The organism is Streptomyces radicis (assembly GCF_003626575.1).
In the GTDB taxonomy this organism is placed as follows: Bacteria; Actinomycetota; Actinomycetes; order Streptomycetales; family Streptomycetaceae; genus Streptomyces; species Streptomyces radicis.
In genome coordinates this window covers 57,672-158,585 of record NZ_RBDY01000015.1, presented here as the reverse complement: position 1 = coordinate 158,585, position 100,914 = coordinate 57,672, and the positions used below count along the sequence as shown (strand labels likewise).

Genomic DNA, 100,914 nt, shown 5'->3' with positions numbered 1-100,914 from the left:
TCGGGATGCTCCGCCTGCGCGGAACGGATCAACCCCCACACAGCGGCGGCCGCAGGACTGGTCACCTCGGCAGACGAAACAGTGGCCACGGCACCACGCGTGAGAACCACCAGACGCGCACCAACCGAACGGTCCTCATCCGCCAGATACTCCTGAACAGCCCGCAGCACACGACCCGTCAGCCCACGCACGTCGCCGGTGGTACCGGTGAGATCCAGCAGATCAACATCCTCGGGAATCTCAGCGGCGACCTCCCCCACGGTGAACGGAACCCATTCCACCCGGAACAACGACTCCCCCACCGAGGAGCCCTCGGTGCCCTTCGTCAGCTGATCCGCCGCGATCGACCGCAGCGCGAGGGAGCCAACCGTGGCCACGGGGCGGCCGGATGGATCGGCCAGCTCGATCGACACGCCGTCGCTCCCCGTGGCAACCGTTCGCACCCGGAGGGCCGTGGCCCCCGAGGCATGCAGGGTCACCCCACTCCACGCGAACGGCAGCGCCACCTGACCGTCCTCGGTCGCGCCGTGTCCCTCGGCGAAGTTGTTCGCGTGCAGCGCGGCGTCCAGCAGGGCGGGGTGAAGGCCGAAGTGGGCTGCGGTGTGCGCCTGGTCCTCGGGGAGGGCGATCTCGGCGAACACCTCGCCATCGCGGGTCCATGCCCGGCGCAGGCCTTGGAAGGTGGGGCCGTACTCGTACCCCGCCTCGAACTGGCGGGAGTAGAAGCTGTCCAGATCAACGGGAGTCGCACCGGCGGGCGGCCACTGCGCGAAGGCGAACCCCTCGACCGAGGCAGCCGGTTCAACGACGAGATACCCGCTGGCATGCAGAGTCCAGGAGGTCTGGGATTCGGCGTCGGCGGCCCTGGAGTGGATGACCAGCGGACGACGCCCCGTCTCCTCAGGCGCCTTGACCGTGACCTGAAGGTGAACGGCCGTACGTTCGGGCAGGATCAACGGCGCGTGAATGACCAGCTCGTCCAGCGTCCCGGCCCCCACCTCATCCCCCGCACGCACGGCAAGCTCCACCAGAGCCGTACCGGGCAGAAGAACCACACCACGCACCGCGTGATCCGCCAGCCACGGATGGCTCCGCAACGAGACCCTGCTGGTCAACACCGTCACGTCATCACCCGCCACCGCCACCACCGCCCCGACCAGCGGATGATCCGCGACCCCGAGCCCAGCGGACGACACATCACCCACGGCCGAAGACGTCGGCTCCAACCAGTAACGCTCATGCTCGAAGGGGTAGGTGGGCAGGTCGGCTCGGGTCGGGGTCTGGGGAACGCGCCAGTCGAGAGACGCGCCATGGACCTGGAGCCCGGCCAGGGAGGCGAAGAAGCGCTGCTGCCCGCCCTCGTCGCGGCGGAGCGTCCCGGTGACCGTGGCCTCCGGGTCGGCGTCCTGGATGCCGTGGATCAGAACCGGGTGCGTGCTGACCTCGACAAACGTCGAATGCCCCTCGTCGAGAAGGGTGCGGGTCGCGGACGCGAAATGCACCGGATGCCGCAGATTCCGATACCAGTACCCCCCATCAAGAAGCATGTCCGAGCTCAGCCACTCCCGTTCCAGCGTGGAATAGAACGGGACACGAGGCGGCTCAGGAGCCAAGTCCCCCAGAAGCTCGGCGAGATGCCCCTCGATCGCCTCCACATGACTCGTGTGCGAGGCATAGTCCACGGGGATCCGACGCGCGCGAATGTCCTGGCTCTCGCAATGGGCGAGAAGCCCGTCGAGAGACCCGGGGTCACCGGCGACCACCGTGGACTGCGGCCCGTTGAACGCCGCGACCTCAAGCCCCGGATAGCCACCGAGAAGCTCCCCGACCTCCTCAGGAGGAAGCGGAACAGAAGCCATACCACCGTGTCCCGCGAGGTGGGCGGCGATGGCCCTGCTCCGCAACGCCACAACAGTGGCCGCATCGTTGAGCGTCAGAGCCCCCGCGACATACGCCGCCGCGATCTCCCCCTGCGAGTGACCGACAACAGCGTCCGGAACCACCCCATGCGCCTCCCACAACCTCGCCAACGACACCATCAAGGCGAAGGAGGCGGGCTGAATCACATCGACACGATCGAACGAGGGGGCGTTGTCACCCTGCCGGATCAACTCCAGCAGCGACCAGCCCGTCAGCGGATCAAGAACAGCCGCCACCTCATCGATGGCCTCCGCGAAAACCGGCGAGGCAGCGTACAGTTCGGCGCCCATACCGGCCCACTGCGTCCCCTGGCCTGGGAAGACAAAGACGGTCTTGGCCAGTTCGCGCGCCGTGCCGGTGATGAGATGCGGCGCGGGCTGACCATCGGCCAACGCCTGGAGACCGGTCAAGGCGTCCTCGCGGTCGGTGGCCACGACGACGGCCCGTTCCCCCAACGCCGCCCGCCCATGGATCAACGTCGAGGCGACATCCGCCAGCGACTCGTCCGGGTGCGCGGCCACATGCTCGGCGAGCCGCCGCGCCTGCCCCCGCAACGCCTCGGACGTCCCTGCGGAGACGGGCAGCGGCACCGGTCCCGCGACGGCCGCCGCCACCTCGGGCTCCTCGGGGGCCTGTTCGAGGATGAGGTGCGCGTTGGTGCCGCTGACGCCGAACGAGGACACCCCCGCCCGACGCGGCCGATCCACCACCGGCCACTCCCGGGCCTCGGTCAGCAACTCCACCGCCCCCGCCGACCACTCCACCTCAGGAGTCGGCTCATCCACATGCAACGTCCTCGGCAGCACACCATGCCGCAACGCCTGCACCATCTTGATCACCCCGGCCACACCAGCCGCCGCCTGCGTATGACCGATGTTCGACTTCAACGACCCCAGATAGAGCGGACGTTCGGCAGGCCGGTCCCTGCCATAGGTCGCGAGCAAGGCCTGCGCCTCGATCGGATCACCCAACGTCGTCCCCGTGCCATGCGCCTCCACCGCGTCGACATCACCCGACGCCAGACCCGCGTTCGCCAACGCGGCCCGGATCACCCGCTGCTGGGAGGGGCCGTTCGGCGCGGTCAGACCGTTCGACGCGCCATCCTGGTTGACCGCCGACCCCCGCACCACCGCCAACACCCGATGACCGTTCCGCCGAGCGTCCGACAGCCGCTCCAACAGCACCACGCCCACACCCTCGGCCCACCCCGTGCCATCCGCCGCCGCCGCGAACGCCTTGCACCGCCCATCGACCGCCAACCCACGCTGCCTCGAGAACTCCACGAACGCCGAGGGCAGCACCATCACCGATGCCGCCCCGGCGAGCGCCATGGTGCACTCGCCCTGCCGCAACGCCTGCGCGGCCAGGTGCATCGCCACCAGCGCCGACGAGCAGGCCGTGTCCACCGTCACCGCCGGGCCCTCGAGGCCCAGGGTGTAGGCGATGCGCCCTGACGCGACGCTGCCGGAGCTGCCGGTGAGCCGGTAGCCCTCGAACTCGCCCGGCGCCTGGTGGAGTCGGACGGTGTGATCGTGGTTGATCACGCTCGAGTACACGCCGACGTTGCTGCCGTGCAGCGAGGTCGGGTCGATGCCCGCGCGCTCCAACGCCTCCCACGACGTCTCCAGCAACAACCGCTGCTGCGGATCCATCGCCAACGCCTCACGCGGCGAAATACCGAAGAACCCCGCGTCGAAATCCGCCACCCCGGCCAAGAACCCACCATGCCGCACATAAGAAGTCCCGGGCCGATCCGGATCCGCGTCATAAAGACCCTCCAGATCCCAACCCCGGTCGGACGGGAAGTCGGTGATGGCGTCGACGCCGTCCGCAAGCAGTTGCCAGAACTCCTCCGGGTCGGTCACCCCGCCGGGGAATCGGCAGCTCATGCCGATGATCGCGATCGGCTCGTCCGCGGCCGAAGGGGCCACCGCGCCGGTGGCCGCCACGGCGGCGGCCGGTTCCGGCTGGTCGCCCAGCAGTTCGGCGCGGAGGTGCCGGGCGAACGCCACCGGCGTCGGGTGGTCGAAGACGACGGTCGCCGACAGGCGCAGCCCGGTCGCGGCGGTGAGCCGGTTCCGTAGCTCGACCGCGGTCAGTGAGTCGAACCCGGCCTCCTTGAACGCCCGGTTCGGTCCCACCACGTCCATGGTGGAGTGGCCGAGGACGGTGGCGGCGTGGGTGCGGATCAGGTCGAGCAGCGCGCGGTCCTGGTCGGCCTCGGTCAGCCCCGCGAGGCGGTGGGCCAGCCCCTCCTCGGCCGGGCCGCTCGTTCGCGCGGTCCGCCGGACCTGCCGTACCAGCCCGCGCAACAGCGGCGGCACCGGCTCGGCGGCGGCCCGCGACCGCAGCCGGGTCACGTCCAGCTTCGCGGGCACGAGCGCCGCGTCCGGGCCGCGCAGCGCGGCGTCGAAGAGCGCCATGCCCTCATCGGGGGAGAGCCCGAGCATGCCGTCGCGCTCGTTCCGCCGCAGGTCGGTGGCCCCCAGGTGCGCGGTCATGTCGCTGGCCCGGGTCCAGTAGCCCCAGGCGAGGCTCGTGGTGGGGTGGCCCTGGGCGCGGTGCTGGTGGGCGAGGGCGTCGAGATAGGTGTTCGCCGCGGCGTAGTTCGCCTGCCCAGGATTGCCAAGAGTGCCCGCAGCGGAGGAGAAGAGCACAAAGGCGGCCAGGTCACCGTCCCGGGTCAGCTCATACAGATGCTCGGCGGCATCGGCCTTCGGCGCCAGAACCGTGTCCAGATGCCCGGGGGTCAACGCCGTGAAGACCGCGTCATCCAACGCACCGGCCGTATGAACCACCGCCGTCAACGGGCGTGTTGAAGGAACGGTCGCCAGCAGGGCCGCGGTGGCGTCACGGTCGCTCGTGTCACACGCGACCAGGACCACATCCGCCCCCAGCGCCGACAACTCCTCCCGAAGCTCGGCAGCCCCAGGAGCATCCGGCCCACGCCGACTGGCCAACAGCAAGTGCCGGATGCCGTGCTCGGTGACCAGATGCCGCGCCACCAGACCACCGATCATGCCCGTACCGCTGATCAACACCGTGCCGCCCGGATCCAGCGGCCGAGGCACGGTCAGCACCACCTTGCCCACGTGTCGCGCCTGGCTCATGTGGCGGAACGCGTCCTGGGCCCGCCGCACGTCCCACGCGGTCACGGGAAGCGGGTTGAGCAGCCCTCGTTCAAACAGCTTCACCAGCTCCACCAGGATCTGCTGGATCCGGTCAGGGCCCGCCTCTCGCAGGTCATACGCCTGGTAAGCGACGCCCGGGTACGCGGCCGCCACCTCGGCGGCATCGCGAATATCCGTCTTGCCCATCTCCAGGAACCTGCCGCCGCGTGGCAGCAGTGCGAGCGAGGCATCGGTGAACTCGCCCGCAAGCGAGTTCAGCACCACATCCACGCCGCGTTCCCGCGTGTGCGTCAGGAACCGCTCCAGGAACGCGGTGGTCCGCGACGAGCCGAGGTGTTCGTCGTCCAGGCCGAGCGGTCGCAGGGCCGCCCACTTGCCGGGGCTGGCCGTTCCGTAGACCTCGGCGCCGAAGTGCCTGGCGAGCTGTGCGGCCGCCATGCCCACGCCACCCGCGGCGGCGTTGATCAGTACCGATTCCCCCGCCCGCAGTCCCGCCAGGTCCCGCAGGCCGTAGTAGGCGGTGAGGAACGTGATCGGCACGGACGCCGCCTGGTGGAACGACCACCCCCGGGGGATGGGCGCAAGCAGGCGGCGGTCGGTGACCGCCGCGGTCCCGATGGCTCCGAAGTCGATGTCGAACGTCCCCATCACCCGGTCACCGGGCGCCAGGTCCTTCACCTCCGCGCCGACGTCGAGCACGACCCCGGCCGCCTCGCCGCCGATGCCCCGCTGCCCTGGCACCATGCCGAGCGACACGAGCACATCGCGGAAGTTCAGCCCGGCGGCCCGCACCGCGACCCGCACCTGTCCTGGCCCCAGCGGCGCCAACGCCTCGGGGCTCGGCACCAAGGCCAGCTCGTCGAACGTCGACCCGCCCGCGGTGTCGAGCCGCCACGCCTCCGCTCCCTCCGGCACCGCAAGCCCAGGGTCCGCGGAGCTGCGAGCGAGCCGAGGGCTGGTCAAGCCGCCCTGGCGAAGGGCGAGTTGGGGTTCGTCGACGGCGATGGCGGCGGTGAGGGCGGTGGCCAGGGCATCGCGGCTTGCGGGGTGGTCGTCGAGGTCGAGCAGGACCAGCCGGTCGGGGTGCTCCGCCTGCGCGGAACGGATCAGCCCCCACACGGCGGCGGCCGCAGGGCTGGTGACCTCGGCGGATGAAACGGTGGCCACGACGCCACGGGTGAGCACGGCCAGGCGCGCGCCATCCGGGCGGTCGTCGTCGGCCAGATATTCCTGAACGGCCCGCAGCACATGGCCCGTCAGATCACGCACATCGCCACTCGCACCGGTGAGATCGAGCAGATCAACGTGCTCGGGGATCTCGGCGGCGGGCTCCCCGGGGGTGAGCGGGACCCATTCCACCCGGAACAGCGACTCCCCCGCCGAGGAGCGCCCGGCGCCCCTGGCCAGCTGATCCGTCGCGATCGGCCGCAGCGTCAGTGCGTCGATGGCCGCCACGGGCTGGCCGTCGTGGTCGGCCAGGTGAAGCGAGACCCCGTCGTCGCCCACGGGCACCGCCCGCACCCGCAGCGCCGTGGCGCCGCTGGCGTGCAGGCCGACGCCGTTCCAGGCGAACGGCAGCGGCGTGCGCCCGTCCTCGGTCGGCCCCTGCCCCTCACAGAACGTGCTGGCGTGCAGCGCGGCGTCCAGCAGGGCGGGGTGGATGCCGAAGTGCCGGGCGGTGTCGGCCACTTCCTCCGGAAGAGCGACCTCGGCGAACACCTCACGGCCCCGCGACCACACCCGGCGCAGGCCCTGGAAGGTGGGGCCGTACTCGTACCCCGCCTCGAACTGGCGGGAGTAGAAGCTGTCCAGATCAACGGGAGTCGCACCGGCGGGCGGCCACTGCGCGAAGGCGAACCCCTCGACCGAGGCAGCCGGTTCAACGACGAGATACCCGCTGGCATGCAGAGTCCATGGGCCGTGGGACTCGGCGTCGGCGGCCCTGGAGTGGATGACCACCGGACGACGCCCCGTCTCCTCAGGCGCCTTGACCGTCACCTGAAGCTGAACGGCCGTACGCTCGGGCAGGATCAACGGCGCGTGAATGACCAACTCGTCCAGCGCCCCGGCCCCCACCTCATCCCCCGCACGCACGGCCAGCTCCACCAGAGCCGTACCGGGCAGAAGAACCACACCACGCACCGCGTGATCCGCCAGCCACGGATGACTCCGCAACGAAACCCTGCTGGTCAACACCGTCACGTCATCACCCGCCACCGCCACCACCGCCCCGACCAGCGGATGATCCGCGACCCCGAGCCCAGCGGACGACACATCACCCACGGCCGAAGACGTCGGCTCCAACCAGTAACGCTCATGCTCGAAGGGATACGTCGGCAGATCAACGCGCGCCAGGACAGGCCCGAGGCCCCAATCCAGGGAGGCACCGTGGACATAAAGGGTGGCCAGGGAGGCGAGGAAGCGCTGGCGACCGCCCTCGTCGCGACGCAGCGTCCCGGTGACCGTGGCCTCCGGGTCGGCGTCCTGGATGCCGTGGATCAGAACCGGGTGCGTGCTGACCTCGACAAACGTCGAATGCCCCTCGTCAACAAGGGTGCGGGTCGCGGACGCGAAATGCACCGGATGCCGCAGATTCCGATACCAGTACCCGCCGTCAAGAAGCATGTCCGCGCTCAGCCACTCCCGTTCCAGCGTGGAATAGAACGGGACACGAGGCGGCTCGGGAGCCAAGTCCCCCAGAAGCTCGGCGAGATGCCCCTCGATCGCCTCCACATGACTCGTGTGCGAGGCATAGTCCACGGGGATCCGACGCGCACGGATCTCTTGGCTCTCGCAATGGGCGAGAAGCCCGTCGAGAGACCCCGGGTCACCGGCGACCACCGTGGAGTGCGGCCCGTTGAACGCCGCGACCTCAAGCCCCGGATAGCCACCGAGAAGCTCCCCGACCTCCTCAGGAGGAAGCGGAACAGAAGCCATGCCACCACGCCCGGCGAGGTGGGCGGCGATCGCCTTGCTCCGCAACGCCACCACGGTCGCCGCATCGTCGAGGGTCAGCGCTCCGGCCACATACGCCGCCGCGATCTCCCCCTGGGAGTGACCGACGACAGCGTCCGGAACCACCCCATGCGCCTCCCACAACCTCGCCAACGACACCATCAGGGCAAAGGAGGCGGGCTGGATCACATCGACACGATCGAACGAGGGGGCGTTGTCACCCTGCCGGATCAACTCCAGCAGCGACCAACCCGTCAGCGGATCAAGAACAGCCGCCACCTCATCGATGGCCTCCGCGAAAACCGGCGAGGCAGCGTACAGTTCGGCGCCCATACCGGCCCACTGCGTCCCCTGACCGGGAAAGACAAAGACAGTCCTCCCCTGCGCATGAGCGGTCCCGGCGATGACCTGGGGCGCGGGCTGACCATCGGCCAGGGCCCGCAGACCACCGAGAGCCTCCTCCCGATCCCCCGCCACGACGACGGCCCGCTCCTCCAACGCCGCCCGCCCTCGCACCAATGCCGCGGCAACACCGGCCAAGGGCTCGTCAGGGTGCGCGGCCACATGCTCGGCGAGCCGCCGCGCCTGACCCCGCAACGCCTCGGACGTCTTCGCGGAGACGGGCAGGGGCACCGGCCCCGCGACGGCCGCGTCCACCTCGGGCTCCTCGGGGGCCTGTTCGAGGATGAGGTGCGCGTTGGTGCCGCTGACGCCGAACGAGGACACCCCCGCCCGACGCGGCCGATCCGCCACCGGCCACTCCCGGGCCTCGGTCAGCAACTCCACCGCCCCCGCCGACCACTCCACCTCAGGAGTCGGCTCATCCACATGCAACGTCCTCGGCAGCACACCATGCCGCAACGCCTGCACCATCTTGATCACCCCGGCCACACCAGCCGCCGCCTGGGCATGGCCGATGTTCGACTTCAACGACCCCAGATAGAGCGGCCGTTCGGCAGGCCGCTCCCTGCCATAGGTCGCGAGCAAGGCCTGCGCCTCGATCGGATCACCCAACGTCGTCCCCGTGCCATGCGCCTCCACCGCGTCGACATCACCCGACGCCAGACCCGCGTTCGCCAACGCGGCCCGGATCACCCGCTGCTGAGAAGGACCGTTCGGCGCCGTCAGACCGTTCGACGCGCCATCCTGATTGACCGCCGACCCCCGCACCACCGCCAGCACCCGATGACCGTTCCGCCGCGCGTCCGAAAGCCGCTCCAACAGCACCACGCCCACACCCTCGGCCCACCCCGTACCATCCGCCGCCGCCGCGAACGCCTTGCACCGCCCATCGACCGCCAACCCACGCTGCCGCGAGAACTCCACGAACGACGTCGGCTGGGCCATCACCGCGACGCCGCCCGCCAGCGCCATCGCGCACTCGCCCTGCCGCAACGCCTGCGCCGCGAGGTGGAGGGCGACCAGCGACGAGGAGCAGGCGGTGTCCACCGTCACCGCCGGGCCCTCGAGGCCGAACGTGTAGGAGACGCGGCCCGAGACGACGCTGCCCGCGGTGCCGATGCCCCGATAGCCCTCGGTGCCTTCGGGCGCCTGGCCGACGTTGCTGCCGTAGTCGTGGTACATCACGCCGCTGAACACGCCCGTGCTGGTGCCGCGCAGCGAGGTCGGGTCGATGCCCGCGCGCTCCAACGCCTCCCACGACGTCTCCAGCAACAGCCGCTGCTGCGGATCCATCGCCAACGCCTCACGCGGCGAAATACCGAAGAACCCCGCGTCGAAATCCGCCACCCCGGCCAAGAACCCACCATGCCGCACATAAGAAGTCCCGGGCCGATCCGGATCCGCGTCATAAAGACCCTCCAGATCCCAACCCCGGTCGTCGGGGAACGCGGAGACGCCGTCGACGCCCTGGTCCACCAGGCGCCACAGGTCCTCGGGCGAGGCGACCCCGCCGGGCAGGCGGCAGGCCATGCCGATGATGGCGATCGGCTCGTCCGCGGCCACGACGACCGGTGGCCCTTCCGCCTCGGCGGGCCGGTACCCGAACAGTTCGTCGCGCAGGTGCAGGGCGAGGGCGGCCGGGGTGGGGTGGTCGAACGCGGCGGCGGCGGAGATCCGCAGCCCGGTGGCCGCGACGAGGCGGTTGCGCAGCTCGACGGCGGTCTGTGAGGTGAAGCCCAGCTCCTTGAAGGCGCGTTCGGCGTCGAGCGCTTCGGGGCTCGGCAGGTCGCGGAGCGCGGCCGCCTCGGCGCGGACGATGTCGAGCAGCGCGCGTTCCCGCGCCGCGGGGTTCAGCTCCGCCAGCTCGCGGCGCAGCGCGGCGGCGCGCCCTGACGCGTCGTCGGCGGCGCCCTCGGCCCGGCGGGGCGCGGTCGCGGGGGCGGCGCCGCGGGGCGCGGCGGTCGCGGCCAGCGCGGCCTGGTCGGTGGTGTGGGCGGCGTCGAACGCGGCGAGTCGTTCCCTCGCGGGCAGTGCGGGGTCCCAGGACAGCGAGAGGGCGGGCAGGCCGAGGGCGCGCCGGTGGTGGGCCAGGGTGTCGAGGACGGCCGTCGCGGCGGCGTGGTCGGCGCGGCCCGGCGCGGCGGGTGGCGCGGCAAAGGGTGAGAGAAGGGTGAACGAGGCCAGTTCAACGTTCCGGGTCAGGGCGTGCAGTTGTGTGGCGCCGTCGGTCAGGGCGGCGAGTTCGCGTTCGGACAGCTCGCCTGGCTCGCCCTGGGTGTGGACGACCGCGGTGAGCGGGCGGGGGGCGAGGGTGAGGGCGGCGGCCAACGCCGCGCGGTCGGTCGCGTCGGCGGCGGCCGGTGTGGGGTCGGCCCCGGCGCGGGCCAGCTCGGCGGCGAGCCGGGCGGTCGCCGGGTCCTCGTCGCCGCGCGGGCTGATGAGCAGCAGGTGGCGGGCGTGGTGGGCGGCGACCAGGTGGTGGGCCACGGCGGCGCCCGCGGCGCCGTCGGCGCCGGTGATGACCACGGTGCCGCGGGGGTCGAGGACCGCGGCGGCGTTGTCACGTTCCGGCGCGGGGGCGGCGTGCGCGGGGCGGGGGTGGAACGCGAGCCCGGCCCTGAGGGCGACGCTGGGCTCGCCCGAGGTGGCGGTGGCCGGAAGCGCGGCGGCCGACCTGGGGTCGTGGTCCAGGTCGGCGAGGAGCAGCCGCCCGGGGTGGGCGGCCTGAACGGCGGTGACCGCGCCCCAGGCTGCCGCCTGCGCGGCGACGGCCGGTGCGTCGGCCGTTGAATCGGCGTAAGTGTCGGTGGCGTCGGCCGGTGGCTCGGTCCCGGTCGTGACGGCCCGTCGGGTGGTGACCAGCAGCCGGGTGGTGGCCAGCCGCTCGTCGGTCGCCCACCAGGTGAGCACGCGGGTCAGCTCATCCCCCGCGGGGGGTTGGCCGAGCACCGTCACCTCGGGGGCGGTGGCGCCCCCGGCGACGGCGTCCCGCACGGCGCCGGGCTCGGCGAACGTCTCGACCCGCAGGCCCGCCGCCGTCAGCGCCGCGCCCACGCCGAACGGGTCGGGTCCCGCGACGGCCCAGTGGCCACCGGTCTCCGGCGGCACGGCGGCGTCGTCGGCGTCGGCCGCGGCGGTCGCGGCGGCGGCAAGTGCATCGGCGTTCCTGACGGACGGCAGCGGCACCCAGTCGGTCCTGAACAGCGTCTCGTAGTGGCCGCTGCTGGTCGCGAGCAGCCGGGCGGGGCGGCCGACCAGGGCGTGGCGGGTGACCTTGCCCGACGAGGTGCGCGGCACGCGGTCGATCTCGTACAGCTCCTCGGGCACCTTGAAGTACGAGAGCCGCTCCTGGCACGCGGCGAACAGCGCCTCGGGGGACAGCCCTTCGGGCCCGGGGACCAGGAAGGCCACCGGGACCTCGCCCAGGACGTCGTGCGGCTTGCCCGCCACCGCGACGTCGGCCACGCCGGGGACCGCGCGCAGGACCTCCTCCACCTCGATGGGGTGGATGTTCTCGCCGCCGCGGATGATCACTTCCTTGATGCGGCCTGTGACGGTGAAGTACCCGGCCTCGTCCCGGCGGGCCAGGTCCCCGGTGCGGTACCAGCCGTCGCGGAGCGCCGCGGCGGTGGCCTCGGGCTGGTTGTGGTAGCCCCCGGCCATCACGCTCGGGCCGCTGACCCAGACCTCGCCCTCCTGTCCCGCGGGCACGTCCCTGCCGGTCTCCGGGTCCACGAGCCGCACCCCGAGCCCGGGCACCGGCAGCCCGCAGGACCCCTCGACGCGGGCGCCCGTGGGCCAGTTGATGGTGATCGAGCCGCAGGTCTCGGTGCTGCCGTAGGCGTCGAGCAGCGGGGCGTCGAAGGTCTCCTCGAACGCCTGCCGCAGCGCCGCGGTGGTGATCGCGCCGCCGACGAGGCACATCCGCAGGTCAGGGGCGTGGAAGCCGCGTTCGCGAGCCGCCTGGACCAGGTGGTGGTACATGGTCGGCACCCCGGCGAGGAACGTCGCTGACTCCTCGTCGATGGCCTCGAGGATGTCGTCCGCGGCGAAGCCGTCCACGATCCTGGCGGTGGCGCCCACCGCGGTGACGCCCAGCACGCAGACGATGTGGGCCAGGCTGTGGAAGAGCGGCAGCGGCCAGATCACGCGATCGTCGGCGGACAGTCCCGGCACCGGGACGTAGCAGGCGGCGACCGACCACAGGCAGTTCCGCTGGGTGGAGAGCACGCCCTTGGGCTTGCCGGTGGTGCCGGAGGTGTAGAGCATCCACGCGAGGTCGTCCAGGCCCAGGTCGTCCCGGGCGGGCGCGCCGGGCTCGGTCTCGGCCAGCGTGGCGAACGACAGCGCCCCTACGGGCGCGTCGGCCGGTACGCCGTGCTCGCCCGTGACGATGACCTTCGGCCTGCGGGCGCCGGTCAGCACCCGCCGCACCTGGGCGGCGTGCGCCGGGTCGGTGATCAGCACCCGGGCGCCGCTGTCGTCCAGCAGATAGGCCAGCTCGGCGTCCGTGGAGCGCGGGTTGAGCGGCACGCCGATCGCGCTGGCCCGGGTGATCGCCAGATAGCTCTCCACCGTCTCCACGCGGTTGCCGAGGTAGATCGCCGCGCGGTCGCCCGGCTGGAGCCTGAGGCCGGTCAGGTGCCCGGCGAGCCGCCGGGTGCGCGCCGCGAGCTGGCTGTACGTCACGCTCCTGCGGTCGTCGCGGAACGCGGTCTTGTCCCCGAAGCGAAGGGCGTTCGCCTCGAGGAGTTCGGGCAGCGGCCGGATCAGCTCGGTACGCAGCATGGCACGACACATCCCTCTGTCCAGCGGAAAGGAATCTACGAGAGCGCGGTAGGAGAACGCGGCACGCCATCACAGCGTCGCACCGGGGCGGACCGGGCGATCCCCTATCCACCCCCCTAGGGCATCCCTGTATTGGATCTCCGGCCGTTTTCGGGTCGTGGCCGATGGAGAGGGAACGGGCGAGGACACTACCCTCGCCGGGGAAGATTTTCCGGGTCCTTTCCTGGTCCCCAGAATCGGGTCCACAGAAATCGCGGGAGATTGCGTGTTCCGTCAGTGGTGGCTTTACCGGACGCCCGGCCGGGGATTGTTCCCCCTGCTCGATTCCCTACGCTTCGTCAACGCCGCTGACAGCGGCGCTGAATGGTTGTTCCTTCGGGACGGCGACGGCGCCGGGCCCGAGGGGGAGCCCGAGTTCCAGGTGTGGGTCCTGTCGACCCCGCGCGTGCTCGTCGACGTCGGGAGGCGGCTGCGGTCACCCGGCGAGGCGGCGGCCCCGGCGCTGCGCGGCGGCCGGACCGCGGTCGAACTCGCCACGGCGCACAGCGACTTCGCGCTCGACGCGCTGCGCGAGGGCGGGCTGCCACCGGGCGGGCGGCTGCCCGCGGCGGTGGCGCATCTGCGGTTCCTCACCGGGCTGCTGCCGACGGCGGAGCGCGCCGCGTTCCTGTTCGCCTGCTGGCTGCGGGACACCGGGCAGCTGACCCCGGCCCGCCGCGTGGACCTGGGGGTGCGGGCCGACCGGCAGGCCGGGCTGCTGCCGGGGCCCGAGGCGGGCTTCCCCGGCGACGGGCGGCTGAGGGACTCCTGGGAGCACTACACGAAGACCGTCCGCGGCATCGTCGCGGACCGCCGCCCGGGGCCCGAAGGCCATGGAGACGGCGGGGGCGTTCCGCTCAACTACCTGCTGTTCGAGCACGCCAGGCTGGCCGGGAACCGCCTCGGCATCCCCCGCGCCACCGAGGCGCTCGCGGCGCGCGCCCTGCGCGCGGCCTGGCGCGCCGAGGAGCGGGCCGCGTGACGGCAGCCGCCCGGCGCGGCCCGCGCCGGGCGGGGACGGCGACAACCTGCGTTGACCTGCGACAACCGGCGTTCGGGAAAGGACGTGGACGACGTGACACGGACGGAAGCGGCACACCGCAGGATCGAGGTGGCGCTCGGCGGCCTCTCCTACCCCGTCGTCATCGGGGCGGGGGCGCGGCACGAGCTGCCGGGGATCGTCGCGGGGCTCGGCGCCCGCCGGGTGGCGGTCGTCTCGGCCCGCCCGCCCGATGAGGTGCCCGACCCCGGCGTTCCCTCGCTGGTGCTGCGCGCCAGGGACGGGGAGGAGGACAAGACGCTGGCGAGCGTGCAGGAGATGTGCCGCGCGTTCGCCCGGTTCGGGCTGACCCGCACCGACGCGGTGGTCTCCATCGGCGGCGGCACCACGACCGACTCGGTCGGTCTCGCCGCCGCGCTCTACCACCGCGGGGTGCCGGTGGTGCATCTGCCGACCTCGCTGCTGGCCCAGGTGGACGCCAGCGTCGGCGGCAAGACGGCGGTCAACCTGCCGGAGGGCAAGAACCTGGTCGGCGCCTACTGGCAGCCCAAGGCGGTCCTGTGCGACACGGACTACCTGCGCACCCTGCCGCCGAGGGAGTTGACCAACGGCTACGGCGAGATCGCCCGCTGCCACTTCATCGGCGCCGGTGACCTGCGCGGGCTGCCGCTCGACGAGCAGATCGCGGCCAGCGTGGCGCTCAAGGCGTCCGTGGTCAGCGCGGACGAGCGGGACACGGGTCTGCGGCACATACTCAACTACGGTCACACGCTGGGCCACGCGCTGGAGCGCGCCACCGACTTCGCGCTGCGGCACGGGGAGGCGGTGGCGGTGGGCACGGTCTTCGCCGGGCGGCTGGCGGGCGCGCTGGGGCGCGTCGGGGAGGCGCGGGTCGCCGAGCACCTCGAGGTGGTCCGCGCCTACCGGCTGCCCACCGCGCTCCCCGCGGACGCCGACCCCGCGGCCCTGGTCGCCCTGATGCGTCTTGACAAGAAGGCGACGCGTGGCCTGACGTTCGTGCTCGACGGGCCGAACGGCGTGGAGCTGGTCTCCGACGTCCCCGAGGCGGTCGTGCTCGACGCCCTGGCGGCGATGCCGCGCGCGACGCCCTGATCAGGGCCGGTGCGAGGCGCGGTCGGCCCGGTCGGCGCGGCTCGCGGGCGTGCGTGCGGGGCGCACGCCCACGGGCCGGTCAGCTCTCCGGCGTGGCCACCGCGGGGCAGAGCGCGAGCAGCTCGGCCGGGGCGTGCAGGACCGCGTCGGGACCGGCCGCGAGCAGCGCCGCCTCGTCGGTCTCGCCCCACAGCGCGGCCACCGCGGCGACCCCGGCGCCGTGCGCGCTCGCCAGGTCGGTGACCGCGTCGCCGACCATCAGCGCCTCGGCCGCCGACACCCCGAGCAGGCCGAGCGCGTGCTCCACGATGTCGGGCGCGGGCTTGGGCCTTGCCACCTCGTCCGAGCCGATGACGTGCTCGAACAGCGGGAGCACGCCGAGCTGTTCGAGCAGCGAGCGGGCCCTGGGGCCGCTCTTGCCCGTGGCGACGGCCAGCCGCAGGCCGCGGTCCCGCAGGGTCCGCAGCAGCTCGGGCACCCCGCCGAACAGGGGCACCCGGTGGGCCAGCCGGTAGCTCTCCCGGACGAAGGGACCCTCCATCTCGAGCGGCAGGTCCATGATCCGCATGATGTCGGGGAAGTACCGGCCCAGGTGCCGGTTGTACTCGTCGAACGGCGCCTCCCCTTCGCCGACGACCTCGCGGTAGGCGATGGTGAACGCCTCCCGCATCACGTCGAAGCTGTCCACCAGGACCCCGTCGAGGTCGAACACCACCGCCCGCGGCCTGGGGGGTACGGCGGTGCCCTGATGTGGCGCGTTCCTGATCAGGTGGGTGTCCATCGCGTTCCTCCGCGCTGAGAGTCGGTTTGCGGGCGTTTGTCGCCCGTGCGTGCGGTGCGCCCGGCGGGCGGGCGCACCGGCCGCCCTTTCACACCTCGGCGGGCACCGCGGGTCCAGGGGCCCGGCGCGCGCGGGAGGTCCTGGCCGAGGTGTAGAGCCCCTCGATGACCCCGATGGCGCGGCGGGCGTCCGCCACCGCGCGGCCCCTGAAGGACGGGTCGGCCAGCAGCGCGGGCAGCGCGTCGAGCTGCCCGAGGTACTCCGCGCCGACCGGCTCGTCCGGCACCGCCACGGGTCGCGTCTCGCCGTCCCTGGTCCGGGTCAGCTCCGAGCGCTCCTGGCGGTTGGGGCTGAACCCGAAGGTGCAGCGCAGCGTCGCCGTGCCCGCGCTGCCCTCGACGCGGATCAGGGTCACGTCGCGCGCCTCGTGCGACGCCCAGCTGGCCCGCAGCGACACCGACACGCCGTCCCCGGTGACCAGGAAGCCGCGCGCGGTGTCCTCCACATCGCCCGCCACGTTCGCCGCCGCGGGCCCGCCGGGTGCGCCGTCCCTCCGCCAGGCGGCCTGCCGTGAGCCGCTGCTGACGAAGTCGTCGGAGACCGTCCCCGCCACCTGCTCGAAGACGGCCTCGCCGAGCAGGGGCCCGATGCTGTCGAGCAGGTGCCAGCCCAGGTCGAGCAGCGCGCCGCCACCGGCCCGCCGCAGGTCGGTGAACCAGCCGCCCGCGTCCGGCACCCCGCTGGCCCGCACCCACGCCGCCTCGATGTGCCGCACGGTGCCGAGGTCCCCGGCGAGCGCGTGCAGCGCCCGCACGTCGGCCCGGTAGCGGGCCGCGCTCCCGGCGAGCAGCACCGCCCCGCCCGCGCGCTCGGCCGCCGCGAGCAGGTCGGCCTCAGCCGAGGTGAGGCAGACGGGCTTCTCCACGAACACCGGGATGCCGCGGCCCAGCAGCTCGGCGGCCACCGGCGCGTGCAGGTGGTTGGGCACCGCCACCACGGCCAGGTCGGCCACCTCGGGCGTCAGCTCGGCCACCCCCGCCAGGGCGCGCGCGCCCGCGTGCGCGGCGACGGCCGCCGCGCGGGCGGCCGGGTCGGGATCGGCCACGGCCGTGACCGTGTACGCCGGGTGCTCGCGGAGCCGGGGCAGCCAGATCGACCGCCCCGCCCAGCCGAGGCCGACGAGCGCCACCCGCACGGGCCCGCCGCCCGCGGCGCGCGCGGGGGCGCCCGCGGGGGCGTTCACGCCTCGGCCAGGGTGTCGGCCACGATGGTCGCGATGTCGTGCATCTGCCGCTCGGTGCCCAGCAGGGTCCTGTGGTGCAGCCAGACGCAGTCGGCGTTGATCGCCTCGGAGTTGGGGCAGCGTCGGGCGATGTCGTCCACCGACTCGCTCGGTGCCGCGGTCTCCCAGAATCCGTCGCACCGGTAGATCGCGCGGAACGCGGCGAACGCGGGTAGCCCCCGCTCGATCAGCGCGTCCACCAGCGCGTTGCGGCGCTCCTCGGTGATGCCGGGGATGCGGAACATCGCCATGTAGTGCGGGTTCCTGTCGGCCCGCCGGTCGCGGCCCTGCGGGATCACGCCGGGGATCTCGGCGAGCAGGTCGGCAAGCAGCGGCCAGCGCAGCTCCCTGGTCTCGATCTGCCCGTCGAGCCTGGCCAGCTGTGCCCGCAGCACCGAGGCGGAGAACTCGTTGAGCCGGAAGTTGGAGCCCGAGGTGCGGTGCCGGTACGTCCGGTCGTCGCGCGGCCGTCCGCAGCTGTGCCGCAGGAACGCCTCCTCGTACAGCTCGCTCTCGGGGAAGGTGACGGCGCCCCCCTCGCCGGCCGTCATCAGCTTGCCGTTCTGGAAGCTGAACGCCGCGACCGAGCCCAGCTCGCCGACGCGCTTGCCCTGCCACTGCGCCCCGTGCGCGTGCGCGGCGTCCTGGATCAGCCGCACGCCCGAGTCGGCGGAGAGCTTCTCGAGCGCGTCCATGTCGGAGAAGTGGCCCGCCATGTGCACCGGCATGATCGCCCGGGTCCGCGGGGTGATCGCCGCCTCGGCCGCTGCCACGTCGATGCAGTACGTCTCGGGGTCGACGTCCACGGGGACGGCGACGGCGCCGAGGCGCTGGGCGGCCTGGGATGACGAGATGAACGTGAACGCCGGGACGATGACCTCGGTGCCGGGGCCGACGCCGAGGACCTCGAGGGCCAGCTCGAGGGCGTGCGTCCCGTTGGTGACGGCCAAGGCGTAGGGGGAGCCGTGGTACGCCGCGAACTCCCGCTCGAAGGTGTCGACCTCGCTGCCGCCGTTGCGCCACCACTGTCCTTGCTCGAGCGCGCGGATCAGCCCCGCCCGCTCCGCCTCGTCGAACTGGGGCCAGGCCGGGAATTCCGGTGCCTGACGTGCGGGATCACTCATGATTCTCCTCGCGAGAATGGATACGGCACAACGACGGGTGAATGTGGATGCCGGCCATCGCACGTGCGGCATGCTACCCCGCTCGCGATAAACGAGAACACCCCCTAAGGATCCCCCTACATGTCCCCTTGATTTCCATGGGATCGCGGATCATCGCTGTGCCGAAGAAGCTCGCTGCTATACCTTCGACGCATCAACGACGCGACAATCCGCCATTCCAAATAAAGGCCCTTTCAATTGCCCGGCGAGGTGACCATTGAGCGACATACTGCTGCTGAACGGCCCGAATCTAGGAATTCTAGGAAAGCGTGAGCCCGAGGTGTACGGGACCGCCACGCTCGCCGATGTGGAGCAGGCGGTCGGCGATGAGGTCGCCGAGCGCGGCTGGAAGGTCGTCGCCGTCCAGCACGAATCCGAGGGCGAGCTGATCCACGCGATCCAGGACAGCTACGACACGGTGGGCGCCATCGTCAACCCGGGGGCGTTGATGATCGCGGGCTGGAGCCTGCGCGACGCGCTGGCCAACTACCCCAGGCCATGGATCGAGGTCCACCTGTCGAACGTCTGGGCGCGCGAGCGGTTCCGGCACGAGTCCGTCATCGCGCCCCTGGCCAGCGGCGTCATCGTCGGCCTCGGCGCGCTCGGCTACCGGCTGGCCGCCCGCGCCCTGCTGGGCGTGGTGGACGGCTGACCCGTCGATGAACGCGCCCACCGGCCGCCTCGGCATCGACATCGGCGGCACCAAGGTCGCCCTGCGCGCCGTCGCCGACGGCGCGCGGGGCCGGGGGAACGACCGGGCCGACGCCTGGGAAGACGCCTGGGAAGACGTCTTCCGCTGGCCGGAAACCGGCGACGCGGACCGCGATCTGGCGGCGCTCGCCGAGCGGGTACGGGCGTTGCGCGACCGCTGGGACGCGCCCGTCGCCTCCGTCGGCGTCGCCATGCCTGGCACCGTCGACCCCGCCGGACGGGTCGTCACCTGGCCGGGCCGACCGTCATGGACCGGCCTGGACTTCGGCGCCTCGCTGCGCGCCCTGTTCCCCGCCGCCCGGGTCGCCTGGGCGGACGACGGCGACCTCGCGGCCCTCGCGGAGGCGCACGCCACCGGCTGCGCGAACCTGGTCTACCTCGGCGTCGGCACCGGCATCGGCGGCGGGATCGTGCTGGGCGGCCGCCCCTGCCCCGGGCTCGGCCGGGGGTCGAGCGAGATCGGGCATCTGATCGTGGACAGGGCGGGGCCGCGCTGCGGCTGCGGGCGGCGCGGCTGCCTCCAGGCGGTGGCCGCGGGACCCGCCACCCTGCGGCGGGCCGCCAGGCTGCGCGGCACCGGCGGCGAGGTGCCGTTCGCCGCGCTGCGTGAGGCGTTCGCCGCCCGTGCGCCATGGGCGGTGGCCGCCGTGGACGAGAGCTGCGCCGCGCTCGGGGCCGCCATCGTCTCGCTCGGCGAACTGCTCGCCCCCGACCGGGCGTTGGTCGGCGGCGGGTTCGCCGACGGGCTGCCGGGCTTCGTGGCCGCGGTCGCCGACCACGCCCGCGGCCTCGCCAGGCCGGGCCACCCGCCGCCCCCGGTGGGTCCCGCGGTGCTCGGCGGCCTGTCCTCCCTGCACGGCGCGGTCCTGCTGGCCGAGGACCCGGGCCCGGCGGGCCCTGGCCCGGCCTGAGCCGCGCCGCGCCCGGCGCCCCGGCGTGCCCGGGGCGCCGTCGGCCTATCCGGCCGGGGCGGCGAGCGGCGCGGCCCTGGGGCGGGGGGCGCGCGGCGCGACCCGCTCGGCCTCCCGCATCTCCAGCCACCGCGCGGCCCGGCTGTGCTTCGCCGACCTGACCTCACGCGGCAGCTGCGCGTACGCCACCTCCCGCACCACCACCTGCTGGAAGTCGTACTCGGGGTCGCCGGTCACCGACACCCGCCCGTTGCGCCGCAGGAACTCCCCGCGCTCCAGGCCCTCCAGGTGCCGACGCACCTCGATCCAGCTCCGGCCGCCGACCGCGGCCAACGCCACCGCGTCCACCGAGGCGCCGAAGATCGCCGCGTCCTGGAGCACCGCCTTGGCCCCACGGGGCAGGGTGTCGAGCCGGGCCGCGATGATGCTGCGCACCGCGGGCGGGGTCGGTATCTCCCGGTCGGGCGGGCCGTCCCGCAGCGCTCGCGCGTACTCCACGGCGAACAGGGGGTTGCCGCCGATGCTCGCCACCAGCGGATGGCGGGCGTCGAGCGGCTGGTCGCCCGGGCGGTGCGAAGGCAGCAGCGAGGAGAGCAGGAACGCGGCGCCCGTGTCCGACAGCGGGTCGAGCAGCAGGGTGGTCGAGTCCCGGAGGCCGCCGTGCTGGCAGGGCCTCGGCTGGCCGTGCACCGGGCGGGCCGTCGCCACGATGAGCACCGGCACGGGACGGGTGTTCACGATCAGCTCCTGGACGAACTCGATCATCGGCGTCTCGGCCCGGTCCAGGTCCTCGAAGACCATCACCAACGGCTGTTCGGTCGCCGCCTCCTCGATGAAGCGGCGCCATGCCGCGAACGCCTCGGGGGTGCCGCCGCGCGGCCGCGGGCCCGGGGTCAGCCCGGCCAGCGGACGCAGGTGCGGCAGCAGCCTGGCCGCGGTCTCGCCGGGGCCGACCAGGCGCCGCACCGTGTGCAGCAGCCGCCCCTCGACGACCGTCGGCGAGTCGGTGTGCAGCACGCCGAGGAGCGACCTGACCACCTCGGCGAGCGGGCCGAAGGGCGTGTTCGTGGGGAAGGACGAGGTGCGGCCGAGCACGAAGCGGAAGCCGTCCGCCACGTCGCCCACCGTCCGGCCGAGCTCGGCGACCAGGCGGCTCTTGCCGACACCGGCCTCGCCCACCACCGCGGCCAGCTGCGGCCTGCGGCGGCGCAGGACGTCCCCCAGCAGGCCCTGGAGGATCTCCAACTCCCGCTCGCGCTCCACGAACGGCGGCGTCGGCTGGTCGGGAACGCGGCACTCCCTGATCCCCGTCACCCCCCAGCCGCCCATCGGCTGCGGGGACGCCTCGTGGACGAAGGCGGCCTCGCTCATCTGCCGGGTCGCGTCGCACACCCGTACCTCACGCGGGGAGGCCAGCATCAGCAGCCGCATCCCGACATCGAGCACCCCACCGGCCACCTCGGGCGTCCCGGCGTCGCACTCCGGCTCCCGGCCCCGCGTCACCAGCACCTCCCCGGTGGCCACCGCGGCCCTGGGCCCGGGCTCGAGCCCGGCGTCGGCCGACTGCCGCGCCGCGACACGGTCGCGGATCGCAAGACCGGCCCGCACCGCGCGTTGGGCGTCGTCCTCGCGGTTCCGCTCCACGCCGAACAGCGCAAGCCACACCGACCCCATCCGGCCGTGCAGCACCCCGCCGTACCGGTCGACCTCCTCACGCACCGCGGCGGTGACCCGCCGCGTCCCCTCCGCGGCGTCCTCCGGGTCCTGCGCCTCGCCACCGTCGCCCTCCTGGGCCCGCACCAGCAGCACGCTCACCCACTTGCGCTCCACCGCGGCGCCGCCCGCCCCACGCTCGGGCCCCGCGGCCCGCGCGTCACCCCCGGGCACGGGCTCGTGCGTGGCCCGGGCCGCCGCGCCGGGCCGCGCGTCCGCCCCGTCCGCCGCGACATCGGCGGGCCCCGTCCTGTCGGCGGGCGCGCTGCGCAGCGAAACGGCCGTTCCGCCGGCCGCCAACAGGGCGAGGGACGGATCGTGGTTGAGGATGGAACGCTCCAACTCCCGCAGCTCGTGCCCCGGGTCGAGGCCCAGCTCGTCCACGAGCACCGTCCGCGTCCGCCGATAGGCCTCGAGCGCGTCGGCCTGCCGACCGCTCCGGTAGAGGGCCATCATCAGGAGCCCGCACAGCCGCTCCCTGCGCGGCGCCGCCTCGGCGGCGGCGGCCAGCTCGTCGATCACCTCGTGGTGGCGGCCGATCGCCAGCTCCGCCTCCGCGCAGTCCTCGAGCACCGCGAGCCGCATGCCCTCCGCGGTGGCCAACTCGGGCCAGTCGACGCCGACCTCGGCCAGGTCGGCCAGCAGCGGGCCGCGCCACAGGTCCAGCGCCTCCCGCAGCAGCGTGGCGGCCGCCCCCCACGCGCCCACCGCCAGCTCCGCCCGGCCCTGCTCGGCCCCGCCGCGGAAACGGAACCAGTCCACCCGCTCCGGGTCGACGCGCAGCAGATACCCCGGCGCGTGCGTCAGCAGGGAAACCTGCCGCGCGTCCCTGACATCCAGTCGGCGGCGCAGCCCCGCGACCGCGTTCTGAAGCATCTTGCGTGCGGTGATCGGTGGTTTATCCCCCCACAGCGCCCGCAATAAATGACTGGTTGCCACGGTTTCATTGGCATGAAGCAGCAGATAGCCGAGCACCGCTCTCTGAGTCATTCCTCTGAGCTGAATCGAACGGCTGCGGTCGGTGATCTCCATGGTGCCCAGGATCCTGAATTGCATGCGACTGAACCTCCGTCTCGGTTCGATTTCTCACGCGCAATTGACAGATCGCTACCAGCGATCGATGTGCGGTGGGGGGGCACATGGCGACAAGCCTCAAATCAAGCATCAATTCTGTTGTCAAGAGGAGTCGGTGTCAAGGGTGTTACCGCCCGCCACCGGGGCCGGAAGCCCGACGGGGGCGCGGTGGTCTCGTACTGTGAAGTTTCGATTAACGATTCCAGCCTTCACGGAGAAACGGCATCAAACCGGTAAGACGGCACCAAAACGCCCAACGCCACGTGTGGGGTATCTCTCACTCCCCCGCTCCTACCATGGGTGACGCTAATGCAATTGCCAGGCGATTCCCGAAGAATGGGCGGCAGATGCAACTTCGCCCCCAGCGGCATTGTTAGAGTGAGCGCCGAGCCGCTGTTCACGAAGGAGTGCGCAGGTCAACGAGGTTATGCCACATCTCGACAAGGGGGTGACCGGTGCGTCTGCTCGAACGGGGCGACCACCTGGTGCGGCTGGGACTACTACTCGACGACTCAATACGCGGGGAGGGGCGAACCGTTCTTTTGAACGGCCCCGCGGGCAGCGGGAAGACAGAACTGCTGCGGAATTTCGCCGAAGCCGCCACAAAATCCGATGTCCTCTTCCTCGACGCCATCTGCTCACCAGCGGAACGGAAGATTCCGTTCAGCGTTCTCAGTCAGCTCTTCCGCAGCGCGCCACTGCCGCCTGGACTCGTCGCCAGGGCCGGGCAGTTGATCGACCGGGCATTGACCACGACGGCGCCCGCCACGTCACCGTACGAAGAGCTGACTTTCGAAGCGGTCCAGGTGATCCACGGGCTGAGTCAGGTGATCCTCGATCTCGCCGCCGAGACGCCCCTACTGATAGGGATCGACGACATCAGGAACGCCGACGGGCCGTCCTGGTGCTGCCTGCACTACCTGGCCCGCCGGATCAGCTCGGCCCGTATCCTGCTCGTACTCGCGGGAGAGGATCACCCCGAGCCCGAGAATTCACCGTTGCGCGCCGAATTGCTCCGCCTGCCGAACGTCGCCGAACTCCACGTGGGACTCCTCGGCCAGGACGCCGTCACCGGGCTGCTCACCGACGAGCTGGGCGCCCGCGCCGCCCACCGGCTGGCCCCCGCGCTGCACGCCGCGAGCGGAGGCAATCCCCTGCTGCTCCACGCGCTCGTCGAGGACCACAGGGAGGCGGCCGGGGTACGCGCCGAGGGCTACGGCCGCGCCGTGCTGCGCTGCGCCCACCGCGCGGGGCCCGAGCCGGTGCGGATCGCGCGCGCCCTGGCGGTCCTCGGCGAACCGGCTCAACCCGCCGCGCTCGGCGACCTCGCCGACACCACGCCCGCGACCGTGGAGCGGGCGCTGCGCACCCTGACCGCCGCCGGGCTGCTCGACGGCGGTGACTTCCGCCACCCGGCCGCCCGCGCCGCCGTCCTCGACGACCTGCCCACCACCGAAAGGGCCGCCTACTCCCGCCGCGCCGCCGAGCTGCTGCACCGCCAGGGCGCCGACCCGGTGGCGGTCGCCCGCCATCTCGTCGACGCGGGCGACGCCGCCCCGCTCTGGGCCCGCGACCTGCTGCTCGAAGCCGCCGAACACGCCCTGCTCGACGGCCGGGTGCCCTGGGCCGTCGAGTGCCTCGAGCTGGCGCACCGCGGCTGCCAGGACGGCCCCGAGCGAGCCGTTATCCGCGCCAGGCTCGCCGACGCGGAGTGGCAGCTCAACCCGCTGGCCGCCGCCCATCACCTCGGGCCGCTCGTCGCGGACCTGCGCGCCGGGCGACTCGCGCCCCGCCACGGCGTTCCGCTGATCCGCCAGCTCCTGTGGCTCGGCCGCGTCACGGAGGCCACCGAGGCCCTGGAGCACCTGCGCGCCCTGCCCGCCCCCGAGGCCGCGGGACTGCGCGACCTGGAGGCGTGGCTCGCCGTCGTCCACCCGCCCCTCGCCCCCCACCGCCCGAGGACCGCCGCGCCCGGCGGCCCCGAGGACGGCCTGACCGGCCCCCACGACGACGTGAGGCTCCGCTCGCTCGCCGTGCTCTCCGACCTCCTGACCCGCGGGCGGCGCGAGGAGACCGCCGAACAGGCCGAACAGACGCTCAGCGACCTGAGCCTGGGCCGCCCCGACCCGTGGGCCGTCGAGGCCGCGCTGCTCGCGCTCCAGGTGCTCGTCCAGGCGGGCCGGTACCGCGCCGCCGAACGCTGGTGCGACGACCTCGCGGAGGCCGCGACCCGGCGGACCCCGGTCTGGCGGGCCGTGTTCGCCGCCGTCCGGGCCGAGACCGCCCTGCGGCGCGGCGAGCTGGCCGAGGCCATGGCGGCCGCGCGGGCCGCGCTGACCCATCTGCCGCCCGGCGCCTGGGGCCTGGCCGTCGGCTTCCCCCTCGCCACCCTGATCATGGCCGCCACCAGGGCGGGCGACCACGACGAGGGCGCCCGGCTCCTGGCCCACCCCGTTCCTTTCGAGCTCAACGCCGGTCGCCACGGGCTGCACTACCTGCACGCCCGCGGCCACTACTACCTCGCCACCCACCACCCCCACGCGGCGCTCGCCGACTTCATGTCCTGCGGCGAGCTGATGCGCGGCTGGGGCCTCGACCTGCCCGACCTGGTGCCCTGGCGCACCAGCGCGGCCGAGGCGTGGCTGCGCCTCGGCAACAAGGACCGCGCCCGGCGCCTCGCCTCCGACCAGCTCGCCCGCCCGGGCACCGACGGCACGGCCGCCAGGGCGTCGTCCCTGCGGATCCTGGCCACCTCGGGGCCCGCCGCCCGCTGGCCCCAACTCCTCACGGAGGCACTCGACATCTTCGAGGACCACGGGAACCGCCTCGAACAGGCCCACACCCTGGCCGACCTCAGCCGCGCCCACTACGCGCTCGGGGAGAAGCGCCGCGCCCGCATGGTCTTCCGCCGCGCCTGGCACCTCGCCAAGCTGTGCCGGGCCAGGCCGCTGACCGAGGAGCTGCTGTCCGTGCCGTCGGGACTCAGCGGCGCCGTCGCCGAGCCCGAGGAGCGGGCGGAGCTGTCCCGTCTCACCGATTCCGAACGCCGCGTCGCCTCGCTGGCCGTCATGGGCTACACCAACCGGGAGATCGCCGGGAAGCTCTTCATCACCGCGAGCACCGTCGAGCAGCACCTCACCCGCGTGTACCGCAAGCTCGACGTCAAGCGGCGCCAGGAGCTGCCCGTCCACCTCGGCACCGGCGCCCCCGGCGGCGCGGAGCACGGCGGCAACGCCGCCTGAACGCCCCGGGGTCGGCCCGCCGCCCGGTGGCGGCGGGCCGACCTCCCACAGCGGGTGGTTCCGGTGCTGCGACGGGGTGGCCGCTGGCCCGGCGCGAACGCGTCGCCGTAGCGGACGGAGAAGTGCTCCGACCCGGCGACGTTCCCGGTCTCGGCCCCCGCGCCGCTCACGCGCCGGGGCGGTCCCGGTACCAGGTGGCCAGGGCGGCCAGGATCGCCGCCAGGGCGCCGCTCTCCACCGCCCTGCCGATGAACCCGTCGTTGAAGCGCTCCCCGCGCACGACGGCCGTGGCCATGCGGACCGCGTCGCCGGGCGACAGCGCGCCGCCGTCATAGGGCACGCGGCGCCGCATCCAGTGGTACGCCGGGGTGACCGCCCCCACCTCGGCCAGCGCGCGGCGGGCCTGCACGACCCGCTCGCCGTAGACGGGGCAGCCGATCCTGACGACGCCGTCCGCGCCCCGCTCGGACCGCGTCCAGCGGTAGTCGTCGTCGGCGTGCGGCTCGTCGGCGAACCGATCGGCGAGCGCGAGGAGCCGAGCCCACGCCTGGGCGGTGGTGTCGAGCCCCGCCAGCAGCGCGGCGTCGTCAGGATCGCCGTCCTCGCTCATGGGGAAACGCTACCCACCCGCGCAACCGGCCCCGTCCCCCGGGGCGGTCGCGCGCAGTCAGGTCGCGCCGCGGGCTCCGAACGAGCGCGGCGCCCGGTCCGCCGGGGGGCGGGCCGGGCGCTGTGCGCGGTGGGTGGTGCGCGTCAGTACGCGCTGTCGACGTTGTCCATGGAGCCGTACCGGTCGGCGGCGTAGTTGCAGGCCGCGGTGATGTTGGCGACCGGGTCGTAGATGTCCTTGCTCGTGCCCGCGACGTGGTACTGCTCGAAGGTCGGGTCGATGACCTGGAGCAGGCCCTTGGACGGGATGTTCTTCTCGGCGTTGCTGTCCCACAGGTTGATCGTGAGCGGGTCACCGCTCGACTCACGCATCAGGTTGCGGTGGATGCCCTCGTACGAGCCGGGGATGCCCTTCTCGTCCATGACCTTGAGCGCCTCGTCGATCCAGCGGTCGATGTCCTCGTCCGATGCGGCCCGCGCCTGGGGCTGCTCGTGGCGCTCGACGGTGATCAGCGTGCCGTCCTCGCGGTACTCGGCGCCACGGCCCTTGTCACGGGGCGCGTCGGCGCTGTCGTCACCGCGGTCGGCGCGCTCGTCGGCGCGGTCCGCGCGGTCACGCTTCGCGTCGTCGCGCCGCTGGTCGCCGTCGGCGTTCTTGTCGTCTCCGGTGCCGGGGGCCTGGCCCAGGGCGCCGTCGGGGCTCTGCGGGGCGAACGCCGCGGGGGCGGCGGTCTCCTCGGCGGTCCTGGCGACGTGGTGGTTCCCCTCGTCGGCGGCCGCGCCGGGCGCGAAGGGCAGGGTCAGGGTGGCGGCGCCAGCGGTGACGATGCCGGCCAGCGCGACCTTGCGGGTCAGGGTGCGGCGGGTGCCGTGCGTACTGGCGGTCATGAGACGTACCTCGTTTCTCTCTCCTGGGTGCGTGCGGGAGCGCACGCGTGGTGCGCGGGGAGCGTGCGGGGTGTGCCGCGATCGCGACGTGGCCCAGTGTGGGAACTGCCGTGGGGGCACCGCAAAAACAAGATCCACTAGGCAGGGTCGTAGGCCCTGGAGCCATCGCGCCGCCGTCTCACGCCACGCGGCACGGTGCCACCGAGGCGTCGGCCGGTGCTCTCCTATTCCCCTTCGGATGTGACGGGCGTCGCGTGGTCGGGCTCACAACGGGCCCGCCGTTCGCGCACCCTCCGGATCGGCGGGCGCTACGGAGCGCGACGCTCCGGGCGGCTCAGTCCTGGCGCGGCCCGCACACGACGGGGATGCGTTCGAGGCCGCTGATGAGCGCCCTTCGCCAGCCGAGCTCGGCGGTCGGCACGGCCAGGCGCATGCCGGGGAACGTCCTGGTGAGCGTGCGCAGCGCCTCCTGGAGCTCGATGCGCGCGAGGTGCGCCCCCAGGCAGAAGTGCGGCCCGTGCCCGAACGCCAGGTGGGGGTTGGGCGAGCGCGTGATGTCGAGCCGGTCGGGGTCGGGGAAGGCCCCGGGGTCGCGATTGGCCGCGCCGATGGCGGCGATCACCCCGTCGCCGCCGCGTATGCGCGTGCCCGACAGCTCGATGTCCTCGGTGGCTATGCGTAGTTGCCCGGTTTCGGACAGCCGGTGCAGCCGCAGCAGCTCCTCCACCGCCCCGGGGACGAGATCCGGGTGGGCGGCCAGCGTTCGCCACTCCCCCTGGCCGCCGAGCAGGGACGCGACGAACGTGCCCAGCTGGTTGGCGGTCGTCTCGAAGCCGCCGATCAGCAGGTTGAGGCCGAACGCGACGAGCTGCTCCTCGTCGAGCCGCCCGTGCTCGTCGCTCGCGCCGATGAGCTGGTCGAGCAGGTCGTCGGGCGCGCGGCCCTTCCTCAGCTCGACGCGCTTGGCGGCGAGCAGCCGACCGAGGTAGGCCTCGAGCTGGTCGTAGGAGTCGTCGGCCGCGTCGGCCTCGTCGGGTGACAGGCCGTAGACGCTTGCCGACCAGGCGGCGAACCGCTCGCGGTCCTCGTAGGGGACGCCGAGGATCTGGCAGATGACCCGGATCGGGAGGGGCTGCGAGAAGAGCGCGCGCACGTCGGCCGGTGTGTCCGCGGCGGCCAGGTCGTCCGCGAGCCGCTCCGCCAGGTCCCTGATCCAGGGCCGCAGACCCTCGAGATAGCGATGGCTGAACCCCGCGGTGAGCAGCTTTCTGACCCGGGTGTGCTCCGGCGGGTCCATCGTCGGCAGCGAGCCGCGCCGTGGCTTCGTCACCCCCGCCTGGGGCGCGCCAGGGGCGATCATCAGGGCCCGGGAGAAGCGCTTGTCGCTCAGCACGGCGCGGACGTCCTCGTAGCGCGTCACCAGCCAGGCCACATGGCCCGAGACGGTGCGCACGCGCACCACGGGGCTCGATTCCCGCAAGCGGGCCCACAGGGGCGAGGGCTCGAAGCGGAAGGAGCCGGGGAGCGGACAGGAGAGCAGGTCGTCCGACCCGCTCGGCCCGTCGGACGCCGCGTCAGCCATGCTCATGACCTCACCACCCGTCCGTATCATCGACCGATTCGGGGCCGCCTAATCGCCTCGGGGTGAACGGCGTTCGGCCGCGCGGCGGCGCTCCGCCGGGGGCAGCAGCAGCACCTCGATGGCCCACGCGCAGGCGCGGGCCTGGTCGAGGAACCACTCGGTGCGCTCGGCGGTGATCAGGTCGGGCGTTCCGCGGAGCGCGAGGGCGAAGCGCGCGGCTTCGATGTGGTCGAGCACCGGCACGGCCACGGTGCGGATGCCGTGCGCTGACTCGCCGTCGTTGACGGCGTAGCGCCGCGCGCGCACCTGGTCGAGCTCGGCCGCGAGGCGCGTGGCGTCCACGATGGTGCGGTCGGTGAACGCGGGCAGCGGCGGAAGGGACTCCACGCCGCCCTCGCCCGGGCGCGGCCACGCGAGCAGCACCTTGCCGAGCGCGGTGGAGTGCAGCGGCCTGCGCAGCCCGACCCGCGGGGTGACGGAGCCACCGGCCACGATCACGGCGTAGGGCCCGCTGCGCAGCGCCAGGTCCGCGGTGGCGCCGGTGCGCTCGGCGAGGTCGGTGAGCTCGGGCGCGACCAGGTGCAGGCCGCGCTGGTGGTAGGAGAGCCGCCCGAGCTCGGTGACCGCGGGGCCGAGCCGGTAGCGCGCGGTGCGGTGGTCCTGTTCGAGGAAGCCCGCGTCCAGCAGGGCGCGGGCCAGCCGGTGCGCGGTGGACGTCGAGAGATCGAGCCTGCGGGCGATCTCCGAGGCGCTGAGGTCGGGCGCGTTGTCGTGGAAGCAGTGCAGGATGTCGAGGGCGCGCCCGACGGACTGCGCGCCGGTCCCCGAAGTCGGCGTCACCATACGTCCCTTCGTGGGGGCCTTCGTGCGGGCCCCTCGTGGGGGGCCCTCCGCGGGTGCGAGGCCGCGAACATCTCACATGGCGGCATCCGCGCGGGAGCCGCACCCCCCTCGGCAACACCGCGTTCATGTGCGCTCCCACATGGTGGGACGTTCCTTGCCTGGCCGTTCCCGGCTGTGCCAGGCTCCGGGACAGCCGCCGGAGCGCGTGCGGCGGGAGCCGGGGAAGGGAGCGGAACGATGCGTCACGCCACCGTTGTCCCGTGCCCGCTCACGGCCCGCCGCCATGTCGACCTGGGGCGCGTCTCCAGCGCTGTCTGTCGCTGAGCCCACCCCCGCGACGCGCGGGGCCACTCCACGCACACTCCCCCGACGGCCCTTACGGCCCATGCCCTCGCGGTGCGGGGCGCCGCCGCGTCCGCCGCCGCGCCGCCGAGGGGCCCCAGCTCCTTCAGGGAAGAGTCCATGACACACCCAGCCCTGCCCACGGTCCTGTGGTACACCCGCTGTCCGGTGCCCACGGCGACCGGGATCGCCGCCGACCGCCGGTGGCTGTCCGACGAGTTCGCGCCCGACGGCATCGCGGTCCGCTCCCTCCAGGACGCGGCGACCGACGCCGACGCGGTGCCGCGCAGCACCCACTACACCCACGCCGAGGCCGCCCTGTTCAGGGAGGGCGGCAACGTGCCCGCGCTGTGGGCCCGTTCGCGCGGGGAGCCGACCCGGCTGATCGGGCTCACCTGGATCGAGGAGCGCCAGGTGATCCTGGTGGCCCCGGGGTCGGGGATCCGGGGCGCGGCGGCGCTGCGCGGGCGCCGCCTCGCCGTGCCACGGCACGGCCTGCCCATCGACTTCTGGCGGGCCATGGCCCTGCGCGGCTTCGAGGGGGCGCTCGCCTCCGCGGGCGCGGCACTCGATGACGCGGCCCTGGTCGAGGTGGACGCCGGGGGCTCGGACGGGCAGTGGGCGGCCGAGCTGGCCGCCCTCGGCCGGGGCGACGTGGACGCCGTGTATGTCAAGGGCGCCGTGGCCGTGGAGGCCGCGACGCGCGTCGGCGCCGAGGTGGCCGTGGAGCTCGACGAGCTGCCCGACCGCGCCCACCGCGTGAACAACGGCACCCCGCGCCCCATCACCGTGCACCAGCGGCTGCTCGACGAGCACCCCGCCCTGGTGGACCGCTTCCTCGCGGTGCTGGTGCGCGCCGCGGACTGGGCGGCGGACCGGCCAGACGACGTGGCGCGCATCCTCGGCGCCGAGACCGGCGCGGGCCCCGAGGGGGTCCGCGGCGCCTACCGGGCCGACTCCCACCGTTCGCTCCACCCCGATCTGTCCGAGGACCGGCTCGAGTCGCTGGCCCGCCAGGCCGAGTCCCTGTACGGCCACGGCTTCCTGCCCGAACGCGTCGACGTGCGGGCGTGGGCCGCGCCCGAACCCCTGCTCAGGGCGGCCCGCCGACACCGCCCGACCTCACCCTCCCGCCCCTCCCAGGACCCGTAGGACCCACCATGCGCATCCGCAGATCCGCCCTCGCCGCACTCGCCTCCGCCGCCGCGCTCGCGGCCCTCGCCGGCTGCGGGGACTCCCAGGCGGACACCGGCGATGGCGACGCCTCGACGGTCACCGTCCGCATCCCCGACCCCGGCAACTCCGGTGTCCTCGCCCTCGGCAAGAAGGACGGCTCGCTCGAACGCGCCCTCGCCGAGGTGGGCGCCGAGGTCGCCTGGACGGGCAGCGCGGGGCCGTTCGCGCCCGCCGCCCAGTCCCTCAACGCCGACCAGCTCGACATCGCGACCGGTTCCATCACCTCCGGCATCACCGCGCTGTCCCAGAACCCCAGGTTCTCGTTCTTCACCGCCACCGCGCCCGACCCCGCGGGCGAGGGGATCCTCGTCAGGGACGGCTCGGGCATCGAGTCCATCGACGACCTCGTCGGCCGGAAGGTCGCCGTCAACGAGGGCGGCACCGGCGAGTACCTGCTGCTCAAGGCCCTGGAACAGGAGGGCATCGACCCCGGGCTGGTCGAGCGGGTCTACCTGCGCCCCGACCAGACAGGCGCCGTCTTCAACGCGGGCCAGGTGGACGCCTGGGCGGTGTGGGCGGCGTACTCCGTGGCCGAGATCGGCGGCGGCGAGGCCCACTTCCTGGTGGACGGCGAGGACATCGCGTCCGACAACTACAGCCTCACCGCCGTCAGGACGGAGTTCGCCGATGAGCACCCCGACGTGGTGCACGCCCTCTACGCGTACCTGCGCGAGGCCAGCGCGCGGCAGCGCGAGGACCCCGAGGCGTTCCTGAACGTCAACACCGACGTCGGCCCCCAGGCCCTCACCGGCGACGCGCTGCGCGTGCAGGCGGAGTTCACCGCCCAGGGCAGCACCGTCGAGGCGATCACCGACGCGGACATCGAGCGGTTCCAGGACGTGGCGCGCTTCTACGCCGAGCACGGAGTGACCCGTGACGAGGTGGACGTCGCCGCGCACGTGCTCGACGTGACGACGCTGCGATGACGGCGACCGAGGACGTGCCCGACGTGCGGGCCGCCGAACGGGCGGGCGGCGAGAGCCGCCTGGTGACGCCGCACGCCCACGTCAGGCGCCCCCGCCCGCACTGGTACGCGACGACCGTGCGCGCGGTCGGCCCTCTGGTCCTGGTCACGCTGTGGTGGGCGGCCTCGGCCACGGGCGTGCTCACCCCCGATGTGCTGGCCTCGCCGGGCGCCGTGGCCGGGGCCGTCGTCGAGCTGTGGGGCGACGGCCAGCTCCCCGAGGCGCTCGCCACCTCGCTGACCCGCTCGGGCACCGGGCTGCTGATCGGCCTGACCGCGGGGCTGACCCTGGGCGTCATCACGGGGTTCACCCGGCTCGGCGACGAGCTGCTCGACTCCTCGCTCCAGATCCTGCGCACCATCCCGTTCCTGGCCCTGGTGCCGCTGTTCATGGTGTGGTTCGGGATCAACGAGATCGCGAAGATCCTGCTGATCGCCGTGGCGACCACGTTCCCCATGTATGTCTCGACATCGAGCGGCGTCCGCAGCGTCGACCCCAAGCTGGTCGAGGCCATGCGCAGCTTCGGCATGGGCAGGCTCGCCCTCGTGCGCGAGGTGGTCCTGCCGGGGGCGCTGCCCTCGCTGCTCGCCGGGCTCAGGCTGTCGATGACCCTCAGCGTGATCGCCCTGATCGCCGCCGAGGAGATCAACACGACCGCGGGGATCGGCTATCTGATGGTGCAGGCGGGCAACTTCGCCCGCACCGACATCCTGGCCGTCTGCATCCTGGTGTACGGGCTGCTCGGGCTGTGCGCCGACGTGATCGTGCGCGTGCTCGAACGGCTGCTGATGCCGTGGCGGGGGGCGGCCCGATGAGCGTCGCCGTACATGTTCGCGGCCTGCGCAGGGCGTTCGCCGGACGGGCCGTGCTCGACGGGCTCGACCTCACCATCGGCGCGGGCGAGTTCGTGGCGCTGCTCGGCGCGAGCGGCAGCGGCAAGACGACGCTGCTGCGGATCCTGGGCGCGCTCGACGAGGCGGACGCGGGCGAGATCCTGGTGCCCAGGGCGCGCACCACCGTCTTCCAGGAGCCACGGCTCGTCCCCTCCAAGCGGGTCCTGGCCAACGTGACCGTCGCGCTCCCCAGGGGCCTGGCCGAGCGCGGGCGCAGGGCGCTCGCCGAGGTCGGCCTCGAGAACCACGCCCGCGCGTGGCCCACCACCCTCTCGGGCGGCGAGGCGCAGCGGGTGGCGCTCGCCCGCGCCCTGGTGCGCGAGCCCGAACTGCTGCTGCTCGACGAGCCGTTCGCCGCGCTCGACGCGCTCACCCGGCTGCGCATGCAGGACCTGGTGAACGAGCTGTGCCGGGCCCACCGCCCCGCCGTCCTGCTGGTCACCCACGACGTCGACGAGGCGGTGCGCCTCGCGGACCGCGTCTGCGTCCTGCGCGGAGGGCGGCTCGTCACCGACGAGCCCGTCGACGTCCCCAGGCCCCGCGACCCCGGCGACCCCGCGTTCGCGGCCCTGCGCCGCCGCCTGCTCGCCGACCTCGGAGTCCCCGCGTTCACCCAGGAACTCGCCCAGGAATTCGCCAAGGAAGAGTGATCTGAATGACCGTCACCATCGGCGTCCACGACAGCAACCCCACCCTCTACTACCTCTCCCGCCTCGACCACGCGGCGGACGAGCTGGCCGCCGTGGGCGAGACCGTGGCGTTCCACCCCTACGAGAACGGCGTGCGCACCGGGCGGCTGCTGACGGACGGCGTCATCGACCTCGGCGGCACCGGATCGACCCCGCCGATCACCGCCCAGGCGGCCGGGCACGACCTCGTCTACGCGGCCGTCTCCGCCCCGCGCCCCGACCACGGCGCCCTGCTCGTCGCCGATGACAGCCCCGCGCGGAGCGTCGCCGACCTCGCGGGCGGCACCGTGCACCTGGCGATCGGCTCCTGGCAGACGCACCTGGTCGCCAAGGCGCTCGACGACCACGGCCTCTCCTACGCCACCGACATCGTCGCCGAACGCGGCGGCGAGGACAGCGAGAAGCTCCTGCGGTCAGGGGCGATCGCCGCCTGGGTGGCCCAGGGCCCGCGGCTGGCCGCCGCCCTGCGCGGCGGCGGCCTCCGCGTCCTGGTCCCCACCGGCGACGTCATCACCGACCGCTCGGTGTTCTTCACCCGCAGGGCGCTGGCCGAGGAGCGGCCCGATGTGGTCGAGGCGCTGCTGCGCGCCCTGCGCCGCGCGGACGCCTGGGCCGAGGCGCACCCGCGCGAGGCCGCCGCCATCGCCGCCGACCACCAGGGCGGCGACGTGGACGACTGGGAGACGGCGCTGCGCTCCCTGCCCTGGCGCATCGAGGGCGTGGGCGACGACTTCATCGCCGAACAGCAGCAGGCCGCCGACGTCTTCGCCCGCGTCGGCTTCATCGACACCCCGGTGCGGGTCGCCGACGCCGTCGCCCGCCGCCCCTGAGGGAGAACGCCATGGCCTCCGAAGTCCTCTGGTACATCATTCCGCGCGAGGGCGCCTACCCCTGGGAGCCCGAGGGGCGCCGCCCCGTGGACGCGCGCTATCTGCGGCGGCTCGCCGGGGCGGTGGACAGCCTCGGCTTCAGCGGCGCGCTGCTGGCGACCGACCTGCACGACGTCTGGCCGCTCGGCAGCGCCCTGGCCGCCTCGACGAGCGAGCGCTTCCACCCCCTGCTCGCGGTCCACCCCGGGCTGATCTCCCCGACGCTGCTGGCGAAGATGGCGCTCACGTTCGACACCCTCTTCGGCGGTCGGCTGCGCTTCAACGTCGTCAACGGCTCCACCAGGGCCCTGCGCGAGTACGGGCTGAACGTCGAGCACGACGAGCGGTACGCGTTGAGCGCGGAGTACTGGTCGATCGTGAAACGGCTGACCGCGGGCGAGGTCTTCGACCACCGGGGGCGCTTCTACGAACTGACCGGCGCGGGCGCCTCGTTCGGCGACCTGGGGCCGGTGCAGACCCCGCATGTGCCGCTGTGGTTCGGCGGCTCGTCGCCGCCGGGGATCGAGGTGGCGGCCGAGCACATGGACGTCTACCTCACGTGGGCCGAGCCGCCCGCGCAGCTCGCCGAGAAGCTCGACCGGGTGCGGAAGGCGGCCGCCGCGCACGGCAGGACCCTGCGCTTCGGGCTGCGCGTGCACCTGATCGTCAGGGACTCGGAGGACGAGGCGTGGGCGGTCGCCGACCGGCTGCTCGACGTGACGAGCGAGGCCACCTACGCCCGCCAGCTCGGGGACCGGGCGGGCGAGGACGGGGTCGGCTGGCAGCGGCAGTTCAGGCAGCACGGCGGCCGGGTCCCGGCGCGGGCCCGCGAGCTGGAGCGGCACCCGAACCTCTGGCCCGGCATGAGTCTCTTCAGGCCGGGTCCTGGCACCGCGGTCGTCGGCTCGACCGCCCAGGTCGTCGAGCGGCTGAAGGAGTACGAGGATCTGGGGGTCGACACGTTCATCCTCTCGGGGAACCCCCTGCTCGAGGAGGCGTACCGCGTCGGGGAGACGATCCTGCCCGCGCTCGGCGCGGCGCCGCGCCGCTGATCCCCCCGCGCGTGCGGGAGCGGAATGTCGGCGCGCTGCCACGGCGGGCCACCGGGGCGCACGGAGAGCGCGGCGGGCTCATCGACCAGCGGCTCGTGCACCGTGGTGCCGCCCTTGGCGCGGCCGATGAACCGCGGCATCACGCCGAGCTCGCCGTCCACGGTGACCCTGCCACCGTGCGGCCGCTCCTCGCCCCTCACCAGGCGCGGCAGGGTGCTCTTGCCCGCCCCGTTGGCGCCGATGAGCGCGGTCTTCGAGCCGTTGCCGACGTCGAACGACACCTCGTCGAGGAATAGTCGCGGGGGCGCGGGGGGCGGCCCTCCCCGAACTCCTTGGGTAGCATCGGCAGATGGCTCCGCGTGAGCGGTGGGGGGAGGGCGTGGGCATGGTCGCGAGGTATGTCGTCGCGCCACACGGCGGTCGTCGTGCCCATCGCGACATCGCCTCCGCGCTCGCCGCCGCGGCCGCGCGGGGCGGGGCCGCGGCGGTCGAGATCGCGCCCGGGCGTTACGAGGAGGCGCTCACGGTCCGGGGCGAGGTGGCGCTGGTGGCGGTCGGAGGCCCCGGCTCCGTCGTGGTGAGCCGACCGCGCGGCGCCGTCCTCGACGCCTTCGGGTCGGTGCACATCGACGGCCTGGTGCTGATCGGCCGCGACGCCGACGTCGTCGGGTGCCACGCGGGGACGCTCACGCTGGAGCGCTCCGAGATCCGGGCGCACAACGGCGTCGGCCTGCACGCCAGGCCCGGCACCCGCCTGACGCTGCGGGACAGCGTCGTGAGGCACGGCCGGACCCTCTTCGCCGGGGCGGAAGGGGTCGTCGAACGGTGCCGGTTCGTCGACGCCGCCGACAACGCCGTCGCGGTGATCGAGGGCGCCGACGTCTCGATCGGCGACAGCTGGATCGGGGGCAGCCTGATCCATGGCGTGCGGGTCAGCGACGCGCGGGCCCGGGTCACCGGGTGCGAGCTGACCGGCACGGGGAAGGCCGCCCTGATGGCGGACACGCGGGCCGAGCTCACCGTGGTCGGGGGCAGGATCGACGCCGTGCACGCCGAGGCGATCATGTTCAGCGTCCAGTCGCGTGGCTCGGTGGACGGCACGCGCGTCACCGACGCGGAGCACGGGATCGCGGTGGCGAGCGGGGCCGATCCGGTCGTGCGCGGCTGCTCGTTCACCGACTGCCGTGACACCGGGATCAACGTCCAGACCGCGGGCCGCGGCAGGTTCGAGGACTGCGAGGTCGTGGGCGCGGGCAACGTCGCGGTGTTCTCGACCAAGGGCGGGGCCCCCGAGGTGCATGGCTGCCGCGTCATCGGGGGAAACGTCGGCGTCGCGGTGACCGAGGCCGCGAGGGGCCGCTTCACCCGCCTGGACATCCGCGATCTGACGGGTTCGGCGCTGCGCGTCTTCGGCGACTCCAGGGCCGTGTTCGAGCGGGTCCGCGTGGAGCGCTGCTCCGCGGGCCTGGACATCTGGGGCGGCGGGGGCACCACGGCCGACGTCACCGACGCGGCGTTCCACGGCTTCGACCTCGCCGCGGTGTCGGTCCTCGGCCAGGCCCGGGTCACGCTCAGGCGCGCGGTGGCCGAGCGCGGGCCGTTGGGCTTCGGCGTGGCCGAGGACGCGCAGCTGTTCCTGCACGACTGCGCCGCGCGAGCGGTCAGCAGCGGGGGCGCCCTCGCGTACGGCAAGGGGCGGCTGGTCGCGAGGAACCTCACCGTGACCGGCTCGGAGGCGTTCGGCCTCGGCGGGGTGGACTCCGCCTATCTCGACGTCGCGGACAGCGAGTTCGCGGACTGCGCCGCCACGGGGGCGCGCTTCGCCGACGCGTGCGGCGGTCGGCTGGTGGACTGCTCGGTGCCGGGGACGCGGGGCGTGGCCGTGCAGGCCAACGGGCGCGTCGACCTGGTCGGGCTCCGCACGTCGCTGCGGGTCGTGCCGAGCGCCGAGCCGGACGAGCGCCCGCCGACGATCGTCAACCACTTCAACGGCCCGGTCTTCAACGCCGCGGTGCACAGCGCCCAGCTCGCGTGGAACAACACGAGCGTCATCCAGCGACAGACCGACGAGGACGGTTCCGCCACATGAACGACCCGCAGAACGAGCACCACTCCCAGGGCCCGGTGTTCAACGCCGAGGTGTCAGGGGCCCAGTTGGCCTGGAACAACGGGGAGGTCACCCAGAATCAGCGGAACAACAGCGCGGTCGCGCCCGGCTTCGAGGCGCTCGCCGAGCGGATCGAGGACCTGCTCAGGCAGCTGCCCCAGGCTGGCCTCGCCGATCGGGACCGCGAGGACGCCGAGTCAGCCGCCCGGGACGTCCTCACGGCCATCACGCGCCCTGGCCCCCCTGAGGAGGGCAGGCTCCGCCGCGCGGTCGCCCTGCTCAGGGGGGTGCTCGCCCCCGTCGCGACGGGGGTGGTGGCCGGTACGGCGGTGGGGGCGCAGGAGTGGGCCACGGCGGCGATCGAGGGCCTGACCGGCATCGTCTGACCTGGCGACGCCGAACGGGCGCGGCGGCCCGGCGCCCCGGACCTACCGTCCGACCACGGTGAAGGAGTGCGACACCGCGAACGAGCCGTAGCCGTAGGACACCGTGACCTCGTCGCCGTGGCGCGCGCCCAGCGTGGCCAGGTCGAGGGTGCCGCGGAACGTCGTGGTATTGGGCCCCGTCTGGGTGACGGTCAGCGCCTCGGCGGCGCGGTCGCCCACGCGGACCTCGACCGTGCCCTGGTCGAGGGACTCGGCGTCCAGGTTCAGCGGCGCGGCAAGCTCCACCGTCACCTCCCCGCGGCGGGGCACCACGCGCACGGGGTCGCCGCGGCGGTTGAGCACGTCGAGGCGCGTCTGGTCGACGGCGCGCCAGACGAGCGACTCGTTCCACGCGGCGTTGAACGCGACCCAGCCCTCGGTGTGGCCGATGTTCCCGGTGCCCGGGTTGAAGGGGTAGTGGCCGTTCTTCGGGCTGCCGTCGAGCACGCCTGGCAGGTTCTCCAGCAGCCCGGCGCCGCCCTGGTACTCGGAGAACCAGCCTCGCTCGACGCCCTCGAACCCGTCCTGCTCGCTCGGCGCGTCGTACGAGGCGTGGCGGCCCGTGGGGTTGCGGCCGAAGAGGTTGTCGACGTGTGCCGCGGCGATCTCGCGCAGCCGGTCGGCCAGCGGGTCGTCGTCGCCGAGCAGCCGGGCGGCGGCGAGCGCGGGCGCGGCGAAGCCCGCCACGTTGCCGGTCTCGTTGGGGTCGTCGGCGCCGCCGCCGGTGAAGGCGGGGATGGTCCAGCGCTCGTCGGAGTAGCGGCGGAAGTCCCAGAGGTTGTCCGAGCGTTCGGTGGCGACGCGCGCCCAGTCGCGGACGAACCCCTCGATGCCTTCGGGCGCCTGGTCGGGGTAGGCCTCGGCGAACTGCACAAGGCCGGTGATCAGCACATACTCGCTCTGCCGCTGCCCCTTGGTGACGGCGGGGTCGTCGAGGTCGAGGTTGCCGACCAGCCAAGCGGCCTGGTCCCGCGCGGCGTTCAGGTAGCGTTCGGCGTCGTCGCGGCCCTCGCGCAGCGCGACCTCGTACATCATCACGTTGGGCCACACCGAGTGGCCCGGGGGCAACTCGCCCTTGCCCGTGCCCACCTGGGTGTACGTCTGGAAGAGATCGCCCGTGTGGGGCGTGAACGCCTGCCAGTAGTAGCGGTCGCCCGCGGGGTCGCCCCAGGTGGCGAAGACATGGTCGCGGGCGCGCTCGTAGACGTCGGCCGGTATGTAGGCGGCGAGTTGGGGATAGGCGTGCACGAAGGCCGCCAACTGCTCCTTGAGCTGGGGCTCGTTGACGTCGGCCGCGAGCAGCAGCTCGACGCCCCAGTGGATGAGGCGCACGATCTCGGGCGTGTCATCGGGCAGCGTCACCGGCAGCCCCTCGTAGATCGCGTCGTCCACGGAGACCTGCTCGAACGCGCTGGGGTTGACGAAGTACAGGTCGACGAGCGTCTGGATCTCCCGGGAGTAGTGCGCCCCGTCGCGCCAGGTCACGGCCTTCATGCACTCGCGGTGGCCGTACTCGTCGCTGGCGAGGCCCGGCCCGTCGGCGAAGCGGGTGAAGTCGCCGAAGTAGCAGCGGCTCCCCGACATGAACTCGATGGCGCGCTGGTAGGACACCCGGTCGATCCAGTAGGCGCCGATCCCGAAGGGCACCGACGTGCCGACGCCCGCCGCGCCCTCGACGGTGACCACGAAGTCGCCGGTGTCGCGCGGGTCGAACGCGGTGAAGTCGCCCACGCCCCCGTGCACCCTGCCCCGGTACCTGACCTCGCCCGAGGCGTCGGTGATCTCGAAGGCCGCGCCGTCCTCGGCCCGCGGCGCGGTGAACCGCTTGGGCTCGCCGAGGCCGAATCCGCTCTGGTTCAGCAGGACCGGCTGTGCGGCGGTCGGGTCCCCGGGGGCCGCGGCGCGGGTGGAGTCCGGCTCCGCGGCCGCCGCCGCGGCGGCCCCTGGGATGACGCCGACGATGAGCGTCCCTGCGGCGATGAGTGCCCGCGCCTTCATGTGGTCCTCCGGCTCTTTATTGGCATGAGCGATTCATTTTGTGAGAACCTCTCCCACATGGCGCACGCCGTCAACCCCCTGTGCACGGGCGGAGTGCGAGAAGCCGCGAACATGGCCTGTAGGATCCACTATCTGGATGGCACTCCTAAAGGGATCGGGGTATCCATGGCGTCGCGTATGAATCCCAGCGTGGGCACCGCAGTGGCGGGGACCCAGAGCGTGGAACGGGCGCTGTCCCTGCTGGCGTACTTCACGGACGAGCACCCCGAGCGCCGGATCGCGGAGCTCGTGGAGCTGACCGGGCTGGGGCAGTCCACCGTCTCCCGCCTGGTCAGCGCGCTGGAGGCGTTGGGATATCTGGCGCGGGACGAGCGCAGCGGGCTGCACAGGCTCGGCCCCCGGCTGATCTCGCTCGCCGGCGTCGCGCTCAACCAGTCCCCTGTGCACCGCGCCGCGCGCCAGGTCGCGCAGAACCTCGCCCACGAGACAGGGCTGGGCGCCAACGTCGCCGAGCGGCACGGGGACCAGCTGTTCTACCTGTGCCACTTCGAGGGCCCGAGGGCGCCGCGCTCGTTCACCCTCACCGGGCGCCTCGCGCCCCTGCACGCCACGGCGCTCGGCAAGGCGCTGCTGTGCGGCAGGCGCGCCGAGGACGTCAGGGCGCTCCTCGGCGAGGAGTACCCCGCCTTCACCGGCCGCACCCTGACCCGCCTCGACGCGCTGCTCGACGCGCTCGACGAGGTGGGCGCCCGCGGATACGCCACCGAGGTCGAGGAGTTGGCCCTCGGCCGCGCGTGCCTCGCGGCCCCGGTCAGGGACCGTTCGGGCGAGGTGGTCGCGGCGCTCTCCGTCTCCGGTTCGCTGTCCGCGCTCGACCTGCCGGAGCGGGAGGCCGAGCTGGCCCGCCGGGCCATCGAGTACGCCGACCAGATCTCGACGGGTCTCGGCTACCTGCATTAGCCCTGCCCGGGCGGGGTTCGAGCGCCGGTCCGCGCCGTCGGACGCGGTGCTCGCCCCCAGGCCCCTCCGGGGCCTGAGAGGTGCCCCCACAAGCAGACCCCTCCCCGGCCCGGGCGGGTGCCCCACGAGCAGATGCCTCGGGGCCTGGCGGAGGCGCGGGCCCGAAGCAGATCCGCCGGACGGGGCCTCGCCCCTGCCCGGCGGGCGCCGAGCCAGCCGCGCCGCGTGCCCGTTCAACGCTCCATGAGCCCGGTGATCTCCTCCCGCGCGGCGTTCATCGCGTCCCTGGCCGATGACCCGCCGACCAGCACCGCCTGGACCTGCTGGGCCACGACCTCCTCGATCTGCGCGTTCTGCGTGAGGTGCCAGAACGGGCCCGGGGTCGCCGTCGCGGTGATCCGCTCGGTCCACTCGGTGGTGAAGGCGTCCTGCGCGACGGCCGGGTCACCCAGGCCCTCCGCGGTGGTCGGCGGCAGCGCGAGGCGCTCGAAGTAGTCGGCGACCGTCGCGGTGTCGGACGTGGTGTGCAGCGCGAACTCCGTCGCGGCGTCCGAGCCTTCGCCGTCGACCACCACGATCACATGCCCCCACAGCAGCGCCTGCGGGGCGTCCCCCGAGGCGAGCACCGGGCGCGGCACCGGCACCATCGCGTCCGCGAGCGCGGGGTCGCTCGCCTGGGCGATGGTCGCGCCCTTGCCGATGACCGCGTCGTCGTAGAAGCCCACCCTGCCCTGCGCGAACAGCGCCCGCGCGTCGAAGCGGTCGACGTCGGCGGCGATGAGCCCGTCGTCGTAGAGCCGCTTGTACCACTCGACGGCCTCCACCGAGGCGTCGTCGCCGATGGTGACCGTGTCGCCCTCGACCAGGGTGGAGCCGAAGGTCCGCATCCACGGGAAGATGTCCTTGAGCTGCGCCACCTTGGTGGCCGCGGCGTAGGGGGTGATCCCTTCGAGGTCCTTGAGCGCGCGCAGCGCCTCCTCGAACTGCTCGATCGTGGTGGGCTGTTCGGTGATCCCGGCCGCGTCGAGCAGGGTGGAGTTGGCGATCAGCCCGATGGAGGCGGTGGTCCAGGGCAGCCCGTACTGGGTCCCTTCGTACTGTCCGCTGGTCAGCGCGGCCTCGGTGTAGCCGCCGCGGGCGGCGGCGTCCGAGAGGTCGAGGAGCCTGCCCATCGGGGCGAGGGCGCCGAGCCAGGCGATGTCGAGCTGGACGGCGCCGGTGACCTGGCCGCCGCGCAGCTTGAGGGTGAGCTGGGTGAGGTAGTCGTTGTAGGGATAGGAGACCGCGTCGATGCTGACGTCCTCGGCGCTCTCCCAGTCGGCGACGATCGCCTCCACGACCGGCTTGCTCGCCTCCTCGTTGAGCGACCAGGAGGAGAAGCCGAACGTGGAGGCGGACGCGTCGCCACCGCCGCCGCCCGAGCCGCCGGACGGCGCGCACGCGGACAGCGCCCCCGCGCCTGCGGCCCCCATGGCGCCGAGGCCGAGCAGGCGCAGCGTGTCTCGGCGGCGCAGCCCGGCCCCCGGGCGCGCTGTCCCGGGCGCCAGGCCCTGGCGGGTGCGGAATCTGGACATGGGAGTTCTCCTTGTTTCAACTCTTCGGTGAAGGTCGGCTCTCGGGGGTCGGGGTCAGCTCTTGACGGCCCCGGCGGTGAGCCCGCCGACCAGGTAGCGCTGGAGGAAGGTGAACGCGATGACCACGGGCAGCGAGACGATCAGCGAGGCCGCCATCAGCGCGGGCCAGGACGTCTGGAACTCACCGATGTAGGTGTTCACCAGCCCGGGCGGCAGGGTCTGGGTGTCCCGGTCGGCCAGGGTGAGGGCGAAGATGAAGTCGTTCCAGCCGCGGACGAAGGCGAACAGCCCGGCGGCGACCATGCCGGGCGCCGCCAGCGGGGCGACGATGGTGTGCAGCGTGCGCCAGCGCGAGGCGCCGTCGATGGCCGCCGCCTCGAGCAGGGCGTCGGGCACGGTGTCGAAGATCCCCTTCAGCATCCACACGCACAGCGGCATGGTGAAGGTGGTGAAGGACAGGATCAGCGCGGCATAGGTGTTGAGCAGCCCGAACTCACTGAACACCGCGTAGAGCGTGATGAGCAGCAGGGCCTGCGGGAACATCTGCGAGGCCAGCACGAAGTTCATCAACGATGTGCGGCCGCGGTAGCGGAACTTGGAGAACGAGTAGCCCATGTAGGCCGAGACGACGACGCTGAGCACCGCCGTGATCGACGCCACCACGACGCTGTTGAGCATGTAGCGGAACAGTGCCTCGTTCTCGGCGAAGGCGCGGAAGTGCTCGAGCGTGACGGCCCGCGGGAACAGGTCGGGCGGGAAGCGGAACGCCCGGTCGTCCGGGCTCAGGGCGGTGACGAGCATCCAGTAGACGGGCAGCAGCCCGAAGAGCCCGATCACGCCCACCGCCGCCCACGCCGCGACGCTCGAACGCCTCTGGTCGGCCCTGCGTCGGCGCTTCACGGGGGCGGGGGCGGGTGGCGCGGGGGGCCCGCCCTTGGCAGGGCGCACGGCCGGGGTCACGGTGTCCATGGCGCTCATCGGTCGGTCTCCCTCTCGAACATCCGCAGATACAGCCCGACAAGACCGAGCAGCAGCACCATCCACAGCCCGCCGAGCGCGGTGGCCCGGCCCAGGTCGAAGCCGTGGAACGCCTCCCGGTACACGGCCACCGCGAACGTCTCGGTGGACCCGGCGGGGCCGCCCCCGGTGAGCACGTAGATGGTGTCGAAGTGCTGGAAGTTCCAGATGAACTCGAGCAGGATCGCGATCGCCGCCACCCCGCGCACCCCGGGCCAGGTGACGGTGAAGAAGCGGCGGATCGCCCCGGAGCCGTCCACGGCGGCCGCCTCGTGCAGCTCCCTGGGCACGGTCTGGAGCGCGGCCAGCATCATCACCATGATCCAGGGGAAGCTGGCCCAGCTCTTGGTGACGATCACCGCGAGCATCGCCGTCCCCGGCTCGCCCAGCCAGCCGACGGACTCCTCGATCAGGCCGAGCCGGGTCAACACGCCGTTGAGCACCCCGTAGTTGGCGTTGAAGATCCACATCCACAGGAAGGACACCACGACGCCGGGGATGACCCAGGGGAAGAGGAAGAGGCCGCGCAGGAAGCCACTGCCCCTGATCCCCGAGTTCAACGCGAGGGCGAGGGCGAAGCCGAGGACGAACGGGATCGCGGTGGCACCCAGGGTGAAGACCGCCGTCTGGCGCAGCACCGGCCAGAAGTCGCCCTGGAGCGCCTCGCGGTAGTTGCTCAGGCCCACGAAGGAACGCCCGGGCAGCACGAGGGACTGCTCGAAGAAGCCGGTCACCAGCGAGGCGATCAACGGGTAGCAGACGATGGCGGCGAACAGGGCCATGCCGGGGAGCGTGAGCAGCAGCGCGAACGCGGTGTTCGACAGCCGCTCGCCGCGCCGGGGGCGGGCCGCGCCGATGAGGGGCGTCATGACCTGCCCCCGGCGCGCGCCGCGGCACCGGCGGGCGGCCCGGCGTCCGTGCCGGGCCCCGGTGGTCCGACATAGCCGAGGGCGACGCTCACGGAGTCGGCCGCCTCGATCACTGCGCGGGCCAACTCCCGCTTGCGGCGGTCGAGATCGACGGTCGAGAGCGGCCCCGATATGGAGATGGCGGCGGTGATGGCCCCTGAGCGGTCCCTGATGGGCGCCGCCACACAGGACCGGCCGTGCGCCAACTCCTCGACCTCCGTGGCGTAGCCGCGCCGCGCCGCCTCGGCCAGGTGCTCGTCGAGCGCGCGGTGGCTGGTGAGGGTGCGGGCGGTGAAGGGGCGCAGGGCCTCGTCGGGCAGCAGGGCCCTGCGTTCGCCCGCGTCGAGGGCGAGCAGCAGGCACTTGCCGAGGCCGGTGGCGTGCAGGGGCTTGCGCTGGCCGCTGAGCACGGTGTTGCGGGGGGCCAGCGGGCCCTCGAAGTTGAGCAGGTAGAACAGCGAGGCGGAGCGGCGCACCGCGACGTTGACGCCGAGGCCGACGCGGGCGGCGAGCTCCTGGCCGAGCTGTCTGGCCTCGCGGTGCACCGGGTGCTGGTTGAGGGCGACCCCGCCCAGGGTGATGGGGGCGACGCCGAGCCGGTAGAGGCCGCTGACGCCGTCGCGTTCGACATAGTCCAGCGACTCCAGGGTGGTCAGGAGCCGGGAGGTGGTGGAGGCGCCGAGCCCGGTGTGCCGCACGACGTCGGAGACGCGCAGCTCCGGCGGTCCCGCGAGGAAGGCGCGCAGCACGGACACCGCCCGTTCGACGCTCTGGTTGTTGCCCTGATCGGAAGCCATGCCGTCTCCAGTGAATCTCACATGCAACATGTGGGATCGTCGACCGTATATTGAGCCCGCGTCAACCCCCGTGCGGGCATCAATTGCACCGGGCGGCGCAGAAAGCATTGACGTGTGCTCAGCATGTGGCAACGCTCCCTGCATCACGCATGTTCCATGCATGTTAAGGGAGATGACTCCATGAACGTGCCGCTGAGGCGCCTGCTCCTCGTGCTGGCGACCGCACTGGCCACCGTGCTGCCGCTCGGCACCCCCGCGGCAGCCGCGCCCGCCGACCTCACCGAGGTCCCCTATCCGATGGACTCCTCCAACCAGGCCGCCTGGTGGACGCCCGTCGCCACCTACCGGGGCGCCGGGGAGTACGCCTACTTCGCGTTCAACGAGCCGGGCTCCCAGCCCGGCACCCACCGCGTCGCCATCGCCCGCCGCGACCCCTCGGGCGGCTGGAGCAGGCTGCCGGTGCTGAACGGCGGCGGCCCCGCCGAGTACACCGACGACATCGGCCACAACCAGCCGTCCATGGCCCGCGACGGCAGCGGGCGGTTCCACGTCTTCGCCTCGATGCACAACAACACGTGGCGGTACTTCCGTTCGGACACCACGGGCGGCGCCCCGACCAACCACGCGGCGGACCTCCCCGACCAGGGGAAGAACGTCACCTACCCGGTGCTCACCAGCACCCCTGAGGGCGACCTCTACCTGATCGCCCGGGTGCAGGAGGGCACGCGGCGCGCGGGCAACCTGTACCACTGGGACAACGACGCGTCGTCCTGGAGCAAGGTCGGCAGCTTCGCCGCCGCCGACGGGCGGTCCGTCTACCCGGACGACCTCCAGGTGGACTCGGCGGGCGATCTGCACCTCCTCTTCGAGTGGTCACTCGCCCCCTCGTCGGCCTTCAGGCACGAGCTGTCCTACCTGAAGTACAGCCCGTCCACCGGGGTGTTCAGGGACCACGCGGGCGCCGAGGCCGCCGTCCCCGTGACCCCGGCGAGTGCCGATGTGATCCAGCCCATCGAGGCCGGGGAGAGCTATCAGGACGAGGCGGGCCCCGCGGTGCAGAGCGCCAAGCTGACCCTCGACGGCACCTCCCCCAAGGTCGCCTACCGCTACCGCTTGGCGACCAGCGGCGGCCTCTTCCATGTGCGGTACGCCTACCTCCGCGACGGCGCGTGGGCGCGGCAGACGGTGTACTCGGGCGGCCAGACCACCGCGGCGCTCGGCCTCACATGGGACGAGACGGAGGGCAAGCGCGTCTACTTCGCCACCGCGTCAGGCGCCGACCGCGCGCGGGTCGCCACCGAGTCGGGCGGCACATGGAGCAGCGCCTCCGTCGCCCCAGGGCTACCGATCGACCGGCTCGCGGTGCGGCGCAACGCCAGCGGCCAGGACATCCTCTACCTGGTGGACACCCAGGGCGGAAGGCTGCACTACGCCCGCAACTGAGCCCTGCCCGGGCGGCTTTCGGGGACCGGTCTGCGGCGTGGCACCTCCCGGGCCCGGACTCCGCCCGGGGGCCACGCCGCCCGGAGGGGCGTTGTCCGGGCGGCGCGCTCACTCGCTCGTGGCCCCCGGCGGGGACCCTGGCTCCAACAGGAACCTCGCCCGCAGGTCGGGGCGCAGCCAGGCCGCGGGGGATGAGATGGAGAGTCCGCCGTCCACGGGGAGCACGGTCCCGGTGATGAACGACGCGGCGGGCGAGGAGAGGAAGGCGACCGCCGCGGCGACCTCCTCAGGGCGGCCGATCCTGCCCAGCGGGTAGCCCTCGGTCACCCGGGGCAGCGCGGGGCCGCCCGCCCCGTCGCCGATCATGCCGGGGGCCACCGCGTTCACCCGGATCCCCGCGGGCCCGTAGTCGAGCGCCAACTGCCGCACCAGGCCCTCGACTCCCGCCTTGGCCGCCGCGTACCCGGGGAGCCCGGGCGCGGCGAGGAAGGCGTTGACCGAGGTGACGGCGGTGATCGCGGATCCCGGGCCGAGATGGGGCAGGGCGGCCCTGACCGGGTAGAAGGCGGTGTCAAGGGTGGCCTCCTGGGCGAGCCGCCACTGCCGTTCGGTCGTGTCCCCCGCGCGGGCCACCGGCATCGCGGCGGCGGCCAGGACGAGGACGTCGAGCCGCCCCAGCGCGCCGACGGCGGCCGCCACCGCCGCCTCGGCGCCCTCGGGGCGCGCACAGTCGGCCGCTGTGTAGTAGGCGAAGGAGTGCGTGAAGGAGTCCGCGAGCTCCTCGCGCGGGCCCGGTTCGAGCCCGCACCCGGCGACCGCGACGCCGTCATCGGCGAGCGCGCGGGCGATCGCCAGGCCGATCGGGGAGGTCGCGCCGACGACCAACGCGCCGCGCCCGGCCGGGCTCACGCCCCGCCGCCCGCCAGCTGCCTGGCGCCCACCGGGGGCAGTGCCAGGCGGGCGAGGATCCGCCGCAGCCCCGCGGCCGCGGCAGGCGGCAGCGCCGCGGCGGGCAGCCGCACCGTGGCCGAGGAGATCAGGCCGCGCTCCACCAGCACCTCCTTGTGCACGGCCCACGCGAGGCCCGGCTGCATGCCGTGGCGGATCAGCGGCAGCAGGCGCTCGAACCCGGCCTGTGCCCGCTCGTCGCGGCCCGCCGCGGCGTCGTCGAGCACCACGCGCAGCAGGTCGGTGAACTCGCAGGCGGGCATGGTGCCGACGCTGCCCGCGGCCAGCTCGTCGAGCACGAACAGGGCGTTCTGCCCGCCCAGCACGTCGAAGCCGCCGGGCGCCGCGGCGACCATGGCCGCGCACTTGGTCGGCGTGGGCGGGGACTCGATCTTCACCGAGTCGACGCCCGCAAGCCCGCCGAGCTCGGCGAGCAGCGGCACGGGCATCGGCACCCCCGTGGTGGCCGCCGCGTCCTGGACCATCAGCGAGCCACCGGTGGCCTCACCCAACGTTCCGTAGAATTCCACGAGTTGCCCGGGGGACGGCTTGGCGAGGAACGGGGGCAGCACCATCAGGGCGTTCGCTCCGCAGGTCAGCGCCTGCCCGGCCTGCTCGAGCGCGGTGGCCAGGCTGGTCGCGCCGACGCCCGCCACCACGGGGACGGCGCCCGCGACCACGGCGGTGACCTCGCGGAGGATGGCCTCCCGGTCGTCGGCCGTCAGGGCGAAGCCCTCGCTCGCCATGCCGAACACGGCGACGCCCTCGGCTCCCGCGTCGAGCTGGAACTCGGTGAGGGTGCGCAGGGAGGGCAGGTCGAGGGCTCCATCGGGCTGGAACGGGGTGGCGAGGACCGGCACGAGTCCGCGGACGACATTGCTCATCGGTTCTCCGAGGGATCGGCGGAAGGGTGGTGGGCCGAGCGGTGGGCCGAGGGGTGGACGGTGGCGTGACGGATGACGAAGTCCTCGTCGATGTCGACCCCGAGCCCCGGGCCTTCGGGCAGGGGCAGCCCGGTGCCCGGGGTGCCGACCAGCGGGGCGCGCAGCACCCGGCTCGCCGCCTCCCAGGTGGTCGGCTGGTACTCGAAGTACGGCATGTCGGGCAGCGCGGCGGCCAGGTGGAGCCCTGCGGCGGTGGCCACCCCGAGGCCGACCGAGTGGTGCGGGGCGACGGGCACGTGGTGGGCCGCGGCAAGCTCGGCGATCGACAGGGCCTCGGTGAGCCCGGTGCGCGCCACGTCGGGCTGGGCGACGCGGAGCGCCCTGCGGTCGAGCCAGTGGCGGAACTCGTAGGCGTTGCGCAGGGTTTCGCCGATGGCGACGGGCAGGTCGAGCCTCCGTTGCAGCTCGCGGTGGCCCTCCACGTCCTCGGGGGCCAGGGGCGCCTCGAGGAACGCGACGCGCTCGCGCCGTTGCAGCGCGGTCCCCAGGCGGGCGGCGTCCGAGACGCCATAGGCCCAGTGCGCGTCCACGGCCACCCGCAGCCGCTCGTCGGCCGCGAGCACGGCGTCCACCGTGGCCAGGTCCTCGCGCACTCCCCTGCCCAGGTGGAGCTTGATCAGGGTGACGCCCCGCGCGGCCCAGTCGGCGGCCAGGGCGGCCCTGGCCTCGTCGGTGTCCGCGGGCAGCCCCGAGACATAGGCGGGGACCGTTCCGCGGAAGGCGCCGCCGAGCAACTCGGCGACGGGCACGCCGCGTTGCCTGCCAAGAAGGTCCCAGAGCGCGATGTCGACGGCGGCCAGCGCGTCGGCCTGGTGGCCCGTCAGGTGGCCACGTTCGCGCATCAGGTCACGCAGCCGGTGCCACGCGGGGCGCACGCCGCCGACGCGGGCGCCGATGAGGGTGGGGCGCAGCAGGCGGCTGACGATCTCGGCCGGGATCTCGGGCCCCACGGGGGCCAGCGCCTCGCCCCACCCCGTGGTCCCGTCCGAGGCCGTGATCGCGACCAGCAGGGTCTCGAACCGGGAGGCGTACAGGCTGCGCCAGGGCGCCCGCACCACATAGCCGCGGTCCTCGGTCAGCTCGCTGCCGTCGTCGAGGCGCCCCAGGTAGACCTGGTCGTGTGCGAGCTTGAGCACATAGGCCCGCACCTCAGCGATGTGCATCGCAGTACCGTCCCGTCGACGCGCGGCAGTTCAATGAGCCACAGAGTCCCATATGCTGCAAGAGACATGCAAGGTATGGATAGCGAGCGGCACAGCTTCGCGGATGACGATCGGCACGGCGGGGCAGGCGACCAGGGTGCGGCGCGGGGTGGGGGGGCGCGCGTTCAGTCGTGGGCGAGGCGCGGGGGTTCGAGGTGGAGGGCGATCGTGCCTCCGCGTCTGATCGTGTTGTAGATCGGGCACGTACCGGTGAAGCGGGCGATGATCTCGCGCGCGGTGGGCGCGGGGACGTGTGGGAGGTCCACGGTCAGCCGCACCTCGCGGTAGCGCGTCTCGTCCTCCGCGTCGCGCAGCGACTCCGCCCTGACGGTGGCGTCGGTGAGGTCAGCGCCGAGGTCGGTGCCGTGGCGGTCGATGTTGCTCAGGGCGCACGAGGCCACGGCCGCCATGAACAGCTCGCCCGCGGTGATCGCCTCGGGCTGTCCCGAACGGGAGTCGGACACCAGGTGGTTGGTGCCCGCGCTCAGCAGGTAGCGGCCGCTCGTGCCGGTCAGGCGGCCGCTCACCGCCGAGCGCCCCTCGGTCGGCGCGGTCATGGCGTGTCCTCCCGCGCGGCGCGGCGGCGCCACTCCCCCGCGGTGGGCCGCGCCAGGCCGAGGTGGTCCCGCAGCGTGGTGCCCTCGTAGTCGGTCCTGAACAGCCCACGCCGCTGGAGCTCGGGCACCACTCCCTCGCCGAACTCGTCGAAGGCGCCCGGCTGGTAGACGGCGGTGACGGTGAACCCGTCGCAGGCGCCGCCGGTGAACCACTCCTCGAGGCCGTCGGCGACCTCGCGCGGCGTGCCGACGAAGTCGCCCTCGTGCGTGCCGCCGTACCGCCGCCCCAGCTGGCGCAGGGTCATGCCGTGCTTCTCGGTCAGCTCGCGCACCTCCTGGTAGTGGCCCTGGACGCCGGGAACGTCGACGTCGGGGAGGCGTTCGTCGTGCGGGAAGGGCGCGAGGTCGATGTCCAGGTGGTAGGAGAGGGTGGAGAGCCCGGCCTCGGGGACGACCAGGTCGGCGAGCTCGGCGGACTTGGCGCGGGCCGCCTCGGTGGTGTCGGCGACGATCGGGGTGATCGCGGGCAGGATCTTGATCTCGCGCGGGTCGCGGCCATGGGCGGCCGCGCGGCCCTTGATGTCGGCGTAGAAGTCCCGCGCGGACTCGAGGGAGGCGTGGCTACAGAAGATGACGTCGGCCCACCGGCTGGCGAAGTCGCGCCCGGCCGGGGAGGCCCCCGCCTGGATCAGCACGGGGTAACCCTGCGGCGGGCGGGCGACGTTGAGCGGGCCCTGGACGTCGAACCACGCGCCGTGGTGGTCGACGCGGTGGACCCGCGCGGGGTCGGCGAACAGGGGCGCGTCGCGGTCGAGCACCAGCGCGTCGTCGTCCCAGCTGTCCCACAGCTCCGCGGTGACCCGCACGAACTCCTCCGCGCGCAGATAGCGGCTGGCGCGGTCGATGTGCGTCTCGCGGCCGAAGTTGCGCGCCTCGGCGTCCTGGAACGAGGTGACCACGTTCCACGCGGCGCGCCCGCCGGAGAGGTGGTCGAGGGTGGCGAACGAGCGCGCCACGGAGTAGGGCTCGGCGTAGGTGGTCGACACGGTGGCGGCCAGGCCGAGGTGTTCGGTCGCCCCGGCCAGCACGCCGAGGACCGGGGTGGGGTCGAGGCGCATCGAGCCGAGCGCGCCGTGGCGCAGCTGCGGGTCGGGGCTGCCGCCGTAGCGGTCGGGGACGGCGAGGATGTCGGCGAAGAACACCAGGTCGAAACGGGCCCGTTCGAGGGTGCGCCCGATCCGCCGGTAGTAGGCGGCCGACCGCCAGTCGGACACCGAGGCGGGGTGGCGCCAGCCGCCGGGGCGCCCCGGGCCCGCGGTGACGAACGCGGCGAGGTGGAGCTGGTCGTCACGGTCAGGCGAGGGCATCGGAGACCGCCTCCCTGACCGCGTCGAAGCGGCTGTCGGTCAGCCACTCGGCCGCCTCGATCCGCTGGGGGTAGACGCCCAACGTGTGGAAGTTGTCGGCCATTTCCTGGGTGCTCCGCGCGGCCTCGTCGGAGACGGGGCCGATCCGTTCATCGGCCAGGGACTCCGAGAGCCGCCTGGCGTCGACGAGGTCGCGGTAGGACTCGCGGGCGAGCTCGTCGTCGCCGAAGCCGCCGTCGGCGGCGAAGGCCGCGACGGCGTCCTCGGTCCTGGTGTTGATCCACCGCTGCGCGTCGCGCACGGCCCGCACGGTCCGCACGGCGGTGTCGAGGTGGGCGTCGGCGAACTCCTCGCTCGCGACGTAGTAGGCGTGGTCGTAGGTGCGAAGTCCTGGCAGCGCGGTGGCGCCGTGCCGCCGCTTGGCCAGCTCGATCTGCGGCTGCCAGCTGACCCACGCGTCCACGGACCCGCCCGCGAACGCGGCCTCGGCGTCGGCCGCCGCGAGGTTCTGGTACTCGATGTCGTCCATGGTGAGCCCGGCGCTCTCCAGGTATCTGATGAGGCTGTAGGTGCCGGTGGTGCCCTGCTGGTCGGCCACGCGCTTGCCGCGCAGGTCGGCCGCGCCGGTGATGGGCGATCCCGGCGGGACGAGGATGTCGAGGGAGTTGTCGGGCAGCGGGAAGGCGGCGAGCGGGACCAGGGGGACCTGGCCGCCGATGCCGTAGATCACGGCCGTGGCGGTGGCGAAGGTGAAGTCGATCTCGCCCGCCTTCAACGCCTCCATCACCGGGAGCGAGGCGGTGAATCCCGGCTGCCAGGTGACGGGGACGCCGCCGAGCGCCTCGCCGAGGTCGTTGCCGCCGAGCGCGGTGCGCAGCACGGCGGGGACGCCGACCGTGCCGTCGCCGATGACGGCGTAGCGGAGCGCGTCGGGGACCGATGAGTCGTCGGTGCCGATGTCGCCGCCCGAGCTCCGGCCGCAGGCGGCGAGCGCGAGGGCGGTGAGCCCGGCGAGGCCGGTGCCGATGAGGCCGCGGCGGGTCGGCCCGGTGAGGGCGGTGGCGGGGCGGGTGGTCGGTGGTCCGGGCATGGGGGTGCCTTTCGGGAGGTGGGACGGTGTGCGGGGCGGGGGCGGGGGCGTTCAGCCGAGCGGGGTGCCGTGGGCGAGGAGTTCGTCGAGGAGTTCGCCGCGCCAGGCGGCGATCCTGGCGTCGCCGCGGCGGCGCGGCCTCGGCAGGTCGACGGCGAGGTCGCGGGTGATGCGGCCTTCGGCGAGCACGAGGACGCGGTCGGACAGGGCGAGTGCCTCGTCGACGTCGTGGGTGACGAGCAGCACGGTGGCGCCGCTGGACGTCCAGAGCCCTTCGAGGAGCTCCTGCATCCTGACCCGGGTGAGGGCGTCGAGGGCGCCGAACGGCTCGTCGAGCAGCAGCAGATCGGGCCGGTGGGCCAACGCCCGTGCGAGGGCGACGCGTTGGCGCTGTCCGCCGGAGAGGTCCGAGGGCCACGCCCGGTGGCGGTCGGCGAGGCCGACCGCGTCGATCAGGGCCGGAACGTGGTCGGCGCCTTCGCGTTCGAGGCCGAGTCGGACGTTGGCCTCGACGCGCAGCCACGGCAGCAGCCTGTCCTCCTGGAACATGGGCCTGACGCGGGGCGTGCCCCCGTCGGGGCGGGTGAGGCCGATGCGCCCGCCGTCCGGCCGCTCGAGCCCGGCGACCAGGCGCAGCAGCGTTGACTTGCCCGTGCCACTCGCGCCGATGAGCGACACGAAGGCGCCGGGCGCGACGTCGAGGTCGAGGTCGCGCAGGACGGGCGAGGCATAGGTCTTGGCCAGCGCGCGCAGGCGCACGGCCGTGCCGGTGGCGCTCATGTGGCGGCCCCCCTGCGGAAGTGGGGGTGCCAGGGCAGGGCGAACCGCTCGACGAGCCGCACCAGCAGGTCGGCGAGGAAGCCCGCGAGCGCGTAGAGCAGGATCGCCAGGACGATCTGGTCGGTCCTCAGCTGCTCCCTTGCGTTCTGGGCGAGGAAGCCGATGCCGTCCCTCGACGCGATCGTCTCGGCGACCACCAGGGTCAGCCAGGCGACGCCGAGGGCGTAGCGGATGCCGGTGAGGATGGAGGGCAGCGCGCCGGGGACGACGACGCGGCGGATCACGCCGAGGGGGCCGAGCCCGTAGGAGCGGCCCAGCTCGATCAGCCTGGGGTCGACGCCGCGGATGCCGTTGACGGTGTTGAGGTAGACGGGGAAGAGCGTGCCGAGGGCGACGAGCAGGACCTTCGGCAGCTCGCCGATGCCGAACCAGGCGATCATCAGCGGAACGAGCGCCAGGTGCGGGATCGTGCGGACCATCTGGAGCGAGCGGTCGAACAGGCCCTCGGCGATGGCGGACATCCCGACGGCGAAGCCGAGCAGGAGTCCCGCCGTGGCGCCGAGCGCGAAGCCGATGGCGATGCGGCGCAGCGAGATCAGGACGTTCCGCTGGAGGTCGCCGGTCTCGGCGAGATAGGTGCCCGCGTCGATGACATCGCTGAGGGCGGGCAGCGTCGCGGGCGGGATCAGCCCGCTCGACGAGCCGGTCTGCCAGATGACGAGCAGGGCGGCGGGAACGACCCAGGGCAGCAGGGCCCGCGCGAGGCGGCGGGCGTTCCGCGGGGTCGGGCCGGTCGACGGGCGTGGCGCGGTGGGGCGTTGGACGGAGGCGCGCGGGGCGTTCTCCCGCGCACGGGCGGGTGGTGCGGGCATCGGGGAGCCTTCTGGGACGCAGGCCTGGGCCCGTGGCGGACCGGGGACGGGCGGCACCGCGATCGGCCGGAGGTGCTCCGTGCCGTCGCGGGTCAGCTACAGAAGGCGCCCGCCGTGCGCACCAGGTCGATGTGGCGGCGGCAGGTCAGCAACATCCCGGCCTCTCCACTCATGCCCCTCACCCTGAACGACAGGCGCCGCCGCGTCAATGCGATCGACGTCACATGAATGCAGCTGTCGACAGGCGTCGACGTACCCGAAGTGGGCGTCAGAATGGGGACCATGGCGATCTCAGCTACCGCGTCGGCCGGGTCAGGGGACACGGAGACCTACCGGCTCATCCGCCAACAGATCCTCGACGGGGTCCTCATACCGGGCCGCGCGCTCACATCGAGCGGTCTCGCGGGCGAGTTGGGGGTCTCCCGCTCGCCCGTGCGGGAGGCGTTGAGCCGCCTGGAGCTGGAGGGCCTGCTCGAACGGACGGCGGCCGGCTATCTGGTGCCGCGGCGCTCCGCCGAGGAGATCCTGGAGATCTGCGACGCGCGCATCGCGCTCGACGCGGCGGCGGCGCACGCGTCGGCGCTGCACGCGTCGGAGCTGGATCTGGCGCGCCTGGCGCACCTGTTGGAGCGGGCCGAGCGGACGGAGGACACCGCGGGCCGCCTCGCCCTTGACCATGAGTTCCACCTGGCGCTGCGCGCGGCAAGCCGCAACGCGACGATCAGCCGCCTGCTCGACGGCCTGGAGACGCAGCTCGCGGCCTATGACTCGACGTCGACCTCGGCGGAGGCCAACCTGGAGCTGATCCTGGAGGAGCACCGCCGGATCCTCGACGCGGTCCGCGCGCGCGACGCGGAGCGGGCGCGCCTGGAGATGACGGCGCACCAGACCCGCGCCCGTGACCTGCGCGTCGCCACCCTGGCCCGCGGGGAGGCGTGAACGGCCGTTTCATGGCGTTTCGTGGCGTTCCATCGGCCTGGGGACGGCCCGGGGACGGGCTGTGGCGCGGCTCGTCGGACATCGTTCCTCCCCTCCTGGCCAGGGGCGCCTCCCGGCGCGGAGCCGACCCTCCACCCCGCGGATGAGAAACGGTTCAGCCCGGCCTTGGAGCTTCTGAGCAGGGGGATCGCGGGAGGCCGCTACCGCTCGGCCCCCTGCGGGACCGCCGTCTCGAGCGCGGTGAGGACGAGATCCAGGTGGCGACGCCAGTCGGAGGTCGGGCTCGGCTTGAAATACATCGTCGACATGACCCCGCACACCAGGGCGGGGAAGTCGCCGAACGTGAGGTCCCCGCGGAGCACCCCGGCCCGCACGCCGCGCTCGATGATCCGCCTCACGCGCTCGGCGAAGAGCGCCTTCTGCTCCTCGACGCCCTCCCACCTGAGGTCGGAGCCGCCCAGGAGCGCGAGCTGGAACGCCGAGTCGCACTCCGCCTGTTCGAGGTAGCCGACGAACACCGCGCGGAACGCGGCGGCCGGGTCGTCGATCGACTCCGCGCGCTCGGCGAGGTCGATCAGCCCGAGGTAGCGCCGCCGCACGATCTCGACGAAGAGGTCCTGCTTGCTCGCGAAGTTCCGGTAGAGCGTGCCGAGGCCGACGTTCGCGTCCGCGGCGATCTCCTCCATCTGCACGTCGCGGCCCCTGGCCGCGAAGAGCCGCGCCGCCGAGTCCAGCAGCCTCTCCCGGTTGCGACGAGCGTCGGAGCGCATCGGGGTCCCCTCTCCACCGCGGTGGCTTGACATCCGGAATCTTTACTTCCGCATCTTCTCGGAACTGAGCGGAAGCGTAGTTCCGCTTCTGCTTCATGGATCGACCACAGGGAGTCCGCATGCCGTCCGCGTTCGCCAGGGCCGTTCAGTTCGACCGGTACACCGGGCGACGAGGTGATCGGCTGGCGCCGAAGGCGGGCGACACCGTCGCGGTCTCGGCCGCCGCCGGAGGGATCGGCTCCACCGTGGCCCAACTCCCGCGGGAGAAGGGCGTCGCTGTCCTCGCGATCGCCGCCGAGCGCCACGGCGACTGGCTGCGCTCCCTCGGCGCGACCCCCGTCGCCTACGGCGAGGGCATCGAGGCCCGGCTCACCGAAGCGGCGGGTGAGGGCGGGATCGAAGGACTCGTCGACCTGCGGGGGCCCGAGTACCTCGACAACGCCCGCGCGCTCGGCGCACTCGCCGCGGACGGCCGCCTCCGCATCCGCGTCGCGGCGACCTACCCCCTCGCCGACGTCGTGGCCGCGATGACCGAGCTGGAGACCGGCCGAGCCGACGGCGAGATCGTGCTCGAGCCGTGAAGGCCGAAGGCCCTGCACGGAGCCTTCGGCCCGGCCGAACGTCCCGCCGCGCCGGACGGTGGTCGGCGGTCCGGCCCGAGCCGGGGCCGGGTGACTCGGACCCGGCTCCCCCCTCCGGGGCCGGACCGCCGACAGCTGGTGAGTGACTAGCAATCCACCTTGACCTTGATCCAGCGCCCCTCGTAGTAGACCTCGACGTAGCAGCCCGCCGACGCGCTCTGCTGCTCCGCCGACGCGCTGCTCGCGCCGACGGTGGAGCCGAACAGGCCGATCGCCATCAGCGCGCCGACGACCACCGCGCTCGTGCGGACTCCGCGGGACCTGTGGGATCTGTGGGACACGGACATGGTGCTGCCTCCTGGTTGCATCGGTGAGAACGATGGTTCGCTCGTGCCAGGTGGTGCGCAGGACGCCGGAACGCGCACCGCGTGGTGCACGTTGCCGTCGCTCGCGTTGACTGTACAGACAGCCAGTGAAGCGGGCAACGGCGCCCCCCGCCCACGGCCGTCGGATGCCCCGGGACGAACGGCCCCTGGATCGCTCGGGCTTCGAGCCTGCGGTACGACGACCTGGTGGGCGTTCGGGGTCACGCCGGTCGCCCGCGTGGGGCGCGGGCTGTCGCGGGGCGGCGGGAGCACGTCCGTGCAGACGGCGACGACGCGGGCGCCGCGTTCGACGGCCGCGCGCAGCGCCTCGCGGCCGCGTCGGAATGCGAAGGCCGCTCCCCCGGATCCCCGGGACCGTCGGCAGCCGGTCCCGGGGGTCAGGCGGGCTCAGCGGGCGGCGAAGCGGTGGACCGTCGTCGACCGGTAGGTCTCGCCGGGGCGCAGCACGGTGCTGGGGAACGCGGGCTGGTTGGGCGAGTCGGGGAAGTGCTGGGTCTCCAGGCACAGCCCGTCGCCCTGCCGATAGGCGCGGCCCGAGGTGCCGACAAGGCCGCCGTCCAGGAAGTTCCCGCTGTAGAACTGCACGCCAGGCTCGGTCGTCGCCACCGACATCGCACGCCCCGAGGAGGGGTCCTGGAGGGTGGCGATGTGCCGCGGCCTGGCGGTGATCCCCTTGTCCAGCACGAAGTTGTGGTCGAAACCCCGCCCGTGCAACAGCTGCTCGTGGTCCTCCCTGATGTCCTCGCCCACGGGCTTGGCGCGGCGGAAGTCGAACGGCGTGCCCCGCACGGACGCCAGCTCCCCGGTCGGTATCAGCGTCTCCCCCACCGGCGTGTAGCGGGCCGCGTCGATCTCAAGACGGTGGTCGAGGACGGTGCCCGAGCCCTCGCCCGCGAGGTTGAAATACGTGTGGTTGGTGAGGTTCACCACCGTCGGGGCATCCGTCGTCGCCCGGTAGTCGATGCGGAAGTCGCCGTCGTCGGTGAGCGTGTAGACGACCGTGACATCCAGCGTTCCCGGATACCCCATCTCGCCGTCCGGGCTCACCCGGCGCAGGATCAGCGAGTTCTGGCCCTCCGCGGTGACCTCCCACACGCGCTTGTCGAAGCCCTGGTCGCCGCCGTGCAGGCTGTTGGGCCCGTCGTTGACCGGCAGTTGATAGGCCGAGCCGTCCAGCGTGAAGCGGCCCCCGGCGATGCGGTTGCCGTAACGGCCGATCAACGCGCCGAAGTAGGTCGTGGCGGTCAGATACGGCTCCAGGGTGGCGAAGCCGAGCGAGACGTTGACGGTGCGCCCGCGGCGGTCGGGTATCTCGAGGGACTGCACGACGCCGCCATAGCTGAGCACGGCGAGCCGGGTGCCGCCGCGGGCCAGCGTCCAGCGTTCGACCCCGGTCCCGTCGGGCAGTTGCCCGAACGGCTCGCTCCGCGGCGGCTCTTCGCCGTGCCCGCCGCCCGTGGGCGAGGCGGCGGCGGCGCCAGGGACCCCGGCGACCGCGGCGGCCACGCCCGCCGCGCCCGAGGCCAGGATGGTGCGTCTGTCGGTACTCATGATCCGGCGGCTCCTTCGGACAGAGAGAACGGGTCGCACACGAACATGGCGGATCAGCCCGCGCCGCGAGAACACCGGATTCAGGACACGCGGGGAGGACGGTGGCGCTCGACAGAACCCATGGACATCGCCGCGTCCCGTGCGACATATCGAACATGGTTCGAGGTACGGGGCAGAACCTAGTGACCCGGGTGACGGCCCGTCAAGATGGCGTCCCCGACGGCTTCCCCGCACGCCCCCTTGACGGCGGGCGAAGGCCGCGCACCCACGCGGTCGCGGAGCGCGGTGATCCGCGGCCCGCCGCTCGCCGCGGCGCGGGTCAGATGAGGCCGCGGCGGGCGGCCTGCCAGGCCAGCTGCATCCGGTTCGCCGCGCCCGTCAGGCTCATCAGGTGCTGGACGCGGCGCTGCACCGTGCGTCGGCTGAGCTGGAGCTGGCTGGCTATCGCCTTGTCGGACACGCCCGCCACGAGCAGCGAGAGCAGGTGCTGGTCGCCCGCCGTCAACGGCTCGTCCACGCCGACCCCTTCGGTGCCGGTGACCTCGCCCGAGGCGCTGACCCGCAGGGGCACGCCGTCCTCCCAGTTGCGTTCGAAGAGGGCGATCAGCGCGTCCAGGAGGCTGCTGCCGCGCAGGATGGCGACCGTCACCTCCTCCTCGCTGCCGTGCGGGCCGCCGGAGACCAGGGGGCAGATCGCCAGGGAGCGGTCCACGATGGCCATGCGCAGCGGGAGTTGGGGGACGGCGCGCGCGACCTCGCCCGCGCGCACGCCCTGGACGACGTTCGCCACGGCGCCCGGCTCCTCGAAGAACGCCCGCTCGTACAGCACCCGGTACCGCACGCCGCGGGCCAGCGCCCGGTACTCGTCGGTGTTGCTGCCCGAGGGCATCGCGACATACTGCGCCTTGCAGAACCACAGCATCTCGTGGCGCGCGCCGCTCTGGAGCTGCCGCAGGTGGCGGCGGAGCGTCTCGGCGCCCGTGATGACCTCGATGAGCTGCCCGGCGTCGCGGCGGCGCCTGGCGCCTCGGTAGATGTCGGCCAGGTCCGACATGGCGGCGCGCGCCTGGTCGAGGGCGTCGGTCTGCCGCTTGAGGCGCGGGAGCAGGGCGACGTCGGGCGGGCTGGCGGCGAACGCGAGCGGCTCGCGGCCCACCCGGTTGACCAGGCCCTTGCGTTCGAGGGCCGAGAGCACGCGCTCCACGTAGTCGGGGTTGAGCCCGGTGCGTCCGGCCGCGTCGTCGGGGGTCGCGCTCTCGACCGCGACCAGCAGCCGGTACACGGCCTCCTCGTCGCCGCTCAGCCCTGCCGCCTCCAGCATCGTGCCCTCCTGTGCCCCAGCTCCCCCTCCCGCCGCAATTATCACCGATGTCCCACGGCGGGGTGTCGTAGTGGCGACATGTCACCACTGCGACAGGGAGAACGCGTGACAGCGCCGTTCGGACCGGCCGATGCTGCCTCCCTGGAGGTACGACGCAGATGAGATGGTCAAGACGGCGTCCGACGACGCTGATCACCACGACGCTCCTGATCGCCGCGGGCATGACGGCACCGGCCGCGGCGGTCGCGCCCGCCGCGCCCGAGGCGCCAGGGGCTCCGGCGAGCGCGGGTTCCGCGGGCGGGGCGAGCGCGACCGTGCGGCTGGTGACCGGTGACACGGTGCTGGTCTCCGAGACCGGCGACGGCAGGCAGGTCGCCCAGGCGCGGCCCGGGCCCGGGCGCGAGGACATCGCCTTCCAGGTGCGGGAGTCGGACGGCGCGCTGACCGTGATGCCGTCGGACGCCTGGCCGTTGGTGGCCACGGGCGCCCTCGACCCGCGGCTGTTCGACGTGAGCGGGCTGATCGCGCAGGGCTACGACGCGGCGCACTCCGACGCGTTGCCGCTGATCCTGGCGCGCCCCGCGGGTGTGTCGGCGCGTGCGGTCGACGCCCTGGCCGAGCTGCACGACGACGGCGCGCCCAGCCGTGACCTGGCCAGCGTCGACGCGACGTCGGTGTGGATCGCCGCCGACGAACTCGACGATTTCTGGGCCGAGTTGGTCCCCTCGGGCGATCGCGTGGACGCGGCCGTGGCCGCCGCGACGCCCCGGGTCTGGCTGGACGGGAGGGTCAGCGCGTCGCTCGACCGCAGCACCGGCCAGATCAACGCGCCCGCCGCGTGGTCGGCCGGGCTCGACGGCAGCGGCGTCACGGTCGCGGTGCTCGACACGGGCGCGGACGCCGAACACCCGGACCTGGAAGGGCGGATCTCCCGGTCCGCGAACTTCTCGTCGAGCGACGGCACGCACGACGCGTTCGGCCATGGCACCCATGTGGCCGCCACGGTCGCGGGCGGCGGCGCGGGCTCGGACGGCGCGCGGCGCGGCGTCGCGCCCGAGGCCGACCTCATCGTCGGCAAGGTGCTCGGGGACGACGGCTACGGCAGCGACTCCTCGGTGATCGCGGGCATGGAGTGGGCGGTCGACGAGGGCGCCGACGTCGTCAACCTCAGCCTCGGCGACGACGCGGGGACCGATGGGCTCGACCCCGTGGCCCTGTCGCTCAACGAGCTGACGGCGAGCAGCGGCACGTTGTTCGTGGTCGCCGCCGGAAACAACGGGCAGGCGGGGGACGGTTCGGTCGGCTCACCGGGATCGGCCGACGCGGCGCTGACGGTCGGCGCGGTGGACCGCGAGGACGCGCTCGCCGACTTCTCCAGCCGGGGCCCGCGCCCGCGCGACGGCGCGGTCAAGCCCGATGTCACCGCGCCCGGCGTCGGCATCGTCGCGGCCCGCGCGTCCGGCACCTCGATGGGCGAGCCGGTGGACGCCCTGTACACGGGCGCCAATGGCACCTCGATGGCGACCCCGCACGTGGCGGGCGCGGCGGCGCTGCTGGCGCAGGCGAACCCCGACTGGTCGGCCGAGCGGCTGAAGGACGCGCTGATCAGCACGTCCGAGACGATCGCCGACACCCGGGTGACCGAGCAGGGCGGCGGCCGGATCGACGTCGGCGCGGCGGTCAACGCGCGGGTGACGGCGACCGGCACCGCCTCGCTCGGCACGTTCGCGCCCGACGAGGGTGAAGGGGACGGCGGCGGCGCGGCCGACGCCGAGCCGGTCACGCTGCGTTGGACCAACGACTCCGACGAGCCCGTCACCCTCGCCCTCGACATCGCCCTTGCCACCTCGGGCGGGCGCGAACTGCCCGCCGAGGCGGCCGCGTTGGACACCGACACGATCACCGTGGCGGGCGGCGCCACCGAGGAGGTGACGGTGCGGCCCGACCCGGCGGGCGTGGCGTACGGCGGCTACTACGGCTATGTCACCGCGACCGGCGAGGACGGCGAGGTCGTCGCGCACACCACCGTGAGCCTGGTGGTCACAGCGCCGGTGCACCGCGTCACCCCCCGCGTGATCGGGGTGGACGGCGAGCCGCTGCCGTGGGACCTGCCGCTGATCTGGGGCCCCGAGGGCTTCGCGACGTACGACACCAGCACGTCGCCGCCGACCGCCCTGGTGCCGGAGGGCGTGCACGTCTTCGCGACCTTCGCGGAGAACCTCGACGCCGAGAACCTCCCCGAGTACCGGATGGCCTATCTGCCCGAGGTGAACGTCACCGAGGACACCGAGGTGACGCTCGACCTGAGCGAGACGACGCCGGTCGAGGTCCGCACGCCCGAGCCCGCCGAGCAACGCACGTGGCTGACGTTCGGGACCTATCGCGAGATCGAGGGGCGCAGCTGGTCCAACTCCGTGCAGTACCCGATCGGCCAGGCGCGGCTGTGGATCTCGCCGTCCGAGCAGGTGACACGGGGCGAGTTCGAGTTCACGGCGCGTTGGCAGCTCACGGCGCCGCTGGTGACGGCGGAGGTGCAGGGGGCGCGCGACCTGGACGTCGACCCGTACTACCTGGGCCAGTCGCCGCTGTTCGACGCGCGGGAGCGGCTTGCCGTGGTGGACGCGGGCCCGGTCGACGAGCCGCGCTTCCGCGGGGCGCGCGGCAAGCTCGCCGTGCTCGACGGCGACCAGGGCAGCTACGCGGAGCTGGCGCAGGCGGCGGCCGACGCCGGGGCGGCGGGCGTGGTGCTGGTGGCCGCGGAGGGCGCGACGGCGTGGACGACATGGCGGCCCGCCGGCGAACGGTTCGCCGTGCCGGTGCTGCGGATCAGCGCCGACGAGGCCGCAGCGTTGCTCGAAAGGGCCGAACGCCGCACCACCGCACTGACGTTGACGACCACGGAGGAGAGCCCCTATCTGTACGACCTCATGCAGGTGGTGTCGGGCGGCGTGCCCGACCGCGTCGTGCACACCGTCACGGAGCGCAACACCGCGCGCGTGCGCGCCACCTACAACGACCCGGGCGCCGGGTCGGGCTGGGGCACGTCCCACCATGTCGCGTGGCGCCCCTACCAGCGGGTGGTCTTCGTGGACCCGCCGCGGCAGATGCCGCTGGGCACCACCAGGACCGAGTACGTGAGCTCGGGCGACACGGTGTGGCAGAAGTTCGCGCACGACGCCGTGCCCTGGCTGACGGACTTCCCGATCATCGACTTCGCGACGCGCGAGGCGCCGCGCACCTACGGGTCCGACGACAGCCGTTCGGAGCGCTGGTTCGGGGCGGTCACGCGGCCCTCGATCCCGCGGGGGACGGCGACGCCTTCGGTGCGGGACGGCGACACGCTGCGGCTGGCGATCCCCGGGCTGACCGACTCGACCGCCGGGCACTGGGCCCCCGGCCTCGGCTCGTTGACGCTGACCCGCGACGGCACCGAAGTGGGCGCCGGGAGCGGCGGGTTCGCGGACCTCGCCGTTCCGGCCGGGCCCGGCGACTACCGTCTCGACCTGGCGACCGAACGTGACCCGGCGGAGTGGGGCTTCGGCACGGAGACCCACACCTCGTGGTCGTTCCGCTCGGACACCACGGACGAGCCGACGCCGTTGCCGCTGCTCCAGGTCGACTACGCGGTGGACGCGGACGCGCACAACGCGGTGCGCGACGGGCGCCGCCACACGCTGGGCCTGACGGTCCGCCACCAGGAGGGCCTCGCGGCGCCGCGCGGCGTGCGGGTGCGGGTCGAGGTGTCGTACGACGAAGGGGCCACGTTCGCGGCCGCCACCCGGGTCCGCGCCACGGGCGGCAACACCTTCGACGCCACCATCGAACGGCCGTCCAGGATCCGCGACGACGCGCATGTGACGCTGCGCGTCACGGCGACGGACGCGGCGGGCAACGCCGTCGAGCAGGTCGTCGAACGGGCGTATCTGCACCGCGGGTAGGGCGCCGACGCCCGGTCGGACGGCGGCCGTTGACGCCCGGGGTCCTGCCTCCCACCGGGAGGGAGGACCCCGGGCGCGCGCCCATGAGGGTCAGTGGGCGTGCGGTGCGCCCGAGGCGCTCTCGTGCTGCCGCTCCAGCGTCTCGCTGTGGGCCAGCAGCGCCGCGTAGTCCACGGCGGCGCCCCGGAGGAGCGCCTCGACGGCCTGTCCGGCCTCGGCGTCGCTCAGGTGGCGACGGCCGAACGTCGCGCGGTAGTGCACCAGTGACCCGACGATGTCGAGCAGCAGCTCACGGTCGAGGTCGGCCCGCAGGTCCCCCCTGGCGATCGCGCGGTCGAGCGTGTGGGCGACGGCCCGCCGGGACGGCTCGACCACGGTCTCCACGTAACGCGCCCTGAGCTGGGGATCGGTGGCGCAGTCGGCGTAGAGCGCGCTCAGGACGTCGGGCCTGATGGTGCGGTAGGCGGCGAGGAAGACCTGGAAGCTCTCCGCGATGTCGCACAGGGTGCATCCGGAGTCCGGCGGGGTGGGGACGTCGAGCCGGGTGGCGATGGCCGCGAGAGCCAGGGGCGCCCGCCCCGACCAGCGGCGGTAGATCGCGGGCCGTGAGGTCCCGGCGCGCCGCGCCACCTCTTCGAGGGACAGTCCTGGATACCCGGTCTCGTCGAGCGTCTCCAGGGTGGCCGCGATCACCGCCGCGTCGATGTGCCGATCGCGCGGGCGACCGGCGACCCCCTGCGCCGACCGGCTTCTCGCCTCCACCATGCCCTCAGGCTACCCGGCACGGCCGTTGCGCGACCGGACCGTATAACGTTACGTTGCGATACGGAATATAATCCTACCCAGGAGCGCCGCATGCGCAGGAACGTGCCCTCTCCCGCCCCGCCGACGAGCCCGATGACCCCGATGGGCCCGATGCCCCCGATGAGCCCTTCGACCCGACCCACAGGGCGCCGACCGGCCCGGTGGTCCCGTTGACCGGCCTCGGCGCGCCCGCGGTCGCGGACCGCGCCACCCCTCGCGAATGGGCCGGTCTCGCGCTGCTCGTGCTGCCCATGCTGATCCTCTCCATCGACCTGACCGTGCTGTTCTTCGCGCTCCCCACCCTCAGCGCGGACCTCGAACCCAGCGCCTCCCAGACGTTGTGGATCGTGCACGTCTACGGATTCCTCATCGCCGGGTTCCTCGTCACGATGGGCCGCCTCGGGGATCGCGTGGGACCGCGCCGCCTGCTGCTGGTCGGCGCCGCCGCGTTCGGCGCGCTCTCGGTGGTCGCCGCCTTCGCCGGCAGCGCCGAACTCCTCATCGCGGCCCGCGCGTTGCTCGGCGTGGCCGGTGCCACCCTGATGCCGTCGCTCTTCTCGCTGCTGCGCGTCATGTTTCGCGACGAGGGCCAGCGGCGCCTCGCGATCGCGATCATGTTCAGCGCGTTCTCGGTGGGGGGCGCGCTCGGGCCGCTGCTCGGCGGCTTCCTGCTCGAGCACTTCTGGTGGGGGGCCGTCTTCCTCATCAACGTGCCCCCGGTCGTGGCGCTCCTGCTCTGCGGGCCGAGGCTGCTCCCCGAACGCCCCGAGCGGACGACCGCGCCCCTCGACCCGGTCAGCGTGGCGCTCTCCGTGGCGGGCGTCCTCGGCGTGGTCCACGGGTTGCAGGAGATCGCCGCGGGGCACGAGTCAGGGGCCCAGGACGCCGGAGCGATCGGCTCGAACCTGGCGGTCATGGGCGCGGGGATCCTCCTGCTCGCCGCCTTCGTCCATCGGCAACGCCGCCTGCGCGCCCCGCTGTTCGACCTCGGGCTGCTCGCCGATCCACGGGTCGGCGCCGCACTGGCGACGCTGCTGCTCATCGGCATCGGCGTGGTCGGGACGTTCTACCTCTTCACCCAGTACCTCCAGTGGGCCGTCGGCCTCTCCCCCCTGCGCGCCGGTCTGTGGACGCTGCCCTACATCGTGCTCAACGTCGTCGGGGCGATGCTCGCGCCCGCCCTGAGCGCGCGCCTGCGGCAGGGCGCCGTCATCGTGGCCGGACTCGCGGTCGCCGCGCTCGGCATGACGCTGCTGCTCGCGCTCGCGGACCCCGACACCCCGCTGGCGCTGCTCATCGGCGCCCTCTCCGTCACCGCCCTCGGGCAGGGGGCTGGCACCGCCCTGATCAGCGATCTGATCATCTCGGGGGCGCCGAGCGAGCAGACCGGCTCGGCGGCGGCGGCCCAGGAGGTCAGCGGCGAGCTCGGCACCGCGCTCGGCGTGGCGGCCGGGGGCGCGGTGGGAACCCTCGTATACCGGGCCGCGCTGCCGGACGACCTGCCACCCGAGGTCCCCGACACGGCCGTGGCCGCCGCGCGCGCCAGCGTCCACGAGGGCGTCAGCACGGCGGAACGGCTCGACACGGGCGGTCCCGCGCTCCTCGACGCGGTGCACGAGGCGGTCGCGCAGGGGCTGCGGATGTTCGCCGGGGTGGGCGCGGGTCTCACCGCTCTCGCGGCGGTCCTGATCGCCGTCGTCGTGGCGAGGCGAAGGGCCGGGAGCGGCGGCTGAGACGGCCCAGCGCCCGGCCGTTCCACGATCGGGCCCCGCCCGCGCGCCGGGAGAACGCGCGGGCGGGGCCCGTGGGGTGGTCGGTCAGAAGGTCACGTCGCTGCACAGGAAGTAGATCTGGTCGGCGTGCGACGCCTTCCAGATCGTGTAGACCACGTGGTGCCCGGTGCGGCCAGGCGCGCTGACGTCCACGGTGTAGTTGCCCGCGGGCGCGTAACGGTCCGTCGAGGCCACCTGCTCCAGGTCACCCCAGTCCAGGGCGTCCGTCTCGGCGTCGTAGCCCTGCCGCGTCACATAGACCTCGAGGTAGTCGGCCCCGTGGTACGCCTGGTCGACGACGTCGACCGTGAAGTCGTTGTCGATCTGCGACGTCTTCCAGGCACCCGGCGTGTCCAGCGAGTCGTACCGGCCGTCTTCCGTCTGACCGGCGCTGCACAGCTGGTTGTCGGGGATGAACGCCTGGAAGTCGCCGCCGGTGCCCTCGCGGTAGAGGCCGTTCCAGTTCCACATGGCATTGGTGTCGTGCTGCCACGCCTGCCAGCACATGGGGTCTTCCTGCTCCATGGCCGGGTTCTGGAAGTCGCTGCCCCAGCGCTGCCAGCAGGCGTAGTTGCGGGAGACGGGGTCCGCGGTCGAGCCGTGGGCGGTGGCCGCGGGGCTGGACCACGGAGTCACCAGAAGAACAGCGGCGGCCAGAACCGCCAGAAGGGCGCGCGATGTCCAGCCGCGCGCGGCGGTGCGATCGTGTCGAAGCGTCAACACTGCGTCTCCTCGTCCAGGAGGTGGGGGGTTTCTCAGCCGATTGGGAGCGCTCCCAATCCTGAACGTTCCCCGCGGACCCGGGAATTGAAACGTTCAATCCATATCGGGCGGAACCCACCCGGCTCCGTGGTACTGCTGGGATCCGCCGCGACCGAGGGGAAGCCCACGTGACCACGCCGACCGCGCCGACCGCGTCCGCCGACCGCCCGCCGCCGCCGCGACTCGCGCTGCGGTATCTCGCGGCGCGGCGGGGCGCGTTGACCGCGCTCGGCGCGCTGCTCCTGCTGTCGACGGCGATGGCGGTCGTCACGCCGCAGCTCCTGCGGCGCTTCATCGACCGGGCGGCGGAGTCGGCCGACACGTCGTCGCTGGCCTCGCTCGCGGCGGCGTTCATGGCGCTCGCCGTGCTGACCGAGCTGCTGCTCGTGGCCGGGGACGTGCTGGCCGCGCGCGTGGCCTGGTCGGCGACCAACGAGCTGCGGGTCGATCTCACCCGGCATGTCCTCGGCCTCGATCTCGCCTTCTCCGAGCGCCACTCGGGCGGTGAGCTGATCGAGCGGATCGACGGCGACGTGGGCAAGCTCGCCAACTTCTTCTCGCGGATGTTCCTGCTGATCGTCTCCAACTCCCTGCTCCTGCTGGGCATCGGCGTCGCCCTGGCCGTCCAGGACTGGCGCGTCGGCCTGTGCTACGCGCCCCTGGTGGTCGGGGCCGTGCTGCTGCTGCGGCGCCTGGTGGGGGGTGCGGTCCCGGCGTCTGCGGAGCACCGGGCCGCCACCGCCCGGCTGCTCGGCCACCTGGCGGAGCGCCTTGGCGGCCTGGAGGACATCGGCCCCAACGGCGCTCGCGACCATGTGCGGCGCGGCTTCTGGGCCCATGCCGCGCGGCTGCTGACGGCGGCCCGCGGGTCCGCCGCGCTGGGGGTGCGCTGGCCCGCCGCCGCGCAGGGGCTCGCGTCGTTCGGGCTGCTCCTGGCCGTGCTGGTCGGCGCCCTGCTCCTCGTCTCGGGGCAGACGACCGTGGGGGGCGCGTATGTGTTCGTCGCCTATGCCGGGATGCTCCAGATGCCGCTGCTGCACATCGCCCATCAGGTCCATGACCTGGAGGAGGCGCTGGCCGCGCTGGGCCGGGTGGGCGAGCTGTTCGCCGAGCGGGGGGCCGTGCCGGACGGGCCCGGGCGGCTGCGGCGCACGGCCGCGCGCGGCATGGCCGTCGAGCTCGCGGAGGTGTCCTTCGGCTACGGGGACGGGGCGTTCGCGCTGCGCGGGGTGTCCCTCCGGCTGGCGCCGGGGGAACGCCTCGCCGTCCTCGGGCGCACCGGGGCGGGGAAGAGCACACTGACCAAGCTGCTGTTCCGGCTCGCCGACCCCGACGCGGGGCGGATCCTGTTCGACGGGCAGGATCTCCGCGGCCTGTCGGTCGACTCGGTGCGCCGACAGGTCGGCCTTGTCACCCAGGAGGTGTGGATCTTCCACGCCACCGTGCGGGAGAACGTCGCCGTGTTCGACCCCGGCGTGCCGGACGAGGACATCAGGCGGGCGCTGTGTGAGGTGGGCCTGGGCGACTGGCTGGAACGGCTGCCGCACGGGCTGGACACGGTGCTGGGCTCCGGTGGCGTGGGCCATTCGGCGGGCGAGGCCCAACTGCTGGCGTTCGCACGGGTGTTGATCGTCGATCCCGGCCTTGTGGTGCTGGACGAGGCGTCGTCCCGGCTGGATCCGGCGGGCCGCCGCGCGTTCCGGGCCGCGGCCGAGCGGCTGCTCGCCGGGCGGACGGCCGTCGTCATCGCCCACCAGGTGGAGGCGGCGCGCACCGCGGATCGGATCCTGGTGCTGCGGGACGGCGAGGTGCTCGAACTCGGCCGCCGCGAGGCGCTGTTGGCCGACCCCGGCTCGGAGTTCGGCCGCCGCTGGCGCGCCGCGGAGGTGACGGCGTGACCTGGCATCTGTTCCGGCTGCTCGCGGGCCGCCCACGGCCCCATCTGCTCCTGGACGCGCTGTGGACCTTGCTGCGCGTGACGATCCTGCTGACGGGGCTGCTGCTCCAGGCCGTGTTCGACCACCTGGCCACCGGCTCGCAGGACCGCGGCCCGATCGTGCTGTGGGCGGCGCTGCTCGCGGTCAACGAGGCGGCGCGGCTGGTGCTCTGGTACGGGGTCGTGCTCAGCCGGGTCGAGCCGACCTACACGTACACGGTGCGCTCGGGCCTTCAGGACCGGGTCGTCGGCGCGGTGCTGCGCCGCCCCGCGGCCACGGCGTTGCGGCACCCGGTCGGGGACGTGGTCAGCAGGCTGGGCGGCGACGCGGACGAGGTGGGCGTCTTCGCCATCTGGTCCGCGTCGAACGTCGCGCGCCTGGCGATCGCGGGCGTCGCCATCGCGGTCATGGCACGGGTCGACGCGGTGGCGACGGCGGGTCTGGTGGCCGTGATCGCCGTGGTCACCGTGCTGGGGCGGCTGCTCAACGGGCCCGTGGGGCGCCGCAGGGAGGCGAGCCGGGCGGCGGCCGGTGAGGTCAGCACCGTGGTGGGCGAGGCCGTGGGCGGCTTCCTCGCACTGAAGGCGGCGCGCGCCGAGGGGCGGATGACCGAGCGGCTGCGGGTCGCGAGCGACCGGCGGCGGGCGGCGGCCGTGCGGGACGAGGCGCTCGCCTCCGCCCAGGAGTCGCTCTTCCGCGTCACCACCGCGTTGGGCACCGGCCTTGTGCTGCTGCTGGTGGCGGGCCGGATGCGGGAGGGGGCGTTCTCGGTGGGCGACCTGGCGCTCTTCGTCTTCTACACCCAGTTCATCGGCGAGGCCGTGAACGCGCTCGGCATGCTACTCGGCCGGATCAGGCAGGCGGGGGTCTCGCTGGGGCGCCTTGGCGAACTCGCCGAAGGGCCGGGGGAGGTGGCCGTCGCGGCGCTCGTCCATCTCGACCACGCGGCGCCGCCCGCGCCGGGGCCGCCCCGGCGGGAGCCGCTGCGTTCCCTGTCGGTGTCCGCGTTGACGTGTCTCCACCCGGGCACGGACCGGGGCGTGCGCGGTGTGGACCTGTCGGTGCGGCCAGGGACGCTGACCGTGGTCACCGGGCCGGTCGGCGCGGGGAAGACGACGCTGCTGCGGGCGCTGCTCGGGGTGCTGCCCGCGGGCGGGGAGATCCGGTGGAACGGGGAGGTGGTCGCCGATCCCGGCGCGTTCATGGTGCCGCCGCGGGTGGCGTATCTGCCGCAGGTGCCGGCGTTGTTCAGCGGCACGCTGCGGGAGAACGTGCGGCTCGGCGTCGAGTGCGACGACGCCGAGGTGCTCAGGGTGCTCGAGCTCGCCACCCTGGGGCCCGACCTGGCGGCGATGCCGCAGGGGCTCGACACCGTCGTCGGGCCCCGGGGGGCGCGGCTGTCGGGTGGCCAGGCCAGGCGGGTGGCCCTCGCCAGGGCGCTGCTGCGCGACCCCGAGCTGCTGGTGCTCGACGACGTCTCCAACGCGCTCGACCTCGACACCGAACGGGCGCTGTGGGCGAACCTCCTGGCGACGGCCAGGACGGTGCTCGCGGTCACGCACCGGGCCGAGGTGATCGCCGCGGCCGACCGGGTGGTGCGGCTGGAGGCGGGGCGCGTTCACGGCGTGGTGGCCCCGCGGCGGCCGAACGAGCTGAGCGGGCCCGCGTAGCGCTTGGGGGGCGGGGCCGCGTACTCGCCGCCCTTGGCGGTCCGCAGGTCGAGGGCCAGCAGCGACTCGACGAGCTTCACCGCGGCCGTCACCCCGTCGACGACCCGCGCCCCGACGCTCCCGGCGAGCCCGGGGGCCAGGGGGGCCATTCCGGCGCAGCCGAGCACGACGGCGTCGCACCGGTCGCGGGCGACGGCCTCGCGGCACGCCTCGGTGAGCGTCCTCACCGTCTCGGGGGACGGGTCGTCGAGGTCGAGCACCGGGATCTCGCACGCGTGCACGCCCAGGCACGCCCGCTCGAAGCCGTAGCGCCGTGCGAGGTCCCAGGTGCGCCCGGCCGTTCGGGAGAGGGTGGTCACCACGCTGAAGCCGCGCCCGACGAGGGTGGCGAGGTGCATCGCCGCCTCGGCGATGCCGACGACGGGGCCGACCGCCACCTCGCGCGCCGCGTCGAGCCCCGGGTCGCCGAAGCAGGCGATGACATGGCCGTGCGCCCCGCCCGACTCCCCCGCGGCGACCTCGGCGAGCACGCCGGGCACGGCCAGGGCCTCGTCGTAGTGGCTCTCGATCGACTCGGGCCCCATCGCCGGGCTCACGGCGGTGATCTCGGTCGAGGGCGCCGCCACCGCCCTGGCCCGGCGGCCGATGCTCTCGGTCATGGCCAGGCTGGTGTTGGGGTTGATGACGCGGACGCGCTTCACGGGGCGGGCACCTCGGGCGGGACGATGCGGGGCGAGCGCCGTTCGAGCGCCATGAACGTCGCGAAGCCGAGGGCGCAGCCGATGAACCAGCTGTAGTCGGAGATCTCCGTCAGGTCGGCCGTGGTGAGGTCGAGGTCGAGCAGCAGCTTGGGAACGAGCACGGACGCGACCGCGGGGACGCCGCTGGCGACCGTGGCCCACAGCGCGTTCGGGTTGACGCCGCCCCTGAACCAGTAGCGGGCCTCGGGGTCGCGGGTGAACAGGGCGTGCACGTCGACGCGTTGGTGGCTGATGACGTAGTAGCCCGCGATCAGGATGCCGAACAGCGGCCCGATGAGGGCGCCGAGCAGGCCGAGGGTGTAGTGGATGGCGTCGGGGTCGCTGTACCAGTTCCAGGGGGTCAGCAGCACCGAGCCGACGGCGGCGATCATGCCGCCCGCGCGCCAACTGATCTTCTGTGGGCTGACGTTGGAGAAGTCGAAGGCCGGGGAGATGAAGTTGGCGACTATGTTGATGCCGATGGTCGCGATGACGAACGTCAGCCCGCCGAGGACGATCGCGAACGTCGTGTCGATGCGTTCCACGGTGTGGATCGGGTCGGTGATCAGCTCGCCGAAGACCGGCACGGTGGCCGACGCGGTGATGACCGTGAGGAGGGAGAAGAAGAGAAAGTTCACCGGGAGGCCGAGGAGGTTGCCGCGCTTGACCGCGGTGAACGACCTTCCGTAGCGCGCGAAGTCGCCGAAGTTGAGCATGGGGCCCGAGAAGTAGGACACGACGAGGGCGATGGCGCTCAGCATGACGGGGAGGGAGGCGCCGAAGTCGAGGGAGTCGCCCTGGGAGAGGTTGAAGCTGATGTTCTCCCACCCGGCGCGGCTGACCAGGTAGCCGGCGAGCACGATCATGACGACATAGACGGCGGGGCCCGCCCAGTCGATGAAACGGCGGATCGACTCCATGCCGCGCCAGAAGACGGCGGCCTGGGCGACCCAGAGGATGGCGTAGCAGAGGTAGCCGAGCGGCGAGAGCCCGAAGATCGTCGTGTCGTTGAGCGAGGCGGACCACTCCGGCCAGAACTTCATGAAGATGATGAGCAACGACTGCGACGCGAGGTAGGTCTGCACGCCGTACCAGGCGATCGCGATCGCGCCGCGGATGACGGCGGGGATGTTGGCGCCGCGCACGCCGAAGACGGCTCGGTTGATGACCGGGTAGGGCACGCCCGTGACCTGGCTCGGCTTGGCGACGAGGTTGCAGAAGACGTGGACGATGAGGATGCCCGCCACGAGCGCGAAGAGCACCTGCCAGCTGGCGAGGCCGAGGGCGAACAGGCTGCCCGCGGTGACATAGCCGCCGACGCTGTGCACGTCGGACATCCAGAACGCGAAGATGTTGTACGAGGACCAGCTCTGTCGCTCGACGGGCGCGAGGTCCTCGTTGGTCAGGCTGGGGTCGTAGGGCGGCCGGTCGTCCGAGGGGGTCGGCTCGGCCCGGCGGGCGGGCGCTTCCAGGTGTTCGGTCATGACAGCTCCATGGCGTCGTGAGGAAGCTCGTGCGGAAGCTGGAGTAGCGTGGCGGTGGAGTGTGGGGCGCGCCCGTGAAGCTATCGCTTAACACTCCGGGGTGTTTTTCGACCGTGTAAACGATGTGTCGCCATTGGGGGGCCCAGCCGTGACCGCCTGGATGTCGAAGTCCGGTACCGCGACCGGCGCCGACGCGCCGACGCCGGGGACCGGCGCGCCCGAGCCGGGGCGCGCGGAGGTCGAGGCCGTGAGCAACGAACGCCTCGGCGCGCGGCTGCGCGAACTGCGGCTCGGCTCGGGGAAGTCACTGCGCGCCCTGGCGCGCGAGCTGGGGATCTCGGCCAGCGCGGTCTCCCAGATCGAGCGCGGCGCGCTGCGCCCCTCGGTCAGTCGGCTCATCGCCATCGTGACCGCGCTCGACGTCCCCCTCGCCGCGGTCTTCGACGCCTCGGAGGCCGGAGCGGACGAGGGCGACCCCGGGCCCATCGCGATCCGCCGCGCGTGGGAGGTCGCCCCCGTCTTCCTGGACGGCGGCGTCGTCTTCCGCCGCCTGTCCCCCGCCCCCGTGCCCGACGTGGAGTTCTTCGAGTCGACCTATCCGCCGGGGTCCGTCTCGAACGCGCACCGGCAGTTCCTCAAGCACGAGGGCTACGAGGTGGGGACCGTCACCGAGGGCGAGCTGACCATCGAGTTCGACGCGGAGACGGTCACCCTCCGCGCGGGCGACTCGATCACCTATCCGTGCCGCAGGCCACACATCATCAGCAACAGGTCGGAGACGGCGACGGCCGTGGCCACCTGGCTCATCATCCACCGCTGAGCGACCGGGCGTTCGGCGCGTTCGGGCCCTTCGCCTCAGGTGAGCGTCTGCGACTCCAGCTGGCGCCGCGCGCCGTCCGTCCACGCGCGCAGGTCGGCGCCGAGCGCGGCGGTCCTCTCGTCGAGCGCCCTCAGGGCGTCCGCGTAGTCCAGCTCCTCGACGCGGGCGGCGAGCAGCCAGGCGTCGAGCCGTGCCACGGCGTGGTGCGCCGTGGCCTGGATGCGCTCCGCCCGGTCGACCTCCGCGCCGTCGAGCGTGAGCCCCAGCGTCGACCGCCTCAGTTGCAGGGCGTCGATGAACCCGTCGAGGTCCCGCCGCGCCTCGCCGAGCCCCTGGCCCGAGCCGCTGCCCCGGAAGCGCAGCTCCTCGATCCGCCGCACGTCGCCGATCGCCCGCCTGACGTCGTCCATGGCCACGAGGAACGCCAGGTAGGCGTCGTACCGTGCCTGCCACACCGCGTACTGCCGCTGCCCGGCCAGCTGCACCCGCACCCCGTCGAGCATGCTCCTGGCCTGCGTCCGTCCGGCGAGAAAGCCGAGGACCCCGGCCCCGACCGTTCCCGCCGTCGCGATGCCGACCCCCACCAGGGTGGCTACCTCGGGCGTCATGCGCTCGAACGTAGCGGTCAGGGCTGCCTGTTGGCGCCGGGGAGGGGTCGGGGCGGCCGAAGTTGACCTGATCCTGGCCATCGAAATCGGGACTTCTCGCGTCACCGTTCCGCGGGGTGTTTTCCCGCATAGGCTCCCGCCGCATGAAACGACACGTACAGGTCGCGGCCGCCTCGTTCGCCGTGGTGGCAGGCCTGATCACCATCCCCCCGACGGCGGGCGCCGAGCCCGCGCCGGGCGTCGGGGCCGCGGGGGCGGCCGCGGGCGTCACCCTGATCACCGGGGACCGGGTGCTGCTCGACGCCGAGGGCGAGGTGGCGTCGGTGACCCGCGGCGAGGGCCGGGAGCGCATGGCCTTCTCGGTCCGCGGCACCGAGCGCGGGCTCCTCGTGGTGCCGAGCGACGCCGAGCCGCTGATCCGGCGCGGAGTCGTCGATCAACAGCTCTTTGATGTAAGGGAGTTGAGCCGCCCTCAGTATCGGCGGGCGGCCGGTGACGGCATACCGGTCATCGCGACCTACGACGGCGAGCGCCCCGCGCGCCTCTTCGGCGAAGGGGGCCCCGAGGTGCGGGCCGAGCTGGAGAGCGTCAACGGCGAGGCCCTGACCGTGGCCGACGAGGACGCCGCCGACGTGTGGGCCGCGCTGACCGACCCGCGCGCCCTGGCCGAGTCCTCCGGGATCGCCACCCTGGCCCTCGACGGGCTCAACCGCGCCGCGCTCGACACCAGCACCGCCAGGATCGGCGCCCCCGAGGCGTGGGAGGCGGGTCACGACGGGGAGGGGGTGACCGTCGCGGTGCTCGACACCGGGATCGACGCGTCGCACCCCGACCTGGCGGGCGGCAAGGTCGTCGCCGAGGCCATCTTCGCGGGCACGCCCGACGCCCATGACCACCACGGGCACGGCACCCACGTCGCGTCGATCGCCGCGGGTACCGGGGCCCACTCGGGCGGCGCCTACACCGGCGTCGCCCCGGGCGCGCGGCTGCTGAACGCCAAGGTCCTCGATGACGACGGCTGGGGCTTCGACTCGGGGATCGTCCAGGGCATGGAGTGGGCGGTCGCCCAGGACGCGCGGATCGTCAACCTGAGCCTGGGCAGCGCCGACGAGCCCGGCCCCGACGTGCTCGAGGAGGCCGTCGACCGGCTCTCGGCCGAGTCCGGCGCGCTGTTCGTGATCGCCGCGGGCAACGCGGGCCCTGGCCAGGTCTCCAGCCCCGCCACGGCCGACGCGGCCCTCGCGGTCGGCGCGGTCGACGACGCGGACGCGCTGGCCGACTTCTCGGGAACGGGCCCGCGCCAGGGCGACTTCGCGGTCAAGCCCGATCTGACGGCGCCGGGCGTCGCCATCGGCGCGGCGGCGGCCGACGGCAGCGTGCTCACCGGGGAGAACGAGCCGGTGGCCGACGGCTACATCGCCCTTGACGGCACATCGATGGCGGCGCCCCATGTGGCGGGCGCGGCGGCGCTGCTGCTCCAGCGGCACCCCGACTGGACCGGGGCACAGGTGAAGGCCGCGCTGGTCGGCTCCGCCGAGCCGAACCCGGGGCTGGGGGCGTTCGAGCAGGGCTCGGGACGCGTCGACGTGGCGAGTGCCGTCGAGCAGACGGTGATCGCCGAGCCGGTGTCGCTGGGCTTCGGGTCCGCGCTGTGGCCGCACGAGGACGACGAGCCGATCGCCCGGGCGTTGACCTACCGCAACCTCGGCGACGTGGACGTCACCCTGGACCTCGGGCTGACGAGCCGCGGCCCGGCGGGTGGGGCGGCGCCCGAAGGGATGTTCACGCTGGGCGCCGAGCGGGTCACCGTGCCCGCGGGGGGCACGGCCGCGGTCGAGGTCACCGCCGACACCCGGCTCGGCGGCGACGTCGACGGCGACTACAGCGTCCTCGTCACCGCGAACCCCGCCGACGGCGGCGGCCCTTCGGTCCGCACCGCGGGCGCGGTGCACCGGGAGGGCGAGCGTTACGAGCTGACCGTCGAGGCCATCGGCCGCGACGGCGGGCCGCACCCCGAGTGGGGCTTCTCCCTCCAGGGCCTCGCCGACGACACGGTCCGCACGCTGTCGCACAGCGCGGGCGCGGACGCGCGGAGCGCCGCCGACACCGCCACCCTCAGGGTGCCCCCGGGCGACTACGCCGCCCGGCTCGAAGGGTTCGTCGTGGACGAGGACCTCACCCTCGTCGGAGGCGAGTCGTTCATGCGGCCGCTGCTTGAGATCACCGAGGACACGACCCTCACGTTCGACGCGCGGAAGGGCCGGGAGATCGACCTTTCGGTGTTCGCGGAAGACGCCGTCCAGGCCAATCTGATCATCGGCTACACCGACCGCGACGGCTATGGGAGCACGGCCATCCTGCCGGGGGACCTCCCCGAGGGCTTCCGCACGAAGCACCTGGGACCCGAGGTGCCCGAGGCCGACTTCCGGTCCTTCGTCAGCGCGGGCTGGACGGGGGCGGAGGGGCGTTACCACACCTCCTACGCCCGCGGGGGGAGCTTCTTCACGGGCCTGGCCGACCATCTCGACGAGGAGGAGATGGCCGAGCTGACCGTCGAGCAGGGGGCATGGGCCGAGGGGCGGCTGGGGTACACGCTCGTCTGGCCCGAGACCGGCCCCGCGACCAGCGTCTCCGCGGTCGACGAGCCGGGCCACGCCCTGCCGCGGTCCACCACGGAGTACGTCAGGGCGAACGGCATGGGCTGGGCCGTCGGCGTGGACCAGTACACCCCCGACGGCGAGTCGGACGGCACCTACCAGACCGGGACCCGGCGCTACGCCGCGGGCGAACGCCATGAACTCGCCCTGGGCATCGGCGTCTTCGGCCCCCACCTGGGCCCCGGCGAAGGGCTGACGCGCCAGGGCGACCGCCTCTCGGCCGAGCTCGACCTGTTCACCGACGGCCGGGGGAACCACCTCTTCAGCGGCCGCTACGACGAGCTGTCGATCACGCTGCTCCGCGACGGCGAGGTCCTCCTGACCACGGAGGACGCCCGCCACTGCCAGGGCTGGGAGCTGTTTCCGCCGTACCTCCAGAGCTGTGTGCGCTTCGACGTCCCGCCGGACGAGGCCGCGTACGAGTGGGTCACCCGCGTCGGGCGCGACCCTTCGGTGGGCGTCAGCACCGAGGTGACCACGGCGTTCTCCTTCACCTCGGCGCACGCGCCAGGCGAGGAGCCGGAGGAGCTGTCCGTCCCGGTCGCGCGCTTCACCCCGGAGCTGGCACCGGACAGCTCCGCCCCGGCGGGAGAGGCGTTCGCGGTCCCGGTGACCGTCGAGGGCGGCCGCGGGTCGCTGTCCGTCGAGGTCTCCCTCGACCGCGGTGAGACGTGGGACGAACTCCCCGTCGTGGACGGCGAGGTGACGGTGACCAACCCGGCCGCGGGCGGCAGCGTCTCGCTCAGGGCCGAGGTCTCAGGCGCGGAGGGGAACACCACGCGCCAGACGATCCTCGACGCCTATCTGACCCGGTAGGGCGGGTCGCTCAGTGGCCTCACCACGTCCATCGACGTTCCCGCCACCGCGTTCATCCGGGGCTTGCGGAGGTCGAGGACGGGCGTCGGGTTCGCGAGGGCGTGGGAGGCCAGCAGGTTCATCAGGGCCCAGATCACCTCGGGGCGTCCCGTCAGGGGGAACTCCTGGCCGTCGGGCGCGATGACCTTGGCCGCGGTGGTGCCGGCGAGCAGATTGGTGCGGGCCCAGTCGATGGTGTACCACCGGCCGTTCGGGCTGACGCTGAGGACGACCTCCCTGGTGCGGTGCAGGACCGCGAGGTAGTCCATCGGCACGGTCAGCCGCCTGGCGGCGTCGAACGGGGGTGTGCCATCGGCCGGTCGGACGCGCAGCACCGTGTCGAGGACCGGGCCATGGTCCTGGAACGTGTGCGTGGCGGCCATCTTCAGGAAGCGGGCCCGCACCAGCACACCGCCGCGGCGCGACCACCGTCGGCCGACCGAGCCGAACGCCCCAGGCTCGCCGGGCAGTTGGTCCACGATCCACCGCGCCTCCTCGCCGGGCTCGGTCACCGGCGCCCGGTCCTCGGGGTGGGCGCGGTACCGCTCGGCCAGGGCGGTGCAACGCGCCGCCGTGTCCGCGTCCAGGCGCCGGAGGTCGATCGTGTCGCCGATCATCTCGACGCCTCCGGCCGACCGGAAGATCCGCATCTGCCGCAGCAGGCGACCGGGGCGCCCGGTCACCTCGGTCGTCCGGCCCTCGATGTCGATCACCCGGCACGTTCGCGTGCCCGCCAGGAGGGCGCTGCGCGGCCACAGGGGCACGACCTTGCGATCGGCCCCCGGCCCGGCGGGCTCGACGAGGACGGCCAGGCGGCCAGCCGTGACCGCCGACAGGCACACGGACGGCACCCGGCACTCGCCCGTGACCTCGAACGCGTCGGAGCCCTCGGCGTCCTCGGCTTCCTCGGAGCCGTGGACCCGCAGTCTCAGCCTGATCAGCGGCGTGAACTCGTCGGGGGCGTGGTCGCCGCCGTAGGTCGTGAAGGTCGCCTCGCCCTCGGGGCTGTAGCGCACCAGGGACGCCTCCAGGACGTCCGCCCGCGCCAGTCGCGCCCGCGCGGAGCCCGCGGGGGACCGTGGCGCCCACAGCACAAAGGTGTCGTCCCCGTAGGAGACGTCCGTGTCCCTCAGCAGGTCCCCGCGCGAGATCCGGGGGACCTCGTTCCGCGTGGCCCTCAGGGCCACGACGACGATCAGGACCGAGCCGACCAGCCCGATGAGGAGCGCGATCCAGGCCCAGTCCTCGCCGTCGCGCCAGGCGGCGAATCCCACGACGAGGGCGATCGGCGCCGGACACAGGCAGATCGCGCAGAAGATGAGCTTGCCGACCAGCACACCCGCATAGCTCCGCATGTCCCCCGCCTCGGCTCGACCGACCCCCATCGTCCCGGCACCCCCGCCCCGGCACCACCCCTCGGACGCGCCGGCGGCCCTAGGGGGCCTTACGGGTAGCTAGGGACGGGCGGGGGGACAGACGATCGTCCCTCAGGACGAACGCCGGACGCCGGCGTTTTCGGAGCGCGATGAGGGAGGCGCTCGGCACCATGACGAGTGAGCTTGTGCACGGTACTGATGCCATCGCCATCACCGGCCTGTCGTGTCGTCTCCCGCAGGCGCCCGACCCGGGCGCCTTCTGGGAGCTGCTGCGCGCCGGGCGCAGCGCGATCACCGAGGTGCCGCCCGAGCGCTGGGACGCGGACGCGGTCATGCCCGACGCGGATGAACGGCATCGGGCGGGCCTGCGGTACGGAGGGTTCCTCGACCGGGTGGACCGGTTCGACGCGGCGTTCTTCGGGATCTCCCCGCGCGAGGCCGTGGCGATCGACCCTCAGCAGCGGCTGTTCGCGGAGCTCGCCTGGGAGGCGCTCGAGGACGCGGGCATCGTTCCCGAGACGCTGCGTGGCAGCGCGACGGGCGTCGTCGTCGGGGCCATCGCGGGTGACTACGCGGCGCTCGCCCAGCGGGGCGGCGCGGTCACGCAGCACTCGCTGCCGGGCCTGAACCGCGGCGTCATCGCCAACCGCGTCTCCTACGCGCTCGGCCTGCGCGGCCCGAGCCTGGCGGTCGACTCCGCGCAGTCCTCGTCGCTCGTGGCCGTGCACCTGGCCGTGGAGAGCCTCCGCAAGGGCGAGACCACCCTGGCGCTGGCGGGCGGCGTGGCGCTCAACTTCGCGCCCGAGAGCGCCGAAGTGGCGGGCAGGTTCGGGGGGTTGTCGCCGGACGGGCGCTCCTTCACGTTCGACGCGCGGGCCAACGGCTATGTCCGCGGCGAGGGCGGCGGCGTCGTGGTGCTCAAGCCGCTGGCGCACGCGGTGCGCGACGGCGACCGGGTGTACGGGGTCATCCTCGGCAGCGCGGTCAACAACGACGGCGCCACCGCAGGGCTCACCGTGCCGAGCGCCGAGGCCCAGGCCGCGGTCCTGCGGCGGGCGTGCGAGGACGCGGGCGTCGACCCGGCGCTGGTGCGCTATGTGGAGCTGCACGGCACGGGCACCCCGACGGGCGACCCGCTCGAGGCGGCGGGCGTGGGCGCCACGTACGGCAGCGCGCGCCCCGCGGGCTCGCCCGTCCTGGTCGGCTCGGCCAAGACGAACGTCGGCCACCTGGAGGGCGCCGCCGGAATCGTCGGGCTCATCAAGACGGCGCTGAGCATCAGGCACCGCGAGATCCCGGCGAGCCTCAACTACGAGACACCCCACCCCCGCATCGACCCCGAGGCGCTGAACCTGCGCGTCCCGACGGCCGCGGGCCCGTGGCCCGACGCGCCGCTGCTCGCCGGGGTCAGCTCGTTCGGCGTGGGCGGGACCAACTGCCATGTCGTGCTCGGCGAGGCGCCCGACGGCGGCGCCCCCGAGGGCGCGCCGCGGGAGGGCGAGCCTGAGATCCCGCTCGTTCCCTGGCCGGTGTCGGGGCGCACCGATGCGGCCCTGCGCGCCCAGGCGGGGCGGCTGGCCGACCTGACGTCGACGGGCGCCGACGCGTTCGACACCGGCTGGTCGCTCGCGACCACGCGCACGCACTTCGAGCGCCGCGCGGTGCTGCTCGGCCCCGACCACGGCGCCCAGCTCGCGGCGTTGCGCGCCGGGACCGAGGCGCCGGGGCTCGTCACGGGCGCCATGGGCGACCGCGGCAAGGTCGCGCTCGTCTTCCCGGGGCAGGGCTCGCAGTGGGAGGGGATGGCGCGCGAACTGCTTCGCGGCTCAACGGTGTTCCGCGCCTCGATCGAGGCGTGCGCCACCGCGCTCGCCCCGTTCACCGACTGGTCGCTGCTCGACACGCTCACCGGCGCCCCCGGCGCGCCGTCGCTCGAGCGGGCGGATGTCGTCCAGCCCACGCTGTTCGCGGTGATGGTCTCGCTGGCCCGGGTGTGGGAGTCGCTCGGCGTGCGCCCCGACGCGGTCGTCGGGCACTCGCAGGGCGAGGTCGCCGCGGCGCACATCGCGGGCGCGCTCGACCTGGCGGACGCCGCAAGGATCGTGGCGCTGCGCAGCCGGACGATCATGTCGCTCTCGGGCACCGGGGCGATGGCGTCGCTGCCGCTCGCGGCGAACCGGGTCGCGGAGTACATCGCCCCGTTCGGCGAGGCCCTGAGCGTCGCCGCGATCAACGGCCCCGGCACCACGATCGTGGCGGGGACGCCCGAGGCCGTGGTGGAGCTGCTGGCCCGCTGCGAGGGGGAAGGCGTCCGCGCGAAGGCCGTGCCCGCCGTGGACTTCGCCTCCCACTCGCCGCATGTGGAGGCCATCAGGGAGCCGCTGCTCGACCAGCTCGCCGAGGTGGAGCCGCGCGCGTGCGACGTCGCGTTCTACTCGACGGTCACCGGCACGGCCGTCAACACCGCGAGCCTGGACGCCGAGTACTGGTACGCCAACCTCCGCAGGCCCGTGCTCTTCGAGGCGACGCTCAGGACGATGGCGGACGAGGGCTACGGCACGTTCGTGGAGTCGAGCCCGCACCCCGTGCTGCGGCTCGGGCTGCGCGAGACGCTGCCCGACGCGCTGGTCGTGGGCTCGCTGCGGCGGAACGAGGCGCCTTGGCCGCTGCTGCTCGCGTCCCTCGCGGAGCTGCACGTGAACGGCGTGCCCGTGGACTGGTCCGCGGTCTTCGCCGGGCGGACGCCGCGCCGCGTGCCGCTGCCCACCTACGCGTTCCAGCGCGAGCGCCACTGGCCCGAGGTCACCACCGCGTTCGAGCACGTCGCGCGGGCCGCCGACGCCGAGCCGCGCGAGGAGCTGACCCAGGAGCCGCCCGCGGAGGCGCGCGGGGGAAGCGCGCCATGGGCGGAGCGGATCGCCGGGCTGCCCGAGGAATCGCGGGAGCGCGAGGCGCTCGCACTGGTGCGGCTGCGCACGGCGTTGGTGCTCGGCCATCTGAGCACGGACTCGGTGGACGTCGACCGGGCGTTCCGCGACCTCGGCATGGACTCGACGCTGGCGGTCCAGCTCCGCCAGTCGTTGAACGACGCGACCGGACTCGCGCTCCCCGACAGCGCCGTCTACGACCACCCGAGCCCGACGCGGCTGGCCCGGCGGCTGTGCGAACTCGCCCTGGGCGACGACGCGTCGGCGGGCGACTCCGCCGCGCGGACGGCGGCGGGGGCCGACGCCGACGACCCGGTCGTGGTCGTCGGCATGGCCTGCCGCTTCCCCGGTGGCGCGGGCTCGCCCGAGGGGCTGTGGCGTCTTGTCGACAACGGCACCGACGCGATCAGCCCGTTCCCCGACGACCGCGGCTGGGACCTCAAGGGGCTGTACGACCCGGAGCCAGGCGTGCGCGGCAAGACCTATACGCGGCACGGCGGATTCCTCGACGTGGCCGCCGAGTTCGACGCGGAGTTCTTCGGGATCAGCCCGCGCGAGGCCACGGCCATGGACCCGCAGCAGCGGGTGCTGCTCCAGATCGCGTGGGAGGCGTTCGAGCGCGCGGGGATCGATCCCGGCGGGCTGCACGGCAGCGGCACCGGGGTGTTCGTGGGCGCGATGTCGCAGGAGTACGGCCCGCGGCTGCACGAGGGCGACGAAGGACTCGGCGGCTATCTGCTCACCGGCACCACCGCGAGCGTCGCCTCGGGGCGGCTGGCCTACACGTTCGGCCTCGAAGGCCCCGCGGTGACGATCGACACCGCGTGCTCGTCGTCGCTCGTCGCGCTGCACCAGGCGGCGCAGGCCCTGCGCGCCGGGGAGTGCTCGCTCGCGCTCGCCGGCGGCGTCACCATCATGGCGACGCCGGGGATGTTCGTGGAGTTCGGGCAGCAGCGCGGGCTCGCCTCGGACGGCCGGTGCAAGTCGTACGCGGCCGCGGCCGACGGCACCACATGGGGCGAGGGCGCGGGGATGATCGTGCTGGAACGCCTCTCGGACGCCCGGCGCAACGGGCACCCCGTGCTCGCCGTGATCCGCGGCTCCGCCGTCAACCAGGACGGGGCGTCCAACGGCCTCACCGCCCCCAACGGCCCCTCCCAACAGCGCGTCATCACCCAGGCGTTGGCCAGCGCCGGGCTCACCCCCCACGACGTGGACGCCGTCGAGGGCCATGGCACGGGCACCTCGCTCGGCGACCCCATCGAGGCGCAGGCCCTCCTGGCCACCTATGGCCAGGGCCGCGAAGAGCCCCTGTGGCTGGGGTCGTTGAAGTCCAACATCGGGCACGCCCAGGCGGCCGCGGGCATCGGCGGCGTCATCAAGATGATCGAGGCCATGCGCCACGGCGTTCTTCCGATGACCCTGCACGTCGACGAGCCCAGCCCGCGCATCGACTGGGCCTCGGGCCGCATCGAGCTCCTCACCGAGGCCCGCGCCTGGCCCGAGACCGACCACCCACGCCGCGCCGCCGTCTCCTCCTTCGGCATCAGCGGCACCAACGCCCACCTCATCCTCGAACAGGCACCCGACCAACCGGCCGAGACCGCGGCGGTCCCCGAGGCCCCCGAGGGCGGCGTGGTCCCGTGGGTGCTCTCCGCCAGGAGCGAGGACGCGCTGAAGGACCAGGCCAGGCGCCTGCGCGACCACCTGGCCGCCCGCCCCGGGCTCGCGCCCGCCGCCATCGGCCACGCCCTGGCCACCACGCGCGCGCACCTCCCGCACCGCGCGGCCGTCGTCGCGGCCGACCGCGCGGCGTTCGAGCGCGCCCTTGACGCCCTCGGCCGCGGTGAGCCGTCGCCCGCCCTGGTGCGCGGCACCCCGCGCCCGGGCGGGACGGCGTTTCTCTTCACCGGGCAAGGCAGTCAACGCCTGGGCATGGGACGGGAGTTGTACGCCGCGTTCCCGGCGTTCGCGCGCGCGTTCGACGACGTGTGCGCGGTGCTCGACGGGGTCGTGCGGGACGTGATGTGGGGCGACCGGGAGGCGCTCGACCGGACCGAGTTCACCCAGCCCGCGATCTTCGCGGTGGAGGTGGCGCTCTTCAGGCTGCTCGAGTCATGGGGCGTGCGGCCCGACTTCCTCGCCGGGCACTCGATCGGCGAGCTGGCCGCCGCGCATGTGGCCGGGGTGTTCTCGCTCGAGGACGCCGCCGTGCTGATCACCGCCAGGGGCGCGCTCATGGGGGCGCTGCCGCCCGGGGGCGCGATGGTGGCCGTCGAGGCCACCGAGGACGAGGTCACCCCCTATCTGACGGGGCGCGTGGGCCTGGCCGCCGTCAACGGGCCGACGTCCGTGGTGCTCTCGGGCACCGAGGACGCCGTCACGGCGGTCGTCGAGCGCCTCGGCGAGCGCAGGGCGAAGCGGCTCAAGGTCTCCCACGCGTTCCACTCGCCGCTCATGGACCCGATGCTGGAGGACTTCCGCCAGGTCGCCGAGGCCATGGAGTACGCGCGGCCGGTGATCCCCGTGGTGGCGGACGGCGACGTGGCCACCCCCGAGTACTGGGTGCGGCATGTGCGCGGCACGGTGCGCTTCGCCGACGCGGTGACCCGTCTCGAGGCCGAAGGCGTCACGCGCTACCTGGAGTTGGGCCCCGACGGGATCCTCACCGCCATGACTCGGCAGTCCCTCGCCCGGGCCGACGCGGCCACCGTCGTCCCCACCCTGCACCGCGACCGCGAGGAGCCCCACGCGCTGGTGACCGCGCTCGGCCGCCTGCACGCGCACGGCGTCCCCGTCGACTGGGCGGGCGTGTTCGGCGGGGCCCCCGCGCCCGCGCTCGATCTGCCCACCTACCCGTTCCGACGCTCGCGTTACTGGCTCCCGACGCCCAGGCCCACCGCGGGCGCCGACGGCCTGGGCCTCGCGGCCACGGGCCATCCGCTGCTGACCACCGCGGTCGAGCTGCCCGACCCGGGCGGCCTGCTCCTGACGGGCCGGGTGAACGCGTCAGAGCCCGCCTGGGCGACCGAGCACGTCGTCTTCGGCACCGCGGTCATGCCGGGCGTGGCGTTCGTCGACATGCTGCTGCACGCCGCGGCCCGCGTCGACCGCCCCCGGATCCTCGACCTCACCCACCATGTCTTCCTCGCCCTGCCCGAGCGCGGCGCGCTCCAGCTGCGGGTGCTGGTCAGGCCCGAGGACGACGCGGGGCGGCGGACGTTCGCCGTCCACTCGCGGCCCGAGGACGCGCCGCGGGACGCCGACTGGACGTGCCATGTCACCGGCACGCTCGGCCTGGCGGGGGACGGCGCGCCCGCCGCGCCCGGCCCCGAGGCGGCCTGGCCCCCGGCGTCGGCCGAGAGCGTGCCGACCGAGGGCTTCTACCGGCGGATCGCCGAGGCCGGGTTCGGCTACGGCCCGCTGTTCCAGGGGCTCACCGCCGCCTGGCGCGACGGCGACACGCTGTATGCCGAGGTGGCCCTGCCGTCGGGGGTCGCCCCCGGTGGCTACGGCGTCCACCCGGGGCTGCTGGACTCCGCGCTCCACCCCGTCGCGCTGGCCTCGCCCGACGCCCCGGCGGACGGCACGCTGCTCGTGCCGTTCTCGTGGAGCGGCGTCACCCTGCACGCGTCCGGTGCGCGCGCCCTGCGCGTCACGCTGGCGCGCCCCGGCCCCGAGACGGTCGCGCTGACGGTCACCGACGCGTCGGGCGCGCCGGTCCTGACCGCCGACTCCCTGGTGCTGCGCCCCGTCGGCGCCGACCAGCTCGCCGCGGCGCGGCCCGAGCGCGACGGGGCGCTCCACGAGGTCGCCTGGCGCTCGCTGCCCGCGCCCGAACGCGCCACCACGCCCCCGGACGGGGCGGGTTGGGCCGTCGTGGGGAGCGCCGACGACCGGCACGTCGCCGCGCTCGCGGCGTCGCTCGGCCGCGCGACCGAGACCCACCCCGACGCCGACGCCCTGCGCGCGGCGCTGCGGGCCGGTGCCGAGGGGGCCAGGACGGTCGTCGTCCCCGGCACCGCGTGGGCCGCCGCCGATGGCGCCGACCCGGCCGAGGCGGCGCACGCCGCGACGCGCCTCGCCCTCGCGCTGGCGCAGGCGGTGCTCGCCGAGGGCGGCGCCGACTGCCGCCTCGTGGTCCTCACCGAGGGCGCGGTCGCCACGGGCGCGGACGCCGGGCCCGGCGCGAACGGCGCCGATCCGGCCGCCGCCGCGGTCTGGGGCCTGATCCGCTCGGCGCAGTCCGAGCACCCCGACCGCTTCACGCTGCTCGACCTCGACGGCTCGCGCGCCTCCCGCGAGGCCCTGGTGGCGGGCCTGGCCACCGGCGAGTCCCAACTCGCCGTGCGCGAGGGCAGGTTCCTGGTGCCCAGGCTGGCCGGGCTCGGCGAAGGCGCGCCGCCGGCCGCGCCGTTCGACGCGCGGCGGACCGTGCTGGTCACCGGCGGCACCGGCGCCCTCGGCGCCCTCCTGGCGCGCCACCTGGTCACCCGGCGCGGCGTCAGAAGGCTGCTGCTGACCAGCAGGAGGGGCCCCGAGGCGGCGGGCACGCTCGTCGACGAGCTGACCGCGCTCGGCGCCGACGTCACCGTCGCCGCCTGCGACGTCGCCGACCCCGACGCGCTGGCCGCGCTGCTCGCTTCGCTGCCGGACGAGCACCCGCTCGGCGCGGTGGTGCACTGCGCGGGCGTCCTGGACGACGGCGTCGTCACGGCGCTCGCCCCGGAGCGGCTCGACGCGGTGCTGCGGCCCAAGGCCGACGGCGCGTGGAACCTGCACCGGGCGACGCGGGACGCCGACCTGGACGCGTTCGTGCTGTTCTCGTCCGCGGTCGGCACCCTCGGCTCCCCGGGGCAGGCCAACTACGCCGCGGCCAACGCCTTCCTCGACGCGCTCGCCGAGCACCGCCGCGCCGCCGGGCTGCCCGCGACGTCGCTCGCGTGGGGCCTGTGGGAGAGCGGCATGGCCGACACCCTCGACGAGCGCGACCTGGCCAGGATGAGCCGCGGTGGCCTCGCCCCGATGCCCGAGGAGCGGGCGCTCGCCCTCTTCGACGCGGCCCTCGCGGCGGAGCGCGCGGTGCTCGTGCCCGCGGCGCTCGATGGCGCGGCGGCCCGCGCGCAACGGGCGTCGAGCCCGCTGTCGCCGCTGCTGGCCGAGCTGTTCCCGGCCAAGGACCAGCCCGCGAGGCGCGAGAGCGCCCCGGCCCCTGACGCCCCGCTGCGCCGACGGCTCGCGGGCCAGCCCGAGGCCGAACAACGCCGTCTGCTCCTCGACTTCCTGGCCGAGCACGTCGCCGCCGTCCTCGGTCATGCCTCGCCGCCCGCGCTCGATCCAGGGAGCCCGTTCAGGGAGCTGGGCTTCGACTCGCTCAGCGGCATCGAGCTGCTGCTGGTGCTCGGCGAGGAGACGGGGCTGCACCTGCCGTCCACCATGCTGTTCGACCACCCCACGCCCGACGCGCTGATCAGCCACCTCAGGGACGAGCTGGTCGACGACGAGGCCGCGCCCGACGACGACGCGCCGCCCTTCGCCGCGCGGGCGGCGAGCGCCCCCGAGGCCGCGCGCCCCACGCCCGCCGACGACGAGCCGATCGCCGTCGTGGGGATGGGCTGCCGCTTCCCCGGCGGCGTCAGCACGCCCGAGGAGCTGTGGCGCCTGGTGGCGGACGAGCGGGACGCGGTGGGCGCGTTCCCCGACAACCGCGGCTGGGACGTGGAGGGCCTCTACGACCCCGACCCCGACGCCCCGGGCAAGACCTATGCCCGCGAGGGCGGGTTCCTCTACGACGCCGACCGCTTCGACCCCGAGTTCTTCGGGATCAGCCCGCGCGAGGCCCTGGCGCTCGATCCGCAGCAGCGCCTCATCCTCGAAACGGCGTGGGAGAGCCTGGAGTCCACCGGCATCGACCCCACGACGCTGCACGCCACGTCGACCGGCGTCTTCACCGGGGTCGTCACGCAGGAGTATGTCTCCCTGACCCACCGGGGCAGCGAGCGCGTCGAGGGCTATCTGCTGACCGGCACCACCGCGAGCGTGGCCTCGGGCCGCGTCGCCTACACGCTCGGCCTTGAAGGGCCCGCGGTCACCGTCGACACGGCCTGCTCCTCGTCGTTGGTGGCGCTTCATCTGGCCTGCCAGGCCATCCGCCAGGGCGAGTGCGACATGGCCCTGGCGGGCGGGGCGACCGTGATGGCCAACGCCGGGATGTTCCTGGAGTTCAGCCGCCAGCGCGGCCTGGCCCCCGACGGCCGGTGCAAGTCCTTCGCGGCCGCGGCCGACGGCGTCGCCTGGGCCGAGGGCGCGGGGATGATCGTGCTGGAACGCCTCTCGGACGCCCGGCGCAACGGGCACCCCGTGCTCGCCGTGATCCGCGGCTCCGCCGTCAACCAGGACGGCGCCTCCAACGGCCTCACCGCCCCCAACGGCCCATCGCAGCAACGCGTCATCGCCCAGGCGTTGGCCAGCGCCGGGCTCACCCCCCACGACGTGGACGCCGTCGAGGGCCATGGCACGGGCACCTCGCTCGGCGACCCCATCGAGGCCCAGGCCCTCCTCGCCACCTACGGCCGGGACCGCCAAGAGCCGCTGTGGCTGGGGTCGTTGAAGTCCAACATCGGGCACGCCCAGGCGGCCGCGGGCATCGGCGGCGTCATCAAGATGATCGAGGCCATGCGCCACGGCGTCCTCCCCCGCACCCTCCATGTCGACGAGCCCAGCCCGCACATCGACTGGACCACGGGCAACATCCGCCTCCTCACCGAGGCCCGCGCCTGGCCAGAGACCGACCACCCACGCCGCGCCGCCGTCTCCTCCTTCGGCATCAGCGGCACCAACGCCCACCTCATCCTCGAACAGGCACCCGACCAACCGGCCGAGACCGCCGCCGCGCCCACGCCGCACGGGCCCGTCCCGTGGATCCTGTCGGCCAAGACCGCCGAGGCCCTCCCCCACCAGGCCGAGCGCCTGCTCGACCACGTCACCGAGCACCCCGACCTGCACCCGGCCGACATCGCCTACTCCCTGGCCACCGCGCGCACGGCGTTCGAGCACCACGCCGCCGTCGTCGGCACCGAAAGGGACGACCTGATCGCGCGGCTGCGGGCCCTCGTCCACGACCCCTCGTCCGCCACGGTGCGCACCGGGCCGCCCACCGAGCGGGTGGCGTTCCTCTTCACCGGGCAGGGCGCCCAGCACGCGGGGATGGGGCGGCGGCTCCACGCGACCTACCCCACCTACCGGGCGGCGTTCGACGAGGTGTGCGCCACGCTCGACCGCCACCTGGAGGCCGAACGGCCGCTCAGGGACGTGGTGTTCGGCGACGACCCGGCGCTCATCGACCGCACCCGCTGGACCCAGCCCGCGCTCTTCGCCCTCCAGACGGCCCTGACCCGCCTGCTGGCCGACGACTTCGGTGTCACCCCGACCCATGTCATCGGCCACTCCATCGGCGAGATCGCCGCGGCGCACACCGCGGGGATCCTCTCCCTCGACGACGCCTGCCGCCTGGTCGCCGCCCGCGGCACCCTGATGCAGGCCCTGCCCGCGGGCGGCGCGATGATCGCGGTCGAGGCCACCGAGGACGAGGTCACGCCGCATCTCACCGACCTGGTGGGCATCGCCGCCATCAACGGCCCCCGCGCCGTCGTCCTGTCCGGCGACGAGGCCGAAGTGACCGCGATCGCCGGGGAGTTCGCCGGACGGGGGCGGCGCACCCGCCGCCTCACGGTCAGCCACGCGTTCCACTCGCCGCTCATGGAGCCGATGCTCGACGACTTCTGGCTGACCGCCCAGCTGCTGACCTACCGCCAGCCGCGTATCCCGCTGGTCTCCACGGTCACGGGGCGGCCCCTCGGCTCCGATGTCGCGGACGCCACGTACTGGACGGACCACATCCGCGCCACCACCCGTTTCCACGACGGACTCATGGCGCTCCAGGGCCTCGGCGTCACCACCTTCCTCGAGATCGGCCCCGACGCCGTCCTCACCGCGCTCGCCCGCCGGGCGCTTCCGCAGGCCACCGCCGTTCCGCTGCTGCGCCCCCGGCACGACGAGCCGGACGACCTGGTCAGGGGCCTGGCGCAGGTCCACGCGTGCGGGGTGCCCGTCGACTGGGAGGGGTTCATCGGCGGGAGCGGGGCCAGGGGCGTCGCGCTTCCGACGTATGCGTTCCAGCGGCGCCGCTACTGGCTCGAGGCGCCCGAGCCCGCGGGCTCGGCGGCCGGGCTCGGCCTGGAGTCCGCGTCCCATCCGCTGCTGGCCACGGCCACCGAACTCCCGGACGGCAGCCACCTGTTCACCGGCCGTGTGGCGCTTGCCGGCCACGCGTGGCTCGGCGACCACATCGTGATGGGCACGGTCGTCCTGCCGGGCACCGCGTTCGTCGAGCTGGCCTTCCACGCCGCGCGGACCGTCGGCTCGGACGAGATAGCCGAGCTGGTCCTGAACGCGCCCGTCACCTTCGGCTCCCAGGGCGCGGCGCTGCTCCAGGTCATCGTGGGGCCCGAGGAGCCGACGGGCCGTGCCCTCACCATCAGGTCGCGCGCGGAGGGCGACCACTCCTGGACCGAGAACGCCACCGGCACGCTGAGCGCCCTGGCGACGGTCTCCTGACCGCCGGGTCCGGGCCGAGAGCGAGCCGCGAGGGCCGGGTCCCCTTCCCTGGGGCCCGACCCTCCGGCATGCCCGCGGCCCGGGGGCGACGCGACGCCGCCCCGCTCCGGCGGTGGGCCGGAACGGGGCGGCGGGGGCGGGTGCCGAAGGGGGGCGGGTACCGAAGGGGCGGGCCGGTCGTCAGGCCAGGCGGAGCGGGGTGAACGGCGCGGTCACGGCGGGCGGCGTCGCGTCGGTGAGGTGGGCCGCGATGGCCTCGGCGGTGACGGGGGCGAGCTGGACGCCCATGCGGAAGTGGCCCGAGGCCAGGTAGACATCGGGCACGGTGGTGGGGCCGATGAGGGGCAGGTCGTCGGGCGAGCCGGGGCGCAGCCCCGCGCTGACCTCGGCGAAGCGCAGCGCGCCCACGCCCGGCATGACGGCGGCGGCGCGGGCCAGCAGGCCGCTGGTGCCATCGGCGGTGACGGTCTCGTCGTAGCCGCGCTCCTCGTAGGTGGCGCCGACGACGAGCTCGCCGTCGAGGCGGGGCACGAGGTAGAGGGACGAGCCCTTGGAGAGGGCGCGGGCGGTGACGGCGAGCAGCGGCGGGTCCGAGTGCAGGCGCACGATCTGGCCCTTGACGGGGCGGATCTCGGGGATGGCGCCCTGGGGCAGGCCATCGACGCGGTGCGTCCAGCAGCCCGCGGCCAGGACGAGGCGGTCGAACGCCACGGCCTCGCCGTTGTCGAGGACGACGGCGTGGTCGGCCACGCGGGTGGCGGCCCTGCGGATGACGGTGCCGCCGAGCGCCTCGACGGCGGTGATCAGCGCGGCGGTGAGGACGCGCGGGTCGACGGCGCCGTCGTCGGGCGACAGCAGGCCGCCGAGGACGGGCGCGAACGCCGGCTGGAGCGCGCCGACCTCGGCCGCGGTGAGGCGTTCGGTGCGGATGCCGAGCGACTCCTGGAAGGACTGCTGGCGGTCGAGGGAGCCCAGGGCGTCCTCGTCGAACGCGGCGTCGAGGACGCCGTCGTTCCTGAAGCCCGCGGGGGCGAACTCCTCGAGCTCGGCGACGAACGACGGGTACAGCTCGCGGGAGGCCAGGCACAGGCGCAGGAGGTTCTCCTGGTCGTACATCTGGTCGTTGACGGCGGGGAGCATGCCGCCCGACACATGGGACGCCTTGCTGCCGGGGGCCGGGTCGATCACGGTGACGGCGAGGCCCGCGCGCCGGGCCCGCCAGGCGGCGGCGAGGCCGATGACGCCACCGCCGACGACAACTGTGTTCACGATGCGCCCTCCTGGAGGAGCAGCCGCAGGTGGGAGGCCAGCCCTGCGGGGGTCGGGTGGTCGAAGGTGAGGGTCACGGACAGGCGCAGCCCCGTCGCGGCCGAGAGGCGGCGGCTGAGCTCGAGGTTGCCCATGGAGTCGAGGCCGACGGCGCCGAACTCGCGGTCGGGGTCGACGTCGTCCGCGCCGTCGAAGCCGAGGACGGCGGCGGCCGCCGCCCTGACGAACTCCAGGGCGGCGGCGTCGCGTTCGGCCTCGGGCAGGTCGGCGAGGCGGCTGCGGAGCGTGTCGGTCGCGGCCTGCCCGCCGGGGCGCGCGGGCGCGAGGTCCGCGAGAACGGGCGGAACGTCCCCGGTGAGGCCCGCGTCGTTCAGCCGGACGGGGGCGAGGACCGCCTCGTCGGCGGCGATGGCGGCGTCGAAGAGGGCGAGGCCCTGCTCGGGCCCGAGGGGCGCGAAGCCGGTGCGCCTGATGCGGGTCAGCTCGGCGGTGGAGAGCTCGGAGCCCATGCCGCCCTCGCTCTCCCACAGGCCCCAGGCCAGGGACACGCCGCGCAGGCCGAGGGTGCGGCGGTGGTGGGCGAGCGCGTCGAGGAAGGCGTTGGCGGCGGCGTAGTTGGCCTGGCCCGCGGTGCCGACGAGGCCGGCGACGGAGGAGAACACCACGAACGCGCACTCCGGGTCGCGGATCAGGTCGTGCAGGTGGAGCGCGGCGTCGACCTTGGGCGTCAGGACCTTGTCGAGCCTGCGCGGGGTCAGGGTGCCGATGACGGCGTCGGCGAGGACGCCCGCGGTGTGGATGACGGCCGAGGGCGCGGGGATGTCGGCGAGGGTGCGTTCGAGGGAGGGCCGGTCGGCCGCGTCGCAGGCGAGCACGTCCACGCGGGCGCCGAGCGCGGTGAGCTCGGCGGTGAGCTCGGCCGCGCCGGGGGCGGCGGGGCCGCGGCGGCTGAGCAGCACGAGGTGCTCGACCTCGTGGCGGGTGACCAGGTGCCGGGCGACCAGGCGGCCGAGGGCACCCGTTCCGCCGGTGAGCACGACGGTGCCCGTCAGGGTCGCGGGGCGGGGCGGCGGGCGGCGCACCAGGCGCGGCCGGAACAAGGCGCCGTGGCGCACGGCGAGTTGGGGCTCGCCGGAGGCGACGGCCGCGGCGAGGGCGCGGCCCGAGTCACCGGGGTCGTCGATGTCGACCAGGGTGAAGCGGTCGGGGTGCTCGGTCTGTGCGCTGCGCAGCAGCCCCCACACGGCCGCGCCAGGCACGTCGGACAGGACCTCCTGGGGGCGGGTGGCGACGGCGCCGCTGCTGACCAGGACGAGGCGGGACGCGGCGAGCCGCGGGTCGGCGAGCCACTCCTGGACGAGCATCAGGGCGCGTTGGGCCACCGAGTGCACCGGGGAGTCCTCGTCCGTGCAGGAGACCACGATGACGTCGGGCGCGGGGGCGCCCTTGCGCAGCGCGGCGTCGAGCGCGCGCAGCGAGGGGTAGGCGTCGAACGGGCGGCGGATGGTCTTGAGCGCGCCGGTGAGGCCGATGTGGTCGGTGCCGAGGAACGCCCAGTGCCGCTGGTCGGCGGCGGCGGGCGGCTGCACGACGGGCTTCCACGCGACCCTGAGCAGCTGGGCGCGCTGGCCCGCGGCGTCGAGCTGGTCGGGGGTGACGGAGCGGGTGACAAGGCTGCCGACCGTGACGACGGGCTCGCCGTCGTCGCCGGTGAGCGCCAGGGAGACCCCGCCGTCGCCGGGAACGGCGTGGACGTTGACGGCGCGGGCGCCCGCCCTGTGCAGGCGCACGCCGCGCAGCGCGAACGGCAGGAACGTGCCGCTCTCGCTGTCGAGCCCCGGCACGAGCGCGGACTGGAGCGCGGCGTCGAAGAGCGCCGGGTGCAGGTGGTAGTCGCCGTCGCCGCCGTTCGCGCCCGCCAACTCGGCCTCGGCGTAGACCTCTTCGCCGTGCGACCACACGGCGCGCAGCCCTCGGAAGGCGGGCCCGTACTGGAGGCCGCGGTCGGCGAGACGGCCGTAGAGGTGGTCGATGTCGACTTTCCGGACTCCATCGGGAAGCCCGTGCTGTTCTGCGTGGCTCATCGTCGCTTCCTTCGCCGGGGCGGAGCTGGCTGGCTGTCAGTTCTGGGGCGGGTTGGTGATCGCGGCCGAGATCTCGCCATGGCTCTCGCCGCCGTGCTCGTCCCAGTACTGGGCCCGGGTCCGCAGCATGACGAGGGCGTCGCGCAGGTCGTTGGCGTCCCACTCGGCGATGTCGACGACCTCGATCCGGCCCTTGAAGTGGCGGCCGCTCATGGCGCTGCGGAAGGCGCTCTTGAAGTCGGTGATGAGGATGTCCGCGAGCTGCCGCTGCCAGAACTGGTCGAGCGTCCACCGCGAGAACGGCTCGATCAGCGACTCCTTCACGGCCTTGGCCATCAGGTAGTAGGCCATCTGGTTGAAGCAGATGTTGAACTCGACCGAGTTGAAGTGCCCCGTGTCGTCGATGTAGCAGGACTCGGGGATGTAGAACGAGCAGGCCGCGGTGAGCCGTCCGCCGTCGCCGGGGTCGCCCTCCAGGGTGACCTCGGCCGAGGTGAGGTACTCGCAGCGCTTGGCCCGGTACGGGGTCAGCACGCGGCGCAGCAGCTCCTCGTCGGTCGGGTGGACGCGCTGTGCGGTGTCGTGGAGCAGCTCGGTCATGTCGGGTCTCCTGATCGTTGCGCGGTGCGGAGCAGCTCGGCCAGGCTCATGCCCTGGATCTCTGCGGTGCGGTCCTCGACGCTCTCGCCGTCCGCGTCCTGCGCGCGCTCGGGCTCGGCCTCCGCCTCGGGCTCGTCGAGCGCCAGCTCCTTGAGCAGGTGGCGGGTGAGGACGAGCGCGGTCGGGTGGTCGAAGACGAGGGTCGCGGGCAGGCGTTCGCCCACGGTCTCGCCCAGGCCGTTGCGGAACCGCACGGCGGCCAGGGAGTCGAAGCCCATGTCGCGGAACGACCGTTCGGCGTCGACCTCGTCGGCGCCCGCGAAGCCGAGGGTGGCGGCGGCCTGGGCGCGGACGATGTCGAGGAGGGCCTGTTCGCGGCGGGCCCGGGTGAGGCGGGCGAGCCGCTCGCGCAGGCTCTCGGCGGGCTCGGCCGCCGATGCGGCGGGGTCGACGGCGCGGCGGGCCGGGCCGCGCACCAGGTCGCGCATGAGATAGGGCACATCGGCGCGGCGCTGCCCTGTCAGGTCGATCCTGACGGGCGCCAGGAACGCCCGGTCGAGCGCCCCGGCCGCGTCGAGGAGCGCGAGGCCCTCGTCGGAGGCGATGGGCAGGACGCCGTCGCGCCGCATGGTGGAGAGGTCGGCGGCGTCCAGGGCGCCGGTCATGCCGCTCGCCTCCTCCCACAGCCCCCAGCCGAGTGACTGCGCGGGCAGCCCATGGGCGCGCCGGTGGGCGGCGAGGGCGTCGAGGAAGGCGTTGGCGGCGGCGTAGTTGCCCTGTCCTGCGCCTCCGGTGACGCCCGCGGCGGAGGAGAACAGCACGAACGCCGAGAGGTCGTGGTCCGCGGTGAGCTGGTGGAGGTTGAGCGCCGCGTCGACCTTGGGGCGCAGCACCGCGGTCATCTTCTCCTGGGTGAGCGAGGAGATGACGCCGTCGTCCAGGAGCCCGGCGGTGTGGACGACCCCGGCGAGGGCGCGGCCCCGGAGCAGCGCGGCGAGCGCGTCGCGGTCGGCGGCGTCGCACGCGGCCACCTCGACGCGGGCGCCGCGTTCGGTCAGCTCGGCGGCCAGCTCGGCCGCGCCTGGCGCGGCGGGGCCGCGGCGGCTGGTGAGCAGCAGGTCGGTGACGCCGTGCGCGGCGACGAGGTGCCGGGCGACCAGGCCGCCCAACGTGCCGGTGCCGCCGGTGATCAGCACCGCGCCGGGCCTGTCGCCGAAGACGGTGGCGGGGGCGCCGACGGCGTCGCCGGTCACCCGGGTGAGGCGCGGGCGGTGGGGCGTGCCCGAGCGGATCGCGAGCTGGGCCTCGCCGGTGGCGACCGCGGCGGCGATGGCGTTCTCGTCGGCCGCGGCGCCGTCGCCGTCGCCGTCGTTGTCGCCGTCCTTGGCACCGGGGTCGAGGTCGATCAGCACGATCCGGTCGGGGTTCTCGGTCTGGGCGCTGCGGGCCAGCCCCCAGACGGCGGCCCCGGCGAGGTCGGTGACGTCCTCGCCGTGCACGGACACGGCGCCCCTTGTGACGATGGCGAGCGTGGCGCCGTCGGCCCGGTCGTCCTCGAGCCAGGAGCGCAGCGCGCCGAGCGCCGATGCCGTCGCGGCGTGCACCGCCTCAGCGGTCGTGCCGCCCGCGCAGCGGTGCACGACGGTCTCGCGGCCCTGGCCTTCGGCCGCCGCGGGGGTCCAGGTCAGCTCGAACAGCGCGTCGTGGGACGCGTTCGCCGGTGCCAGCCCGCCGCCTGCCATGGGCCGCAGGACGAGCGAGGCGACGGACGCGACGGGGCGGCCCGCGGTGTCGGTGAGGCGCAGCGCGACCTCGTCGTCGCCGAGCCTGGTCATCCGCAGCCTGAGCGCGGCGGCGCCCGAGGCGTGCAGGTCGACCCGGGTCCAGGCGAACGGGAGCGTGACGCGTCCGGCGTCGGCGGCCAGCAGCGCGGTGGCGTGCAGGGCCGCGTCGAGCGCCGCGGGGTGCAGCCCGAACCGCGCGGCCTCGGCGGCGGCCCGCTCGGGCAGCGCGATGTCGGCGTACACCTCGTCGTCGCCCGAGCGCCAGGCCGCGCGCATCCCCTGGAAGGTGGGCCCGTACGCCAGGTCGTCCTCGGCGGACCGCTCGTAGAAGCCGGTGAGGTCGATCGGCTCCGCGCCGGGCGGGGGCCAGGCCGCGGGCTCGGGCGCGGGCTCGGGGCCCGCGTCGGCGAGCGTGCCGTGGGCGTGCCGGGTCCACGGGGCGTCGGCGGGGGCGTCCTCGGGCCGCGAGTGGATCGACACGGTGCGCAGGTCGGCGTCCACGACGACCTGGACGGCCACGCCGCCGCGCCCGGGGAGGGCGAGGGGCGCCTCGAGCGTCAGGTCGTCCACGCGTCCCCTGCCGACCTCGTCGCCCGCCCTGACGGCGAGCTCGACGAAGCCTGACCCCGGGAACAGGGCGGTGCCGCCGACGACATGGTCGGCGAGCCACGGCTGGGCCGACACCGAGAGGCGCCCGGTGAGCAGCACGCCGCCGAGTCCGGCGATCGGCACCGCCGCGCCCAACAGGGGGTGGCCGGTGGGTACTTGGCCGACGCCCAGGGCGTCGCCCGGCTGCTCGGGCTGCCAGTCGAGCCAGTAACGCCTGCGCTGGAACGGGTAGGTGGGCAGGTCGACGCGGCGCGCCCCCGTCCCGGCGAACGCGGTCTCCCAGTCCACGCTCGCGCCGCGCACATACGCCGCGGCGAGCGAGGTGAGGAACTGCCGCGGGCCCCCGGCGTTGCGGCGCAGCGTGCCGACGAGCGCGGCGGCCACCCCGGCGGACTCGGCGGTCTCGCCGAGCCCGGCGAGCAGGCCGGGGTGAGGGCTCGCCTCGACGAAGATCTCGAAGCCGTCGGCGAGCAGCGCCCGCGTGGTCTCCTCGAACCTGACGGTCCCCCGCAGGTTGGTGTACCAGTACTCGGTGTCGAGCCCGGCGGTGTCCAACGGCGCGGCGGTGACGGTGGAGTAGAACGGGACGGTCGAGGTCCGCGGCGTCAGCCCGGTCAGCTCGGCGAGCAGCCGTTCGCGGATCTCCTCGACGAACACCGAGTGCGAGGCGTAGTCCACGGGGATGCGGCGGGCCTGGACGCCGTCGGCGTCCACCCTGGCGCGCAGCTCGTCGAGGGCGTCGGGGTCGCCGCACACGACGACGGATCCCGGGCCGTTGATGACGGCGAGCTGGAGGCGGCCCTCCCCCGCGGCCAGGTAGTCGGAGGCGCGGTCGGCGGAGACGGCGACCGACATCATGCCGCCGCGGCCCGCGAGGTCCTGGCGGATGATCCGGCTGCGCAGGGCGACGACGCGCGCGCCGTCGTCGAGGGACAGCGCGCCCGCGACGCACGCGGCGGCGATCTCGCCCTGGGAGTGGCCGACGACGGCGGCGGGCTCGACGCCGACGGCGCGCCACGCCTCGGCCAGCGACACCATGACCGCCCACAGCACGGGCTGCACGACGTCGACGTCGTCGAGGGCCGGGGCGCCGGGGGCGCCGCGCAGCACGTCGAGCAGGTCCCACGCGACATACGGTTCGAGCGCCTTGGCGCACTCGCCCAGGCGCGTCGCGAACGCCGGGGAGTGCTCGAGCAGCTCCACGCCCATCCCGCGCCACTGCGAGCCCTGGCCCGGGAAGACGAACACGGCGCGGGGGTCGCCGCGATGGACGCCCTGGACGACGGAGGCGGGGGTGTTCCCCGCGGCCAGCGCGTCGAGCCCGGCGAGGAGTCCCTCGCGGTCGGCGTCCACGACGACGGCGCGGTGTTCGAGGGCGGCGCGGCCGCGGGCGAGCGAGGCGGCGGCGTCGAGCTCGTCCACGTCGTCGTGGTCGCGCAGGTGGGTGGCGATCCGCGCGGCCTGGGCGCGCAGCGCCTCGGCGGACGCGGCCGCCAGGGTCAGCGGCAGGGCGGCGGGCCGGGGGCCGCGGGGCTCGGCGGGGGCGAGGGGCGGCGCCTCCTCGATGACGACGTGGGCGTTGGTGCCGCTGACGCCGAACGAGGAGACCCCGGCCCGGCGCGGACGCCCCGTCGTCGGCCAGTCCCTCGGCTCGTGGAGCAGCTCGACGGCGCCCTCGGTCCAGTCGATGTGCGGCGACGGGGTGTCGGCGTGCAGCGTGCGGGGCAGCAGGCCGTTCCGCATCGCCATCACCATCTTGATGACGCCCGCGACCCCGGCGGCGGCCTGGGCGTGCCCGAGGTTGGACTTGATGGAGCCGAGCCACAGCGGCTCGCCGTCGGCGCGGTCCTGGCCATAGGTGGCCATCAGGGCCTGGGCCTCGATGGGGTCGCCGAGTGTGGTGCCGGTGCCATGGCCCTCGACGGCGTCGACGTCGGCCGGGGTCAGGCCGGCGTGGGCCAACGCCTGCCTGATCACGCGCTGTTGGGCGGGGCCGTTGGGCGCGGCCAGGCCGTTGGACGCGCCGTCCTGGTTGACCGCGGAGCCGCGGACCACCGCGAGCACGGGGTGCCCGGCGCGGCGGGCGTCGGAGAGGCGTTCGAGCAGCAGCAGGCCCGCGCCCTCGGCCCAGCCCGTGCCGTCGGCCGAGGCGCCGTACGCCTTGCAGCGGCCGTCGGCGGCCAGGCCGCTCTGGAGGCTCATCCCGACGAACGTCTCGGGCGTGGCCATCACGGTGACGCCGCCCGCGAGAGCCAGGGTGCACTCGCCCTGACGCAGCGCCTGCATCGCCCAGTGCATCGCCACCAGGGAGGAGGAGCAGGCGGTGTCGACGGTGACCGCGGGGCCCTCGAGGCCGAGGGTGTAGGCGATGCGGCCCGAGGCGACGCTGCCCAGGGTGCCCGCGGCGGTGAAGCCCGCGAGGTCCTCGGAGACGGTGCCGGAGCGCGGCGCCCAGTCGTGGTACATGACCCCGGCGAACACGCCGGTGGGGCTGCCCTTGAGCGACAGCGGGTCGATGCCGCCGCGCTCGATGGCCTCCCAGGCGACCTCGAGGAGGAGCCGCTGCTGCGGGTCCATCGCCTGGGCCTCCACCGGGCTGATGCCGAAGAAGGTGGGGTCGAACTCGGCGGCGTCGTGGAGGAATCCGCCCTCGCGGGTGTAGGTGCGGCCCTGCTTGCCCGGCTCGGGGTCGTAGATCTCCTCGGTGTGCCAGCCGCGGTCGTCGGGGAACGGGCTGATCGCGTCGGTGCCGTCGGCGACGAGCCGCCACAGGTCCTGGGGCGTGGTCACCCCGCCGGGGTAGCGGCAGGCCATCGCGACGATCGCGATGGGCTCGTCGGTCGCGGCGCGCGGGGTGGCGCGCGCGGGGGCG

Annotated in this window: 61 protein-coding genes and 3 pseudogenes (1 of these 64 cut by a window edge); 26 read left to right on the top strand and 38 right to left on the bottom strand. The window is 73.9% G+C overall.

Going from position 1 to position 100,914, the window contains the following annotated elements:
- A partial coding sequence (locus D7318_RS34065) for a type I polyketide synthase (protein ID WP_230423914.1) occupies positions 1 to 13,196 on the bottom strand: 13,196 nt, incomplete at its 3' end.
- Positions 13,197 to 13,563: 367 nt separating this feature from the next.
- Here D7318_RS34065 and D7318_RS19915 point away from each other — a divergent pair.
- Positions 13,564 to 14,217 (top strand): hypothetical protein, encoded by a 654-nt coding sequence (locus tag D7318_RS19915; protein ID WP_120698482.1) that lies wholly within the window; start codon positions 13,564 to 13,566, stop codon positions 14,215 to 14,217.
- Between the two features lie 84 nt (positions 14,218 to 14,301).
- Complete coding sequence (locus D7318_RS19910) at positions 14,302 to 15,348, top strand: 3-dehydroquinate synthase (protein WP_120698481.1); 1,047 nt, start codon at positions 14,302 to 14,304, stop codon at positions 15,346 to 15,348.
- A gap of 79 nt (positions 15,349 to 15,427) precedes the next feature.
- Here the strand turns inward: D7318_RS19910 and D7318_RS19905 are convergent, their stop codons facing one another.
- The 3 genes from D7318_RS19905 to D7318_RS19895 all read right to left on the bottom strand — a co-directional run bounded on the left by D7318_RS19905 (position 15,428) and on the right by D7318_RS19895 (position 18,535).
- A complete protein-coding gene (locus D7318_RS19905) occupies positions 15,428 to 16,129 on the bottom strand; it encodes an HAD-IA family hydrolase (RefSeq protein ID WP_120698480.1) in 702 nt (233 codons plus the stop codon).
- Positions 16,130 to 16,217: 88 nt separating this feature from the next.
- Positions 16,218 to 17,372 (bottom strand): Gfo/Idh/MocA family protein, encoded by a 1,155-nt coding sequence (locus D7318_RS19900; RefSeq protein ID WP_230423912.1) that lies wholly within the window; start codon positions 17,370 to 17,372, stop codon positions 16,218 to 16,220.
- Complete coding sequence (locus D7318_RS19895; protein WP_120698479.1) at positions 17,369 to 18,535, bottom strand: DegT/DnrJ/EryC1/StrS family aminotransferase; 1,167 nt, start codon at positions 18,533 to 18,535, stop codon at positions 17,369 to 17,371. The genes D7318_RS19900 and D7318_RS19895 overlap by 4 nt, the downstream gene beginning before the upstream one ends.
- A gap of 256 nt (positions 18,536 to 18,791) precedes the next feature.
- Here D7318_RS19895 and D7318_RS19890 point away from each other — a divergent pair, with 256 nt between their 5' ends.
- Positions 18,792 to 19,226: a type II 3-dehydroquinate dehydratase gene (locus tag D7318_RS19890; RefSeq protein ID WP_120698478.1), complete on the top strand. Its 435-nt coding sequence runs from the start codon at positions 18,792 to 18,794 to the stop codon at positions 19,224 to 19,226.
- Positions 19,227 to 19,233: 7 nt separating this feature from the next.
- A complete protein-coding gene (locus D7318_RS19885; protein ID WP_120698477.1) occupies positions 19,234 to 20,196 on the top strand; it encodes an ROK family protein in 963 nt (320 codons plus the stop codon).
- A 45-nt stretch (positions 20,197 to 20,241) separates the two neighbouring features.
- Here the strand turns inward: D7318_RS19885 and D7318_RS19880 are convergent, their stop codons facing one another.
- Positions 20,242 to 22,899, bottom strand: a complete 2,658-nt coding sequence (locus tag D7318_RS19880) for a BTAD domain-containing putative transcriptional regulator (RefSeq protein WP_183091488.1) — start codon at positions 22,897 to 22,899, stop codon at positions 20,242 to 20,244.
- A 539-nt stretch (positions 22,900 to 23,438) separates the two neighbouring features.
- Here D7318_RS19880 and D7318_RS19875 point away from each other — a divergent pair.
- Positions 23,439 to 26,225 carry a helix-turn-helix transcriptional regulator gene (locus tag D7318_RS19875; protein ID WP_120698475.1) on the top strand — a complete coding sequence of 929 codons (2,787 nt, stop codon included), beginning with the start codon at positions 23,439 to 23,441 and terminating at the stop codon, positions 26,223 to 26,225.
- A 166-nt stretch (positions 26,226 to 26,391) separates the two neighbouring features.
- Here the strand turns inward: D7318_RS19875 and D7318_RS19870 are convergent, their stop codons facing one another.
- The 4 genes from D7318_RS19870 to D7318_RS19855 form a co-directional block, all read right to left on the bottom strand.
- Positions 26,392 to 26,835: a DUF6508 domain-containing protein gene (locus tag D7318_RS19870; protein ID WP_120698474.1), complete on the bottom strand. Its 444-nt coding sequence runs from the start codon at positions 26,833 to 26,835 to the stop codon at positions 26,392 to 26,394.
- 143 nt (positions 26,836 to 26,978) lie between these two features.
- The gene (locus D7318_RS19865; protein WP_120698473.1) at positions 26,979 to 27,722 is read right to left on the bottom strand and encodes a transglycosylase SLT domain-containing protein; all 744 of its coding nucleotides are present in this window, start codon (positions 27,720 to 27,722) and stop codon (positions 26,979 to 26,981) included.
- A gap of 334 nt (positions 27,723 to 28,056) precedes the next feature.
- Positions 28,057 to 29,310 carry a cytochrome P450 gene (locus D7318_RS19860; RefSeq protein ID WP_220729712.1) on the bottom strand — a complete coding sequence of 418 codons (1,254 nt, stop codon included), beginning with the start codon at positions 29,308 to 29,310 and terminating at the stop codon, positions 28,057 to 28,059.
- A gap of 42 nt (positions 29,311 to 29,352) precedes the next feature.
- Positions 29,353 to 30,147, bottom strand: coding sequence for an IclR family transcriptional regulator (locus tag D7318_RS19855; protein ID WP_120698472.1), 795 nt, complete (start codon positions 30,145 to 30,147; stop codon positions 29,353 to 29,355).
- A gap of 462 nt (positions 30,148 to 30,609) precedes the next feature.
- Here D7318_RS19855 and D7318_RS19850 point away from each other — a divergent pair, with 462 nt between their 5' ends.
- The 6 genes from D7318_RS19850 to D7318_RS19825 are packed head-to-tail and all read left to right on the top strand — an operon-like array spanning position 30,610 to position 36,193.
- Positions 30,610 to 31,641: an ABC transporter substrate-binding protein gene (locus D7318_RS19850; RefSeq protein ID WP_120698471.1), complete on the top strand. Its 1,032-nt coding sequence runs from the start codon at positions 30,610 to 30,612 to the stop codon at positions 31,639 to 31,641.
- 8 nt (positions 31,642 to 31,649) lie between these two features.
- On the top strand, positions 31,650 to 32,651 hold the full coding sequence (locus D7318_RS19845) for an NrtA/SsuA/CpmA family ABC transporter substrate-binding protein (RefSeq protein WP_120698470.1): 1,002 nt from the start codon (positions 31,650 to 31,652) through the stop codon (positions 32,649 to 32,651).
- A complete protein-coding gene (locus D7318_RS19840) occupies positions 32,648 to 33,505 on the top strand; it encodes an ABC transporter permease (RefSeq protein WP_120698469.1) in 858 nt (285 codons plus the stop codon). The genes D7318_RS19845 and D7318_RS19840 overlap by 4 nt, the downstream gene beginning before the upstream one ends.
- Positions 33,502 to 34,233: an ABC transporter ATP-binding protein gene (locus tag D7318_RS19835; protein ID WP_120698492.1), complete on the top strand. Its 732-nt coding sequence runs from the start codon at positions 33,502 to 33,504 to the stop codon at positions 34,231 to 34,233. The genes D7318_RS19840 and D7318_RS19835 overlap by 4 nt, the downstream gene beginning before the upstream one ends.
- Before the next feature lie 5 nt (positions 34,234 to 34,238).
- Positions 34,239 to 35,102, top strand: coding sequence for an ABC transporter substrate-binding protein (locus D7318_RS19830; protein ID WP_120698468.1), 864 nt, complete (start codon positions 34,239 to 34,241; stop codon positions 35,100 to 35,102).
- A gap of 11 nt (positions 35,103 to 35,113) precedes the next feature.
- On the top strand, positions 35,114 to 36,193 hold the full coding sequence (locus D7318_RS19825) for an LLM class flavin-dependent oxidoreductase (RefSeq protein ID WP_120698467.1): 1,080 nt from the start codon (positions 35,114 to 35,116) through the stop codon (positions 36,191 to 36,193).
- A 161-nt stretch (positions 36,194 to 36,354) separates the two neighbouring features.
- On the opposite strand, the pseudogene D7318_RS34060 reads toward D7318_RS19825, so the two are convergent.
- Positions 36,355 to 36,474 (bottom strand): annotated as a pseudogene (locus D7318_RS34060) (ATP-binding cassette domain-containing protein); the annotation flags it as partial.
- Positions 36,475 to 36,542: 68 nt separating this feature from the next.
- Here D7318_RS34060 and D7318_RS19815 point away from each other — a divergent pair.
- Together D7318_RS19815 and D7318_RS19810 are read left to right on the top strand one after the other, a co-directional pair.
- On the top strand, positions 36,543 to 38,282 hold the full coding sequence (locus tag D7318_RS19815; protein ID WP_230423911.1) for a right-handed parallel beta-helix repeat-containing protein: 1,740 nt from the start codon (positions 36,543 to 36,545) through the stop codon (positions 38,280 to 38,282).
- Positions 38,279 to 38,686, top strand: coding sequence for a hypothetical protein (locus D7318_RS19810; protein WP_120698465.1), 408 nt, complete (start codon positions 38,279 to 38,281; stop codon positions 38,684 to 38,686). The genes D7318_RS19815 and D7318_RS19810 overlap by 4 nt, the downstream gene beginning before the upstream one ends.
- Positions 38,687 to 38,728: 42 nt before the next feature.
- Here D7318_RS19810 and D7318_RS19805 read toward each other — a convergent pair whose 3' ends face one another.
- Positions 38,729 to 40,723, bottom strand: a complete 1,995-nt coding sequence (locus D7318_RS19805; protein ID WP_120698464.1) for a hypothetical protein — start codon at positions 40,721 to 40,723, stop codon at positions 38,729 to 38,731.
- A 189-nt stretch (positions 40,724 to 40,912) separates the two neighbouring features.
- On the opposite strand from D7318_RS19805, the gene D7318_RS19800 reads away from it, so the two are divergent.
- Positions 40,913 to 41,683, top strand: coding sequence for an IclR family transcriptional regulator (locus D7318_RS19800; RefSeq protein ID WP_230423910.1), 771 nt, complete (start codon positions 40,913 to 40,915; stop codon positions 41,681 to 41,683).
- Positions 41,684 to 41,916: 233 nt separating this feature from the next.
- On the opposite strand, the gene D7318_RS19795 is transcribed toward D7318_RS19800, so the two are convergent.
- From D7318_RS19795 to D7318_RS19780, 4 genes are read right to left on the bottom strand one after another with little or no spacing between them, the layout of a single operon-like run.
- A complete protein-coding gene (locus D7318_RS19795) occupies positions 41,917 to 43,257 on the bottom strand; it encodes an ABC transporter substrate-binding protein (RefSeq protein WP_120698462.1) in 1,341 nt (446 codons plus the stop codon).
- A 54-nt stretch (positions 43,258 to 43,311) separates the two neighbouring features.
- The gene (locus D7318_RS19790; RefSeq protein ID WP_120698461.1) at positions 43,312 to 44,235 is read right to left on the bottom strand and encodes a carbohydrate ABC transporter permease; all 924 of its coding nucleotides are present in this window, start codon (positions 44,233 to 44,235) and stop codon (positions 43,312 to 43,314) included.
- Positions 44,232 to 45,143 (bottom strand): carbohydrate ABC transporter permease, encoded by a 912-nt coding sequence (locus D7318_RS19785; RefSeq protein ID WP_120698460.1) that lies wholly within the window; start codon positions 45,141 to 45,143, stop codon positions 44,232 to 44,234. The genes D7318_RS19790 and D7318_RS19785 overlap by 4 nt, the downstream gene beginning before the upstream one ends.
- On the bottom strand, positions 45,140 to 45,979 hold the full coding sequence (locus D7318_RS19780) for an IclR family transcriptional regulator (RefSeq protein ID WP_120698459.1): 840 nt from the start codon (positions 45,977 to 45,979) through the stop codon (positions 45,140 to 45,142). The genes D7318_RS19785 and D7318_RS19780 overlap by 4 nt, the downstream gene beginning before the upstream one ends.
- Before the next feature lie 180 nt (positions 45,980 to 46,159).
- Here D7318_RS19780 and D7318_RS19775 point away from each other — a divergent pair, with 180 nt between their 5' ends.
- Positions 46,160 to 47,422, top strand: a complete 1,263-nt coding sequence (locus tag D7318_RS19775) for a BNR-4 repeat-containing protein (RefSeq protein ID WP_230423909.1) — start codon at positions 46,160 to 46,162, stop codon at positions 47,420 to 47,422.
- 108 nt (positions 47,423 to 47,530) lie between these two features.
- Here D7318_RS19775 and D7318_RS19770 read toward each other — a convergent pair whose 3' ends face one another.
- The 9 genes from D7318_RS19770 to D7318_RS34980 form a co-directional block, all read right to left on the bottom strand.
- The gene (locus tag D7318_RS19770; protein WP_120698458.1) at positions 47,531 to 48,331 is read right to left on the bottom strand and encodes an SDR family NAD(P)-dependent oxidoreductase; all 801 of its coding nucleotides are present in this window, start codon (positions 48,329 to 48,331) and stop codon (positions 47,531 to 47,533) included.
- On the bottom strand, positions 48,328 to 49,254 hold the full coding sequence (locus D7318_RS19765) for a dihydrodipicolinate synthase family protein (RefSeq protein ID WP_120698457.1): 927 nt from the start codon (positions 49,252 to 49,254) through the stop codon (positions 48,328 to 48,330). Before D7318_RS19765 ends, D7318_RS19770 begins: the two co-directional genes overlap by 4 nt.
- Entirely contained in the window at positions 49,251 to 50,477 is a 1,227-nt protein-coding gene (locus D7318_RS19760; protein ID WP_120698456.1) for a mandelate racemase/muconate lactonizing enzyme family protein, read from the bottom strand. Before D7318_RS19760 ends, D7318_RS19765 begins: the two co-directional genes overlap by 4 nt.
- A 164-nt stretch (positions 50,478 to 50,641) precedes the next feature.
- A complete protein-coding gene (locus D7318_RS19755) occupies positions 50,642 to 51,073 on the bottom strand; it encodes an OsmC family protein (protein ID WP_120698455.1) in 432 nt (143 codons plus the stop codon).
- Positions 51,070 to 52,440, bottom strand: a complete 1,371-nt coding sequence (locus D7318_RS19750; RefSeq protein ID WP_120698454.1) for an LLM class flavin-dependent oxidoreductase — start codon at positions 52,438 to 52,440, stop codon at positions 51,070 to 51,072. Before D7318_RS19750 ends, D7318_RS19755 begins: the two co-directional genes overlap by 4 nt.
- Positions 52,427 to 53,530, bottom strand: a complete 1,104-nt coding sequence (locus D7318_RS19745) for an ABC transporter substrate-binding protein (protein WP_120698453.1) — start codon at positions 53,528 to 53,530, stop codon at positions 52,427 to 52,429. Before D7318_RS19745 ends, D7318_RS19750 begins: the two co-directional genes overlap by 14 nt.
- Before the next feature lie 51 nt (positions 53,531 to 53,581).
- Positions 53,582 to 54,310, bottom strand: a complete 729-nt coding sequence (locus D7318_RS19740) for an ABC transporter ATP-binding protein (RefSeq protein WP_120698452.1) — start codon at positions 54,308 to 54,310, stop codon at positions 53,582 to 53,584.
- The gene (locus D7318_RS19735) at positions 54,307 to 55,182 is read right to left on the bottom strand and encodes an ABC transporter permease (protein WP_120698451.1); all 876 of its coding nucleotides are present in this window, start codon (positions 55,180 to 55,182) and stop codon (positions 54,307 to 54,309) included. Before D7318_RS19735 ends, D7318_RS19740 begins: the two co-directional genes overlap by 4 nt.
- Before the next feature lie 92 nt (positions 55,183 to 55,274).
- Positions 55,275 to 55,337: a putative leader peptide gene (locus tag D7318_RS34980; protein WP_408055515.1), complete on the bottom strand. Its 63-nt coding sequence runs from the start codon at positions 55,335 to 55,337 to the stop codon at positions 55,275 to 55,277.
- 127 nt (positions 55,338 to 55,464) lie between these two features.
- Between D7318_RS34980 and D7318_RS19730 the strand changes: the two genes are divergently transcribed.
- On the top strand, positions 55,465 to 56,121 hold the full coding sequence (locus tag D7318_RS19730; protein ID WP_183091489.1) for a GntR family transcriptional regulator: 657 nt from the start codon (positions 55,465 to 55,467) through the stop codon (positions 56,119 to 56,121).
- A gap of 200 nt (positions 56,122 to 56,321) precedes the next feature.
- On the opposite strand, the gene D7318_RS19725 is transcribed toward D7318_RS19730, so the two are convergent.
- Entirely contained in the window at positions 56,322 to 56,891 is a 570-nt protein-coding gene (locus D7318_RS19725) for a TetR/AcrR family transcriptional regulator (RefSeq protein WP_183091490.1), read from the bottom strand.
- 119 nt (positions 56,892 to 57,010) lie between these two features.
- Between D7318_RS19725 and D7318_RS19720 the strand changes: the two genes are divergently transcribed.
- Positions 57,011 to 57,472 (top strand): zinc-binding dehydrogenase, encoded by a 462-nt coding sequence (locus D7318_RS19720; protein ID WP_183091491.1) that lies wholly within the window; start codon positions 57,011 to 57,013, stop codon positions 57,470 to 57,472.
- A 146-nt stretch (positions 57,473 to 57,618) separates the two neighbouring features.
- Here D7318_RS19720 and D7318_RS32440 read toward each other — a convergent pair whose 3' ends face one another.
- From D7318_RS32440 to D7318_RS19710, 3 genes are all read right to left on the bottom strand, one after another.
- Positions 57,619 to 57,819, bottom strand: coding sequence for a hypothetical protein (locus D7318_RS32440; protein WP_147437763.1), 201 nt, complete (start codon positions 57,817 to 57,819; stop codon positions 57,619 to 57,621).
- A 426-nt stretch (positions 57,820 to 58,245) separates the two neighbouring features.
- A complete protein-coding gene (locus D7318_RS19715) occupies positions 58,246 to 59,409 on the bottom strand; it encodes an aldose epimerase family protein (protein ID WP_120698447.1) in 1,164 nt (387 codons plus the stop codon).
- A 319-nt stretch (positions 59,410 to 59,728) separates the two neighbouring features.
- Complete coding sequence (locus D7318_RS19710; protein WP_120698446.1) at positions 59,729 to 60,730, bottom strand: helix-turn-helix transcriptional regulator; 1,002 nt, start codon at positions 60,728 to 60,730, stop codon at positions 59,729 to 59,731.
- Positions 60,731 to 60,888: 158 nt separating this feature from the next.
- Here D7318_RS19710 and D7318_RS19705 point away from each other — a divergent pair, with 158 nt between their 5' ends.
- Positions 60,889 to 64,668, top strand: a complete 3,780-nt coding sequence (locus tag D7318_RS19705; RefSeq protein WP_120698445.1) for a S8 family serine peptidase — start codon at positions 60,889 to 60,891, stop codon at positions 64,666 to 64,668.
- A 90-nt stretch (positions 64,669 to 64,758) separates the two neighbouring features.
- Here D7318_RS19705 and D7318_RS19700 read toward each other — a convergent pair whose 3' ends face one another.
- Positions 64,759 to 65,433 (bottom strand): TetR/AcrR family transcriptional regulator, encoded by a 675-nt coding sequence (locus tag D7318_RS19700; RefSeq protein ID WP_120698444.1) that lies wholly within the window; start codon positions 65,431 to 65,433, stop codon positions 64,759 to 64,761.
- Positions 65,434 to 65,642: 209 nt separating this feature from the next.
- On the opposite strand from D7318_RS19700, the gene D7318_RS19695 reads away from it, so the two are divergent.
- Entirely contained in the window at positions 65,643 to 67,205 is a 1,563-nt protein-coding gene (locus D7318_RS19695; protein ID WP_220729710.1) for an MFS transporter, read from the top strand.
- Between the two features lie 84 nt (positions 67,206 to 67,289).
- Here D7318_RS19695 and D7318_RS19690 read toward each other — a convergent pair whose 3' ends face one another.
- On the bottom strand, positions 67,290 to 67,964 hold the full coding sequence (locus tag D7318_RS19690) for a lytic polysaccharide monooxygenase (protein ID WP_408055514.1): 675 nt from the start codon (positions 67,962 to 67,964) through the stop codon (positions 67,290 to 67,292).
- 170 nt (positions 67,965 to 68,134) lie between these two features.
- On the opposite strand from D7318_RS19690, the gene D7318_RS19685 reads away from it, so the two are divergent.
- Both D7318_RS19685 and D7318_RS19680 read left to right on the top strand, forming a co-directional pair.
- Entirely contained in the window at positions 68,135 to 69,904 is a 1,770-nt protein-coding gene (locus D7318_RS19685) for an ABC transporter ATP-binding protein (protein WP_120698442.1), read from the top strand.
- Entirely contained in the window at positions 69,901 to 71,613 is a 1,713-nt protein-coding gene (locus D7318_RS19680; RefSeq protein ID WP_120698441.1) for an ATP-binding cassette domain-containing protein, read from the top strand. Before D7318_RS19685 ends, D7318_RS19680 begins: the two co-directional genes overlap by 4 nt.
- Here D7318_RS19680 and D7318_RS19675 read toward each other — a convergent pair.
- Both D7318_RS19675 and D7318_RS19670 read right to left on the bottom strand, forming a co-directional pair.
- Positions 71,562 to 72,314, bottom strand: a complete 753-nt coding sequence (locus D7318_RS19675; RefSeq protein ID WP_120698440.1) for an aspartate/glutamate racemase family protein — start codon at positions 72,312 to 72,314, stop codon at positions 71,562 to 71,564. The genes D7318_RS19680 and D7318_RS19675 overlap by 52 nt on opposite strands.
- Positions 72,311 to 73,837 carry an NCS1 family nucleobase:cation symporter-1 gene (locus tag D7318_RS19670; protein ID WP_120698439.1) on the bottom strand — a complete coding sequence of 509 codons (1,527 nt, stop codon included), beginning with the start codon at positions 73,835 to 73,837 and terminating at the stop codon, positions 72,311 to 72,313. Before D7318_RS19670 ends, D7318_RS19675 begins: the two co-directional genes overlap by 4 nt.
- Positions 73,838 to 73,985: 148 nt before the next feature.
- Between D7318_RS19670 and D7318_RS19665 the strand changes: the two genes are divergently transcribed.
- On the top strand, positions 73,986 to 74,657 hold the full coding sequence (locus D7318_RS19665; protein WP_220729708.1) for a helix-turn-helix domain-containing protein: 672 nt from the start codon (positions 73,986 to 73,988) through the stop codon (positions 74,655 to 74,657).
- Between the two features lie 35 nt (positions 74,658 to 74,692).
- Here the strand turns inward: D7318_RS19665 and D7318_RS19660 are convergent, their stop codons facing one another.
- Complete coding sequence (locus D7318_RS19660) at positions 74,693 to 75,265, bottom strand: hypothetical protein (RefSeq protein WP_120698438.1); 573 nt, start codon at positions 75,263 to 75,265, stop codon at positions 74,693 to 74,695.
- A 143-nt stretch (positions 75,266 to 75,408) separates the two neighbouring features.
- Between D7318_RS19660 and D7318_RS19655 the strand changes: the two genes are divergently transcribed.
- Complete coding sequence (locus D7318_RS19655; protein WP_147437761.1) at positions 75,409 to 78,738, top strand: S8 family peptidase; 3,330 nt, start codon at positions 75,409 to 75,411, stop codon at positions 78,736 to 78,738.
- Here D7318_RS19655 and D7318_RS19650 read toward each other — a convergent pair.
- The gene (locus tag D7318_RS19650) at positions 78,723 to 80,132 is read right to left on the bottom strand and encodes a hypothetical protein (protein WP_120698436.1); all 1,410 of its coding nucleotides are present in this window, start codon (positions 80,130 to 80,132) and stop codon (positions 78,723 to 78,725) included. The genes D7318_RS19655 and D7318_RS19650 overlap by 16 nt on opposite strands.
- Positions 80,133 to 80,302: 170 nt before the next feature.
- On the opposite strand from D7318_RS19650, the pseudogene D7318_RS35135 reads away from it, so the two are divergent.
- From D7318_RS35135 to D7318_RS35125, 3 genes and pseudogenes are all read left to right on the top strand, one after another.
- A pseudogene (locus tag D7318_RS35135) lies at positions 80,303 to 82,849 on the top strand (type I polyketide synthase); the annotation flags it as partial.
- A 216-nt stretch (positions 82,850 to 83,065) separates the two neighbouring features.
- Positions 83,066 to 86,839: pseudogene (locus D7318_RS35130) on the top strand (type I polyketide synthase); the annotation flags it as partial.
- Positions 86,822 to 91,696: a type I polyketide synthase gene (locus D7318_RS35125; protein WP_456243337.1), complete on the top strand. Its 4,875-nt coding sequence runs from the start codon at positions 86,822 to 86,824 to the stop codon at positions 91,694 to 91,696. The pseudogene D7318_RS35130 and the gene D7318_RS35125, both read left to right, overlap by 18 nt.
- Positions 91,697 to 91,876: 180 nt before the next feature.
- Here the strand turns inward: D7318_RS35125 and thiO are convergent, their stop codons facing one another.
- The 4 genes in view from thiO to D7318_RS34055 are tightly spaced (at most 36 nt apart) and all read right to left on the bottom strand, a layout consistent with a single transcriptional unit that may run on beyond the window.
- On the bottom strand, positions 91,877 to 92,965 hold the full coding sequence (thiO, locus tag D7318_RS19640; RefSeq protein WP_120698434.1) for a glycine oxidase ThiO: 1,089 nt from the start codon (positions 92,963 to 92,965) through the stop codon (positions 91,877 to 91,879).
- Positions 92,962 to 95,049: a type I polyketide synthase gene (locus tag D7318_RS19635; RefSeq protein ID WP_120698433.1), complete on the bottom strand. Its 2,088-nt coding sequence runs from the start codon at positions 95,047 to 95,049 to the stop codon at positions 92,962 to 92,964. The genes thiO and D7318_RS19635 overlap by 4 nt, the downstream gene beginning before the upstream one ends.
- A 36-nt stretch (positions 95,050 to 95,085) precedes the next feature.
- Positions 95,086 to 95,649, bottom strand: a complete 564-nt coding sequence (locus D7318_RS19630) for an FcoT family thioesterase (RefSeq protein ID WP_120698432.1) — start codon at positions 95,647 to 95,649, stop codon at positions 95,086 to 95,088.
- Positions 95,646 to 100,914, bottom strand: the 3' end of a protein-coding gene (locus D7318_RS34055; RefSeq protein WP_183091493.1) for a type I polyketide synthase. 5,384 nt of this gene lie beyond the right edge of the window; 5,269 of the gene's 10,653 nt are visible here — the last part of the coding sequence; the start codon falls outside the window, past its right edge; the stop codon is at positions 95,646 to 95,648. Before D7318_RS34055 ends, D7318_RS19630 begins: the two co-directional genes overlap by 4 nt.

Bases quoted from the DNA above. Each gene is read 5' to 3' on its own strand.
- D7318_RS19905 (WP_120698480.1), bottom strand. From the start codon at position 16,129: ATGGACACCCACCTGATCAGGAACGCGCCACATCAGGGCACCGCCGTA.
- D7318_RS19895 (WP_120698479.1), bottom strand. From the start codon at position 18,535: ATGAGTGATCCCGCACGTCAGGCACCGGAATTCCCGGCCTGGCCCCAG.
- D7318_RS19885 (WP_120698477.1), top strand. From the start codon at position 19,234: ATGAACGCGCCCACCGGCCGCCTCGGCATCGACATCGGCGGCACCAAG.
- D7318_RS19880 (WP_183091488.1), bottom strand. From the start codon at position 22,899: ATGACTCAGAGAGCGGTGCTCGGCTATCTGCTGCTTCATGCCAATGAA.
- D7318_RS19870 (WP_120698474.1), bottom strand. From the start codon at position 26,835: ATGAGCGAGGACGGCGATCCTGACGACGCCGCGCTGCTGGCGGGGCTC.
- D7318_RS19865 (WP_120698473.1), bottom strand. From the start codon at position 27,722: ATGACCGCCAGTACGCACGGCACCCGCCGCACCCTGACCCGCAAGGTC.
- D7318_RS19860 (WP_220729712.1), bottom strand. From the start codon at position 29,310: ATGAGCATGGCTGACGCGGCGTCCGACGGGCCGAGCGGGTCGGACGAC.
- D7318_RS19855 (WP_120698472.1), bottom strand. From the start codon at position 30,147: ATGGTGACGCCGACTTCGGGGACCGGCGCGCAGTCCGTCGGGCGCGCC.
- D7318_RS19850 (WP_120698471.1), top strand. From the start codon at position 30,610: ATGACACACCCAGCCCTGCCCACGGTCCTGTGGTACACCCGCTGTCCG.
- D7318_RS19845 (WP_120698470.1), top strand. From the start codon at position 31,650: ATGCGCATCCGCAGATCCGCCCTCGCCGCACTCGCCTCCGCCGCCGCG.
- D7318_RS19840 (WP_120698469.1), top strand. From the start codon at position 32,648: ATGACGGCGACCGAGGACGTGCCCGACGTGCGGGCCGCCGAACGGGCG.
- D7318_RS19835 (WP_120698492.1), top strand. From the start codon at position 33,502: ATGAGCGTCGCCGTACATGTTCGCGGCCTGCGCAGGGCGTTCGCCGGA.
- D7318_RS19830 (WP_120698468.1), top strand. From the start codon at position 34,239: ATGACCGTCACCATCGGCGTCCACGACAGCAACCCCACCCTCTACTAC.
- D7318_RS19825 (WP_120698467.1), top strand. From the start codon at position 35,114: ATGGCCTCCGAAGTCCTCTGGTACATCATTCCGCGCGAGGGCGCCTAC.
- D7318_RS19815 (WP_230423911.1), top strand. From the start codon at position 36,543: ATGGCTCCGCGTGAGCGGTGGGGGGAGGGCGTGGGCATGGTCGCGAGG.
- D7318_RS19810 (WP_120698465.1), top strand. From the start codon at position 38,279: ATGAACGACCCGCAGAACGAGCACCACTCCCAGGGCCCGGTGTTCAAC.
- D7318_RS19805 (WP_120698464.1), bottom strand. From the start codon at position 40,723: ATGAAGGCGCGGGCACTCATCGCCGCAGGGACGCTCATCGTCGGCGTC.
- D7318_RS19795 (WP_120698462.1), bottom strand. From the start codon at position 43,257: ATGTCCAGATTCCGCACCCGCCAGGGCCTGGCGCCCGGGACAGCGCGC.
- D7318_RS19790 (WP_120698461.1), bottom strand. From the start codon at position 44,235: ATGAGCGCCATGGACACCGTGACCCCGGCCGTGCGCCCTGCCAAGGGC.
- D7318_RS19785 (WP_120698460.1), bottom strand. From the start codon at position 45,143: ATGACGCCCCTCATCGGCGCGGCCCGCCCCCGGCGCGGCGAGCGGCTG.
- D7318_RS19780 (WP_120698459.1), bottom strand. From the start codon at position 45,979: ATGGCTTCCGATCAGGGCAACAACCAGAGCGTCGAACGGGCGGTGTCC.
- D7318_RS19775 (WP_230423909.1), top strand. From the start codon at position 46,160: ATGAACGTGCCGCTGAGGCGCCTGCTCCTCGTGCTGGCGACCGCACTG.
- D7318_RS19765 (WP_120698457.1), bottom strand. From the start codon at position 49,254: ATGAGCAATGTCGTCCGCGGACTCGTGCCGGTCCTCGCCACCCCGTTC.
- D7318_RS19760 (WP_120698456.1), bottom strand. From the start codon at position 50,477: ATGCACATCGCTGAGGTGCGGGCCTATGTGCTCAAGCTCGCACACGAC.
- D7318_RS19755 (WP_120698455.1), bottom strand. From the start codon at position 51,073: ATGACCGCGCCGACCGAGGGGCGCTCGGCGGTGAGCGGCCGCCTGACC.
- D7318_RS19750 (WP_120698454.1), bottom strand. From the start codon at position 52,440: ATGCCCTCGCCTGACCGTGACGACCAGCTCCACCTCGCCGCGTTCGTC.
- D7318_RS19745 (WP_120698453.1), bottom strand. From the start codon at position 53,530: ATGCCCGGACCACCGACCACCCGCCCCGCCACCGCCCTCACCGGGCCG.
- D7318_RS19740 (WP_120698452.1), bottom strand. From the start codon at position 54,310: ATGAGCGCCACCGGCACGGCCGTGCGCCTGCGCGCGCTGGCCAAGACC.
- D7318_RS19735 (WP_120698451.1), bottom strand. From the start codon at position 55,182: ATGCCCGCACCACCCGCCCGTGCGCGGGAGAACGCCCCGCGCGCCTCC.
- D7318_RS19730 (WP_183091489.1), top strand. From the start codon at position 55,465: ATGGCGATCTCAGCTACCGCGTCGGCCGGGTCAGGGGACACGGAGACC.
- D7318_RS19725 (WP_183091490.1), bottom strand. From the start codon at position 56,891: ATGCGCTCCGACGCTCGTCGCAACCGGGAGAGGCTGCTGGACTCGGCG.
- D7318_RS19720 (WP_183091491.1), top strand. From the start codon at position 57,011: ATGCCGTCCGCGTTCGCCAGGGCCGTTCAGTTCGACCGGTACACCGGG.
- D7318_RS32440 (WP_147437763.1), bottom strand. From the start codon at position 57,819: ATGTCCGTGTCCCACAGATCCCACAGGTCCCGCGGAGTCCGCACGAGC.
- D7318_RS19715 (WP_120698447.1), bottom strand. From the start codon at position 59,409: ATGAGTACCGACAGACGCACCATCCTGGCCTCGGGCGCGGCGGGCGTG.
- D7318_RS19710 (WP_120698446.1), bottom strand. From the start codon at position 60,730: ATGCTGGAGGCGGCAGGGCTGAGCGGCGACGAGGAGGCCGTGTACCGG.
- D7318_RS19705 (WP_120698445.1), top strand. From the start codon at position 60,889: ATGAGATGGTCAAGACGGCGTCCGACGACGCTGATCACCACGACGCTC.
- D7318_RS19700 (WP_120698444.1), bottom strand. From the start codon at position 65,433: ATGGTGGAGGCGAGAAGCCGGTCGGCGCAGGGGGTCGCCGGTCGCCCG.
- D7318_RS19670 (WP_120698439.1), bottom strand. From the start codon at position 73,837: ATGACCGAACACCTGGAAGCGCCCGCCCGCCGGGCCGAGCCGACCCCC.
- D7318_RS19660 (WP_120698438.1), bottom strand. From the start codon at position 75,265: ATGACGCCCGAGGTAGCCACCCTGGTGGGGGTCGGCATCGCGACGGCG.
- D7318_RS19655 (WP_147437761.1), top strand. From the start codon at position 75,409: ATGAAACGACACGTACAGGTCGCGGCCGCCTCGTTCGCCGTGGTGGCA.
- D7318_RS19650 (WP_120698436.1), bottom strand. From the start codon at position 80,132: ATGCGGAGCTATGCGGGTGTGCTGGTCGGCAAGCTCATCTTCTGCGCG.
- D7318_RS19635 (WP_120698433.1), bottom strand. From the start codon at position 95,049: ATGAGCCACGCAGAACAGCACGGGCTTCCCGATGGAGTCCGGAAAGTC.
- D7318_RS19630 (WP_120698432.1), bottom strand. From the start codon at position 95,649: ATGACCGAGCTGCTCCACGACACCGCACAGCGCGTCCACCCGACCGAC.